A 115,343-nucleotide genomic window follows, 5' to 3' on the forward strand; every position below is an offset into this window, starting at 1 on the left:
TCCAAAAAGGACGGGCGGGACGCCCATCCCACAATAACAATTAAAATTGTAAGTTATTTAATTCGCGATCCTAAGCATCTACTTTGTATCTTTATTGATAAGTTAGATTTAGACCCGGATTTGATGTTAAACCATCCTAAGCTTCCTTCAGTCTTGTCTTATGGTACTTTGGCTGCTTAAAAACAGTCCGGAGTATTGATTCACCAATTGACAGAGGAATGTTGTATAATCTACATTCAAAACAACCAATTTCTGCACCCCTTAAGTCAAAATTGATATGACAGAGAAATCCCACATTTTTTTAGCTGGTGCTAGTCGAGGAGTCGGCTTAGAAATCGCGAAATGTCTGACAGCACAAAAGATGCAAGTAACAGCACTTTTGCGATCGCCCGCAACCAGCACCGAATTAGAAGCAATGGGCATCAAAGTCGTGACTGGCGATGCTTTGGATGCTGCAGCTATGGAAGCTGCGATGGCTGGCGGTGAGCCAATTCATGCCGTAATCAGCACAATCGGCGGCTTGCCCAAAGATGGGGAAAGAGCCGATTATTTGGGCAACAAAAACTTGATTGATGCGGCTGTCAAAGCAGGCGTGCAAAAATTTATTTTAGTTTCATCAATCGGCAGCGGTAATAGTGTCGGCGCTTTGCCGCCCCAAGCTTTAGAAACTTTGCGCCCGGTTTTAATTGAAAAGGAAAAAGCCGAAAATCATTTGATAGAAAGCGGGATGATTTATACAGTGATTCGTCCGGGCGGACTCAAATCGGAACCTGCCACAGGCAACGGTATTTTAACAGAAGATTGTCGAGTTGCTGGAACTATTCACCGGGCAGATGTCGCGCAGCTAGTTTGTCAGTGTTTAGTTTCTGATGCTGCTAACAATAAAGTTTTGTCGGCGGTAGATAAACAGATGGTTTACGGCAATCCAGAATTTGAGGTATTAACTTTCTAGGGGTTGGTTTAGCGCAAAAATAAGCTGTCGGGCATCTAAATTATATTTTTTGGGCGGGCTAGAAGCCCAACCCCTACTCCCCACAAGAAAATTGAACTTTTGTGGAACAGGCCGGAAAGCCTGTTCAAAAAAATCCTGCGCCCACCCGATAGGAAAATTGAACTTTTGTGGAACAGGCCGGAAAGCCTGTTCCTAAAAATGCTGCGCCCAACCCCTACTCCCCACCATAAAATTGAACTTTTGTGGAACAGGCCGGAAAGCCTGTTCCTAAAAATGCTGCGCCCGCCCGATAGGAAAATTGAACTTTTGTGGAACAGGCCGGAAAGCCTGTTCCTAAAAATGCTGCAAGATTTGGCACTCAAGAATCGAAAGGCTTAATCCACGATCGCCCGATCGCCCAATCCAGAACCAAACCCGCGATCGCAAATAATACCACACTCTCGACACCGCGAACCGCAAACGGCAATAACTCCTGTAGGGCGGGCATCTTCCCCGATTCAAAAAACAATCCAGCATCCAACTGTCCAAAAGCCCGCACCAACCCAAAAGCCAACACCGCACCAGATTTAAGCTGCGGGTTAACATCTCGGCGAATCGCATAGCGGTAAGTCACGCCGAACAAAAAACCGCCCAAAAGTGTTATCGTCCCTCTGGCGGCAAAATTTAGGTCAATTTCCCTTACCTGCAAACTCGCCAGAGAATCCAACCTATCCGCCAGAATTAAGCTATTACCAAGGGCGATCGCCCCAAAACCCAGCAAACAAGAAAAAGCAGCAACAGTCCCTGCCTTCAAAGATTCTACCCGTTCAGCCGCACTAAAATTTGACGAATCCTTCACAGCGCCCTCATTTCAAAAATGGCTCAAATTGACTTATCATAAGGGTTGAAGTCACTTTGTACAGTTTGTTCAATAAATAGCTATGGATATTTTGTCACTCGGTTGGGTTTCGGTGCTAGTTCTGTTCTCCTTCTCAATTTCAATGGTCATTTGGGGACGCAACGGTTTCTAGATTCCAGAATAGCTTGCGGGGCAAGCTTTTTAACGGCCCCGCATTTTTTTTAAATCCTATTTAACAAAATCAAAATAACAGGAGTTGCAAACATGACAGGTAAAAAAATATTAATGCTAGTCGGCGACTTTGTAGAAGACTACGAAGTAATGGTGCCCTTCCAAGCCCTGCAAATGGTAGGTCACACCGTCCACGCCATCTGCCCGGACAAAGCCGCAGGCCAAACAATTCGCACCGCAATTCACGACTTTGAAGGCGATCAAACCTACAGCGAAAAACCCGGTCACAACTTCACTTTAAACGCGACTTTTGACGAAATCAACCCGGCCGACTACGACGCTTTGATTATCCCCGGAGGACGGGCCCCAGAATACATCCGCCTCCACGAACAAGTGCTGCAAATTACCCGCTACTTTGCCAACAGCAAAAAGCCGATCGCATCTATATGTCACGGCTTACAGGTTCTAACCGCCGCCGGCGTACTCGAAGGCAAACGGTGCACCGCATACCCCGCTTGCAGCCCTGACGTACTCCGGGCCGGCGGCAAATATACAGAAGTTCCCGTTACCGAAGCCGTAGTCGATGGCAATTTAGTCACCGCCCCCGCGTGGCCCGCACATCCTAACTGGTTGGCTGAATTCCTGAAAGTTTTGGGAACGAAGATCGAACATTCAGATAGTCATTAGTCATTAGTCATTAGTTAGGATCGCGAATTAAATAACTTACAATTTTAATTGTTATTGTGGGATGGGCGTCCCGCCCGTCCACTCATGACGGGCGGGACGCCCATCCCACTTTCAAGAGTGGAAGTTATTTAATTCTCATTCCTTATTAGTCATTAGTCATCAGTTATTAGTTATTAGTCACATGAAAATTTTCACAGTCAAAGTAAAACCGAATTCCAAACAGCAAAGCATCGCACAACAACCCGACGGCAGCCTCACAATACATCTCAAGTCGCCGCCCGTTGATGGTAAAGCAAACCAAGAATTAATCATGCTGTTGGCGAAAAAGTTTAAAGTGCCGAAATCTGCGATCGGCATTAAATCAGGTCTTTCCTCCAGAAATAAACTTGTGGAAATTCCAATGGAACCTTTAACTTAGAAATAAAGGTAATAACAAATCTATCTAAAGAGAGATACAGACTCAACTTGAAAATCATATATTAGTAGTTGTAGAGTTAGAATAAAAAATTATGAACATTGAAAATAGAGTCGAAGCCACAGCGAAGAATATTGAAGGCAAAATCCAAGAAGCTGTTAGCGAAGTTACAGGCAATCAGAAAGATAAATTAGAAGGTCAAGCCAAGCAGGATGAAGCATCAGCAATTCACCTGAAAGAAGACCTCAAAGATAAAGCAAAAGAGATTGTAGACCGAGCTTAGTAACAGTATTCGCTACAAGTTTCCTGCCTACTAAATCCCGCAAACGATATGTTTGCGGGATTTTTTATAATGAGCCTAAATCATTTGTACCAATATGTAGGGGCGAGTTGATAAAGATTATTGGTGGCAAAATTCATCGGGTAACTGCCCCTACAGATTCTACTAACTCATAGTGTAAAAGCATTAATTTTGTGGCTGGAATTGTTTCCATTGCATAAGTTGTGCCATCTTGATGAGAAAATTCTACCTCAAAAGCACTGCCATCAAATTCCATCACAACTGTTCCTACTTGTCCTTTATATAATTTAATGATTTGTTTTGTTTCAAAATGGGTGGCTTCTAAATCTTCAGTTAAAGCAACAATATCTAGGTCTTTAATTGTTTTCATTGTTTTTACCTCACTTTTTGACTGGTATCGTCTTTGAGTTGGGGGGCGGGTTTATCGAGATTATTGATGGGTGGCAAAATTTATGGGTGAACCCGCCCCTACAGATTCTACTTTTCGGCTCAATTCCCCATGCTATAAAGGCCCAATTCCCCATTAATTAAATTTAACAGTTGGGCGACTATGCTTAATCGGGGTTATTCGTTGGGTGGGGGCGGGTTTATCGAGATTATTGATGGGTGGCAAAATTTATGGGTGAACCCGCTCCTACAGATTCTACTTTTCGGCCCAATCCCCCATGCCCACAAAAAAGCCAGGGATGGATATCCCCAGCTCGAAACATAGCACAATTAGTTTTGAGAGTTGGTAGGGCGATGTTTCAGAATCGACCCCACCGACTTGTACCCAAATTAAATCAGGGTAATGTCAGCAGCCGTAATGCCCGGTCTGCCATTCAGAATTGCCAGCGTAACTACTCCGTCAGGAGTACCAACACCGTTAGAGTCATATCCTAGTCGTCCAGTTGAATTTTCATAAAAGACGAACGGCTCTGTGTCGCCAGCCCCGGCTGGACCAAAACTGCTGTTGTAAGTCCCACTCTCAAGTGCCAAGAACGCCTTCGTAGAAAGTCGATTCGTACCGTCGAATGCCCTCAAGTTGGGGAAGCCGTTGGAGCCATTGATTTGGAAGATAAACTTGTCTTGGCCGACCGTAAAATCGCCGATTTGGTCTACGTTAGTACCCACGGCGCCCTCGCCGAAGTTGTTGTAGTAGAAGCTGTCATTACCCGATCCGCCAATCAGCGTATCAGCACCAGGCCCGCCACCGAGAGAGTCGTTACCCTCGCCGCCGATCAAATAGTCGTTACCAAACCCGCCCAGCAAGGTGTCGTTTCCGGCACCGGAATTTAAGGTATCGTCCCCGGCTCCTCCAGCGGCGTCGGTAGCATTGGATGAGTCGCCGAACAGGATGTCATCCCCGTTACCAGTAGTGATCACATCAGTGCCGTTGCCACCAGTAATGAAGTTGCTGCCTAAAGTATCGGTAATCAAGTTTGGCGCTGTAAGACCGGTAAAGCTGACGCCGCTAGCGTAGGAGATGAAGTCGTTACCCTCCAAGTTGCCAATCAGGCTATCGCGCTGGCTGCCAAAGATGATGGTGTCACTTCCCACGCCACCGTTCATGAAGTTGGTGACGCCAGCGCTGCTGTTACCAATTAACAGATCGTTGCCGAGCCCGCCGTCGAGAGTAATCAGCGTAACATTAGTACCCTCAAAAGTCGCAAAAGAAGCATTGAGCGTATCGTTGCCGTCTCCACCGGAGGCTTGAGTAAAGATGCCGCTCAAGCTGTCGTTGCCTTCGCCGCCGATCATTGTATCCGTCGCAAAAGCTGCAACGATCGTGTCATTGCCTACTCCGCCGTCGAGCAAGCTCTTACCGCCTGAACTCAACACTCCGGGTATCGTAGCCGTAGACGATGTAATGGAGTCATTGCCGGCACCTCCAAGAGCGGTATCCTGAGAGGCATAAACAGTTATGGTGTCGTTGTCGTCACCGCCGTCTAAGAAGTTTTTGCCGCTGTTAGCATCGCCGCCGTAACCCCCAGATAGAATATCGTTCCCCGCACCGCCAAGCAAGGTGGTTCTCTCAACGCCGACAGCGATGTTGACCGAGGAGCCAAAAAATGAGACGGTTTGGGTACTGTTGGTAATGAATAAGATGTCGTCGTCTAGATCGCCGGACAGGTAGCTGCTGCTGGCCACACCTATTAGGGTGTCCTTGTCTTTACCGCCAAAGAGACTGTCTCTTACATTGATACCTACAACTAAGTCGTCGCCCAAATCACCCCGCAAGTAGTTGCTGCCTTCATTGCCAGCGAAGCCTCCGGTTAGGGGAAGACCGAGGTTGTTGCCACCGCCTGCGATGAAGAAGCCGATCGCGTCATTGCCCTTGCCCCCGTAGAGGGAGTCTCTTCTCTGGGCCCCTCCCAGCATCGTATCTTCGCCCTCATTACCAAACATGAGGTTAGCTTCAACAGTACCTTGGAGGAAGTCGTCTCCCAAACCGCCGTACATGGTAGCGCGGGCTTCAGCGACTATGGTGTCATTGCCTGCGTCCCCAAACAGCAAAGCCGGAGTGCGCTGAGATCTGATTGAATCTTCGTCGTCGCCGCCGTATATGGTATCGTTCGGGCCAACTGAAATCAGAGTATCGTTATCGGCTTGGCCAAATATTAAGCTGCCGCCCAGGGTGGAAGTTCTAACGAAATCCGCCCCGCCTGCGGCGAAGATTGTATCCGGGCCCAGTCCCGGAAGGTTTAAATCTAGTTGATTAGAATCGTCATTTAACGTTGTCATAAAGCTTCACTCCTCTACTTGTTGGTCATCGCTGGTGCGACTACAGACACTGCCTAGAACACCGAATGTTTGGATTCCGCTGTAGTTTAACCTGTTTGCCAGCCGCAAGTCTAGCCTACTGGCCTTAACCCTGTCTAGACTTTCTCCCTCGCGGATTTTTTGCTTGTAAGCTTTTATATTCAATGTCTTCACCCTTTAATAATCCTGGTGCACTGTCTCAGGTGCTCACGCTCTACAAGACGCGGCTCATATTCTTAATGTTCCATTCTGGATTGGCGGTCGGGGATCGCGTCCGGGGGAGGAAATTAAAGATTAAAAAAGGCTGATCTGGGTGATCCCGAAGACAAGGAAAATTGGGAGATTTGTTACTTGGTAACAAGGCTTTGTGGCAATTTCCGGTTTTCCAGGCAGGGCCGTCATTTAATAATTCTGGCCGGGATTGAACTCCGTACCGCTCCGGGCTTTAAAAGTCTACGCCCCGCTTTAGTTCTACGCCCCGATCGCCGTAGTGTTTGTGACAGTATACCTCGGAGTGTACGCTTGCCAAGTCAAAGTAAGCGTGGGGTTTGTGGCAGCGCCCGGTGATAATAATTTCTGTATCCCGCGGCTTGCGTAGCAGGGCTTCGACGATCGGCTCTACCGGCAGCAGTTCTAAGTCTACTGTGGGATTGAGTTCGTCGAGAATAATCGTTTTGTACCAACCGCTGGCGATCGCACATTTGGCGATTTCCCAGCCGCGTTCTGCTTCTATGCAGTCTAGCTCTTGCTGTTGCCCCCGCCAAACTATAGCATCTCGGCCGCACCGCTGGTGATCTACTAGCTGCGGGTAGCTTTGCCGCAAAGCTGCGATCGCCGCATCTTCTGTATAACCGGTGCCACCTTTGAGCCATTGCACGATTAACACCCGGTGAGATTGGTCTTGACTGATACCCCTACCTATTGCCTGCAAAGCTTTGCCCAAAGCGCTCGTAGACTTGCCTTTGCCCGCTCCGGTGTATATTTCGATCCCCGAAATATGATGCTCTGCCGCTGCGGGGTGATAGTGGGGCTTCATTTCTGAGTGTAAGTCGGCAATCTCCAGCAAAGCTTCGGGGGCCGCTCGGCCTGTGGCGATGACTTCTAAATATTCTGGTTTGTTTTTGAGGGTTTGGACTACTTCGTCAACTGGCAGCAAACCCAAGTCCAATACGGGGTTTAGTTCGTCTAGTACCACGACGGAATAGAGCTCACTGGCGATCGCTCCTTTGGCGATATCCCAGCCTCGCTGAGCTTCGGCGCGATCGAAGCGGGTGATTGCTTCGGCCCCAAAATATTCGGCTCTGCCGGTTCGCACTTGGTCGATCAAGTGGGGAAATGCCCGTTGCAAGGCTTCTATTGCCCCATCTTCGTCGTAGGAGCGGCCGGGGCCTTTGAGAAAGCGCAGCAACAAGACTCGCGTGGGCGAGTCAGAATTGATACCCAGCCCGATCGAGCGCAACACTACTCCCAAAGCTGCCTGAGACTTGCCTTTACCAGCGCCGTCGTAGACGTGAATCTGACCCGCGGCGCGTTCCGAGCGGGATGAGGCTGTCCGAATACCAATGCCATTCCTTACCATAATCAGCAGTTGTTTGAGTCTGTATCGGGGTGGGTATTCGATCGCGCGCCTTGAATGTTTAATTTTTCCATTCTGTTGGCGGATCTCAACAGATTATACGATAACTTCTAACTCCCAATCTTTTAAGCAGCGATCTAACGCAATCAGGTGCTCAAACCTCCGGTTAAGATTATTCCGTTTGTGCTGTACAATTAAAATTTAACACGGACTGATATACCTAAAGGCTTATGATTGCGAGTGTTTTCCCATTTCGGACTGTTTTGGTGCAAATTTTAATTATGTTTTTGGCGATCGCGATCGAATCGTGGTTTTTGCAAAAACTACTTAAACTCGGCCCCAAAACCAGCATTGAATATACAGCCATCCTCAATCTATCTTGCACTTGCGTAGGCTGGTTAGTTTTCTTCGGCATTGAAAGCGTTCTTAGCAAAGAATTGCGGGAACAGCTTATCGGTTATATTTTATTAGGACGTGGGGATAATGTTTACGCTCCAATAACTATGATAGCACTCTCCGTATTAGCAGTAACTTTTCTAGCTAAATGGCAGGGCTTAGAATTCATAGAAAACATGGTTGTCGGCAATAAAAAAGCTTCCCAACCTCAGTTTTTAGGGCCGCCCACCCTCACCCGCCGTCCTCCCAAAAAAACTTTTCAAGTAACTACCCAGTTTGGGGGAATTTTAATCGCCCACACTGTTAGCAATCTCGTTATTTTAACCGTGTTGTTTTTGCAAAGCGTGTATTGAAATTTATGATGAAGCAATTTTTTGATGTCACTCAGCAACTCACTAAGCTGACGAACAACCTTTGGGAAACTAATAAAAAAATCCAAAAGGCGATGATTCCGCCTAAAGTTGTCCACTGGAAGACTCCTTTACTACTCAGCATATTTTTAGCTTTGCTGACAGTGGCAGCCGTAACTGACTGGCGGACGAGAACTCTGCTTTTTGATATGAGCTGGTTATTATTTACACTTTCAATGGGTTTGCTGACCAGCCAGCAACCTTTTGTGATTAAAGGAGTAAGTCTGAGTCCGTGGGTGACAAGCATCTTAATTGGCTTGTGGTTACTGATAAGATTACCGTCGGATAGGAAGGAAATAGCATGGATATCAGGCCCACTTATAGCAGTAGCAGTTCTTGCTACAATAGAGATTTGGAATAGCGAGTCAAAACGGGAAGGTATCAGGTCGTTGGTGCGCCCTCAGTTTTTGATGATTACTCTCGTTCACCTGCTGTTTTCCTGTTGGTTTGCTTTTCACTTTTTAATTCAAGGTTGGATAGAACAGTATCCGAGTGTTTTATCTCAGGATTTAAGGCAAAGCGATTATGTGGTGACATTTCAACAGCCAACTATTAATCGCTCCCGAGGAGTTGTCATCCTCAATGAAATGGAGCGATACCTGCGAAATGAAGCCCGCACAAAACCGTGGGCGCAGGTAGAGCAAATGTTAATAGATATTGACAATGAGCGATTTTTTCTGCGGAATCAAGCCTTACAAACAACTGGGGTAGTCGCAGAAGATGGGAGGTGGGATGTCAAAACTTCGATCGTCCAAGGAGAGTCTCGCTATCAGTTAGATATGCAGGCAACTTGGCTGGGAGTGGTTTTTAGACCGGAAATATATTCGTTTACCAAATCTTGCGAGGTGTTCCAGATAGCCAATAGGGCGACTGTAACGTGCGATGCCATCAAACGCTCTCAACCCGGACAGAAAAAAGATGGAACGCTGGGGGACACTCAAGTTTGATTCTGTCTGTGTTAACTAATTGCGATGGGTATAGCGGGAGAGTGGGAGAGTCTGAAAGTGGGAGAGTCTGAGAGTCTGAGATGGAAAAAATCCTCTTTCTTCCCTCTTCCTTCTTCCTTCTTCCCTCTTCCTTCTTCCTTCTTCCTTGCACTAAAGTATGGCGAAAGTTTCCAGCGGGTTAATAACTAGATGAATTTGAGAAGAATCTTGACAGTCGCGACCAATGTATTTTGGGAAGTAATTCGCGATCGCATCCTTTACTTAATTATTATTTTTGCTCTGTTGATGGGCGCCTCGGTACGGTTGATACCGGAATTGGCGGCGACAACCGAAAAGAAAATTATCTTAGATATCGGTTTGGCTGCTATGAGCATTCTCGGTTTAATTGCCACAGTGTTTGTGGCTACCGGATTGGTCAACAAAGAAATTGAAAAGCGCACTGTTTATCTGTTAGTTGCTAAGCCGATAAGTCGGGCTGAGTTAATTGTGGGCAAGCACTTAGGACTGTCGGCGGTGCTGGCGGTGCTTGTAGCGGCAATGACTGTTATCTATCTGGCTATTCTGAGTTTGAGTAGCATTCCTTTCCCTTTGGGAAGCATTTTAATCGCTTCGCTGTTTATCTGGTTTGAGCTTTGTCTCATGGCTGGTGTAGGGATTTTATTTGGGGTGTTCAGCAGTTCGCTGTTGGCAACTTTACTGACATTTGGCGTTTATTTGATGGGACATTCGACGCGGGATTTAGTGGCTTTGGGCAAGTTAACTAAAAATCCTGGCCTAGAACAATTGATGATGGGACTATATCTGGTTTTGCCGGATTTAGCCAGATTCAATTTGAGAAATGATGCTGTTTACGGACAAGTTCCTTACTTGGCAGGTTTGATTACAGATGCTGGCTACGGTTTGCTGTATGTGGTGCTGCTGTTGTCAATTGCGATCGCCATATTTTCCCGCCGGGAATTTTAAAGCGCGCATTCCGCACCTTCAGGGTAATTGTTTGTAGTGAGGACTAAATTCCTTACTACAAACTAATTTTATTATCGACTTAGCGCGCTAAGATATAGACAAGGTTATCGATCGCCCATCTGGACTAAAACTAAAATTTTTATTGGTAAAATGAGGTGACTTATGACTACTGTAATTCACAAACCGATATCGCAGCTCAAGATTACTTGGCCTCTGCTACCCGATGATTTCATCCTACCAGACGACCCTGTAGACGATATAGACCATCCCTTGCTAGCTAACGGTTTGCGCCAGTCTGTAGTGGATTCCCCGCAACTAATGCAAGACGCACTAATAGTTTCTAATTTTGCTTTGTGCGCTGCTGTGGACGATCGCACTATTTGCAAAGCACCAGACTGGATGTACGTGCAGCCGGTGCAACCTTGGCCTCACAACTATCCCCGCCGCAGTTACACGCCTCATACCGAAGGAACAGTCCCTTTTGTAGTGATGGAATTTCTATCAGCTACTTACGGCGACGAATACTCTGTCGAACACACAGAAGAAATCGGCAAGTGGTTTTTTTACGAACAAGTAATCAAAGTTCCTCGCTATGTCATTTTTCGGCCCCATACAGGCAGAATAGAAGTTTATGCGCTAGAATCCGAGCGTTATGAGAATCAAAATCCTGATGAAAACGGCCGTTATTTAATACCTGGATTAAATCTATTTTTGGGAGTGTGGCAGGGAACTCGCGAAGGTAGAACGGGATATTGGCTGCGCTGGTGGAATACGGCGGGCGAGTTGCTTTTGTGGCCGGAAGAACGGGCCGAAAATGAACGCCAGCGGGCCGATCGCCAACAGCAAGACAAAGAGTTAGCCGAGACGCTGCTGGAACAGGAAAGACAGCGAAATCAAGAACTTTTGGCTCGATTGGCAGCCCTCGGTATCGCTCCAGAATAGCAGTAATAAAAGTTGAAATCATGTTAATAGAAAAACTCGAAGAATTAAAAACTATTTTCGCACAAATGGAACGGGCTTTGATTGCCTACTCCGGCGGAATTGACAGCACTTTGGTGGCAAAAATCGCTTTTGATGTGTTGGGCGATCGCGCTTTGGCAGTGACGGCAGTTTCCCCCTCTCTACTGCCCGAAGATTTAGAAGATGCGCGCATTCAAGCAGCAGAAATTGGGATAGCCCACCAGGAAGTACAAACTCAGGAAATGGCAAATCCAAATTACACTTCTAACCCGGTTAACCGCTGCTATTTCTGCAAAAGCGAACTGCACGATACTTTGAAACCCCTAGCACTAGCAAAGGGTTATCCTTATGTGGTGGATGGGGTTAATGGTGACGATTTAAAGGATTACCGTCCCGGAATTCAGGCGGCAAAGGAACGCGGCGCGCGATCGCCTTTAGCCGAAGTAGGAATCACTAAATTTGAGGTGCGGCAATTGGCAAAAGAATTGGGTTTGCCTTGGTGGGACAAACCGGCTCAACCTTGTCTCAGTTCGCGCTTTCCTTACGGCGAAGAAATCACCGTTGGAAAGTTGCAAAGAGTGGGGCGCGCCGAACGGTATTTGCGGCAGTTGGGACTGAAAAATCTGCGAGTGCGATCGGACGGAGATACGGCACGCATTGAGTTACCTGCAGAGGAGATTCAGGAGTTTGTGCTAAATACCGATTTGCCTGAATTGGTGGCGGTGTTTCAGGAGTTTGGTTTTGTGTACGCGACTTTGGATTTGGAGGGGTTTCGCAGCGGCAAATTAAATCAGGTTTTGCAGCCGCAGTTGTTGGAAACGAAAGGTTGATTAATTTTCCCGAAGACAAAAATTTTCTCATGATTGATGTAGTTTGGGACATGGACAAAGGGGAACAATTTCAATCGAACCTTTATCTTTGATGTAGCAACTTATACGTTTCAAGGCTCGAATTGTTAGGATTACAGGACTTACGCAAAAGTAAGGTATTTCTGTTGCCCAGCGAACTCAGTGAAGCAATCTCAAGGTGGCGTTACTTAATCAGGGTATGAAAAAAAAATAACTTTAAAATCCAAAAGCTTTGTGGAGACAGGTTTCTATGACGGGCATATTTAACGTTTCATACCGTAAATCAGCAACGCCTTGGATGTTTGCCGTAGATTTGGGATGTGCCATGTAATAGCAAATCCGGTTTGAATACCCCCTTTATTTGTTAGTCCCCCTTTGCTCAAACTTCGTTTGACTCTATGCAGCAGTTTCAACCGCCGATTCAAAAAGAGGGTGGCTAACTTTCAACACCCGAGCCTTATCAAGGAGTAGTTGGCTGAATTTGCTGTGGCTGCATTTGCTGCTGCTGATTTTGGAGCTGAAGTTGCTGCTCCTGGATCTCGATTTGCCGATTCTCAAGATCTATTTGTCGCTGTCTGTCTTCGAGTTGCAAGCGTCTGTCTTCAAGTTGCAGTCTTCTGTCTTCTGCTTGCTGCAATCTATCTTCACGTTGTAGCTCTCTGTCTAGCAGTCTGTCTTGACGTTGCTCTTGTCTGTCTTCACGTTGTTCGCGAAGCTCTCTGAGCTGATTTCGTCGCTCGAAATCCCCTCCCAAAAATAAGTTTTGAAAAGCGTTGATAGTTGCTTGAAACCCAGTAAAAACGCCGCTAACAGCGTTGATCCCACTTGCAACTCCTGTTATTGGCTGCAAGAAACTGTTGATATTGTCTCCTACCCTAGCATAGCCCGATCGCGCTACCAGAATCACATCGTTGTTGCGGAGAGTGGGGTTATTATTAGGATTCAAGCCTTGAGCAAAATCCACCTCGATCGTGCGGCGAGAAACAGTACCGTTGGGGTTCAAACGCAATAGTTCTACCTTGTCTTTTTTAGCCCGCAATTGATTGAAACTGCCTGCAGTCAGCAAAGCTTGGTGCAGGGACGTACTAGGCCGCACCTGCACAGCCCCGGGCCTAATTACTTCTCCTACAATATTGATGCTAATCGCGTTCGGAGAAAAACTGCTATTTGCAACTTGAGAAACTTCAGCCAAGTCTACAGTAGCTGCTGTCGGGATAATTACGCTATCTCCTTCTTGCAGCAAAATATCTTGAGTTGCGTCGCCTTTTTGCAGCAAATCCCACAGATTTACCATGATAGTTTGTTCGTTGCCACCTCTGACTCGGCGGCGGATTTGTACGCGGCGAATGTCAGCTTCTGTAGTGATACCACCAGCAATTTTCAGTGCTCTAGTTATTGTTGGTAAGCCCACAACTGCTCCTTGCTGTTGGTCGATAGATACAAAACTCAACTCTGTTTGTTGGTTGCTCGATCGCACATCCGAAGCAAATACAGTATAAGGCCCCGGCCGGTTTACTTCCCCGACAATTACTACGCCAATTGGTTTAGTAATATCAGCGGAAAAATTAGCACTGGCTCTTTGACGAACTTCTTGAGTATTGAGGGCACTTGCTGTCGGTATAAAAATTGTATCTCCATCTCGAATGGTAACGTCTTGACGCAAATTTCCCGTATCTAAAAAATCCTGCAAATCAACAGTAGTAACTTGCTCCGGCCCGCCTCTGCGGGGACGACGAATTTGGACATTTCGCATATCTCCTGCTGATGTCACCCCTTGTGCAAGTTGCAGCATTTCCATCAAAGTCGGGAATTTTACTCCTCCTCCTTCTCTAGTGGGATTAATCTTGTATGAACCCGGGCGAGTAACTTCACCGGCAAGACCTATATTTAGGGGGCGAGCGACTACCAGAGTCACGGTAACAACGGGAACATTGATGAAGGGTTCGTATCGCTGGGTAATCACATTAGCGGCTTGTTGCAGCGTCAACCCTTGAATTGAGACGCTACGAATGATTGGCAAATTGAGCGTCCCGTCAACTAGCACTTGATATTCTCTGCTGAATTCAGGGACGCCGAATATCTCTAAAGCAATGCGATCGCCCGATCCTAAAGTATAAGCTGCTTCTTGTGTCAGCGAACCCGGAGGTGGCGGCGGTACTCTCGGTTGGTTTTGGTTCCTAGCGGGCGCAGGATTTCTGACGGCAGGCAACTGAGCTCTACTGGGCGGCGAACTCAATAGCACCAGGAGTGCTGACAAACTCAGACTTGTAGCGGTTTGAACGGTATATTTCATCTTTCTTCCCTGGTTGCGGCCTGCCATTGAACAAGAGCAATTTAGCTAGTGGATTTTAGTTTATTTTCCCTGCTGTCCAGTGTAGCCTCGCTTTGCGGCAAAATCCACAGGTGCAATCATAAAAATTGTGCGATCGCACTTAACTATTTTGCCCCTTGTTTGTAAAGAAAGTGTAAAGCCCGCCAACTGTTGTCAGGATTAATATCTCGTTTGAGCAAAATTCTTCATATAACAATCCTCGCATCATTTGTGTAATTCTTGTAGGGGCAAACCCCCCGTGGTTGCCCTCATGAGGCCGGGGTAGGCAAACAAAGGCACTAACCCTACATCTTTGTACGACTCCTGCAAGGATTGCTATACATAACTCGCGATACAAATCAACCCGCCACAGAAAGGAGATAGGAAAAAACCACCCTGATTTGAGGTAAAATATTAAATAATTCTCTCTGCGGGACAAAGACAAGTGTCACTAAAATTGGATAAAGTAATTCCCTGGGGACGCTGCTTGGATGAATACATAGGAATGTTTAGCTTGACATCAAGTGACCTCAAACTAGCAATTCTTGATTGTGCAGGCGGCCCGGCGAGTTTCAATGCCGAAATGACTCGCCAAGGTAAAAAGGTAATTTCTTGCGATCCAGTTTATCAGTTTACTGCGGTGGAAATTGGCGATCGCATCCAAGAAACATATCAAACTGTGATTGACGGTGTTAAAGCCAATTTAGACGGCTACCTGTGGAATAATTTTGAATCGCCGTACCAGCTAGGCGAAGTGCGAATGAAGGCGATGCAGGAATTTTTAGAAGATTTTCCATCAGGCTTGCAGCAAGGCCGCTACCTGAATGCTGAGCTGCCTGTTTTGCCTTTCGAGAACGGTGAATTCGATTTAGGTTTGTGCAGCCATTTCTTATTTGCTTATTCTCACCTACTTTCCGAAGAATTTCATCTGGAAGCAATTACAGAAATGTGTCGAGTTGCGAAGGAAGTCCGAGTCTTCCCTCTATTGCAGAGTTTTAGCGGGGAGGAATCCGATCACTTAAATCCGATTCTCACAGAATTGAAAAAGAGAAGTTTTAGTGTAGAAATTCAAGAGGCTCCTTATGAGTTTCAAAAAGGTGGGAATAAGATGCTGCGAGTTAGGGGGCGAATGTAATTCGCGGCTGCGGAGGGCATGGCAATTTGCGATCGCTTATTTCAAAAAAATTAGATAAGCTAAGCATAAGGTCATGCCTCATCTTGGGGTTCGCCAATCGCACGCTGGACTGCATGGCGAATGTGGATAATCCTCACCGTTGGTATGGGTTGATCGTCAAAAATAGTGAAGAGTATGCGATACGTGGTTTTACCACTTCCATACAGAAGCTGGCGAATCTCTTGGCTGAAAAACGCGTTTTCACGGGCTAAAACACAACGACGCGGCATTTCTTTCAGTGAGGAAATCGCTTTAATCAAACCCTGATACCATGCTTGAGCGCGTTCGGGAGTCGTGAATTGGGAAAAGTTCAGAAACGCTGCATCAGCTTCAGATTGAGCTGTACTGGAAAAGTCAATGCGATACATTATGCTTCCAAAGAAAGTCCGTATTTCTGGTTTTGTCTATCGACAAACTCTTCCAGAGTAGAAAACTGACCCCGATCGAAGTCATCAAGTCCGCGTTGAATCCCTTCTAATGCATCGAAGAAATCGCTTTCATCAAAGCTCAGTCCGAACGCGAGAACAGCTAGAGTAACGCTGGTTATATCTTGTCCTGTACTTTCCGCCCGTTGGCGCAGCAGTGCTTCGATTTTTGGGGGTAAGGTGAGTGTAAGAGTCATAAAAGTTATGATGAATGGTTAACTTTATTTTCTAACTTTATTTTGGCATAGTTAGCCAAAACGATCGCTTCTTCAACTATCGGCACATTCCTAAACCCGATCGTGCTCTTCGGCTCGTCTTGTTTGTCTGGTAATCTTGCAAGGCTGCGAGACTCTGGGCGATCGTTTGTTCTTCGCTGAGGGGTTGAAACTCCTTTGCTGTGTCAATTGATCCCCACTGATATCCTTCCGTTTTCTGGGCAATTTCTGCGATTGTTCAAAGTCGCTGAGATTACCGTTGGACTGATTCAGCCATGAAAGCACGATCGCCTTAACCGAATCGTGCTTTCATGGCTTGAATTTGGGCGTGGAGTTGCTTTATAGATTGAGTCATTGGACAATACAGACTGACTGATGTAATTTTAGCGCAGTGTCAAATAGTTGCACATACTATGAGGCACAGTTGCGATAAAATTAATTAAAGACTTTAAAGCGACCTCACGGATCGATCCGGGCGCTTATTTCGCGAGTTTATTTCTCAGATACCACGTTTTCTTTAGTAATTCTAATCAAAAACCGCAGAGCTTCATTCACTGCTTCAGAATCGGGAAACATCTCTGCAACATCCGGTTCTAAACGAATATTTACACCACCAAAGGTCTTTCGTCCCGATCCTACCCTTCTTACACGCAACTTCCTCAAATCATATTCCGACCGAAGCTCATCGTCCATCCCTGTTTCATCCTTCTTCATAAACTTCTCGCTCCACTCGTGTTACTTTTCTGGCGCTAATCAAACGAATAAAATCTGCTCTTTCTGTATACGACACTATCAATAAATTACCTTGCTGGGACTCTCCAACCATAATATAGCGATCTTCTTCATCAGAGTGATCCGGATCGTAGAAATCGACGTAGAGGGGATCGTCAAAAACCGTTCTGGCTTCCTCAAATGAGATCCCATGCTTGGACAAATTTACCGCAGCCTTGTTTTCATCCCACTCGAATTTCATAAAGAGCCCAAATCAGCATCTTTGATATAATATTACACCTAGAAGCAAAACTCAAACCAACTCATGCCACAAACAGTCTGGATCGCACGACACGGAAACCGCATCGACTTCGTTAACCCCGACTGGTTTCTCACCGCAGAACACCGCTACGATCCCCACCTTTCCGAAGACGGTCACATTCAAGCTAAACAACTCGCAAATCGCCTCAAAGGTGAAGGAATTTCTCATATTTTTGCTTCCCCTTTTCTGCGAACTGTCCAAACAGCAAATCACGCGGCTGAAGCTCTCGATTTGTCAATTAAACTAGAGTGGGGATTGTGCGAATGGCTGAATCCTGAATGGATGACAGAAATGCCGGAAACTGAGTCCCTCGAAGCTTTGTGCAGGCGTTTTCCCAGGATTGATGCTTCCTACAAAAGCGGTATTGCTAATTATCCCGAAACCGTGGAAGCTTGTTTCAAAAGGGCGGGGGAAACGGCTAAACGTCTCGCGGCTGAGTTTCCCGAAGATATGTTATTGGTAGGTCACGGTGCGTCGGTTTTAGGAACTGCGATGGGGCTGGCGGGCGGTGCGGAAACGGAAATAAACGCTTCTTTGTGCTGTTTGGTGAAAGTGGTGCGGGGTGAGGGAGAATGGTCGATCGCACTTAATGGCGATACTTCTCACCTGACTGACTCTGAAACCGCGATCCGGTTTAATTAAAGTTGAGATTCGTGCGAAAAATCGCATTTTATGCTATGTGTGTAAGGTGCGCGGCAGAAGAGCACCCTACGTTCATCTGATTAGTCCGAATCTGGGTGTTATTGTTTAATCTCGATCGCACATTTTAAATCGAAAATCTTAAATCGGTATGGCTGGACACAGTAAGTGGGCGAATATTAAACGCCAAAAAGCGAGAGTTGATGCCGTTAAAGGCAAGGTTTTTGCTAGGATATCTCGCGAAATTATTGTCGCGGCCCGCAGTGGAGTTCCCGATCCCGCTGGCAATTTTCAACTGCGGACGGCTATTGAAAAAGCCAAGGCGGCTGATATTCCTAATGAAAACATAGAAAGGGCGATCGCCAAAGGTGCTGGCTTGGCGGGGGGGAGTTCGGAATTAGAAGCTATTCGCTACGAAGGTTACGGCGTTGGCGGGGTTGCTATTCTGATTGAAGCGCTGACAGACAACCGCAACCGCACAGCGGCTGACTTGCGAGAAGCTTTTACTAAAAATGGCGGCAACTTGGGCGAAACTGGTTGTGTGGGCTGGATGTTTGACAACAAAGGAGTTTGTACGGTACGCGGCCCGATTGATGAGGAACAATTGTTTGAAGCGTCCCTAGAGGCGGCGGCGGAATCTTATGATTTGATATTAATTGATGAGGATACTGAAGGTGCAGAGGTATTTACAAGTGTGGCTAATTTGGAACAGTTGGCTGATGTTTTGAAACAAAAAAATTTTGCAGTTGTGCAGTCGGAAACTCGCTGGATTCCCAGCAATACAGTGGAAATAGACACTCCTGAAAAAGCTCGATCGCTCCTTAAGTTAATGGATGCACTGGAAGATTTGGACGACGTGCAAAGTGTGACGGCGAATTTTGAAATGAGCGATGAATTGATGTCTTCGGTCATGGTTTAATGGTTGAAAGATGAGGGATCTGGAGCGTCCTGCTGGCACTGCAAAAAAAGACGAAAACTCGCCAGCGGGACGATCGCGCTACACTATTACCAGGAAACGAATCCCTATCTGTACGCGAGTGGGGAGTGTCAATCCAACGCATTGCTGAAAAAGCTGCATTGAAAATCTCAACCCACAGTAAAGCCATGCTAGTTGACACTCCCGGGCCTGAAGGCGTGGGGATTCTTAATTCATCGACTGACCTTTAAGCGCTATGTCCTTGCGGCAATTCTTAAACCTTTCAACCGTACAAAATACCAATTGACGAGTTCAACTCACAGCAACCCCAGAGGGTCTATCTCCAAAAGCGTACGCTTGATATGAACAAGCGAGTTCGGGTATGCCCTACCCTACTTAACAAATGAACCAAATTATTTGTTTTCTGGTAAAGAGAATGCGTTGATTCTCTAGCTGTTTTAAGAGTATTCGCTGCTCTGAGTCCAACAATTTATGCCTAAAAGTGTGTCTTAACTGTTTCACGATGGCACAGGAGTTTAACCTTGACGATTGTAGTATACTACAAATACCAGCAGTTCCCTGATTTTTAGGCATGGATTTAAGAAATTAAAGCCGGCCACTGAAGAAGGGGTTTTAAACCAAATTTTTTGATAACAACGAAAGCAAAATGGACAGCACGCACTCAGAAGAAGTTCTGTCAGCAACCGAAGTATCCGAAACCAAGGATATATCCGAATCGAATGTGCAGGCTGAACCAGGGGGTAAATCCAATTGGTTCGGTTCCGTTTTCGGAGCCGTCTCTGCAACGGCGAGTGCCGTAGGGAATGCGGTAGGGAATGCCGGAAGTGCAATTGTTAATACCGCGAGTGCGGTGGGCAATGCAGCAGGCAGTGCTGGAGATGCGATTGTTGTTAATACCGCGAGTGCGGTAGGCAATGCCGGAAGTGCAATTGTTAATACCGCGAGTGCGGTGGGGAATGCAGCAGGCAGTGCAGGAGGTGCGATTGTTGTTAATACCGCGAGTGCGGTAGGCAATGCCGGAAGTGCGATTGTTAATACCGCGAGTGCGGTAGGTAATGCGGTAGGGAATGCCGGAAGTGCGATTGTTAATACGGCTAGTGCGGTAGGCAATGCAGCAAGCAGTGCTGGAGGTGAGATTGTTGTTAATACCGCGAGTGCGGTAGGGAATGCGGTAGGGAATGCCGGAAGTGCAGCACTCCAATTTCCCAATTTTTTTGGTTCAGCCCTCGGTTCGATTTCCCAGAGTCCTATCCTAAAAAAACTGACTGAAAATTTCAAAATCGACTGGTTAGTTAATGCGATCAATAAAGTTGATGTTGTGACTGCCGAGGCGCAAGTTCGAGAGTTGCAGCGCCAATATCCTCACGAGAAACCTCAAGAAATCGCACATCGCTTAATGGTGGAAAAAGCCTTGCTAGCTGCAGGAAGTGGCTTGGTTAGCAGTTTAGTTCCGGGCGCAGCTTTGGCATTGGCTGGCATGGATTTAGCGGCAATGACGGTGTTATCCGCCGAGTTGGTTTATCAAATAGCTGCCGCCTATGGAAAGGATTTGCAATCGAGCGATCGCCAAAAAGAAGTTGTCGCTATTTTCGGTTTATCCTTGGGTAGCAATTTAGCGATCGAAGCTGGAGTTACGCTTGTCAGCAATATTCCCTTGGCGGGTGCGGTAATTAATGCTAGCGCCAGTGCGACAATGATTTACGCGCTGGGATACGGTGCCTGTCGGTTTTATGAAGCCGATATCGATTCCTCGAAAATCGAAACCAAGCTCGAAGATTTACAAGAGGTATTGCAAGCGGAAAGTGAGCAATATTTAGAGACAGCGATCGCACAAGAAACGGTGATGGATTGGATTTTGGTGTATGTCGTCTATACCACCCAAAAATTCACCCGATGGGATGAGTTATTACCTCAATTACAAGCGGCAAATTTAAATCCCAAGTCTTTAGCTGAGATTGAAGCTGTGAAAAATAAGTCTAAATTGCCTCCCAAGTTGGATATTTTACTCGAACAACTCGAACTCGACTTTGCCGAACCACTTTTAAAGCGATGCACTGAGATGATCGAGGCTGACGGTGAAATTAATGAACAAGAGGGGAAAATTTTTCTGACAATTCAACGGGCTGTTTTGAGGAAAAGAAAGCAAGCTCAAAAGCAAGCCTAGCCAACTTCGATCGAGGATGGGGTATCGTAACCCACTGAAGCACAAACTGAAGTCTAAGCTAGATCGCAAACTACTCCGTGCGTTCACGCCCGGAAATGTCAAATCCAATGCTCATAAACTGGCTCAAGCGAATGGGGTAAAACTCTGGGACGATAACAGTTAATTGATTTAGTGATTCGAGCTAAAAAATAAAGGATCTATGAACCAAGAATCCCAGTCTCTGAAAGAGCGGGGAGTATCATTTGAAACAAAAAACTTTTGCTGTTGTGCAGTCGGAAACTCGCTGGATTCCCAGCAATACAGTGGAAATAGACACTCCTGAAAAAGCTCGATCGCTCCTGAAGTTAATGGACGCACTGGAAGATTTGGATGACGTGCAAAGCGTGACAGCTAATTTTGAAATGACCGATGAATTGATGTCTTTGAGTATGGTGTAACGATCTAAATCACCAGATTTTTGCCATCCGCAAGACAAATCCCGGTAACTCTGGATCGGCGCTGACTGTTTCAGGATTATCTAAGATTTCAGGTTCGCGATTGGGACGGTAGATGTAGACTTTTCTGTTTTTGCGATCGAGCAAAAAGCCGAGCGATACACCGTTGTCAATATATTCTTGCATCTTTTTTTGCAATCCCTTGAGAGTGTCACTAGCAGACCGCAATTCAATCACAAAGTCTGGACAAATCGGTGCGAATGAGGCTTTTTCTTCTTCAGTTAAGGCATTCCAGCGCTCTAGTTTAATCCATGAGACATCGGGAGAGCGAGTTGCTCCATTCGGCAAGGTAAAGCCTGCACTGGAGTCAAACGTTTCACCTGTGCCATCTTCTTCTGCCCAGTTCGCAAGTTGCTGAGCAATTTTAATGTTGCGGTTCCCTGTATCTGAAAAGGCGGGTGACATAATGATAACTTCCCCACTGGCTGTACGCTCAATTCTCAAATCGCGATTAACTAGACAGAATTCATAAAACTGTTCAACAGTCATCGATTGGATCGCAGGGAAATTGACCGTCAGTGGGACGCTTTCGGTTTGGATTAGGAGCGTCGTCATGGTTTTTCCTCATTTGGTGCAGGCGTGACAGAATGCCTTGAGCTTATCATATCTTAGCTTGGCCATCGAAAGTCTTAGTCGATCGGGGAATCGGAGGCTTGTATCCGTTTTTGGGCTGAGTTAATAATCTTTTTTCCCAGTCAGTAAATAAGTAACCATGTATCCCTTGCCCTTGATTTGAATGGCGCCGCGCTTCTGAAAAGTATATTTATCTTTTAATCTCTCGTAGGTTTCGGCGGTGACTTGAATGCAGCCGGTAATCCCGTGGGATTCCATGCGCGAAGCAATATTTACTGTGTCGCCCCAGAGGTCGTAAATAAACTTTTTTAAGCCGATAACGCCGGCAACGACAGGGCCACTGCTAATCCCGATCCGAATGCTGAAAGGTTCCGAATGTTCTAAACTGAGGAGCCTAATTTCGTGTAGCATATCGATCGCCATGTTCGCAACTGCCTCGGCATGATCCTCTCTGGCCGTAGGCAAACCGCCGACAACCATGTAAGCGTCACCAATAGTCTTAATTTTCTCCAAACCGTGGCGATCGGCCAAGTGGTCAAAAGCCGAAAAAATATCGTTGAGCACTTCCACCACCGCCGTCGCTGAAATTCTCGACGAAAGCTCTGTAAACCCCACAATGTCGGCAAACATCACAGTTACTTCCGCAAAACTTTCGGCGATATTGTGTTCATTGTCCTTCAAACGCAGGGCGATCGCTGCGGGCAAAACGTTCAGCAGCAGTTGCTCGGATTTAGCTTGTTCGAGTTCCAACTGTAGGTAAGCAGCCTGCAACTGTTCGGCTTGGCGAATTCTTTCTCCGGCTAGCTTTTCGATTTGGGCGGTGCGACTCAAAGATGTCAGCATATATGTCACCGGAATCAGAGTCCACAGCATCCCCATCGTCAGAGTTCCCCAAGAGCGCCAGTGCTTGCGAAGCCTGCGAATTTCCGGGGTTGCCGACACGTACATAGACCACTGGCGGCCGCTAATTTTTAGCCGCCTTCTGCAAGCTGTATAGTTCGGGCCTGGATTGTCAAGAATCGGGCAGTTTTGCATGAGGGAGGGTTCCGCAGCGGCTGATGCTGGAAGCACTTGTTGGCTTGCGGATTGGAACTGCACCGCAAATTGCTGAATTTGCCCCTCAGCAGGGAGATTTTTGAGAACCGGGTTGGCCGTTTGGGGTAACAGCGACGCTGCTTGTTGCTTGTCTGGAGCCTCGCTAACGAGATAAATATTGAGGTATTCGGTATTGCGTCCTTTTAAAGAGGTTTGGAAAATATCTTTGCCTCGAAATACGCCCAGAACAAATCCTTGTAGCAGTTGGCGACGGGATTCCAGGGTAGTCGGGTTACTGCTGTTTTCGTAAATCGGAACTATGGCCAAAAGACCTAGTTCCGGGGAATTGCCTTGAGTTAAGCCGATGTAGTTGGTGACAACCATTTCTCCTGTATCGCGCCCTCGATCGAGCGCGGCGCGGATTTCTGGGTGGGAGGCGAGGTCAAAGCCTAATGCTGTCTCGTTTCCGGCTGGTGGTTCGACGTAGAAAGCCGGGAAGTATTCGGAACGCTGGAGGGCCTTGCGGAGTTCTCCTCGCGGCCCGCGCTCTGTAATCTCGAAGCTGGGGTCGGTTTCGGTTCTAGCTTTGGTTTCGTAGTTGCGTCGCTCGTCCTGGGGGACGCGGGGGGCCCAAGCCAGGAGTTGCAGGCTGGGGTGGACGGATAGGGGACGGGCGACAAACCGGGCAAAAGAGGAACGCTCGACGGTGTTGAAGGCTTTCATGTAGTCGCTGAGGGCGAGAACAGTATCTAAGTCGGAGTTGAGCTGGCGTTCGATGCCGATCGAAATATCGTCAATGCGGCGGTGCATTTCGTAGTCGCGGCGCTTGTCTTCCCAGTCCCAAACCAAGGCGAATGTGAGAAGCGACAGTCCCACACCCAAACCCAGCGTCAACCCGGCTGGAATGTAGCGAGACCAGGATAAAGGTAGTTTTTTGAGCATAATTGCCTAGCGAATAAGGGCAGCAGATTAGCACACCGCTGAGTGCGATTTGTTCCGGTCTCTGAGTGCGGTTAATTCAAAACCCTGATAACTCAAGCACCGACGGCAATTGGGAGTTAAAAGTTAGATATTTAAACTTTTAGATTAATCGACGATCGCTCAGCAGGGGATTTCAATCCAGAATTCCGCTCCCTGTCCGGGCGCTGAGATGCACCGCAGGCTTCCCTTATGTTTTTCTACCACAATCTGATGGCTGATGGATAATCCTAGGCCGGTTCCAGCCCCTACGGGCTTGGTGGTGAAGAACGGGTCAAATAGCCGCTTGCGAACCTCTTCGCTCATTCCCGGCCCACTGTCGGCGATGCAAATTACAATGCGATCGCAATTACTGAGCTGGTTTTTACTGTGGCTTTTCAACCCAGCTTTTTTCATGAGGGTGCGAATCACGATCGTCCGAGGTTGCGGTTGGTTTTCTAGAGCGTCGATCGCGTTGCTGATAATATTGAGAAATACCTGGTTTAACTGACCCGCACAACAGTAAATCTTGGATATCTTTCCGTATTCTTTAATAATTTCAATCCCGCTTTTTATACTTGCCTGATGCAATCTGTGCTGCAAAATTAATAGTGTACTGTCAATCCCTTCATGAACGTCTACCAACTTCATTTCAGATTCATCCAGTCGCGAAAAATTCCGCAGCGACAACACAATTTTACTGATTCTTTCTACTCCTACTCTCATGGAATTTAGCATTTTTGGCAAATCTTCCTTCAGAAAATCTAACTCTAAGTCCTTAATTTTTTCAGCAATCTGAGGCCCAGGGGACGGGTAGCATTCCTGGTAGAGAGTTAACAGTTCAATTAAATCGTGAAAATAGTTGTAAGTATGAGAAATATTGCCGTTAATAAAAGTTGCCGGATTGTTAATTTCGTGGGCAATCCCAGCCACCATCTGACCAAGACTCGACATTTTTTCTGATTGAACTAATTGGATTTGAGCGTTTTGTAGTTGTTCGTAGGCTTCTTGCAATTGGGCGGCTTGTTTTCTTAATTGAGATTCGGAAGCTTGGAGTGCGGCGGCGGAAATTTTGCGATTGGTTATATTTTCAATCATCCCTAAGTTGTAAATAGGTTGTCCTTCACCGTCTCGAATCAAAGTAGCTGTCACGTTTACCCAAACAATTTTACCTGTAGCGGTAATCTGGCGGAGTTCGATTTGATAGTGAGTAATTTCTCCCCGATCGAGAGAATCAGCAACTTGGACATTTTTGGGATAATCGTCGGGATGCCCAAGTTCAATAAATGTTTTGGCTAGCAATTCTGCTGCGGTATATCCCAGCATTTCACAGTAAGTTTTATTGACTCTCACTAACTTGTTATCATCTAAATTAGCTAAGTAGATAGCGATGGGTGCATCTTCAAAAATTGTGCGAAATAGTTCCTCGCTAGCCCGGACTTTAGCTGTTAGCGAAAGCCGATCGGTGATGTCTTCAAAGGTAGACAAAATGCCGACAACATTGCCGGAATTGTCGTGTAAAGGTATTTTATTTGTATCCAGACAGCACTGGGTGCCGTCGGCTTGCATTTTAGATTCTATGATGTGATATTCTGGGGTGTTGGTTGCCATAATCCGGCGGTCGCAGGCTCGAAAAAATTCTGTTTCTTCCGGCTTCCAGGGCATATCGAAGTCGGTGAGACCGGCGATTTCACTGGGGTGATTGAAACCTGCGACTTTGGCAAAGTTTTTGTTGCCTCCCAAGTAAACTAAATCTCGATCTTTCCAGGCGATTAACTGAGGGATGTTGTTGATTACCGACCACAACATTTTTTTGGATGTTTGCAAGGCTTCCGTGCGTTCTAGAACGCGCTTTTCAAGTTCTTGATTGACTTGCAGTAGGGCGATTTTTGACTGGCCCAGGGCGATTTCTGCTAGCTTGCGATCGCTGATGTCGATTGTCACTCCCTCCCACAGTATATCACCCCCAGGCTGCATTTCGGGGCGGGCAATGCCACGAATCCATTTCACTTTTCCCGATCCGGTTATGATCCGTCCTTCATATATCCAAGGTTTGAGAGTTTTGCCGGAAAGGGCGATTGATTCTAACAGATTTTTTAGGTCTTCTGGATGCACCCTTGCCCAAATTAAATCGGAGTTTTGTTGAACTTTTTCAGGATCTAATTCGTAGAGTTCCCAACAGCCGGAACTGAGATAAATGAATTCATTTGAACCGTCGGGATGCAGCAAGTATTGATAAATCATTCCCGGCACATTGGCGGCCATTTTTTGAAATCTGGCTTCGCTTTGCCGCAGTGCTGATTCTGCAAGTTTGCGATCGCTAATGTCAATCAACACGCCGTCCCAAATAATGTCACCTTTTTCGCCCGGTTCTGGCCGGGAAGCCCCGCTAACCCACTTAATCCGATCGCCCGGAAAAACAAATCTGCCTTCCCACCGCAAAGGCTCTAAAGTTTTAGCTGAGATCGCAACAGATTCATGGAAGCTTGGCGCATCGTCTTGATGAATCATTTCGAGCGCGGGAATAGCTGAGTTTTGCAGTACAAGAGGTTCTAATTCCCAGAGCTCGCGGCAGCCGGAACTGACGTAGGGGAATGACATAGTGCCGTCTGCTGCTAACTGAAATTGATAAATCATTCCCGGAACATTGGCGGCTAGTTTTTGAAACCTCGCTTCGCTTTGCCGTAGTGCTGTTTCTGCTTCTACGCGATCGGTAATATCGTAAAATGCCGATAAAATTGCGGCTTCGCCATTAAAATTAATCGCTCGCATCGACATTTTTACCCAAAAAAAACTGCCATTTCCTTTCTTGAGGCAGATTTCTTCGCGGTCGCTAAAGCCATTTTCTTGGACTAATTCTAGCAATTGAATGTGGTCGTTGATATCAGCATAAATTTCAATTGTTTTGCCAAAAATTAGTTCTTCGTTACTCAAACCTAAACTTTCACCAAGAGCAGGATTTGCATACAAAATAATGCTGTCTTCTAGGCGCGTAATTAACAGGGGAACGGGAGTTGTACTGGCGATCACGCGCAATCTTTCTTCGCTTTCTTCCCTGGCAGTTTCGGCTGCTACTCTTTTGCTAATATCGTTCTGAACTCCGATAAAATGAGTTACTTTTCCCTCATTGTCTAAGATGGGGGAAACCATTAATTCGTTCCAAAAAGGAGTTTTGTCTTTGCGATAATTTTTGAGCACTACCTGAATTTCCGTTCCCGCTTCCAAGCTGCGGCGGAGTTTATTTAATTCTGCCTGATCGGTATCGGGGCCCTGCAAAAACCGGCAGTTGCGTCCAATAACTTCTTCGGCACTGTAACCGGTCAATTTCTCAAAAGCAGGATTGCAGTAGATAATAGGTATGTCAGGCTTGCGAGCATCCGCGATGAGAATGCTGTTGCTCGACGCTGCGATCGCCCGTTCTAGGAGAGACAGGTTGAAAGAGTCTGTTGTCATCTGTAGCAATATTCACGCTCCTGCGGAGCGGACAGAAGAATAAAAAATTCTACACACCTTAAGCTATTCTTATTCTATAATCTTATTTTTAATTTAGCTTTGTGAACAAAGTCAGCAGCCCAAAAAAGTCGGCGAGGGAGACGACTAATACCATCTCCGGTCAATCGATCGTGATTCTTGTAGGGGCGGGTTCACCAACAATATTTGCCAATAATTGACAATCTCAAAAACCCGCCCTGCCGGGATATTATGGTCAATGATGGGACATGATATAATACCATTTTAGATGTTAGATTTGGGAATGGCAATGACTGATTCCATCATGGTTTGGATGATGGGTCTACAATTGCCTTCTTTTGGGAAAATAGTATCACCGAAGGCATTAGGCACTTATCCATAAAACAGAAGGTGAAAATACTGAGATTTTTAACTTTTTTTCTTCTCCTCCTTCCATCCGGCTCATCAACCCTTTTAAATTGACAAGCTAAGGCAAGAACCCTGAGCAGTTTTGCTTACTTCAATCCTGGCTTGAAAAGCTTCTTTCAGGTGGGGCATATGGGTAACGGTGAGGATGCAGGCGAAGTCGGAGGCGATCGCATTAATTGCAGCAATCAGCCGATCGCACCCTTCAGCATCCTGAGTCCCAAATCCCTCATCAATAATCAACATTTGCAAAGCCGTACCCGCCCGCTGAGACAGCAGTCTCGCCAGCGCCAGCCGAATCGCAAAATTAATCCGAAAAGCTTCACCGCCAGAGTAAGTTTCGTAGGCGCGAGTCCCGCGAGCATCAGCAATTAAAATGTCTAAAGTGTCAATCAATTTAGTTGCTTTTTTAGAAGCAGCCGCCCGCTGAGTAATAAATTGAACGTGCAATTGATTGGCGCTCAATCTCGACAATATCTGATTTGTTTCAGCTTCAAGTTGAGGCAAAACATTTTCAATCATTAAAGCTTGAATGCCGTTTTTACCAAATGCTTGACCCAACTCTTGATAAACTCGCTGCTGGCGTTTTGCAACTTGCATTTGCTCTTTTTGAGCTACTAGCTGAACTTGCAGAGTTTCCAGATTTTGCTGCTGCTGCTGGAGGCGTCCGAGACTGCCCAAATGTTGGTCTAGCTGCTGGCGGCGGCGACTGATTTGCTGTTCGATCGCACTTATGCGCGCTGTGGGATCGGGATGTTCTTGCAACTGCTGGTTCATCGCGGAAGTTTGAGCGCTGACAGCTTGCAAATCTCGATCGCGCACAGCGATGGAATTTGCTATTTCATTAACCCGCTGCTGCACTTGCGGATACTGCACAGTTGCCGATCGCAATTTTTCGGCGCGGGCGATCCAAAACTGCGATCGGCGCATTTCGCTCCGCACGTGTTCGTGCTGTTCCAAATTATAGCCAATTTCCGCAATGTATCTATCTAAAGATAGAATTTGCTGCTGTATTTCCGAGCTGTTTTTTTGCTGTTCTAACTGTTGCTGTACGGTGGCTAATTGAGTTTGCAAATCCGGGCGACGGGCATTAATTTTATTCAGTTTCTGCTGAGCGTCTTTGATTTGAGCTTGCTTAATTTCCGCCCACCGCAAGCGCTTTTCATCGCTGCGGGCGAGGGAATGGCTGCGATCGCTGTAATTGAGCTGTTGCAGTTGCTGTTCGATTTGCTGGAGTTCGCCCAAATCCTCCGCTGCATACTCGCCTGTGCGTAGCAACCGCTCTATTTCTGCCGCGTCTTGACGCATACTCTGCAGTCGAGTTTCATCTTGACTCAGGCTATCTAATTGTGCTTGCAAATGACTGCGACGTTCCCGCAATTCTTGGTAGGGCGCTAATTCCTCTTCTAGTTCGCGGTATTCATGTCTGAGGACTTGAATTTCGCGCTCGGAGACGGCTAACTGTTCGCGCACAACCCACAGTTGGTTCCAGATTTCCTGCTGTTGGGTGTGGTGTTTTGTGACTACCAAATTCCAGTAGTGTTCGTCTAAAGGTCGATCGCACAAAGGACAATTGCCAAAATTTGCATCCCGCACCATTAAATGCGAATTCGATGGCTCGTTTTCTGCAAAATTCGAGGCTTTACCTTCGCCTGCGGTTTTTTCTCCTTCATGTTTCCGCAGCAGTTGCAGTTTTTGGTCGATCTCGGCAAGTCTGGTTTGATAGTCGCGGCTTTTGGCTTGCAGGTTTCCGAGAAAGTCGTGCCTTTCTTGACCTTTTTCGCGGACTCGCTGCTGATAAACTCGCTTGTTTTCCAACTGCAAAATTTGATTGGCGATGGCCGAGATTTCCTGCTGTAATTGGGGTTGTCGCTGCTGCTGCTGAACTTGCACCTGTCGGTTGATTTCGTCTAAGCGGGCGGTTAAACCGGCGCGGGCGCGATCGAGCTTTTGTTGCTTTTGCTGCTGCTGTTGTAGCAGCGGCGAAACTTGCAGTTGCAGTTGCTCTAGTTCGTTGAGGCGCGATCGAACTGCTTGCAACTGTGCGAGTCCTTTGTCAACCTCCGGCTGCTGTTTGAGAATCTCCAGAACATCTTTTTCATCTTGTTCTAAAACCTCTAATTGAGCTTGCAATTGCTGAATTTTGCTTTGCAAAAAGCTCAGTTCTTGCCGCTGCTGTTCTTGCAATTGCTGGCGCTGATTTTGGGCTTGTTGGTTTGCCTTAAATTTTCCCGCCAGACTTTCTTCTGTGGCTTGCAAGCTGTGGAAATACGCGATGCCTGCTGTTATTTCCTTTTCTTGCCCTAGGAGGGCTTGTAGCTCATTTTGCTGCTGTTTGGCTGCGCTAAGTTCTTGCTGCAAGCGGCGGCATTCTTGAGTGATATTGTAGTGCTGTTGCTGGTGGCCGGCGAGGAGTTTTTGCCAAGTTTGGCGGTTGTGGTGCTGGAGTTGCAGTTGCTGTAACTCGGTTGTGTCGGCTTGCTGCTGCTGCTGAAGTAAATCGGTTGCTTGCTGCAATTGAGTTTGTTCGGAGGCGATGGTCTCTTTTTGTTGCAGTTGCTCTTGTACGGTTTGCAAACTCTGTTTGAGTACATCGACTTGAGCTTTAAATTGTTTGGACGTATCTTTGGCTTGGTCGGATAAAGTGTCGTAGGAGTCGAGTTTGAGTAGGTTGGCTAAAACTTGCTTGCGTTCGATCGGCTTTTTGAGCATAAATTCATCAGCTCGCCCCTGCCGCAAATACGCCGAGTTGATGAAAGTATCGTAGTCTAGTTTGATGTGTTCGAGGATTTTTTGCTGAGTTGTTCTCAGACCTTTGTCTGTGAGCGTGCGAAAATTCACCCCCCCCGACCCCCCCTTACTAAGGGGGGGAGAAGAATTTACTTCTTCGGGTTCCTCTTTACCAAGGGAAGAATTCACTTCTTGTGGCCCCCCCTTACCAAGGGAAGAATTCACTTCTTGTGGCCCCCCCTTACCAAGGGGGGGGAAGGGGGGGTTTGTTGCTACTTGAAATTCCAAACTTCCCGATTGTCCGCGTCGGCGGTTGCGAATCACCCGGTAGATTTGGCCGCCTGTGGAGAAAGTGAAATCAACGCGCACATCAGTTTCGCCGATATGGATGATATCGTCTTCCGTATCGCTGCGGCAACAGCCCCAAATTGCCCAGGATATGGCTTCTAAGAGGGAGGATTTTCCAGCACCGTTAGGCCCGCAAATGCAAGCGGTGTGCAGGCCGCGAAAGTCTAAAGCAGCTTCGCGATAGCTGAGAAAATTTTTGAGTGTAAGTTGTATAGGAATCATTTAGGCCATCGCGCCATACAATCTATCTATAAATAACACTATTTGTACGCTGTTGCCTAGTTATTCAATCTAGATCCAGAACAATTGTCAGTGCTTCTGTAATTTCTTCCATAATTGTCTCGGACAGGGTTCCGAGTTGTCGGACAAATCTTTGTTGGGAAACGGAACGGACTTGAAAAGTATCGGTGGCGGAGAGTTTCGCCAAGCCATTTTCTGATGTCGGTTCGAGCTGCACCATCCAATCAAGCGGGAAAAAAGATCGTTCCATGCTGTAATTGGAACAATTACTTTGAGCCGCAAATTTCCCACTTCATCATCGCTGACAACCACAACAGGTCTAGTTTTCCCAATTTCATCTCCCACCGTTGGATCTAGTCTGACAAGCCAAATTTCGCTTTTACGCATTAGTTTCTACCCCTGCGCTCAGGTATTCTTCCTCTGAATCGAAATAGGGTTCGCTGTCGGGCGACCACAAATCGTGCAGTGGCCCTCCTGGTTCATACAAAGGAACCGCTGCTTCTGCTGCGGCTCTGAGTCTCCGCTTTCTCTCAACTTTGCGCTGGGCTTTTTCTTCTATTTCTTCGCGCATCATCCGCGAAGCTGTTTCAATGATTTCTAGGCGTTCTTCTGCTGTCAGATTTTTGAGTGCTGCTAAGATTTCTGTTTTAGTCACGGTTTTTTCGGGTGATTGGTGAGAAAGTGCGATCGATCTTATATGTTGCACCATTTTCAAGAACAGGCAAGATGCCTGTTCCACTCATGAGTGAATTTGATTGTGGGATGGGCATCCTGCCCGTCCATAAAAACCTTATTGAAAATGACGCAACATCTCAGATCGATCGCACCATCATTATATCTTTCACAAAAATCAATATCGGCGCTCTGTGCTGATGAGGCAACCTACATTACCGGTCTGTGCTTATGGCGCACCCTACATCGATCGCATAGGCAGATTTTCCATCATCAAAAAGGGTTGACTGTATTCCTACAGCCAACCCCGCACATATTTATTTTTCCTGCGTTTGCTCAAACAGCAACACTACCGGGCAATATTCGGGAACGTATAGCCGACACCGACCAACAATCCCACTTCAGCTCCGTCTACAAAACCAATATTCAGTCCGGCTGTGGCTGTAAAATTTCTCGTCAGCGGCACATCTACACCCCCCGAAATCAGGAAGCCCAAAGTACCGTCATCCCCGGTAGAAATTATCACGCCAGCACCTGCATAAGGAGCAGCAGTAATCACAAAATCCTCGGTGACTTCGACGGTATTTTGAGATACAAAATCGAAGGTAACGGGAATTAGAAAAGCTAAGTCGTCCTGGAACAAAACAGTCGGTCTCACCGACAAATTGTTCGTCAAACCGATTTTGCTAATAATGGCAAATGAACCGTCGCCTAAAGCTGAATCTCCGCCAAAACCTAGATTGCCGCCAATGCCGATGTAGCTGGGCCCAGAACGGGTTGCTCGGCCTGGTCGGATTTGAGTTCCTTGAGCTACTTTTTCAGTTGCTTCGGAGACAGTTGCAGGTTTTTGGGCAACTTTCGGTTGGTTTGTCAGAGCTGAGGCGGAAGTGCTGACAGGATTGCTCAACAATTCTTGTGCTGTTTGGACTTCTTTTTCTTCCTTTGTTGCTGTTACTTCAAGATTATTGCTCTGGGCAACAATTGAGGTAGGTCGATCGCTCTTTTTGACAGTCTCGACTGTTGACTGCACTTTGACACCATTATCAGCAATTTTAGCGGTTTCTTCCGACTTTTGGGTCTCAGCAGCAATGGATGTATTTTGCGCTGTTTCTGTCTCAGCAATTTCAGATGTTGCTGCTTCCGATTTTTCGGGTGCAGCAATAGATACTTGCAAGTTGGCGGCCGGTTCAGAGGCTGCTGGCTCTGCCGCTTCTGTTAGTTCGCTCCAACTGATTGAATCAATTTTTTTATTACTAGCCGTTGTTTCTGCGTCGGGTTTAACTGCTGAAGTTGCCGCTGGCTCAGAAGTTTGGTCAATATTTTGAGCTGCGATTGTTGCAGTTGTAGCGACATCGGGCAAGTTGCCAGTTTCAGCTTTCGCTGACATGGTACTACAACAAACAGCTAAAGCTGCAAGATTTATTAACGCAAAAGTAGACTTGGAAAATAGACTATTCATAGCAACTCCTCAATGAAGGGTGTGTTAAAAGTGTAAGTGTTTGAGGGAGAACGTCGAGAGCTTTGGGAAAAAAAGACACAAATATGAGTTGTGTTGTTCCTAGATTGCCATTTTACCGTTGAATAGTCAACTCTCAAGCTGATTAGATTCAAGAACGGACGGTGGGTTTAGAGGCTAATTTTAATTTACAGATCGATCGGCAAAAAATCAATCCTAGGGATGATTTCATCCTTAATCCTGTTTAATTGAGGGGTCGATCGTTCGCCTCGCTTGCATCCTACAATACTTTACTTGGGGGCGCTGCACTCGCAGCCACGCGGGAAAAATCCGGTTTTTGAGGGCGCACCAGCTCTAAACCAAGAGACAACAAGCTTTTAAAACAGTTTGGGCAACCCCGCCGTCCCAAGCAAGTGCAGTTAATACAACGCGATCGGCTGCTGCAGGGTTCCTGACAAGTAATGTAGAATAATACCACCGATTCGAGAAAGATTTGTGGCTCGATCGTGTCAAAATTACTGAATATTATGAAAATTGTGTAAAATTTAGTGTTCTATTTGTAAAGTTTAGCCATCGCTTTCGCTCAGGGTCTGACCATCTCACAACAGCACGCAACTAAACAAGTAAAAAAATACAAATTATCTCATCTCAACCTGACTTTATGAGCAAAGTTCTAGTGATATTAGGCGAATTGAGCGATCGCGACATCGATTGGATGCTCGCCAACGGCACCCGCACCCAAGTCCTCCCCGGCACAACCCTGATCACCGAAGGTAAGCCCTTAGACGCCCTGTACATAGTTCTGGAGGGAACTTTGAGCGTTGCTGTATCATCTTTGGGCGACAAAGAAATTGGAAAAATTATTTCCGGGGAAGTGTTAGGCGAAATGTCTTTTGTAGACGGGAGGCTTCCTTCTGCTAGCGTCACGGCAATTGAAGAGTGCCTCATCCTGTCAATTCCCCGGCGACTGTTAACTGAAAAACTCGAGCAAGACGTGCTTTTTTCCCTGCGGTTTTATCGGGCGATTACCAAATTTCTGTCGTCGAGACTGCGGGGTACAGTCAAACGCTTCGGCGATGATAGTGATGGTTTAATATATGAAGATCCCGACGGCGAGGACGCCCTCCGGGGAAATGTCGAAAATCCCGATTTGGCGGCATCGAGATTTCAATGGCTGTTGGAGCGTTTGAAGGGGAGTTGAAGGAAGAAGGAAGTTCTGTAACGGATGTAACGGATGTAACGGATGTAACGGATTTCAGGAAGAAGGAAGAGGGAAGAAGGAAGAGGGAAGAAGAGAAAAGAACACCTCTTTTCAATTTCCAATTTCCAATTTCCAATTTCCAATTACAATTAGAAAACATATTTTTCAGCGACGCGCCAATAGCGAGAAAAACGCTTCAAATCAATGTAACCATCGTAGCGGACAAAGGGTTCCGGTGGCAAAACTTCTACTGGGTGCGATCGCTTAATTTTCCGGCAAATATCCTGAAAGCGAGGACTGGGACTTTCGGTAGTTACCACTTGATTCGCACCGGATTCGATCGCAAAAGCGATAACTTCCGCAGCCACATCGCCCCGCCGAATAACTACCGGCAACTCCAGCAAACATTCGTAAATAAACACCATTCGTTTGAGACTCAACTGCCATTCATCAATCAGCGCATCATCCCAAACCCAGATTGCCGGTGCCTCTGGGTGCGCTTGAAAAGCGGGGCCTTCAGGACTCAAACAGTCACCGTGCAGCCAAATAATCGGATTGTTCATAAATTAGTAATTGTTAACTTTTGACTGTTGACTGTTAACTGTTGATAACTACTGACTACTGACTAATGACTAGACCTCTTGCAAAAATAATTAGGACGGGCTCTGGGGCCCATCCCACAAGAAAAAATAACTCTTGTGGGATGGGCCCCAGAGCCCGTCCCATCAATTGAGGAAAAGGATTTTTGCAAGAGGTCTACTAATGACATTTTAATTTCTGCGAGCTTTTTTAGGCCGATCCCAACTTTTAGAACCGCCGCTACGATCGACCTTTTCTCCCAAAGGAAATAACTTCCCTTCCAAATATTCGTAAGTTCCCTCAAAATCGCATTGCCCATACAGAGGACAATCGCGACAATAAACCGCCTTAGTGTAACGCTCCAAATTTTCCCGATTAAAAAAATAAGGTTTGTGACTAAAAGTGCTGGCTACCCACTGCCAAGAAAGATTATTGCTCGCCGGATCTCCATCTAGCAAATGTTGCAAAAACCAGCGAGCTCCGGCTTGCCAGCGCACGCGGCGCCAGTGTACGAGATAAGCGGCAGTCCACATCCGCTGGTGATTGTGCAAATAACCAGTTTCTCGCAACTCGCGGCTGAAACTGTCGATGCAAACCAAACCAGTCGATCCCTCGACGACATCCTCCGGCAGAGTTTCGCTGTAAGATGAGGCAGTGTAACCAGTTTTGTAGGGTTCCCGGTCTTCCCAAATCCCGTTGCCCAATTCGGCGTAGAGTCGCTGCCAATAATCCCGCCAACCCAACTCGTTGACAAGTTTCACAGCTTCTTCTGGATGCCGCACCTTCTCCAGCACGGCATCCCGGACTTCGGCAAGACTCAAAATGCCGTAGCGCAAATAGGGCGACAAGCGCGTTACCGCACCGTTGAGGAAATTGCGGGTTGAGGCGTATTTGCCGGGGTCAATTTGTTGCAGGGCTGTCTCGGCTGCTTTCCGCCCGCCTAGGATCGGGGGTACACTGCTGTCCCCGGCGGCGGCTTCGGGGAACTGTTGGCGCACGTAGGCAATTAATTCGTCGCGGCTGGCAAATTCCCGCTCCATGTCCTGACTCATTGTTTTCTCAAGCACCTGCTATTGTTTCTTAATCTTAAAGCTATGCGATCGGGCGCGCGGGTCGATCGGCCTAAATAGCCCTTCACTCCTGGTAACTCACATCTTGCACCCTTGTCAGCAACAGGCTTTCCGGCCTGTTCCACAAAAGATAAATTTTCTTGTGGAACAGGCCGGAAAGCCTGTTCATAAAGGCTAATTGAGAATGGTGCAATATCTCAGTGGTAACGTACATTTTGCCCCCGCCGCAATTGATTGTGGGTTCGCTGCCAAAATTAGCATCAAACTCAGTACACTCAGGGATAGATATCATAGCAAAATCTCATGGAAACTTTTCCGGCGCACGCTAAAGCGATCGCCAGCTTAGCTAACGGACAGCAGCAAGGTACAAAACAACTGGAAAACAGCGAAGTTCAAGAGTTCGATCGAGCCATGATGCGCCGCTGCATAGAATTGGCTCGCCGTGCTCTGGGCAAAACCGCACCCAACCCCCTTGTCGGTTCTGTAATTGTCCGAGACGGCAAGATTGTCGGCGAAGGGTTTCATCCCGGTGCCGGTCAACCTCACGCCGAAGTTTTTGCGCTCCAGGAAGCGGGGGAACTTGCCGAAGGAGCGACTGTCTACGTGAACCTGGAACCCTGCAACCACTACGGCCGGACTCCTCCCTGTTCCGAAGCTTTAGTTAAGGCCAAGGTGGCAAAAGTAGTGGCTGGCATGGTCGATCCGAATCCTTTGGTAGCTGGCACTGGGCTAGCCCGGTTGCGAGAGGCTGGCATTGAAGTGGTGGCGGGAGTGGAAGGGGAAGCTTGCCAAAAACTCAACGAGGCTTTTGTGCACCGGATTTTGCACCGCCGGCCTTTGGGAATTTTGAAATATGCGATGACTTTGGACGGTAAAATTGCTACCAGTAGCGGCCACAGCGCTTGGGTGACAGGCGAGGAGGCTCGCAGCGAGGTTCACCGGGTGCGCGTCGGCTGCGATGCTGTGATTGTTGGGGGAAATACGGTGCGTCTGGACAATCCCCTACTGACGAGTCACCAGCCTGATAGGAATAATCCCCTGCGGGTGGTGATGAGCCGCACTCTGGATTTGCCGAAGTCGGCTTGGTTGTGGGAAACCTCTGTGGCGGCTACTTTGGTGCTGACTGAGCCTGGGGTTAACCCGGAATTTCAGGAATTTTTGATCGCCAAAGGGGTGGAGGTTGTGGAGCTCTCGCCTCTGACACCGACTAATGTTATGGCTTATTTGTACGATCGATCTTTTCTTTCTGTACTCTGGGAGTGCGGTGGCACTTTGGCCGCGAGGGCAATTGCTGAGGGTGCAGTTCAAAAAATTATGGCTTTTATTGCTCCTAAAATTGTCGGTGGCCAAGGAGCTCCAACTCCGGTGGGAGATTTGGGCTTTTCGGCAATGACTGAGGCTTTAACTTTAGAGCGGGTTTCTTGGCGCACAGTGGGTACAGATTGTGTGGTTGAAGGCTATTTAAAAATTAAAGATTGAAAGTTAAAAGCGAGTCTTTTGAGTTTTTGATTTTTAACTTTTAACTCCTTTTATGGTTGAAATTCTGATTTGGAGTTTGATGGTTGGCAGTCTCGGCTTGGAGGCTGCGGTTGTGGGTATTTTGGTGAGCCACGAGCAATGGGATGCGGGGCAAAAATGCGATGAGGAGGAGGAAGTTTTGACTCGGTACGAATCTCAAGATGGTAATTTTAATGCGCCTGAAAATGCGCGATCCAAGGGCAATCCCAAATCCGATCCCAATTCTGTTGATTTGACGGTTTGGGAGTACAAGATTGTGCGGGCTAGCAACGATTTGTTCCGCAATCCTGCGATTTTTCACAAGCTATGCGGTGAAGAGGCGGAAGTTGGCTGGATTTTGCTCGAAAAGCTAGACGACAGGCGGGTGCGGTTCAAACGTTCGATCGCGCTGCGGGACGCCCCGATGCCTAATTTACCAACGTTTGACCCTTACCGCACTCATTACGGCCCAATCTCGACTGCGATGAATTGGGCTGTGGCGATCGTGTTTCTGAGTGCGATCGTGCTTCCTGCTGTTTTGGGCTATGCTTTGGTGTCTACTACTCTAACGAGAAGTCGCTCTAATTGGCCTCCGGCACCTGTTCAATCTTTGCCTTCTCCCAGCGGGCAAAAAAGTACGAATTAAGACTTGGGTAGTTGGTGATATCATGTTAGTAATTAGTCCTGTTATTTTTAGCACTAAATTACAAAATCAGGAACTTTTACCAACAGGTTAGCAATATGACAGTAGAATTGAAAAATCGGGCGCGATCGCTTCTCCAGATAGCCCTCAACAACACACAAGCTGACTTTCGAGACGGACAGTGGGAAGCGATCGCCTCTTTAATCGAAGAGCGATCGAAACTGCTGGTGGTACAGCGCACTGGTTGGGGTAAAAGCTTAGTCTATTTTTTAGCAACTCGGCTGCTGCGAGATAGAGGAGCCGGCCCCACACTCCTGATTTCACCTCTACTCGCTCTTATGCGAAACCAAATTGCGGCAGCCGAGCGAATTGGTATTAAAGCAGCAACAATTAACTCCTCCAATACAGAGGAATGGCAACTCGTAAAAACTCAGTTGCTAGCAGGAGAAATAGATGTTCTCCTAATTTCCCCCGAAAGACTCGCCAATCAAGACTTTACAAACACCATTCTGCTACCAATATCTCCGAGAATTGGGTTATTTGTCGTCGATGAAGCCCACTGCATTTCCGACTGGGGACATGATTTTAGACCAGATTATCGCCGAATTGTCCGAATTTTACAAGCTCTTCCTCAAAACATACCTGTTTTAGCAACAACCGCTACAGCTAACAACCGAGTTGTTAACGATATCGTCGAGCAATTAAGTTCAAATCTCCGCGTCATCAGAGGAAACTTAATTAGAGAAAGCTTGCAACTCCAAAATATCGCTCTGGGCAGTTCAGCAGCAAGAATGGCATGGTTAGCAGAACAGTTGCCCAACTTACCGGGAAGCGGCATTATTTACACCCTAACTGTCAGAGATTCCGAACGGGTTACGGACTGGTTAACCATTCAAGGAATTAATGCTAAAGCCTACCACGCCCAGCTAGAGAATGTAGAGAAAGAAGCCTTAGAAGACCAACTCCTCAACAACGAAATTAAAGCGTTAGTTGCAACTGTAGCTTTAGGAATGGGTTTTGACAAACCAGATTTAGGATTTGTCATTCATTACCAGCGTCCCGGTTCCGCCGTTCATTATTATCAACAAGTAGGGCGAGCGGGTAGAGCCGTAGAACAAGCATATGGTATCCTTTTAAGTGGCGATGAAGATGATGACATTACCAACTATTTTATTAGGACAGCTTTTCCTCCTCAAGCTCATACGAAATTAATTTTACACGCACTAAACCAAGCCAATAATGGCTTATCTGTTCTCCAATTAGAGCAAGAACTAAATCTTTCTAGAGGGCTGATTGAAAAAGTTTTAAAACTACTATCCCTAGAATCACCCGCCCCGGTGATCAAACAAAGTTCCAAGTGGTGCGCTACCCCCGTCAACTATCAGCCAGACACCGATAAAATTGAACTTTTGACAGAAATTCGCCGCCAAGAACAAGATAAAATGCGAGAATACATGGGCGAAAGCACACAATGCCTCATGGCTTTTCTTGCAGGAGAATTAGATGACCCCAATCCAACTAACTGTGGCAAATGTGCTGTGTGTTTGGGTAAACCTTTACTGCCAGAAACACCTTCTCTGGAAATGGTAAATCAAGCAACTCAGTACCTGCGGCGGTGCGATCGAATTATCGAACCCCGAAAACAATGGCCTTCTCAAGCATTTCCAATTTACCGTTTATCGGGAAATATTAAACCTAATTTAATAGCCGAAGCCGGAAGAGCTCTGTCTTTATGGGGTGACGCAGGTTGGGGAGAATTAGTTAAACTAGGTAAGTATCGGGATAATAATTTTAATGATGCACTGGTTGAGGGCGCTTTTGAAATGATTCAGCGCTGGCAACCTCAACCATTTCCCACTTGGGTGACTTGCGTACCTTCTTTAAATCGTCCCGAGTTAGTACCAAATTTTGCTCAAAAGCTGGCCAATAGATTAAATTTGCCCTTTCAGCCAGTCATTCGGAAAATTAACCCAACACGACCTCAAAAAGAGATGAATAATAGTTATCAGCAAGCTCATAATTTGGATGGTGCATTTGCGATTGACACTTGGGAAGGAATAAAAGGAACAGTTTTCTTAGTTGACGATATGGTAGATTCCCGATGGACTTTTACAGTCATTGCGGCACTTTTACGTCAACGTGGTAGCGGGCCAGTTTTTCCGCTAGCATTATCCCTCAACTCTCTCGCCGATTAGATATATGAATCATGTACTACCACCAGATACTCAAGCAATTTTACTCTTGTGCGCCAGCTTCGGGCAAAATCGGCAAACAGAACAGCAGCCTCTAACGCTTAGCGAATATAATTATTTGGCTGGTTGGCTGCTAGAAAATCAGAAGCGCCCAGCGGATTTGCTAAGTTCACATTGTTTAAATTTGTTACAATCAATTCCGGCAAGTAAGCTTGACTTTAACAGAGTTTCGGCATTATTAGAACGAGGGGTAATGCTGAGTTTAGCTGTTGAAAAATGGACGAATCAAGGGCTGTGGATATTGGGAAGAAGCGACTCTCAATACCCCAAGCGCCTCAAGCAAATCTTGAAACATTTAGCACCAGCAATTCTCTATGGAATTGGCAACATAAAATTGCTAGGCCAGGGAGGATTAGCTATTGTCGGTTCTCGCGATGTTGATGAAGAAGGACTCGATCGCACTCAGAGAGTTGCACAGATTTGCGCCGAAGAAGAAATACAGGTAATTTCAGGCGGCGCGCGCGGGGTTGATACGGCGGCAATGTTAAGCGCGCTGGAGGCGGGAGGAACGGCTGTTGGCGTACTGGCTGACAGTTTGGCCGCTTCTGCTGTTGCTGGAAAATATCGCGCTGGCATTAAAGAAGGCAGACTAACTTTAGTATCTGCTTGCGATCCCAATGCTCGTTTTAATGTTGGGAATGCGATGGGGCGAAACAAATATATTTATGCCTTAGCCGATCGCGCCCTTGTCATCAGTTGTTCCGTCGGTACTGGCGGTACTTGGGCGGGTGCGGTGGAAGCGCTAGAAAAGATCAAAGATGTCCCGGTTTTTGTGCTGGATGATGCCGTACCAGAAGGCAATCGCCAACTGCTGAAACGGGGAGCACAACCTTTGCCATTTCCATTATTTATACCTGGGAGTTCAATAAGGGGAAAGTTAAGGGAAATTTTGGAAGCTAAAGCATCAGAATTGGGAGCGATCGAAACTGCCATAGAAACCAAGGAAAACCCACAACAACAAGGTTCGTTGTTAGAAATTAAAGCCGCAGTTACAGATGTGGAAGTGACACACTCATTAACATCGGATATTGCAGTAAATAGATCACTGTTAAACTCAGTATCGGAGATTGTATCCGCAAAAACAGAAGTGGAAGCACCAGCCTCGGAAGAAATAGATGTTGCATCTAATGGAACTTCGCAAGATGCGATTCCCTACGGGATAGCTTCGCCGCGCGTACACGAGAAAACACCAACAGTCCAATTTCCTCCAAAAGATATTTACGAAGCAGTTTTACCCTTAATTCTCAGTAATTTAGAGCAACCGTTAGATGATAAATCTCTTGCGGAAATTCTGGATGTTCAAATAGGGCAAATGCGGCTATGGTTAAAAAGAGCAGTGGCAGAAGGTAAGGCGATAAAAACTAAGAATCCCGTGGCTTATGTAGCCCATCAAAAAGCAGCTTTATTATCTTTGCTGGAGGAAGGTGCATAACCCACGGTGTTTCTGAATTCCGTGGGTAAATTCTGCAATTATTCCATCGAAAATTTAAAATTTAAAATCGATTGATTTCTTAAATTTGGGGCGGTATTACTGAGGGAGCGGCTAGCAATCTCAAGTCATAATTTGTATCGCCTTGAAATTGAGAAACGCGGACGAAATAAGTCCCCGCAGGCAAAGCCCCATTACTGACAATTGTTTCTGAAGACGTGCCTAAATTGTTAGACGAAGCAATAATATCGTCTAATCCAACGGCGCCGTTGCCGTTCAGATCCTGAATTAATTCAACATCAACATCTGCACTCAAACCGTCAACAGTTACACTGAAAAGGCTGGGAGTATTGAGGATGAAACTGTAAATGTCGGCTGGTTCAGCATCTCCCACAAAATCGCTCGCCGTTTGAATTTCTGTGAGAATACCCAGGTTTTGTGCTGCGTTCAAATTGTCGGCGGGATCGGGGAGAGTGCTCAACAATCCTTCTTGTTGACCGAATTGAATGTAATGGTCGATCGCACTTTTAACTGCGCCGCTATTGACTGCTGCTGCTACCAGCGGATATTTTTCTAGATAAAAGCTGGGATCGAAGAAAATGCTGGCTTTGCGGTTTTCTAATTGACCGGCTTTGAAGTAGTGTTCAAATGGGGTAAATTGATTGGTTTGGACTGCAGTCAGCACGTCGGGGTTGCTTGTTAGATAAAAATTAACATCGAAGAATGGGTTGGGGTTGCGTAGTTCAAATTGACCGAATCTGATAAAGTGATCGGCCCCTGAAAAGCCATTGAGTTTGGCTGATACCGCTACATCTGTATTGGTGTCTAAATAATAGCTGGCGTCGAACAGGGCATTCGGGTCGCGATTTTCAAATTTGCCAATTTTTCGGTAGTGATCGAAGGGACTCGATACCGTGCCTCTGGCAACTGCTACGGCGACATCTGGGTTGTTTTCGAGATAAAATTTGCTGTCGAACAGTGTTCTGAGGGTTAGCATTATTAAAAAAATCTCTCTGGACTTTAGTCTGGAAATTGCACGATCGAGAATCCAGTTTACATCAAAGTTTTGTTTTGTGAGGATGTCTTAATTATGGCTAAATCTGCACTGATGGCAATGCTGCGCCGCGCTGCAAGCATTGCCCAGAAATCAAGGGAAACGGGCATTCCGGCTGATGAACTGCTGGGGATGCTGACAGATCGCATTCCTAATTCTGCCATATCTCGGCGCCGCTTGCTGCACGGGGGTTTAGCTGCTGCGGGGGCTGCCGCTGCTGCGACTTTTACCAGGGAGGGAGAGGGAGCTTTTGCTCAACAGGGTGGACGATCGCCGATTTTGGTTGTGGGTGCGGGAATTGCGGGTTTGACGGCGGCCTATCGCTTGCGCCAAGCGGGCGTGCGTGCCGATATAATCGAGGCAACCAACCGCGTGGGGGGGCGGATACGCACTATTCCCAAGGTGGCTGGAACGCTGATTCCGGCGGATTTGGGGGGAGAATTTATTGACACCGGCCACACTAATTTAATCTCGCTGGCGACGGAATTGGGTTTGCGGGCGATCGACTTAGCCCAAGTGCAGAGTGGATTGGTGAAGGATACTTTTTTCTTTCAAGGACGGCGCTTTTCTCTTGAGCAATTAATCGCCGATTTTGCGCCACTAGCGAGTAAAATTACTGCTGATTTGCAGGCGGTTGGCGATGAAATTAGCTATCTTGATTTTACAGAAGCAGCGGAAAGATTGGACAATCTTTCGATCGCTGAATATGTAGACCAAGCCGAGATTAGCACGATTGTCCGGCAGTTACTCCGCATTGCTTACACGACGGAATACGGTCGAGATCCCGAGGAGCAGTCGGCGTTAAATCTGCTGTTTTTAATCAGTTCTGAAGCGGGCAGTTTTGAATTGTACGGCGACAGCGATGAGCGCTATCAAATTGACGGCGGCAACAGTCAAATTATCAACCGTTTGGCGGGTCAATTGTCTGGTTCGATCGAGGCGGGGACGGTTTTGGAAGCGATTACTCTTTTGCCGGATGGCCGCTATCGGGTAAATTTGCGATCGGGACTAAGCGCGTTCGATCGCACTTACGAGCGAGTTTTGTTAACTTTACCGTTCAGCACTCTGCGAGACGTTAAAATTAACGTACCTTTGCCCCAACCAAAGCGCAGGGCGATCGAGCAATTGGGTTACGGTACTAATTCTAAGTTAATTACTGGCTACCGCAGCCGCATTTGGCGGGAACTTTATCGATCGACTGCTTCTGTTTATAGCGATTTAGGATTCCAGAATACCTGGGAAGCTACGCCTTTCGCTCCTACTCCTAACGGTTTAGTTACTAATTTTACAGGAGGAAAGCAGGGTTTGTCGATCGGTGCCGGAACTCCAGAAGACCAAGCACAAAGATTTTTGAACCAATTTGAAAGAGTTTTTCCCGGAGTGAGAAATTTGCGATCGGGCAAAGCTGTGCGAGCATATTGGCCGGGAGAACGCTTTTCTAAAGGTTCTTATTCCTGCTATTTAGTCGGACAGTGGACGCAAATGTACGGCGTTGAAGGCGAACGAGTTGGCAATTTATATTTTGCCGGAGAACACACTTCGCTGGAAAATCAAGGTTACATGGAAGGCGGTTGCGAAACTGGACAAAGGGCGGCTGTTGAAATCTTGCAAGATTTAGGTTTAATAGCTGCTGCTGATGCTGTGAATACTCGAACTGCGAGCAGTTTGAACAATCGCCGTCCCAGCCGGAAAATTCCCGGAGCGCGGAATCTTAGGAATAGAAAGCCGAGTATTAGATAATCTCGTAAGGTGTACATCTAATTCTTGTGGGCCGTTGCTCCTAGCCCGTGCATCTAATTCTTGTGGGGAGTAGGGGTTGGGCTTCTAGCCCGCCCAAAAAATTAAATTAGTCATGAGATCCACCATACATAGAGATATGCAAACGTAAAAAATATATGAATTATCATGTACAAGTTATTGCCAAAAAACATGATTATTTTACCTTTAACAGTAGCTTTATCGAGTTTTCTAATCTCGCCGATATCTGCTCTTCATTTGCTGGGAGACGCTACAAATACAATGGCTCAAAAATCACCAGTTGACGAGCCGTTTTGCTACATGAAAACCCCCGACGGCAAAACAGTAGACTTGGGCAAATTGTGCGAGAAACAGCCAGCTTCGGGAACTGTCCAAACTTGCATTCCCGGTTCCAATATCGCTGCAAAAATTTCAATTGCGGCGGCTAATTATGACGGTAACTTTTTCAGCGGTCAAGTGCTTAATCGAGGCTGCAAAACAATCAAGAATGTCAAAGTTAATTATGAAGTTTTGGACGAGTCAGGCAATTTAATTGACAACGGATTTATCTTCGCTCAACCAGTTACTCTTGCACCCGGACAGTCAGCCGCCTTTCGGGGCGAAGTTGTGGCGGGGGCTCAGGTACTAGCGACTCATGCAGACGGGCAAGAATGATTGTTGATAAATGGCGACCCACTTCCAGAAACCCGATCGAGGTTATAGTAAGGTGCGTCGCTTTGAGATTGTCGCTGTTTTTGAAGATTGTAGATAGCGACGCACCCTACAGCAACTATTCCATGAGTTTTGAGAATTAGTATTATTTACCGATCGCTGTTATCATATTCTGGCTCAGATATCTCTATGACTTACGCAGAGATCCCCCTAAATCCCCCTTCAAAAGGGGAACTTGCAATAATAATCTTGTCCCCCCCTTATTAAGGGGGGTTAGGGGGGATCGAAGTTTGAATATTCTTGCAGAGATTCCCAAAAACAGAATTTGCGAGGGCAAAATATCTTGAAAACTCGATCGACATACTGGCAAATCTTACCCTACCTCCGTCCCCAAAAACACACCATCGGTAAAGCATTAGCTTGTACGGTAGTATTTACCATATTTTGGCCAATTATAGCGTGGCTAGTTGGCGAAACTGCCAAATTTATAGGTAAAGGAGATTTACAAGGGTTCGCTCAAATTGCTGCACTCAGCGCCATTATATTTCTAATTCGCGGTACAGCCCAGTACGGTCAAGATACGCTGATGGCAAAAGCCGCTTTGACTATTGCTTTAGAAATTCGCAAAAAAGTCTACTCCCACTTGCAAAAACTTAATATCGGCTACTTTGAAACTGCCAAAACCGGAGACTTATCCTACCGCCTCACAGAAGATATTGACCGCATTGGCGAAGTCGTAAATAAATTTTTTCATCAGTTTATCCCTTGTGTTTTGCAGCTAATTGCTGTCCTGGGATATATGATTTATCTCAACTGGCAATTAACTTTAGGTGCATTAATTATTGCACCGCTGATGGCTATTTTAATTGGTTGGTTTGGCGAGAAACTGCTAAGTTACTCGCGCCAAAGTCAAAATCGCATCTCTGATTTATCCGCTTTGCTGACAGAAGTATTCAGCGGCATTCGTTTAATCAAAGCATTTGTGGCTGAAGACTACGAAATTGCCCGCTTTGCAGAAGAAGCAGAACAAAACCGCCGCGCTAAGTATTTGTCAGAAAGAATAAAAGCACTTCAGTTCGTTGTAGTTGGCTTTCTGGAAGCTATGAGCGTGATTTTGCTCTTTTTCCTGGGAGGTTGGCAAATTTCTCAAGGAAATCTCACAGGTACTGAATTTATCAGTTATATCGCAGGGGTGGCACTTTTAATTGACCCGATCGCCATTACCACTGCTAATTACGGCGATTTCAAGCAGGGAGAGGCTTCTAGCGATCGCATTTTTGAATTATTAGCAATTCAACCAACAGTAGTCGAAAAGCCTGGGGCAACTGAACTTCCCCATGTTACCGGAAAAGTCGAATATCGCAACATTAATTTTGCCTATAACTCAGAGACACCCATCCTGCAAAACATGAGTTTGTTGGTGCTTCCCGGAGAAATGATTGCTCTCGTGGGCGCATCGGGTGCGGGTAAAACTACTTTAGTAAATTTGCTACCGAGATTTTACGATCCGCAAGCGGGACAGATTTTAATTGATGGTATTGATATTCAAGATGTCACCTTAAATACTCTGCGGAGGCAAATCGGAATTGTACCGCAAGAAACGATTTTATTTTCGGGTACAATTGCTCAAAATATCGCTTTCGGTCAATCTTATTATGAACTGAAAGATGTGCAAAAAGCTGCGGAGATTGCTAACGCTCATCAATTCATTAGTGAGTTTCCTGACGGTTATCAAACTTGGGTAGGAGAAAGGGGTGTAAATTTATCTGGGGGCCAAAAACAAAGAATTGCGATCGCCCGTGCAGTGTTGCTTAATCCGAGAATATTGATTTTGGATGAAGCGACATCGGCACTGGATTCGGAATCCGAAGGTTTAGTGCAAGAAGCGCTGGAAAGATTGATGCGCGATCGCACGGTGTTTATTATCGCTCACCGCTTGGCTACTGTGCGGAGAGCCGATCGTATTTTAGTTTTGGAAAAAGGCAGAATTGTGGAATCTGGGACGCACGAGGAGTTGCTGGAAAAGGGCGATCGCTACGCAGGCTACTACGCTCAACAGTTTAGTCAGTAGGTACGTTAGAAACCGGGTTTTTGGCTGTTTCTGCTGGCCTCAACGAAGTATTCTCGTAAAAAACCCGGTTTCTGACCACCCGTGGGTAAGCCCTATCAGAAATCGTATTTGGTCATCTGCCTTCCCCGAACTCAACCTGACCGTTGAACAGGTTTTCAGATATATCCAAAGGGAAGAATAGCATTCTTTTGGGAATGCGAGCGCCTATGATTATGATGCCAAAACATCAGTCAGGATGACAACAGATAGATGGGGAACATTACGAAATCCATTGTCATTGGTGAGAAACAGCGTACAACCTTCACTGATGGCTGTCGCAGCATGAATAGCATCAGGGGTTTTGAGATGGGTATTAGCCCTTAAATTAGCTGCTGTTCTCAGTACAGATTGAGTGATGGGAACTAGCTGTATATCTGAGGATAATAAAAGTTGTTCGTAGTCACTTACTAAGATAGTGTTAGCATTTTTAAGAGGGAAAACTAAGGTTTCCAGTAACGTCAATTCACTGGTCATAAGTTCAATTTCACCTGTTTGAAACTTCAGCCACAAGGGTTGAAGAAGCGAATAGTAATTCTGGTTAGCTTCAACGGTGTAAATAATGATTTGTGTATCCAAGTAAATTGTAGCAAAGGATGGTAGGTTTAGTTGTCCCATGAGTTTCTTTCTTCTTCTAGTTCCCGGTCAATTTCTTCCACAGTTCTGGAAACATGACGGCTGCGGATTTCTGTAAGCAATTCCAACACTTTACGCCGCCCGCCTTCAGGCTTTTCTGGTATAATTACAAAAACTTCAACCTCTTCGCCCACAGATCCAGGCGGCACTTGAATTTCCAGTTTATTTCCTGCAAGAACTTTGGTGGTAATCCGTATTGCTGACTGCATACTTCCTCCTTTGCGATGATTAATTTTCAACAGCCCCTAAAGCTTTGATCGTCGTTTTCTCACATTTCGTTAAACCTCTAACTCCTGTGATATTCATCTCCTCATAAAGTCCATCTGTGAGAGTCTTAATGCACTCCCCTGTATTGACATCCCAGAGTTTAATCGTGTTGTCACTACTACCACTGGCAAGCCATTCACCGCTGGGACTGAATGCGACTGAAAGAACGGCGTTTTCATGTCCGCTTAAAGTCCGCAAACACTCTCCAGTATTGCTATCCCAAAGCTTGATAGTGTTGTCATAACTGCCACTTGCAAACTGTTGATTTTCGGGACTGAATGCGACTGAATAAACCGAATTATCATGTCCGATAAAAGTCCGCAAACACTCTCCGGTATCGCTATCCCAAAGTTTGATAGTATAGTCATCACTACCACTGGCAATCAATTCACCATCAAAACTAAAAGTGACTGAATTCACCCAATTATTGTGTCCGGTAAAAGTCTGCAAACACTCTCCAGTATGACTGTTCCAAAGCTTGATAGTATTGTCACTACTGCCACTGACTAGCCATTCACCACCGGGACTGAAAGCAACTGAACGCACTCTAGATTCACGATCGGTGAGAGTCAGAAAACACTCTCCGGTATGGTTATCCCAGAGTTTAATAGTAGTGTCATAACTACCACTAACTAGCCATTTACCGTCAGGACTAAAGGCCACTGAATAAATCCAACTTTTATGTTCTGTGAAAGTCTTAATACACTCTCCTGTATGGATATTCCAAAGTTTAACTGTGTTGTCCCAACCGCCACTGACAAGCCATTGACCATCGGGACTGAATGCGACTGAACTCACTCTATTTTTATGTCCTTTGAAAGTCTTTATACACTTTCCGCTATGCCTATCCCAAAGCTTGATAGTATTGTCACTACTACCACTGGCAAACCAGTCACCGTCGGGACTGAAGGCGACTGAAAACACCGCATTTTCATATCCGGTCAAAGTCCGTAAACACTCTCCGGTATGCCTATCCCAAAGCTTGATAGTATTGTCAAAACTGCCACTGAAAAGCCATTCACCGTCGGGGCTAAAGGTAACTGAACTCACCCCATTTTCATGTCCGGTGAAAGTCCGCAAACACTCTCCGGTATGCCTGCCCCACAGCTTGATAGTATTGTCAAAACTGCCACTAGAAAGCCATTCACCGTCGGGGCTAAAGGTAACTGAACTCACCCCATTTTCATGTCCGGTGAAAGTCAGCAAACACTCTCCGGTATGGCTGCCCCACAGCTTGATAGTATTGTCATAACCGCCACTGGTAAGCCATTGACCGTCTGGACTAAAAGCCACTGAAAGAAGCGAATTTTCATGTCCGGTGAAAGTCCGCAAACATTCTCCTGTATGCTTATCCCAAAGCTTGATAGTATTATCAAAACTCCCACTGGCAAGCCATTCACCGTCGGGACTAAAGGTAACTGAGCTGATAGAATTTTTATGTCCGGTGAAAGTGTACAAACACTCTCCTGTATGGCTATTCCAAAGCTTGATAGTCTTGTCATAACTGCCGCTGGCAAGCCATTCACCATCGGGACTAAAAGCAACTGAACGCACGGAATTTTCATGTCCGGTGAAAGTCCGCAAACATTCTCCAGTATGACTATCCCAAAGCTTGATACTATTGTCCACACTGTCACTGGCAAGCCATTCACCATCCGAACTGAAAGCAACTGAATGCACTGAATTTTTGCGTCCCCGACAAGTTAAAAGTTCTTTGGCACTGACTGCATCCCACAAACGAACAACACCATCACTACCACCTGTAGCAAATTGTTTGCCATCTGGACTAAATGAGACCGAATTAACTGTACGAAAGGCTTTAGCAAAAACAGACTCTGCTAAATTCGCATCAGCAAAATTGACACGTCGCAGGCTAGCCTTTGTAAAATCAGCACCTTTAATGATGGTATGAGAAAGGTCTTTTCCTTCCAAAACAGCATTATCCTTTTTGACCAACAGCGTCGCCGCATTCCCTCCCACATAACCCACCTCGCTTTCTGTTTTACCTCGCGTTGCTTCCAGAATTTCTAGAAGAGGCAAAACCCCGGTTTCAGAAACCATCGGCAACAACAAATCCATGACTGCTTTCGTCAGTGGCGCTTGTCCGAAACTCTGAAGAAGTTGATCTAAATCTTCAGCAACAAATCCCTTTAAAGGCGCGATAAGTTCGTTGTTATTTCTCTTCTGAGCCTGAAGCCGACAATAATTAGACCAGGTGTACGATCGAGGCGCTGCATCAGGATTGACGCAAGACTGTTCAGGCGCAACTAATTCCGTAAAATCTGCGGCCAAAACTCCCAATTCCGCTGCAAATTTATAAGCGACAAAAAACTCTAATAACGAACGGTGCGCTGGAGTATAATCGCCATCAGCATTGCGAATCAGCATCGTTTGACCCATCATGTCGTAGTGCCAGTGGTCTAAGTCTTTTTCCTCTTGTACGACAGAACCAAACAAGCTGCGAATGCGATCGGGAAAACCGCGATAATTCAGGCTCATTTGGTCGGTAGACAGCATTTCCCAAGACAGTTCGCACAAAAAGTAAAGCTTATCTGCTACAGAAGTAAAAGTACGTTCTGCTTTGATATCTCTCTCTATCTTCCGCCGCACCGCATACAGATAAATCCGCGACATATCGACTGGTTTTCCAGCTTCAATGTCGGGCAATGCTTCCAAAATTAACTCGGTCATCACCGGGCGACGCGCTAAATCCAATAACTGCGGGTTTCCCATGACTTTTTCGACGGTCGCCGCTTCTGTTTGAAATGACAGCGCTTGCCCAATTTGCTCGTCGTTAAATTTCTCTAATTCTAAGACTTCAAATTGGGGAGTTTCGCCTGTTAAAATGGTTGTTGATGCTTGCAGTTCTGCATTGAACAATGCTCGTCCTTCCTTGCCTTCAGGAAAGTGTTCGGTACGGCAAGTGAGGATGACTTTTGCGCCGGGAACGACGGCTTTTGCTAGTTCCCAGAAGTTGTTGATGGTTTCTTGCCGATCGCACTTAGCGGCCATTTCATCAAAACCATCGAAAATCAGCAGAAACTTGCCCATGCGATTCAGTTGTTCAAAAGCCGAATAACCCGCCAAAGGTATCTCGTGCTTGCGAAAGAAAAACTCGGAAAATAGCGACTCGACACTAACTGCTTTGGCGTAATCTCGCAAAGGAATTACTAACGGCAAACGCGGGCGTTCTAAGCCGCGCTTTTGAGCATCTCGGTAGCGTTGCAGTGCCATCCAAGCATAGTGCATCGCAAACCAAGTTTTCCCAGTCCCAAATTCTCCTAAAACTGAAATATGTTCTTTAACTGGGTCATTTAACCACAGGTCAATATAACCTTCGATCCAGCCATCTCGCCCGTCATAATGACTCACGCCTATCTTGCGGTGAGTATCGGGGTCAATTTCTTCTTTGGTACAGGCTAGCGGCACATATTTAGTATCAATTTCTCTGCTAGTAATTTCTGTTTCTAGCCAATCCAGATAAGCGGTAAAATCGGCATCTTGGTCGAGTAATTCATCGAAGGTATAGCAAGCTAAATTACGATTTTCATCTTTCTCTACCTCATCCCGCGCGGCGCGACTGATGCGGCGGGCCGTAACTAACCATCCTTCATCGGTGCGCTGTTTTTCTACCGACTCGCGCAAGGCTGAGATGTCTCTGAGTCCCGCTTCTCCGGCTATTCCGCGCACTAAAATGCGATCGTACCGATTGCGTCTGACGGGGACATTGATAATCCATTCAAAATAGTTATCTTCCGAGATTTGATAGGTTTCAAACTTATAACTTAATGTTTCAAACCAACCTCGAACTTGTTGTGATAAAATAAAAGCTTGAGACTTTTGAATATTAGTTGATGCTGCAGCGGGAAGTGCGGGATAATCTTGATCTTCCAGTCGTGCAAATTCGGTGCGAATTCCTTCGATAGTGGGGAGGCGTTCGATGCGATCCATTACCATAGATAGGCGTTTTTGCAAAGAGGCGATCGCATTTCCCACCATCACATCTCCCAGCGTCCGCGTTCGCTTGGCTACTTCCATAAACACGGCGGCAAATGCCATGAATTCCCGTCTGGGGTCAAGGCCTAAATCTCGAATTTCTTTGCCTAAAGCACTTTCATTCAGATAGTCATCGCCTGCTTTAATTAAAATGGCTGGGCTATCGGACTCGAAGGCTTTGCGAAATGCTGATTCAATCTCTTTTTGGCGAAACAGTTCTAAAATCTGCTTGGGTTTGCCAGCGCCGTATTCTACTAAAGTATAAACATAAACTCCGCTAAAATCTGCGGGCGGAGCATCGGGGTCGAGGTTAAATTTTTTTAATAATTTGATAACTGTTTCGTTGCGCTGAAACTTGTCTTTGATGGTGCCGAAGGGAATTGTCGTCAGGAGGCTGATAACTAAGTCGAGACTAATTAACATGATTTAGGCTTTCCTGTTTTTCCGTGGAAGTAAGGCTCAAATCTCGAATCGGTAGGCTGTGTCCCTGAAATGCGCTGCGGATCGCAAACTGCTCTATTTTTATGTTAACCCATCAGCCAACTGTCGCGCCCTGACAGTCCGAGATTCGCACAATCCGAGATTTGCCATCTTCCGACAGTAATCTAATAGTCCGAGATTTGCGATATTCCGATAGTAATCTAACCATCCGAGATTTGCCATATTCCGATAGTAATGTAACAGTCCGAGATTTGCCATATTCCGACAGTAATCTAACAGTCCGAGATTTGCCATAATCCGACAGTCCGACAGGGGTTGAAACCCCTGTCTCATAGCAAAAGTCCTCTAAAGAGGACTAGGGAATCATATTTTATTTAGTAATTTGATTCGACCCAGGTATTATCTTGATATGCACTAACATTATTTGCGAATTTTTTACCCACAAATTGGATAATTTTCAATAAATTATTCAGTCCTCTTAAGAGGACTTTCGCTATGAGGCGGGGGTTTCAACCCCTGCCGGACTGTCGGATTATGCGAATATTTTAACCCCTGCCGGACTGTGGGATGATGCGAATATTTCAACCCCTGGCACACTGTGGGATGATGCGAATATTTCAACCCCTGGCACACTGTGGGATGATGCGAATATTTCAACCCCTGCCACAGCGTGGAAATCTCGTAAAATATATTACCATATTTCCCTCAAATTGACAACTATAATATCGAGAAAAAACCGACACATATTGTAGTAATAATAGCTCTCAGTTTAGTTGTTATATCGTAATTCTAAAAGTTAAAATATAGATAACTAACAAATAAAAATTGCTATCTATGAAAATACAATCTTCTGTCTTAGTCCACCTGGGATTTGGCAAATATGTACGCTCCGATCGAGTAACAGCAGTAATACCAATTGAAGAAGAACGGGGGCCCGGTCGGCGCACTTTCGTGCACGTAGACGGCGAAGCAGACCCGATCGTTGCTTCGCGCGCGGAAGATACAATTGTTCGCGATTTGGTGCAGGAACCGCGCGAAATAACTCAAGCTCGGCAGCAACAAGAAATCCTGCAAGATTTGCTTGCCGATTTGAGCAATGTTAACGTCACCGTGCGACGCATCAGCCGCGATGAAGGCGGACTCGATCTCGAACGTTTGGAGCGCCGCATTCGCCAAATTTTAGACGCCTAAAAACAAAAGACCGCCCGGGCGGTCTTTCTTTTTGTTTGTTTCGCTAAAATTTTTAAGTTGAGGGCTTCAATGTAACTTCGATGTCCGCTAAACCAGTGAGTTTTTCCACCACTGGTGCTTCTTCAACTCGCGGTACAAAAATAGTTAAACCTCCCGGAACGCACTCAATAGAAACCGGAGTCAGGCCGATAATTTCCCCGTCTAAAACCACTTTTTGAGGCGGATCGGTAGTAATTTTTATTTTTTTTGCCCGCAAATAACCGATGTCATCGCGATCGGTAGGATTGCCGCTCAAAGCGGTTTGCAATAGGTGATAAGAAGCTGCGATCGCCCCAGCTTTATTCTCAGGCGCAACCAGCGTCACGTCCAGCAAGCCGTCATCAAAAACAATCCCCGCCGGGCCTTGAGCTAAAATGGAAGTAGGCGGCGCTGCATTTGCTACTGTTACGGCCACAGCAGTAAGGTGGATAATTTTATCGTCGGTTTCTATTTCCGCTTCAAATCTTTCTAAATTGTTTAACTGTTTAATTCCTGACAGAATGTAAGCCAGCATTCCCCAGCGGTTCTTCATTTCGCGATCGGCTAGTTCGACGGTTTCTGCCTCAAAACCCACTCCAGCTAACAAAACCATCGGCATTTCACCGTTGCAAATCCCGGCATCCACCACCCGCGTCAACCCTCCCAAAATAGTGGCGCAGGCGGTTTCAATTGTATTTGGAATATCTAAAGCATTAGCAAAAGCATTAGCCGTTCCCCGCGAAATAATTCCTAAAGGAATATTTGTGCTCACAATCGCCCCAGCAACTGCTGATAATGTGCCGTCGCCCCCAGAAGCAATAATTTCTTCAACTCCCCTAGCAACTGCTTCGCGGGCGATTTGATCTGCGTCTAATTCTGGGGTTGTCAGACGAATGTCTAAGTCAATAAAAGGCTCTAAAAGTTCCTGAATTTTAGCTAAGTCTTGGTCTGGGTTGCTGTTGCCGGCGACGGGATTGAAAATTAGGCAAGCTGAACGTTTCATAGTTGGTAATAGGTAATAGGTAATACGTAACGTTTATATCGAAGTTTCGCTCCCCCTAAATCCCCCTTAATAAGGGGAGTAGGAGTTGACTTTGAGTGTTCTTGTCCACCCCCTACTCCCCCTTATTAAGGGGGGTTAGGGGGGATAAAGACTCAACTATAATGCTGATTGATATCATGTCGGATCGAGCAATTAACAGGGCGGGTTTTTGAGATTGTCAATTATTGGCAGATATTTTTCGTGAACCCGCCCCTACCGTATTAGGGGTAATCGACCCGACATAATATGAGACATGGTTTTAAGATTAAGTTAACACAAAGGCCATGCCCGCTAAACTTCGACAACAACCCTCACCAATGTTTCAAAGGTTTAATTAAGACTTGACAAAAGTCCACTCTAAGACTTCGCGGGGAGCTTTGTGCAACGCTTCCTTTATTTCTTTGTTGCTGTCGAACTTAACTTTATCCAAAAGGCACGCTTCGACGTTCACCGTAAACTTATCTTCTTCAAAAGGCCAAGGAGTTACAGTCACGAGTTCGTTGCTGTTCTGTACAATATCGTAGCGCTTGCCGTCCGGGCCGACACTAATTTCTAAAGCTCGTTCTCCGGCGGGTAACTCGCGGCTGCAAAGAATTAATGATAGCCGATCGCACCACTGGAAAAAAGCATAAGCTGCCTTAGCATCTTCCTCAGAAATATTCAACTCTTTTTGCCATTTTTTTTGATTTTCCAGTTGTTCGTCCAAAAACTCGTCTAGTTCCTTCGACTCTCCCCGCTTTCCTTCATTGAGATAGCTCATGTGCATAGAAATCAGCATGGCTACCCACCTACCGCGATATAGGGCATTCTGCGTCATGACTTTAATTTTCGGCAGAGAAGTTTCCGTCTGCAAGGTAAAATCAAAGGGCGCGCCCGCTTCAGTTAAAATATTTTCTTCCCACTCTTTCTCCAAATCATCGTGATGCGAAATCGCGGCTATGGTTTCGTACAACCGAAGCGGAGATTTCGAGCGCTTCCACTGTCCGCCAAGTTGGGCGGCGAGTAAAGCATGGGCGCGGTGGTAAATTATTTCCCAGCCGGTGGCGGTTAAGTTAGCAATCATTGAATTTTTCTCCTCAATTAAGTTAATACGAGTATTTTGTGCCAGCATTCGGAGCTCGATCGCCCCCGGCGCCTTAAAAAGGCGGGAACCGGAATCGGTCAAAGTCCACCTTTTTAAGGGCGATGGAGACTTACAGAAAAACGAAAGTTAAATCACAAAAGGTTCGATCGAGATATCCTGCCATTTCCCCTCAAATCGTTCGACAATCAAAGGTCGGATGCGGAACTTCGGGGGACACCCATCGAGAACATCAATCCGCAAACACGAATAAGGACGGCGTTTGTGGGAACCTTGGCCGCTGCGGCCGACAAATAGCAAAGATTCCGCTACCCGTCGGCTGGCTGTTTCGGAACCAGACTCACGCGCCAATCGATAAGCTTCAGGACTCAATGCTTCCTGCAACATCGGCCCTTCCGGGCGCTGGCGGCGGAGACTGTGGCCGCTTCCCCCGCAGATAATCCAATTAATCCCAGAGTCGCCGTGTCCAGTATCCCCAGTCCGCAGGTATTCCAAACAGTGAGCGTGGCCAGTCAGCACCAAATCTACTAGCGGACGCCCCCGCGCTATTTCCCCAACTGCATCGGCTACCCCGTCAAGCACCTCGCGCAATCGCAACCGAACCGCCAAAGTTTGAGCTTGATTCCACTTTGTCGCCTCTGTCACGTAGGGGGGATGGTGCAGGTAAATTACCCGCCCCCGCACCTCGGAATCAGCCCAAGACGCAATCAGCCTTTTTTTCAGCCATTCGAGCTGTTCAACGTCTGTGGCGGCTGTTTTGTGCGACGACAGTTGTTTGTCAATATCCATCAACATTTCGTCAACTTGCTCTAACTTGGCGCCCAAGTCGTCTAGCTGTTCGTCTTCCTCGGGAATTTGGGGGTTGAGCCGATCGCACATTTCGAGCATTGCCAATTTTTCTTGTTCCAACTTCTGCCGATCGAGTTCCAAATCCTGGCGGCGAATGTCGCCCTGTTTGGTTTTCGGGATCGGTAACGGTTCGTTGAAGGTGTTGGAGTCGAGGGCGAAGAAGTCGATGCCGCCGCTGCAGAAGGTGTAGTAGCGGTTGGGTAAGCGGGTAAAGCGTCCGGGTTGGTAGCGGATGCAGCGGCCTGTGCTGGTGCTGGCGGTGTAGTGGGCGTCTAGGTGGCGATCGAGTTCTCCCGGCATTTTGTGAGCTTGCAGGTAGTCGAGAAACGCTTTGGCGTAGGCATTTCCGCGATCGGAACCGTGCCAGCCGACATCGAGATCCAACTTGGAACCCAACAGCCGCCGCAGCGGCAAAGCTGTCGCTGAAAGAATCCCGTAGACTATGGGCAAGTCGTAATAGTCGTGGTTTCCCGGTACGGGCAAAAACGGAAAGTTAAACACCATGCGATCGTAGGCAATCCGAGAGGGATGCTCGCCGCCGACTATAAATTCTCGGTAGGGGCGAATAAAGTTTTGCAAGTAATATTCGCTGGAACCGACGAGATAAACGACATCGCCCGTGTGGAGGACGAAACGGCAAGTTTCGCGCTCGGATACCATCTGTTCGGCAATCTGCCGCTGGGGATTGTAGCCGCGGTGATTTCCCGTGCCGCTGTCGCCTACGACTAAAAACGAAAACTCTGGAGAGTCGGTGGTTGGAGATTCCAAAACCATCCGAGTTTGGTCGATTCCCCGATCGACGATCGACTGTTCTTGCCACCGCACCCGCTCGTTCATTTTGCGGATTTTGACTTTTATTTGCGGGTCGGAAACGAATTTCAATTCACCTCTTCTCCAAAATTGCTGAGTTCCTAGTTAATAGTGTAGCGATCGGGCGAGTTTTTACCTCTCTCTAAAAGCTGAAAATCGAAGCCGGGTGGTCAGAAACCGGGTTTTTGACGAAAATACTTCGTTAAAACCGACAGCCACGCCCAAAAACCCGGTTTCTTTAGTTTCTTTTGTTTGACGCGCAGGCAGTCAGAAACCGGGTTTTTGACGAAAATACTTCGTTAAAACTGACAGCCACGCCCAAAAACCCGGTTTCTTTGGTTTTGATGCGATCGCCCCGTCTCTCAACTAAAATAAGATTTTGTACGAGGCGGTGCTGTTTGTTGTTGCCGAGGACGAGGGCATCAATCAAGGACGTGGGATGATAACACTAACAATGCTAGCCAACTACAGCGAACTCTAAATACCAGAGAGTAATTATCGCAATTTGCGGTTTGATTAGATTGAGAGTTGGAGCTTTAGTTTTACCTAGTTAATAGCTGACACAATTCGCAAAAAAACGAATAAATTAATCGATATTTATTCACCAGTTTTTAACTAAAATTGCTTCTAATCCTTATGCTGTTGTCACATCGAGGTTAAGTCAATTGGCTGTGCAAATTATGCACAATTGTGTCTCAGTAATCCATTCAGCTTGCACCCAGATGTCTGGTGTTTTTGCGAAAGATTTTTAACCTTCGGGACTGGAGGGATTAAACCCCCTAATCCTTTCCTCCCCGCAACTATTGCCGAGGAGTGTTAAGGTTTTATTTGATAATCTTAATCAACACTCAAGGCATCGAACCACTGTAAAATCCGATTCCATGCCCACCACCGATCGCTATCACCAAATTGATGCTGACAACGTTTACTACTGATATGCCCAACATGACCGCCGTAGGCTGTCACCACTAATTCTAAGGCAGAATTGTTCGCGCCAATGGCTTGCAACTCAGGGACAAGCACCGGGTCAAACATCGGATCGTCGGCTGCATAAAGGATGTAAGTGGGTTTTTTGAGGTGAGGCAAAATGTGTAGAGCGCTGCTAGCCTCATAGTATTCTTCCACAGAGGAGAAACCTAACGGGCCAATTACCAGTTCGTGGTCAAAGCCCCAAATGCTGTTGGCGCGTTCAATGGCGGCAGGATCGATCGCCCCTGGATGCGATGCGGCGATGTTTTTTGCTAGTTTTTTTAACTGTCGCGCGATCGCTTTTTCTAAAAATTTCCCCCACTCATCTTTAACTAGATAAGACAGAGAACGGTTCGAGTCCAAGCTGGGGCAAATCACCGCCGCGCCTGCTAGTTCTGACTCTTCGAGCCCTAAGTCCGGCCCCCAATCTGCGATCGTCTGAGCTGATTTTACAGCCCACAAGGCTAATTGTCCGCCCAGAGAATAACCCGTGAACCAAAAAGGGGCGGGACATCCCATTTCTTTAGCAGCCGCAGCAATCCGAACGAAATCTTCGCCTTCGTATAAGCCATCAGAAGTCAGGGTGGGAGAGAGTTGGGCAGTTTTGCCGTGAGCTCGCCAGTCAAATAACACCACTGCACAGCCTTGGGCATAAGCTTTACGGCCTAGTAGCTTGAGATACCATTGATTATCCAGATCGCCAGTAATGCCGTAAGTGCCGACAATGGTATATCGGGGATTTTCGGGGATGGCAACCCAGCCGAAAATCGGGACTCCACAGGCACCAGTAAAGATGTGTTCTCGGTAAGGGGGCTCTGGGTCAGCGATCGTCTTTTCCCAGCGGCGACTAGCCCTTAATGCGGTGTACAACGTCATCAATAGGCCGTTGTTCAGCAGCCAAGGTGGAGTATAGGCAATGGTCATAAGCGAATGTCGGAAATGTCTGTCTTGTTGGTGGGATGTTTTTACTTGACAGGTTGGCTATTCTAGCGAATAACCCTGAAAATCGCAATACTTTTTGAGTAAATGCACTCAAGGGCGAAGTCAAGCCAAAATATTAATGGCTATTTATTTGGAACCATTTATTGGCGAATAGAGAAGAATGCCAGCTAACGAGGTTTAGCATATTGTAGCCGATCGCCCAAACTACAAAAACCAGGTTTCTGAGTCTTGCATCCCCTCGCAGATGTACAATAGGACGATCGCACTCTCCGACTCCAAGCGCGATCGATCCCTACACCCTGCCCGAAATGGGCAACATCAGATAGAACGCAGTAAAAAAATATAAAATGGAAGCAATACAACTGTCTTTATTCTCAAATGAGTCAGAACAAATTCCTGCCAAAAAGCAGAAGAAAGCAAAATTAGGGCGTTACGAACGCATCCAACGCGAACTAGAAGCAAATGACTGCGATCCGTACAAGATATTCATTGATATTGAATCTCAGTCACTGCCAAAATCAGACTATACATTTGTCGATCTTTTTTGCGGTGCTGGCGGCATGACCCAAGGTTTATTGCAAGCAGGTTTTCGACCAGTAGCAAGTGTTGAAATTAATCCCATCGCCTCGGCAACTCACACAAAAAACTTTCCCGATTGCCATCACTTGTGCGACGATATAAAAAACTTAAATCCCCAAAAGTTGCTCGCTGAAATTGGTTCGCCAGAAGTTCATGTGGTTGTAGGCGGGCCGCCGTGTCAAGGCTTCTCAGTTGCAGGAAAACGCGACCCCAACGACCCTCGAAATCGCTTATTTAGAGAGTTTGTGCGCGTTGTCTCTGAAATACGTCCTTGGTATGTTGTCATGGAAAACGTACCCGGAATATTGACTATACAAAAAGGAGCTGTTAAGCAAGCCATTTGCGAGGCTTTTGAGGAAATTGGCTATCCCCACGTTTCCGTTGCTATTCTGGAATCCGCAACCTATGGAGTCCCGCAAATCCGCCCGCGAGCCATTTTTATTGCCAATAGATTTGGGATGCCAAATCCCTATCCGAAGCCGCAATTTTTGCCCGAACAATACAAAGCGATTGAGTCAGCAATTGATGATTTACCAGAGTATACTCCCATCCCCGAAATTAACCACGAATGGACTCGTCATTCTGTTGAGTACATGGAAAGACTTGCTAAAGTTCCACCAGGCGGTTCTTTGTATGAAAGCTACGCCGATGCTTTCAAGCGACAGTATCCGGGAAAACCGAGTATGACTGTTAAAGAAAATCACGGCGGCACTCATATTCATCCTTATCTCAACCGCGTTATTTCAGCTCGCGAAATGGCTAGATTGCAAAGTTTCCCGGATTCATTTATTTTTGAAGGTTCGATGAAAAAGGCAATGTGGCAAATTGGAAATGCCGTGCCGCCCCGTTTAGCAGAGTGTATCGGCTTTGCACTTATTCCATACTTGACTGATATTGCTTTGAACAAATTTAAGCAGCCTGAAATAATCGTTCTAGCTTCTTAGTTGCTGGCAATGCTTTACCTTCAGCCTGACAACTCTCGATTAGTAACTCCAGTACCTCTCGTGCATTGTAGATAGCTTCTTCATAAGAATCTCCGTGAGTTACCGGCTGCATTACATCCTCAAATTCAGGCAAAAACACGACAAAGCACCGATCTTCTTCTGACCATTGGATAACAACTGTATATTTCATGGTTCTGTTTCCTCTGCTTCGATTTGCCTTAGCGCCTCAAGTGTTTCGTTGACTGACTTCTCTAAATATAGTTTAGCATCATTTCCGTCTTTGCCAGCTATGATAATTACCTTGGCTAATTTGGGATGCTTCCACTTACTATGACTGCCTTTTGATGGCTGACAAACGAATCCTGCTTTTAGTAATAGGCTTTTCAATTCTCTAATCTTCTTAGGCATAAGTGAATGGTAGCAGACATTGTACAAGAATTTTACGCTATCTGTAATCGTTTCCCCAAAGTCTGAGGTTCTGGTAGAGGTTTGCCATCTTCTTGATAGAGTTCAATCAAGGTTTCTAACAATTCTTGTCCGTGTTTTGCCGCTTCTTCGTAAGTGTGTCCGTGAGTGCAAGGCTGCATGACATCGGTAAACTCAGGCAAACTGACCACAAAAAGTTGATCTTCTTCTGACCACTGGATGATGAGACTATAATGGCTATTCATGGTTATAGGCTAATAGAGAAGAATGCCAGCTAATGAGGTTTAGGATATTGTAGCCGATCGCCCAAACGACAAAAACCGAGTTGATTTAAGAAACCGGGTTTTTACCAAATCTGCGGGCTGAAACAAAGTATTTTCGTAAAAAACCCGGTTTCTGGGCCCCATGCTAAATCCTATGGCCCTTGCACCCCCTCGCAGATGTACAATAGGACGATCGCATTCCCCAACTCCCACCGTGATAGAGCGCTACACCTTGCCCGAAATGGGCAACATCTGGACTGAAACCGCCAAACTGAAAAGCTGGCTGCAAGTAGAAATCGCTGTCTGCGAAGCTCAAGCCGAACTCGGCTACATCCCCGCCGCCGCAGTCGAAGAAATCAAAGCTAAGGCTAACTTTGACCCGAAACGAGTCCTCGAAATTGAAGCCGAAGTCCGCCACGACATGATCGCCTTCTTGACAAATGTCAACGAATATGTAGGCGATGCCGGCCGCTACATTCACCTCGGCTTAACCAGTTCCGACGTGCTCGATACTGCTTTGGCGCTGCAATTAGTCGCCAGCGTCAATATCTTGTTAGAACGTGTCGAAGAATTGAGTCAAGCTATTCGCTATCAGGCTCAACAGCATCGCAATACCGTCATGGTTGGTCGATCGCACGGAATTCACGCCGAACCCATCACCTTTGGCTTTAAACTAGCAGGATGGCTGGCAGAAGTCTTTCGCAACCGCGACCGATTAGTGAATTTGCAATCGTCGATTGCAGTCGGCAAAATCTCCGGTGCAGTCGGAACCTATGCTAATATTGACCCGCGAATTGAAGCGATCGCCTGTCAAAACCTCGGACTCGAACCCGATACCGCATCCACTCAAGTCATTTCGCGCGATCGACACGCCGAATACGTCCAAACCTTAGCACTCTTAGCAGCATCGATCGAACGTTTTGCAGTAGAAATCCGCAACCTGCAACGCACCGACGTTCTCGAAGTCGAAGAATTCTTTTCCAAAGGGCAAAAAGGCTCATCCGCCATGCCCCACAAACGCAACCCGATTCGATCGGAAAGACTCACAGGAATGGCGAGAATTGTCCGCGCCAACGCCGTCGCAGCCTTAGAAAACGTTGCGCTTTGGCACGAAAGAGACATCTCTCACAGTTCCGTAGAACGGATGATTTTGCCCGACAGTTCCACTGTCACCCACTTCATGTTAGTAGAAACCACAGACTTAGTAAAACACCTGCTAGTCTATCCCGAAAATATGAAGCAAAACATGAACCTGTACGGCGGAGTCATCTTCAGCCAGCGCGTGATGTTAGCCTTAGTAGAAAAAGGCACAAGTCGCGAAGACGCCTACAAAATTGTGCAATCTTGTGCTCACGAAGCTTGGAACAAACCGGGCGGCAATTTCTACAATTTAATTGCTAAGGACGATCGGGTAACAGCTAAGATGACGAGCAAAGAAATTGATGATTGTTTCGATCCGCAGTATCAATTGAGGCACTTAGATTTAGTGTATCAGCGCTTGGGAATTTAAAAATTTTTTGAATTTCCTACTAAAGATACAAGATCGATCGTAATCCTTCATCTATTTCTTCCTGTAACTCCTGTGGGATTGTGCCAATGCACTCAATTAAAAACGTTTTGTCCACAGTAAAAAGCTGAGAAACATTAGCCACAGAATCCTTGGGTAAACCTGTGGCTTTACTCGGTAACGAGACATTACCTGGTGCTTCTGCTAACCGCAGATTAGAAGTAATGATGACAACGATTACAGTGCTAATACGACTCTGAGTAAAAGTATCATCCTGAACAATTAAGACGGGACGACGATATCCAGGTTCTGAAGCAACTGGAGAGGGTAAGTTTGCCCACCAAATTTCTCCGCGATACATTACCAATCCTCATGGGGTAAGGACATAAATTGCATCTTTGCTAAGACTGGATCTAGTTCAGAGGACTCTTCAGAATAGACTTGATTTAGTTTGCTCAAAATTCTCTCGCGGTTGTGTCGCCGCAGATACGCCTGCAATGCTTTTGTATAAAGCTCACTGCGTGATAACCCTAACTGACTAGCCAAAGCCTCGGCTTCTTCAAAAACTAAATCTGGAAGTGAAATTGCAGTTTTCATAGCTCCCCTTGCTGTCACGATGACATCATAATATTGGTTATAGCATAGAACAACGACCTCAATCTACTTTTTAACACTCGCAATCAGAACAGCTATGAAATTTAATCGTTTTGGAAAATACTTAATCGCATTTATGCTAGTGTTGCTATGTGCGATCGGTCTGCACCATACAACATTTGTCCGCGCCCAGGAGCCGCCACAAGTGCAAATTACCCAACCAGAACCAAACCCAGTAGTACCTGAAAGTATTTTCATGAGTCAACTTCCCAGTGGGGCGCGACTGGTTGACATCCGCACAGTAAATCCCAACATTCGCCTCGATATCCGGTACGCCACTACTAACAATTTCTTGAAACGAAAACTTTACCCTATATCGAAATGCGCCTTGAGAAGTTCTGTTGCTCAAAAGTTAGGGCTAGTTCAAACAGATTTGGAAAAAATCGGATTGGGTTTGAAAGTTTACGATTGCTACAGGCCTTTCTCTGTGACTAAGGAAATGTGGCAAGCGTGGCCAGATCCGCGCTATGTTGCTAATCCTGCTAGGGGTTCGCGGCACAATCGCGGTGCTGCTATTGATTTGACTTTAGTCGATCGCACTGGCAAAGAATTAGAAATGCCTACTCCTTATGATGATTTTACCGAAAAAGCTCACGGAGATTATCAAGGCGGCAGCGCAGAATCTCGGAAAAATCGTCAAGTGCTTAAGGATGCGATGAAAAAACACGGATTTATGGGTATCACAACCGAATGGTGGCACTTTGATTCGGAAGATTGGCAGAAATTTGCGATTCTTGATATATCCCTTGGGGCGATTCCTTAATTATACTATTTATTAAAAGTCGCAGATTCGGGTAGGACACGGCACTGCTCATTGGTGACAACTTAAGACTGAAACCCTTGATAAATATCTGTTTTACCTGAGTCTAGATCCCCCTAAATCCCCCTTAAGAAGGCTAGGGGTTGACTTTGAGAAGACTCTTGTCCCAGCCCCTACTCCCCTTCGTAGGGGCGGTGCCCCCGTGCCCGCCCTTGGCTAGGGGGGATCTGAGCTTAATACTCAAACACCAGTCTGTGATTGGGTTTGACGTTAAGTTGTCACTAATGGGTACTCCCGTGTCCTTACAGATATCAGGGAAATTATCGCACTTGTACCGAAAATTCGTATTCGTATCCCCGGAAATTCGAGTCTAATTGTAATGTGTAATTGCCTGTTACTGGCACTTTTCCAGTCCACTCTGTTTCATTGCCTTGATAAGGCTCTCCTGCTAATAGTTGGCCACGAGGAGTTATAATTTGCGGAAAAACATCTTTCCGATTCCTAACAGTCATTGTTTGACCTTTTCGGGCGCGAATCCGGTAAGAGTGGCTGCCGCCGCCGATAATTCGACCTTTAACAATTGCCTCATCTCCTCCCGGCCGAAAATTAATCTGCTGGTTGACGTTAGAACAACTGCTTTCGGTGCGGTTTTTGGCAATCCAACCGGGCGGATCGGTAATTCGCAGCCAACCGTTTTGTTCTTCGGCAACTGAAACAAAGGTATTATTTTTAAGTTTTCCTACTATTTGGCTGCCCCTTACTTGCGGGATCGATCGCACATTTAGCGGTGGATTCGGATCGCTGACTACAGCCATACTGATTTTGCAACCCGAATCTGGGGGTGTGACAACTACTGGCTCAACTTTTCGTGGAGGGACTCCTGCAACTAGCGGGGATTGAACAGCCGGGGTTTTTGCAGGTTGGGCTTGGGATTTCGGAGATTCCGCAGCTTGGGTTTTTGGTTGCAGAGATTTGGGATTGTTCGTCGGCGCTGCAATCTGGTTTCTGGTGGATGCCGGGGATTCTGCAAGGGGAAGATCGGATTGTTTCATCGCACCCGACTGTATAGTTGCAACAGCCACTCCCACCGCTGTTGCCACTCCTGCTAAGCTTACTGTGATGATTTGACGCTTCGTAAATGACATAAAAAACCCTCTCTGTATCTATACTAATAATTTTTGTTTGGGAGTTGAGGCGATCGCCAGTTAATTTATAGTGGAAACACCTAGTGCGGGCCACAGGGTCATTCGATTTTAGATTTTAGATTTTGGATTTTGGATTGACTTGCGCCAGATAAATTCGGGGGCTTGAGGATTTTAGATTTTCGATTTGGGATTGATTCCACGGATAAATCACGTGGCGGGTACCACCTTTGAAATTCTTGGTCAGGATTTTTAGATAAAATTTCAGATCCATAATTGTCGCAATAATTTGAGTCAATATATACTGGACGCCTATACTGATGGTAATCTTGCTCTGGGTTATTTGCGCGCAAATTTGCGAAAGTAAGCGTTCAGCGCGAGGTACATAAAATGTCAAAATTGATTCCTCTGAGATTACAACCGCCTCGCGATCGATTATTGGAGGAGGTGAAGCAGGAAGTCCAAGCAGGCCTCGCGCAGTCTTTGCACGCTGCTGTGCTGGCTAACCTCAGTCAAGACTCGTCGCCTGTTGGTGTTAACCGCTGTTGGGATGTGGAAGTGAAAGCGGGGAACCGTCCGAGTTTTCGGCTTCCTCCCAAAGCCAGCATTGCCAAAGTGTTCGATCGCACCGGTGGCAAATTGGTAATTTTGGGAGCGACGGGTGCAGGCAAAACTACGACGCTGCTAGAATTAGCTCGCGTGTTAATTTCCCGCGCCCAAAAAGATGCTAGTTTTCCAGTACCAGTGCTGTTTGAACTCGGATCGTGGAAAGCAGAATCCGGGGCGATCGCCGATTGGTTAATTGCTCAACTTCAGTTCAAATACGGCATCTCTCCTGCAGTGGGCAAAAAATGGCTCGCCGAACAACAATTGCTGCCTCTCCTCGACGGCTTGGACGAAGTGGAAACTTACCGCCAAAATAGCTGCATTCAAGCAATCAATCAGTTTGTGGAAAGCGAATTTAAACCCAAACATTTAGTAGCTTGCAGCAGTTTTGATGCTTACAAAAACTGCGAAAGTCGATTTCGCCTGCAAGCAGCGGTTTTATTGAAACCTTTAACAGAAACTAAAATCCAAAATTATCTGCTAGAAGCCAGAAGCCGCGAACTTTGGTACAGCATTGAGCATGAGCCGGAGTTGTTAAAATTGGCAAAAGTTCCGTTGCTTTTGAGCATGATGGCTTTGGCTTACGACGATATTTTAATTGAAGCTTGGAAGCGCATAACTTCGGCCGAAGAACAGCGCAAATATCTCTTAACTGCCTATATTCGCCACCAAATCACCGGGCAAGTCAAGCAGTATCCCAGAGGTAAGGAACTGCGGCCCGAACAAATTCGCTACTGGCTGGGATGGTTGGCGAGAAGGATGGAACAGGAAGGAATTCAAGAATTTTACCTCGATCGCATACCGTCTAGCTGGCTGCAAACAGCCGATGAACGGCGCAAGTATCAGCTTGGAGTTAAGCTGCTTGGCGGGCTGATTTGGGTGATTTTGGGATTAATTGCCAGCCTAGTCTCCGGGTCAATTTGGGGCATAATTGCGGGTGCTGTTGCTGCGGTAATTAGTGCTTTTTTACCGGGAATTCCGGGGATTGAAAGGTTTATATTGCGCCTGGTGCTGTGGTCGAACGGGTACATTCCTTGGGATTACAAGCGTTTTCTCGATGCTGCGGGCGATCGCTTGTTGCTGCAAAAAACGGGCGATCGGCGTTATCGATTTATTCACGATTTATTGCAAAAACATTTTTCGGAAATCTAAATGCCGGAACTTGACAAAAACAAATATAATGGATGTAACTGTGAAGGAGATTCCAATATTCGACAAGCAAAAGGAAACTCAATGACTGTAAAATTCATCCTGAGCGAATACGTTGACAAAGCAATGGCTGAGGCTATGTATGACAAACTTGAAGATCATAGCTTTGTTGGGAAAATTCCGGTTTGCAAGGGAGTCATCGCCTTTGGTTCAACTTTAAAAGAGTGTGAAAATGAGTCGCGCTCAACTTTGGAAGACTGGATTTTGCTAGGGTTGAAATTGCGACATCGAATGCCCGTCATTGACAAGATTGATTTAAATATGGAATAGCTTGTGAACTAACACACGCTCATCCCAAAAAAGTTTATGGTATTTTGGCCATTTGAAATAGCAGTTCCGCCGTAAATTCTAATCCATCAAAAAGTGGATCTGTTAATAGGGTATCTCCCATATAAGTCTGCGGTGCTGCATCGGGGTAAAAAACTGTAATGCTTCTCGCCTTGCTATCTACTACCCAAACCCGCAATACCTTAGCATCTAAATAATCTCTCGCTTTAGCAGCTAACTGACCGAAAGTTGGTTCTGGTGAAATAATTTCTATGACTAATTCGGGGACTACAGGACAGGCTTCATCTTGATTCCAGTCAGGAGATAAGCGTTGATAAGAAACATATAAAAGATCGGGTAGTGGCACCCAGTCTCGCCCCTTGCGGGTTAATCTTACCGCCCATTCTACACCAATTTCTCCCCGTTCCTCACCCCACTGTTCGAGGATTTTTATTAGGCTTCGGGTGAGGCGAGAATGAAATTTTTTAGGTGACATCTTCGGCACTGCTTGCTCGTCAATAAGTTCGTAGGTAATATCACCTTCTCCTTCGGGAAGAGCGAAAAACTCTTCTAGAGTTAGTTGAGTTTTTGTCTGGATCATGGTGTTTTTCTGCTGTTAAACGGCATAGAATGCGACAAAAGCTTAGTATTCGTAGGGTGCGTCGCCATTTTTAATCTCTAAATTATATCGACTTTTCGAGTGGCGACGCACCTTACATATAGGTTTGTTTCCACGAGTCTTGCAAGCACAGGTGCGTCGCTACTAGATTGTCGCTTTTTATTGAGGATTGTTGATCCCGACACACCCTAAAGCTAAGGTTGCATTACTTAAATATTCATTGACATAATACAAATGTTATGATAAAAATTGGCAAAATCTCAGGTTTTAACTGCCGAATTTGCGATCGCATCCTCATCCACACCCCCAAAAGGTTAATATTCTAGTCTGACCCTCCTGCAATCATTGCTTAACCTCCTATGGCAGAAACCTTACTTTTCAACGCCCTCCGCGAGGCGTTAGACGAAGAAATGGCCCGCGACTCCGCCGTATTCGTACTCGGCGAAGACGTAGGTCAATACGGCGGTTCCTATAAAGTCACCAAAGACCTCTACAACAAATACGGCGAACTTAGAGTGCTCGACACCCCGATCGCCGAAAATAGCTTTACAGGCATGGCAGTAGGCGCAGCAATGACGGGACTGCGGCCGGTCATCGAAGGCATGAACATGGGCTTTTTGCTGCTGGCCTTCAACCAAATTTCCAACAACGCCGGAATGCTGCGCTACACATCCGGCGGCAACTTCAAAATGCCAATGGTAATTCGTGGGCCCGGCGGTGTGGGCCGGCAACTCGGCGCGGAACACTCCCAGCGCCTAGAAGCATATTTCCAAGCAGTACCGGGTTTGAAAATAGTCGCCTGTTCGACTCCCTACAACGCCAAAGGACTGTTAAAATCAGCCATCCGCGACGATAACCCCGTTCTGTTTTTCGAGCACGTTCTTCTTTACAACCTCAAAGAAAATTTGCCAGAAACAGAATATTTAGTGCCGCTGGACAAAGCAGAAATTGTGCGATCGGGCAAAGATGTCACAATCGTGACATATTCCAGGATGCGGCACCACGTCATGCAAGCCGTGCCCGCCCTGGTAAAAGAAGGTTACGATCCAGAAGTAATCGACCTAATTTCTCTCAAACCTCTGGACATGGAGACCATCGGCGCATCCATTCGCAAAACTCACAAAGTAATTATTGTAGAGGAGTGCATGAAAACAGGAGGCATCGGTGCCGAACTAATTGCCTCAATCAGCGATCGATTTTTTGACGAACTCGACGCACCGGTTTTGCGCCTGTCTTCACAAGATATTCCCACACCTTACAACGGCAATTTGGAAAGACTGACAATTGTCCAGCCCAATCAAATTGTCGAAGCCGTCCAAAAAATGGTAGCTTTGCGAGTATAAATAGTCATCAGTCATTAGCCATTAGTCATTAGTTATCACTCTTTTGTTGTTCGCTAAAACTAACGATATCCAGCAGGAAATTGATGCTAAAAAACGGATGCACAGATTGATTATTTCTTGCACCTAACTACTGACTAATGACCAATGACCAATGACTAATGACTAATAATTAAATATGCAAAAACAACGTTCCCTATTAGCCCTAATTTTTGTTCTAATCATCGCCGCCATTACTGTAATAGTAACAATTCCGACGCGGCTGGGATTAGACTTGCAAGGAGGGTCGCAACTCACAATTCAGGTAAAAACTACCCCCACAATTCCCAAAATTGACCAGGGAATGTTAGAAGCAGTGCGGCGGATTGTCGAAAACCGCGTTAACGGTTTGGGTGTTTCCGAAGCATTAGTCCAAACAGTAGGAGAAGACCAAATTCTCGTGCAGTTGCCCGGAGTAAATGACCCGCAGCAAGCAGAACGAGTTTTGGGCGGTACGGCCAAGCTAGAATTTCTGGAACAACTGCCCGGAACAGAAGCACAATTGGGCATTGAAAGGCAGTTGCAGCAGGAATTGCTGGTCAAACAAGCAGAACTGAAAATTAGCCCGAATGAGGCAGCTATTAAAGAAAATCAGGCTGCTTTGACAAGAAGCAATGAGGCGATCGCCAAACTCTTCAAAAGCAGCGGCCTCGGTGGCGAAAACCTCAAAGACGCTCAACCTCAACCCTTGGCCTCTGGGAACAACTGGAACGTTGCTCTCGTTTTCGATACCCAAGGAGGCGAACTATTTGCCCAACTCACTAAAAATTTAGCCGGCACCGGACGCAGTATCGGTATTTTCCTAGACGAAAGAATGATCAGTTCTCCAGTCGTCGGCGTTGAATTTGCCCAAACAGGAATTACTGGTGGAAGTGCCGTAATTCAAGGAAACTTTACAACGCAAGAAGCCAACGATTTGGCAGTGCAATTGCGGGGCGGTGCTTTGCCGGTGCCGGTCGAAATTGTAGAAAACCGCACTGTCGGCGCTAGCTTGGGTAGAGACAGCATTCAAAGCAGTATTAACGCAGGTATAGGCGGCTTAATTTTAGTCTTGATTTTCATGGTTGCCTACTATCGACTCCCCGGCGTAATTGCCAATATTTCTCTGTTAATTTATGCTCTGTTAACTTGGGCAGCTTTCGTGCTTTTGGGAGTGACATTAACGCTGCCGGGAATTGCTGGTTTTGTGCTCAGCATCGGGATGGCTGTGGATGCTAACGTGCTGATTTTTGAGCGCACCCGCGAAGAGTTGCGGGCGGGAAAATCGCTTTATCGATCGGTCGAATCGGGTTTTTACCGCGCTTTTTCCAGCATTTTAGACGGTAACGTCACAACAGTTATTGCTTGTGTTGCTTTGTTCTCCTTGGGCGCAGGTTTAGTTAAAGGGTTTGCTGTAACTCTGGGATTGGGCGTATTAGTGAGTATGTTTACTGCGCTCACGTGCAGCCGCACTCTGCTGTTCGTAGTATTGAGCTTTCCAGCCCTGCGGAAACCTCAGTTGTTCTGTCCCGATTTGTCGAAAACTGCTAATAGTTAACTGTTGACTGTTGACTGTTGACTTCTTCCTTCCTTCTTACATCCGTTACATTCGTTAAGCTGAGGCGCATCTACATTTGACAATCAAATTCGAGCAAATTCTTGTGGGGTGGGCGTCCCGCCCGCCCAAAAATACAATTTAGATGCGTAACAGCTTACACAATCCGTTGCCGAACTTCCCTCTTCCTTCAAATTATGAAATTCAGTGTAATCAAATATCGATCGCTCTGGTGGAGTATTTCCGCCGCTATAATCCTTGCAGGTATAGTGTCGATGGCGATTTCTTGGACTCGTCCCGACATCCGCGCACCACTGCGCCCCAGTTTGGACTTTATCGGCGGCACTCGGCTGCAATTTGAACTCGACTGCACGAAACCGGAAAATTGTAAACCCATCGATCTTGCTGCTGTCCGCCAAGTCCTGGACACCCAAGGTTTAGCGGGCAGCAGCATTCAAGTTATCGGCCAAGAACAGCAGGGTTTGTCGCTGCGAACAAAAACTTTGGATGTCGAACAGCGGACTAATTTGCAAACAGCTTTGAGCGAAAAGATAGGCGCTTTTGCTCCTCAATCTACTCAAATTGATACGGTTGGGCCTACCCTCGGCAAACAGTTGTTTACTTCTGGTTTGCTGGCTTTGTTGGTTTCTTTTGCTGGAATTACTGCTTATCTGACATTCCGATTTCAGTTGGATTATGCCTTTTTTGCTTTTGTGGCTGTGCTTCACGACGTGTTGGTCACGCTTGGTGTTTTCTCGTTTTTGGGTTTAGTTCAAGGACTGGAAGTTGATAGTTTATTTGTGGTCGCGCTCTTGACACTTATCGGTTTTTCTGTTAACGATACTGTGGTAATTTACGATCGCGTGCGAGAAGTAATCAAGCTAAATCCGGGACAGTCGATCGATCAAATTGTCGATGATGCTGTCATGCAGACGCTGGGAAGGTCAATTAACACAACGTTTACCACGCTGCTGACATTGTTTTCAATCTTTTTGTTTGGCGGCGAAACCCTCAAATACTTTGCTTTAGCTTTGATTGTCGGTTTTATTGCTGGTTCGTATTCGAGTATTTTCGTTGCCAGTACGCTGCTAGCTTGGTGGCGCAGTCGCACCGGCCACTCCATCCCCGTCCCCGCAGAAGGAATCAACCAGTCCGAGGAAGTTTAATTGACTGTTAACGGTTAACTGTTAACGGTTAACTGTTGACTGACTAATAATAAATCATCAATAACCAATAACTAATGACAAATGACAAATGAAAAATGACAAATGACAAATAATATCATGTCCAATCGAGCGATTAAAAGGGCGGGTTTTGGAGATTGTCAATTATTGGCTGATATTTTGCGTGAACCCGCCCCTACCGTATTAGGGGTAATCGACCGGACATAATATAACAAATAATAAATAACAAATGACTACTGACCAAACTTTTGAAATTGAAGTCCAAAGGCTTCACAAACTAACAGTTTACGGCCGCTGGTTAACAGTGATATTGCTGTGGATTAGCGTCGGTTCTTTGAGCATTTGGGGTTTGCGCCGCGAAATCGGTTTGTGGTTAGAACACTTCACTTGGGCGGCGGTGCGCTATGGTTTATCTTTTCATCGCTGGCCCACTCTCGGTTTAGGTTTGTGCTTGGGGATGACTTTGGGAGTGCTAACTTGGCAAAGTCGCAATATGGTGCGAGGGTTGCCCCTGCGGGAAAAACAGGGTTTGGAACAACAAGTTCGCCGCATTCGCCAACAGGGGCCGAGTCATCCTTTGTGGAAGTGGGTTTGCAAAGGTTCGCGGTAGCCGACGGGCTTTATTCTTTAGTCCTAGACGCACTCCAACCTAAGAAACCGGGTTTTTTACCGAATCTGCGCGCTGCAAGCAAATATGAGGGTGAAAAACCCGGTTTCTGACCACCTTTGAGTAGATGCTAATTATTTTAAATCCGTTAAATCCCGTACATTGCTCGTTGCCGAACTTCCTTCTGCTATATCATGCAAAGCGAGGCAAAATCTGTGCGAGGGAAGACTGTTGAAGTGGAATTTCGATCGCAAATTCTGCTCCTTTTCCCGGTTCCGAAAAGCACTTCAATGTGCCACCGTGTTGGTTGACAACAATTTCATAGCTAATCGACAGTCCCAAACCCGTTCCTTGGCCGACTGGCTTAGTAGTAAAGAAAGGGTCAAACAACCGCTTCCGAATATCTTCTGTCATCCCCGGGCCGTTGTCAGAAATTTTAATTATTACCTTTTTTTTCTCAATTAACTCGGTGCGAATCAGAATCGTAGGAATCAGGCGGGTAGACTTAGAAACTGATGATTGAGTCTTTGTACTAGACTGATCTTTTTCGCCTAATTGCGACTTATCTGCGTTTTTTTTATCGACGTTTTCGTATTTATTAGACTCAACCAGAGCGTAAACTGCATTAAGTAAAATATTCATAAATACCTGATTGAGTTGTCCGGGATAGCACTGCACCAGTGGCAAGTCGCTGTATTCTTTGTGAATTTCTATCGCCTCCTGCCCCGGTTTTCCTTTAAGCTGGCTTTGCAAAAGCATAATCGTATTGTTGATACCGTCGTGAATGTTGACTTGCTTCATTTCAGCTTCGTCTAACCTGCAAAAATTCCGCAGCGACAAAACGATGTCGCGCACTCTTTCTGCACCTTGCTGCATAGAATTTAAGACTTTCGGCAAGTCTTCTAGCAAATAATCGAGTTCGATTTTTTCTGCTTCCGCTTCAATTGCTGCGATGGGTTCGGGACAGTGCTGTCGGTAGATGTCGAGCATCCGCATTAAACATTGCGTGTACTCTTTAGCATGGTGCAAATTGCTATAAATAAAGCCGATGGGATTGTTGATTTCGTGAGCTACTCCTGCTACTAACTGCCCCAAAGAAGACATTTTTTCTGTTTGAATTAGTTGAGTTTGAGTGCGCTGAAGTTCCAGCAGGGCAAGTTCGAGCTGTTGGGCTTGATGTCTCAATTGTGCTTGCGACTCGCGCATCGCCACGGTTGATAACTCGTGAATTTGCAACTGAGAAAGCAGCAGTTGGTGTACGTCTAAAAGTTTGTAAGTTTCCGGTTCTACTTGCACTACAATTGGTTCGTGGATTAGTTCGGGCGATCGCTCCAAAGACTGCCGCACTGCTGTCATAATTGAGGTGTCGCGATCGAGAACCAACATATCAGTTTTAGTAAAGCGGTAGAGTATGAACAAAGGCTGTTGAGAAAATAACTCCAAGCTGTAGGGGCGGCTCATGTGTTCAAAATAACGCCGCCGCGAAATCATCCCTATAAACTTTCCTTGCTGAGTGATGATGATGCCGGGAACTAAAGGGTTTGCTTGAAAAATTTTAGCAACTTCGTCCCCCGGACACTCAGATTCTAGGAGAAAGTCGTACAGGGTTAATTCCTGTAGAGTCGATCGCAAACCAAGCGACGATTTTAGGGGACTCAACCCGTCAGTTTCATACACTGCTCCCTCCTTTGGTAATTGGCAGTTGTGGTTTGCTGCTGGAGTATTGCCTACTATTTAGAAGGCTTTTTCAACTCTTTTTATAGCTTAGTCATCAACTTTCCTCTGCTCCCTCGAATCCAGTTAATTCAGCAGGATTTTTTTCCTTAAATCGTGCTGGTGTCACCAGAAATGATATTGCAGGTTAGATTGATTTAACAGCAGACACCCCTTTGAAACCTGACTATGTATTGAATTTTATATATCCAAGATTTTACTAATCCGAATATAACAGTCATAACTATTTTTAATGTTTGATGACATTAAATTGGTTCAGATGGATAGACATCTGCGACCTGTGGCAGTACATTTCGTATTGCCCCTTGCGTAAAATTATATTACAATAAGACAAGAATAGCGACAAATCAGCAGCCGATCGCCCGATTTGAAAATTCAGGCAAAACAGGTTTCCGGCAATTGCCAATGAATCTCACTTGTCGGTTTTTTTGTACCAATGCCGATCGCACTCAACCCGAAGATTGTATTGTAGGTAGTCTCAGAGCCAAGGACAGCCGATGGCGAGCAATTTGTCAAGTTCGGCAGCTTATACTTTAGCCGCATCGAGACTCCAAAGCTTCACCAACGAAATTTTTCCCGGCAGATGCTAAAGTTGTGCGATCGCAGCTAAAACTCACATTCGACACATCCGCTTGATGTGCCTTAAAATTTTCCAGAAAAGTACCGTCGGGCCACGAACTTGAGATTCAAACTCTGTCGCTGGCAAATCCGACACGGAGAATCAAGAGGAAGCAGAAGCAAATAATTCTATTTTACCCGACTTTTTCCCAACTTCACCATCAATTTGAGGAAGTTGGTTTGGTTGCTATAATATTTCGATGATTATTACTTCTCCTCACCCTTGATTTTAGGCAATTCTCATTAGAAACTCTAAGATGTTGATTTGAGGAACATCCGGGGGTGGGGTTTGGTTGGGCGATCGCACTGAGCTAAATTGAAATAACATTTGAGGAAAGTAAGCGACGGTTTCCATGTGCGGTTTCCCGAACGAGAGGTGGTAATTGTATACACGGCGGGACGATCGTACTTTCAGTACAATGTCAGTATTTCAACCTGTACACCTGTTGAGTCTGAGTCTCTGAGAGTGTGGAAGTCGCTCTCATCCTTTCGTTGTCTGGATTGGACGCTTTTCAAGGATTAGGCGGTGCGAGGGCCAGAAGCAGACAGTTAACCAAACGGCACAAGGAGATAGGGACAGATGGGATAAGCCCAGAAGCGAGAGAGTCAGAGAATTTTCATCATCATACCTTGATAAAATCACGACAGCAGCAGCAATATCACCCAAAAGAATGATTGATTCAAAAAAAGTTGCGTGTTATATTTCAATATCATTCTATACAAAAATACTTTTACCTAAAAGGAGAACAAAAAATGGACACACCTACAGATCGCGCACAAGAACCAGTCGGGACAAGAGAACTCGAATCAATACCTGTATCTGAAAAAGTTTCTGCCCAAAAAGTTTCTGAGGTTAATTTTGAAACGACTCCTCTAGAAACCCCTGCTTATACTCAGGAAAAAGTTAGCGTCGAGGAGGTAAAAATTAACGGCGACGATTTGGTTGCTAAAGTTAAAGAATTGATTCACGAAGGAAATATCCGCCGCATCATTATCAAAAATGAAGAGGGACGGATATTAGTAGAAGTTCCTTTGACGGTGGGAGTAGTCGGTGGAGTCATCGGTGCAGCCTTGTTTCCAGTCATTGCAGCAGTAGGAGCGATAGGTGCATTAGTAGCTCACATGACCATCATCATTGAAAGAACAGAATAAAAAAATTCGTAAGGATTCAGGTCAAAAAAACTTCGGTGACAAAAGTTGGTAAAATAAACCAATGAAAAAGCCCGCAGCAACCAGAAAGCAGAAAAAAACCGAAATATAGCAGTTGAGCCAAGCTTAACTTGTAGAAATGGTACTGGGGCTGCAAAAAATCATTGAATAATTGCAAGAAAAACTAGGGATTGCTACGGGCAAAAATCCAACCACCAGTCAGACTTGCTTCACTACGTTCGCAATGACAGGAAATCCTAGTACGTGCATCCAGGATTAACTGGTTCCCAGGCTCCAGCCTGGGAACTGAGGAATGAGAAATAACTTCCACAAACTTGTGGAAGTTATTTAATTCTCATTCCTTAGTCCAAACCGAGAGTTAAGCAACGTTTGCACGCGCCCGATTCAGAGACATGGATTAGGGCGTACTGCAATAGAAGCAGAGGCAGAAATTAATCGCTTAAAACAGCTTTTTCCTCTGTTGTTGGATACCGAAGCAATTTATCAAGAATGGGAGCGACTGGCGATCGCAAATAAGGTTGTAGGTGTTAACGTTCATGATGCGCGGCTAGTTGCTGCTATGCTAGTTCATGGTTTAACCCATATCCTAACTTTTAACATTGCTGATTTCGCTCGTTATTCACAAATTACGGCTGTTAATCCTCCAACTGTAAAACCTTGATTAATTGGGAATTTAACAGAAATTATACTCCGAGCAAAGAACAGGCAAGATGCCTGTTCCACAAAAAGCTAATTTGATTGTGGGGAGTAGAAGTTAAGCCGGAGAGCCCGCCCTTAGATTTTACCGGGTGTTAGCAAAATTAGCTGTTTTGATAAGATCGATCGCACTTCATCCAATCCCATCTCCACATTCCCCAAAATCTCCCCAACAGTCTTCTCTCCTTTACCTTGCCCAAGCGAGGTTCCCTCTTTCTCCCCCCCTTGGCAAGGGGGGGCTGGGGGGGGTACACAACCTTGCAAAAACTCAAATTCAGCACTTGACAAATTGAGCAATTGGTAGTTGCAATCAAACACTTGTTGACTAGGCCAACCGTGCATACAACCACTCAACTCTGGAATTGCCGCCAAAAGTGCCCGATCGTCCGACCAATCAATTTTATTAACAGGCTTTTTGCCCAAGAAAAACTCGTAATGAGTGATTTCCGTATCCAACAATTCAATTAATCGATAAAGCTCCCGTTCCGTCAAACCCTGAGCTCTTTCTATCAATTCCGGCGCTTTGCCCAAAAGTCTTTCTAACTGCCAATATCCCGGATTTGAGAAACCGATAAATTCCAATCCCGAAGCATCAATTAACTCGAACAAAGTCTCGATATTGTAGTCAATTTCCTGCGGGTGAACGTACATATCAGCAAAACATTCGTCTCGCTGATTTTCTCCTGCCCAACGCTGTTTTTCGTACTTGACAAGACGGTTGTTTTCTGGTAAAGAAGCAAAGATTTGACGACCGACTTTCACACCATCGGGATAGTCACCTTTTTGGGGGCCTTGGAGAAGCGCGATCGCCCTTTGCATCAATTGAATTTCCCAGCGTCCGAGCTCAGCATACACAAAAATGTGCATCAAACCGCCCTGGGCCAACTTCGCCGCCAGGGCTTGAATGCCCCGGATCGGATCGGGTAAGTGGTGCAGCACGCCCACGCAGTTAATCAAATCAAACTCGCCCTCTAACTCGGCGGCATCGTACAAGCTGAGGTGGCGAAAATCAGCTTCGCGCGCTCCTGATCGCCGACAGCGTTCTTGTGCTACTTTCAAAGCACCTTCACTCAGGTCGATCGCCGTCACCGAAGCTTCTGGATTGAGGTGAATCAGATAATCCGTGCTCGAACCAGTGCCGCAGCCAGCATCTAAAATCCGAACATCTAGTTTTGGCGGCTTTTGGCCGGTGCAAAAATTGTAAGCATCAGGCCAACTCCAGCGCCAGTTGTACCCTGGGGGCGGTTCATCTGACAAAGGATCGGGCGGGAAAGGGAAAGTATCGTAAAGCCGCCGCACGGCAGCACTGATATCAGGCGTAGTATCCATAGGTGAGGTAATAGGGCGTGGGTTTTGAGATTGGTTGTCAGTAGCTACGGGGTAACAGCGCTAGGCCATGCACTTCTAATGCTTCGTTAATCGCAACAAAAGTGGCGTTTCGCCAAGTTGGGAAGCCTGAAACAGAGGGATCGGGCGATCGACTAACCCCTGGTAGCAAGCCCTGACAGCTTCTGCGTAATAAAACTTATCATTTTTTCTCATATAAGCTCTCTTAAATCTATACAATAAATCTCGACAGGCTTTTTAACAAACGAGGACTGTCAATAGCCCACCGCTGAACTGTCGGGTAAAGCGGAGGCGTCTTTCCGTAGAAAGTCAAAAGCCCCGAAACAGGCAGAAGAAAATTTTTGATTTTCTTTTCCTTTAATTCAAGGCACTGGCTGCAATCGCCCAAAGGCAACTCTCCTGCCGAGTCTTTTTTTCCACGGGTATACCGACGGATCGCAGCGGAGGGAGTACCCCGTGCCTGCCTTCGGATCGGACATTTACCCGCAGGCAGAAAGATGAAACCAAAACATTTTAATCTAAGAAAGTAAGCGCGCCCGAACCTCGTGACAGGTAAAGGCAAAAAGTAAACAAAGCAAAAATACCTACTTTGACCTGCATGAGAAGGCAAGGTTAGTCTGGTTAAATGCTGCAACGATTTAGATAGGGAGCGAAAGAGTCTAATGACTGTAAAAGCAAGTGGTGGAAGCTCGGTTGCGCGTCCGCAACTATATCAAACTGTACCGGTCGCAACAATTTCGCAAGCAGAACAGCAAGACCGCTTTCTACAGCGGGGCGAACTCAGCGAACTGGCAAGTTATTTCAGTTCCGGGGCTCTTCGGATCGATATCTCTGCGACGCTGACCCAAAACTCGGAACTGATAGTATCCCGCGCAGCCAACCGGATTTTTACCGGCGGTTCCCCGCTGGCATTTTTGGAAAGACCACAAGAACCTGCGATGGCTGTAGCAGGCGCGGCTCGCGGCGGATCGGGCAATGTCTCTGAAGGCATGAAACTGGGAACTGTTACCTACGTTGAAGGTCGCGCAGGCGGCGGCAACGGCGGTGGCGGTGGCGGTGGTTTCTTGGGGCTAGGAAATCTATTTTCTGGCAACGGTGGCGGCTACAGCGGCCCAATCCCAGCAGGATTTCAGCCGATCAATGTCTCGCGCTACGGCCCGGGCAACATGACCAAATCTCTGCGGGATTTGAGCTGGTTTTTGCGTTACATCACCTACGCAATTGTCGCTGGCGACCCGAACATTATTTCGGTGAACGTGCGTGGATTGCGGGAAATCATCGAAAATGCTTGCTCTTCGGCGGCCACAATTGTGGCAATGCAGGAAATGAAGGCTGCATCTTTGGGATATTTCAAAAACAATGCAGAGGCCGCTGCGATCGTCGGACAGTATTTCGACGTAGCAATTACCGAATTCAAAGCTCCCACACCTTCAGACAAGGTGCGGCAGCGCGAAAGCAACGACCAGCAAGGGCTGCAACTGCCTCAGATTTACTTCAACGCAGCCGAGCGACGATCGAAATTCGTCATGAAAACCGGTCTGTCTTCGGCCGAAAAGCTAGAAGTAATCAAAGCAGCTTACCGCCAAGTATTCGAGCGCGACATTAGCCGCGCATACAGCCAAAGCATTTCTGACTTGGAATCCAAGGTCAAAAATGGCGAAATCTCGATGAAAGAGTTTATTCGCCGCCTTGGCAAATCTCCTCTGTACCGTCAGCAATTCTACGAGCCGTTTGTCAACAGCCGCGCTGTAGAACTTGCCGCCCGCCACTTCTTGGGCCGCGGTTTGAGCTCGCGGGAGGAATTTAGCAAGTATTTTGCGATCGTCAGCAAAGGGGGTCTGGCAGCCCTTGTAGACGCGATGGTTTATTCCCAGGAATATTCCGACTACTTCGGCGAAGAAACAGTGCCTTACCTGCGCGGTTTGGGCCAAGAAGCTCAGGAGTGTCGCAACTGGGGCCCGCAAATTGATTTGTTCAATTTCAGCGCTCCGTTCCGCAAGGTTCCTCAGTTCATCACCTTGTTTGCTGGCTACACCCAGCCTCTGCCAGACCAGCACGTTTACGGTGTTGGCAATGACCCCTTAGAAATTCAGTTCGGCGCGATTTTCCCGAAAGAAACTCGCAACCCCAAGAGCCGTCCAGCTCCCTTCGGCAAAGACACTCGCCGTATCCTGATCCGTCAAGGTGCGGGGATTGACAATCAGTTGAGCAATCCGGCGGCTCGCGGTGCTGCTCCTGGTTCTCTGGGCCCCAAGGTCTTTAAATTAGACCAGTTACCGAGCAACTATGTTGCTTCCAAGAAAACTGCCCGCGGTGTCTCCAGCAGCTACAGCAATGCTTCCAGTGTCAAATTTACCGAAAGTTCCACCCAAGCTGTGATTCGGGCAGCTTACCTGCAAGTGTTTGGTCGCGATGTGTTCGACGGGCAGCGCCAAAAGGTAGCGGAAATTAAGCTGGAAAACGGCGAGATTCCGATGCGCGAATTTATTCGGATGTTGGCGAAGTCGGACGTGTTCCGCAATATGTACTGGAGCAAGCTCTACGTTTGTAAGGCGATCGAGTACATTCACCGCCGACTCCTGGGACGCCCTACCTACGGCCGTCAGGAAATGAACGCTTACTTTGACATTTGCGCTAAGAAGGGTTTCTACGCGCTGGTCGATAGCATCATGGACAGCATGGAGTACAACGAAGCTTTTGGGGAAGATACAGTGCCCTATGAGCGCTATGTAACTCCCGGTGGTTTGTCTATGCGGACGATGCGATCGGGTTCCGTCGCTGAGCAAAATGTCCAAGCTAAGACTCCTGAAACTCCTCGGTTTATCGAACTCGGCACTGCGCTCGATCGGGGCGATTTCGAGTTACAAAATAGCCTCGCTCAAGGTGTCAGCAAGCGGCGCGAACAAACTAAGGTGTTCAAGCTGACGACTACTTCGGACAAAGTAGCTTTGAAAACTTTAATTCAAGCTGCTTACCGTCAAGTTTTTGAACGCGACTTGAATCCCTACGTTGTGAAGAATGAATTCACGGCGCTGGAAAGCAAACTGGGCAACAATGAAATCAATCTCAAGGAGTTCATTGAGGCTTTGGGCTGCTCGTCGCTGTACGTCAAACAGTTCTACGCACCTTATCCCAATACTAAGGTAATTGAGTTGGGAACCAAGCACTTCTTGGGCCGTGCTCCCCGCAATCAAGCGGAGATTCGGACGTACAACCAAATCTTGGCAAGTAAAGGGATTAAGGGCTTTATCAACGCGATGTTGAACAGCGTTGAATATGCTGAGGCTTTTGGTGAGGATACTGTTCCTTACCGTCGCTTCCCGACTCTGCCGGCTGCGAATTTCCCGAATACCGAAAGGCTCTACAATCAACTCACTAAGCAGAATGATGAGTTGGTGGTTCCAAGCTTTGAGCCGGTAGCTGCTACTGACAGAAGCTAGATAGATTTGAGGTTTTAGATGTTAAATTAGCAATAATTTAATATCTAAAATTAGTTGAAGGGCTGGCATAATTGCCAGCCCTTTTTTATGACAGGTTTGTTGTTGCGCTGTCTTGAGTAATTTTGAATTTTTAACCACTGATGAATGCTGATGAAGAGGATATTATACCAGTTGTCATTAGGATGAGGGACAGGCTCAGAATTCCCAAAAGAATAAGCTCCTCGTTTGGGGTGTACTGCATCCAATTGCCCACCGGTATAAGTTGAGATGATCTCTTAACCAATGCGTATCAACCTGCAGCCCGTAGAAATCTCTAGAAGCACTTGTACTATGAGGGTTCAGCTTGGTTTTGGCGTGACCGCATTTAGCCAATTTGATTATTTGCTTTGATAATGTAGACGCAACTTATTGATATAGAGGTTCCTTACTACGAATGTTTTTCACCGTTCATCGGCTCGCCTAAATTCATTTTAGATGGCATAAAGACATCTTGTAAATGTAAGTGATTGTTAGCAAATGTCAGCAAAAGTCTAACTGTTAATCAACCCTTTCTTCCCTTCAAAATCTAGTTACTTCCTGGCTCTGTTGCCTGCAAACTGACTTCACACAGGCAATCCAAGCCGCTGATCGTACTTCTGAAGCGCCTGTAATGGCACAGGCGATCGCCCCACTCAAACTTCCTTGCTCAGTCGTCAAACTCAGGGCAGTAATATTTAGGAGCCAGAGCGTTAAGTGCATCAACTTCAGCATTGCCTTTAGGTTCCAGCAAGTCGATCGACATTCCCCCACTGAGCGCATTACATATCCCGCGCGCACGTTCGATAGCCGCTTGGGGATTTCGCTGAAGGCGAGACACCGCATCAGATGAGGATGACTTGAGCCGTTTGCTCAACGATTGTTGGTAATTATTAATAAAAGCCTGGTCATTTGGCTGTAAAGCGATCGGGCGGTCTCTGCGACTACTTCCACAAAGCTTACCTAAGTCGATTGTTCGACCATCACTCGTCTGTATATAGCAAACATAATCAACGGGTATTTGAGCGACTGAATCCCTAGATTGAGATAAATCAACGCCAAAGGCGATCGACATCATTACCAAAGAATAAAACACTCGTTTCGACTGTCTGACATATTGCACGACTCTTCAAACTCCCATTCTTTTCTATCTAATCTTATAGAGAACTCACACCGGATATTTCCACAATCCGGCGTGATTCGCTATATTCTGCATAGTGCGAACATAAGAGCGTTTTACAGGCAAATAAAATGCTCGCACTATAAGGCAATAATGTTATGCTCCTCGTTGAGACTTCCAAGGGCCCCAAATGGCAAACGTGGTGCCTGGGGTCATGATATTAACGAACATAGTGTTACCATCCGGCGAGAAGCAGGCTCCGGCAAATTCTTGATCGTTGATCGCATTTTTTGCCAGACGATACAGTTGCCCCTTGGGAGTTACGCCCACCAAGAACTGCTCATCATCGCCATCTTCGCAAACGATCAGATCACCATGAGGTGCTACAACAATGTTGTCAGGCCCATCGAGTTCGTCAGCCGATTTAGCCTCAACAAAAAGTTCGATCGTATCTCGATCGGGAAGATACCGCCAAACCTGACCAAATCCGTTGGGTCTGCCATTAGCATCAACAGAGCCACCGTTTGTACAACAGAAATAAACTTCACGATTGCCGTACCAGATGCCTTCCCCACGAGCAAACTGGGCAGCACCTTTACCGAAACCTTCGACCCGTACCGTATCCGTAGCAGGGTCAGGATTGTCAATTGTCACCCATTCCACCGGCATCGGTTGGCCCTTGGGAAAGCCTGCAAAAGTCTTTGCTTGAGGCATATTCTTAATCTTCAGCGCTTGCAGAGTGCCCCCGGCGCTTAAATTATTCGGTTGAGATGGGATAAAGCGATAGAAAAGGCTATCTCTTTGGTCTTCAGTCTCGTAGACAATTCCGGTTTTGGGGTCGATCGCCACCGCTTCATGGTTAAACCGTCCCATCGCAACTAAAGGTACGGGATTCACCGGCGCCGTTGCCTGAGCCGGAACTTCAAAGTTGTAGCCGTGAGATTTGGAGACATTTCTCGCATCGTTTGGTCTATTAGTCGCCACAGTCGAGACATTTTCCTCGCAAGTAATCCAAGAACCCCAGGGAGTCGGGCCGCCGGCACAATTTCGATAGGTGCCACTAAGTGAAGCGTACTGCTTGATGAGCTGACGATTGGGTCCAACCTGTAGTGTGGTTGTCCCCCCTTTACAAAGAGGATCGTAAGGATTTGGCCCCACAACTTGTGTTGAAGAATTCGGACTCAGTTCATGATTGCAAACTAGAATCACCGTGTTTTGGGGACCTGGGAAAGCCGCCATGCCATCGGGAGCACCAGGCACGGGGGAACCGTCGCTCATCATTTCGCCCGTTCGTGAAAGAACCCGATACTGAAACCCACGAGGTAAATCTAACAATCCATTCGGATCGGCTACGAGGGGCCCATACCCTCCCCCAAATACTGATTGACCATTCGCCTTTCTGGCATAAAGCGCTTCTAGAGGAGACATCATCAAAGTGCCAGCAGCACTCGCTCCTGCCAAGGTAAAAAACTTTCGTCGTGATAGTTGCATCAGTCTTTTCTGGTGAATTAAACAAAGCATACTAAACCTGCATCAAAACCAAGATAAAATTGGTTTAAATTCTCATTAAGGTTGTTTCATAGTTGTTCAATGTCAATCCCAGTGGCTCGTAATTGCGCCGCTAACCTGGCTGTTCGCTGCTCTATCTTTTCAGCCAGTCTCAGTAGGTAATTGTAGGTGAATAGTACCTTGATCGGCTTTCTCCCAAGACGTTTTTATACAGGAGTGTAGGTCTATTAATTTGTTAATAATTAGGAGAAGCCACTACATTTAATCGGCATTGTGTTATCACAGTTATTGTTTTTTACTTTATATCTTTCTTTTTTAATAGCTAGTATTGGGGCATCATGTACTCCAATACTAGCTGTGTCACCTTCTACGCAACGGAGCTGACTTCAAGTATTTCTACAAAAAATGGCCTATTAAAATAGCGGTTGGCAATTGGATGCAGTACACCCTAAACGAGGAGCTTATTATTTTCTGTTTTTTTACCCAAGCAAGCTGCACACAAGTAGTCGGCAAGAACGCTAATTTTAGGAAAGTTCCTATTTTTCAAGTTGGCGTTGTGGCCAGAGGCTCGTCACAAGCCAAAATCTCGCTTCGGCAGCAGGTGTCGGTCACAAAATGGTAGAATTGATAAAAAATAAGTAGATCCCAAAAAAAGATCGCACCGAGAAACCCGGTTTCTTACACAACACCTTGGTGTCTAAGTCAAAATGCTCTAAGAAAGTAGCTTGGGTTGAGGCACTCGTACCCAACGCCATCAATTTTAGATTTGAGATTTTTGCTCCCATCTAAAATAGCCAATCTAAAATCTTTTGTTGGTTTCGTTCCACTAGGGTTCAACCTACAAGGTATGATTAAAAAAAAACCTGGTTTAGGGATACCTAATTTCTACCTGTTTTTTCTTCGGTTAACCGTATTTCACTACTCACTTTCTTGGAGAACATTACTGTCATTTTTTCGTCTGAGATCAATGAAGTCGTGATCGCTACCAGAGGATAAATCAATGAGTTAGGGGAGTATTTAGTGAGTTTTATTTATTCCTCGTAGCCCAAAATAAAGTATAATTTTGGAGTGCTGATTTAGGCAGGCATCAAGATATTGATTGCCCCGTAATACAGCGAAATAAACTGAGAACTTGTGCTGATTATTACCATAGCGAAACGAATAAGGTATTAGGGCATAATGTTGTGAAAGATGGAACAGGGTATGGAACTAAATTTACAGAAATTTTATAGCGCCTGCAATCCCAGCTACACCCTGGCAGTAGCAAATCAACAAGACCGACAATACTATATCGATTTCTCTTCAGTGCGGGGCGGCACAATCGTCGAACAATTGGAGCGCACCATCAGCCGTCTGTCCCCGGATGCACCTACCTGTCAATTATTCACCGGTCACATCGGCTCTGGTAAATCAACTGAATTGCTGCGGCTACAAGCTCAATTGCAGCAACAAGGATTTCATGTTGTTTATTTTGAGTCGAGTAAAGACTTAGACATGGCAGATGTAGATATCACTGACATTTTGTTGAGCGTTGCTCGTCAGGTGAGCGAAAGCATTGAGAAAATGAAAATCAAGCTGCAACCGACGGGTTTTAAAGCTTTGCTCAAAGGGGTTGCTGATGTTTTTCAAACTCAAATAGACTTGAGCGCTGAAGCTAATATCCCTGGTTTTGGGGAAATAAATGCCAGCACGGAGGGAGAATTTTCTCTGTCTTTGGGAATTGGGAAAATTACTGCTAAGGCGAAAGATGCTCCGAATCTGCGATCGGAGTTGAGGCAATATTTGGAGCCCCGAACTAACGTAATTTTAGATGCGCTTAATAAGGAGTTGCTGGAGCCGGCTAATCAAGAACTCAAACGCCAAGGGAAACAAGGACTTGTAGTAATTATCGACAATCTCGATCGCATACACCTGTGCGCGAAACCGACGGGGCGACTGCAGCCGGAATATCTGTTTGTCGATCGCGGCGAACAGTTGGCAAGACTAAATTGCCACGTCGTGTATACAATTCCTTTGGTGCTGATTTTCTCTAACGATTTGGGCCAGTTGACCAATCGATTTGGGGTAGATCCGAAGGTTTTGCCGATGGTGCCGGTGCAGTTTAGCGACGGTTCTGAGTGCTCTGAGGGTGTGGAATTGCTGCGGCAAATGGTTCTGGCGCGGGCTTTTCCCACCGTGCATCCTTCACAGCGCTATGCTTTGGTGGGCAAAGTTTTCGACTCTGCGGAAACTCTCGATCGCCTGTGTCGAGTTAGCGGTGGTCATGTCCGCAATTTGCTGCAACTACTGTATGGCTGTCTGCAGAAACAAGACCCTCCTCTGTCGCGGGAAACTTTGGAAAATGTGATCGTCCAGCGCCGCCACCAGCTTACTTTGGCGATCGAACCTGATGAGTGGCAATTGCTGCGCCAAGTATCCGTTACCAAAACTGTGAACGGGGAAACTAAATACCAAATATTGCTGCGGAGTCTCTGGGTTTTTGAATACCGTTACGGCGAAGATTATTGGTTTGATGTCAATCCGATTTTGGCTGACGCCAAAGAGTTTCGGGAAACAGTTGAGAGTTGACAGTTGACAGTTGACAGTTGATGGTTGAGAGTTGATGGTTGATGGTTGAGAGTTATCTCCGCCTAATCATAAACAGTCAACAGTCAACTAACAAAAATGATTAAAGGCACGACTAAACTGTTAGGAGTAATTGGTCATCCCGTCGAACATTCTTTGTCGCCGGCGATGCACAATGCTGCTATTTCCCACTTGGGAGTCGATTTTGTTTACTTGCCGTTTCCGGTAAAACCAGGGGATTTAAAAGCTGCTCTTGCAGGATTTGCGGCGATCGGCGTTCGGGGATTTAGCATCACGATTCCCCACAAACAAGCAATCTTACCGCTGTTGTCAGAAGTTTCCCCGATCGCCCGATCGATCGGCGCAGTCAATACCGTATACCTGACTGACAAAGGTTGGTGCGGTACAAATACAGACGTTGAAGGCTTTCTCGCGCCCCTGCAAACCCCCCCAACCCCCCCTTGCCAAGGGGGGGCTAAAGACGCGATTTCTCCCTTAGAAACGGGAAATAGGGCTGTCGAATCCTGTCCCCCCCCTTACCAAGGGGGGGCTAGGGGGGGTTCCGATGGGAGTCAGAAAGTAGAAGCGATTTCTCCCTTAGAAACGGGAAATAGGGCTGTCGAATCCTGTCCCCCCCCTTACCAAGGGGGGGCTAGGGGGGCTTCCGATTGGAGTCAGAAAGTAGCGGTAATTTTGGGGAATGGCGGGGCGGCGAGAGCTGTTGTGGCTGGATGCGCTCAATTGGGATGTGCAGAGATTCACGTTGTCGGCCGCAACGAACAAAATTTAGCGGAATTTCAGCAGAGTTGGGTCAATTCTCCGATGCCCGTGCAGAATTTGCAGGTGCATACTTGGGATAATTTGTCAAGCTTAATCTCGCAGGCAGATTTGCTGGTGAACACGACGCCTGTGGGGATGTATCCGCAGGGGGAAAAGTCGCCGGTTGCGGCTGGTGAGATCGATCGAATTTCCGCAGGTGCGATCGTCTATGATTTAATTTACACCCCTAATCCTACCCAGTTTCTCAAAGATGCACAGCTTCGGGGAGCGCGAGCTATTGACGGACTTGAAATGCTAGTTCAACAAGGAGCAGCCGCCTTAAAAATTTGGCTAGATAAAGAATCCGTCCCAGTGGATGTGATGCGCCAAGCTTTGCGACAGCATTTAGGTCTAGACTAATGCCATTGCTTCAAAAAGTGCTGTAGTTTTCCGAATTCATATAAGTAGAAATTTGAGGCTGAATTCGCGCTAAGCTGAGAATTAAAATATACTTACCCCGCCATTTATGAAATTTCGAGCTATCAGCCTTTTTTTTGCTACTTGCCTAATCGGAATTTTTAGTTTGGTATTCACTCCACCTGCTTGGGCTCTGACCCCGATTAAACTTTCCGACCTTTCTTATCGCGAATGTCCAGCCGAAATGGGAGAAGGAACAGTCACCAGTGGCAGTTCTATGGAAGCTACCTGCTTTTTGATTACTGGGAAAGCTGAAAATAGCACCGGCAAACCAGTTGTCAATGCCGATATTTTCGGCCGCATTTATGATGCTGACGACAATCCGGTGATGCAAAACCGGACTCGCTTGGGTTCTATAGAAGAAGTTCCTCCCGGAGTTAGCGATTTTCAGCTCAGAATTTCGGTTGCCGCCAATCAACGAACACCTTTGAAGCTCAAGCAATTTAAAGCTACAGGTTTTACTGGCGTGGTTCGCCGCTAACGAAACTATTTGAGATTTTAGATTGGCTGCCCGTGAAATTGCGATGCAGTTTTCGATTTTCGATTGTTGAGTGGCCGGCAATTTCTCATTTCTAATTTACGATTAACTCCCCAGCTTTTCAACCGGGGAGTTAATCTAAAAATGTCAAATCTAAAATTTAGTTGCCGGCAGCTAGGTCGGCCAAACAATTTACGCTCGATGCTTAAAAACTTAAGCTTTTCAAACTACAAGGATGTTTGCAAGCTGGTCAAAAGACCAATCAAAAATTCCGAGCCGAACTGAAGTACAAAAAACGCAATCAGCGGGGAAAAGTCAATCCCTCCCAAGGGGGGGATAATCGAGCGGAATAGATTGAGGTAAGGGTCTGTTAACTGACTCAAAATTGAAAACGGGGGGTCGTACCAATTGATGTTAGGGAACCAACTTAACAGCACCCGAATAATCATCAGGGCTACATAGATTTGCAGAAATGTGGACAGCGTGGTTGCCAAAAGGCCTATGGAATAACTCATATATTCTCGTTGAAGTTTGAGTAAAGTTTACAGACACTTTAACTTAAAGTTTAGCATAGGTGGGGGAGAGGGGGAGCATGAGGCTGTTTACGGGCGGGCTAGAAGAGTAACGGCCCACAATAAAATTCACTCTTGGCTTCACAGGCCCGAAAGGCCTGTTAAGCGAGAATGGTGCAAGATGTCAGTAGCCCCCATCGATCGGCCAGACTAATCTAAAATTTTAAAGGGATTCAGGAGTCTTGGGCGATCGAACCCTCGCTGCCCGACGCCGGCGCGTTGCCGTTTACGTCGCCGAGTTGCAGCCGCACGTCATCTATTGCCTGATTGAGCTGGGCAATTTTATCTTCTAAACTCAGCCTTGCTACTTCCATCCCTTCGGCTTCGAGTTGGCTGGCTTTCCTCTGGCGGATCTTTCTTGTCTTTGCTTCTGAAGGTTCACTCAGCAAAGCTTCAGCAGCGCGCCGCGACAGCACCGCGCCCAAAACGGCACCCACCAAGCCGCCAACTGCGGCTCCGGCAATAAATCCCCCCGTAAAACCCTCTCGATTGCTCATGGCTCAACTCAACAGCGCGATATTTCTTTGATTTGTTTATTTTGACACTCTCCCGGTGAGAAACCGGCAGACCATCGTTCGATTTTAGAATTTAGACTTTTGATTAAAGAATTGAGATGGCGATATCGAAAATGAGCCGAAGGGACAAAAGCCCAAAGGCGCATCAAGTTCGTTAGTTGTCAGGTAAGGCGAGAATTCCGACTTCCGAGTTAAAGCGGATCATTTCCAAAGATCGATCGCCATACAAATCTTCAATGTGTTCCAAGCAGCACTCGATCGCGAAATCGTTCAATTCCGTCGGCTCAACGCCGTACATTTCCTCAAACACCTCTGAGTCTACCCGACAAAAGCGCGGTCGATCGGCATAAATTCCGCATTCTCGCGTCGTTCTGTCAAAATTGATACACCAACCGTCATCTCCGACTAAGCTCAAATAGAGCGCTAATTCGTCTTCAGATAAATACTCGTCTAAGTCAGGGCGCTCTGTTGGGTCGAGGTAACAACAAGCACCGCACTGCTTTACACAACGCCAAGTAGCCATAGTTTGATTTTAGATTTTAGATTTTAGATTTTAGATTCGGAGCATTATGTAGAAAATGCCAAACTTTAGGAGATTTGCGCTCTTCAAGTATATCAATTGCCAGCGCCGGAGGCCCATATCCCGAAGGGGCGGTTGGATTTGAGATTTGAGATTTGAGATTGGGGGGAGTTTCCGGGAAGGGGCATCAAGTCCCTGGTTTGCTGTCACTGAGAGGTCGATCGTAGTTTACATTTTGTTGAATTTTGTAAAGTTCCTTAAAAAATATGGTCGATCGCCCGGTAAAATCAGAAGCGGATTTTCTAATGCAACAATCTAGACTTAATCACTACAGTCAGGAGGACAAATGGACTTTATAACCGATCTTTTCAGTGGTATGGGTGGTGTAGACTACCAACTCATTGTTCAGGTAGCTTTACTCGCAGCCGTCGTGCTTTCTGGCCCGATCGTGATTTTTCTCTTGGCAGCTAAAGGCGGCGACCTGTAATTATAGCACGCTAGGCGGCGATCGATAGTTGGGAGTTTTGAGTTTCACATTATGCAAAATTCACAACGCTCGATCGCCAAATTTCCCAGCAGCACGAGCTTTCTTATCAAATACCAAGGGCGTGTTTAGCAGTTTGAATCAAATTCTCAAAAAAAGGTAGAGATACATCGACTTCTCTAGCATCTTTGCGGGAGTTACCTAACAAACCGATGTTTTGTCCGGGTGCAACAGCCAAAACTTGTCCTTGAGAGTTGCGAATTCTCAATTCCTCGATCGAGCCGGCGGGAGACAGACTGCAAGAATAAGTGCGATCGCAATAATCAAACTCAACTTTTCCGAACCTCGGCGGCCTGGAACTAGCAGCATTTGCCGGTAGCCGAACGCCCAACAATTCTAACTCAACCGATGTCTTGCCATTAAAACTATTTTCCCGCAATCGGTAAGCAATATCAACCCGCCGAGGCAAAGGAAAATATTCCCCCCAACGCCAAGCAATCGCCTTCACACTAGCCGATACATTTCCATCTTGACTTGCAGTTAGTTTAACGTGACCTCCTTTACCAACAATTTTCTGTTCAGTTATGCAAACATTAGGCGTCCAAAATACAGGAGCCTTATTTTCAATCCCGCAAGGTTCCAGAGCATCAATTTGTCGGTAAAGGTCAAGATTAATCTCAGCCAAATCTGCTCGCACGTCAACTGAAACCAGCGGTTTTAAGTGTTCCGGCTGCAAACATTGATTGGCAAAAATTGACAGTTGATTGCGGAATTCTTCGAGATTATCAGCCGGCATAGAAAAACCGCCAGCCGCTTTGTGTCCGCCAAATTTAGTTAATAAATCCGCGCAAAAATTCAGCCCGTCAAATACATTAAACTCAGGAATTCCCCTCGCCGAACCTCTGATAATTTTATGGGCAACCGCCCCTACAGCCTCGTTTTCGCCAGCCTCATCCTCAAAAGTACCGATAAACACAGGCACGCCGTAGCGTTCCACTAACCGAGAAGCCACAATCCCGATCACACCGTGGTGCCAACCGGGTTGCACGACAACTAAAACTCGTTCTTGCTGCAAGTCAATCGCCATTTCCTCGCACCAAGCAATTGCTTCCTGCTCAATTTCCTGGCACAACTCCTGCCTGCGCTGATTGATTTGTTCGCACTGCATCGCGTTTTTGAGAGCCAATTCGCGATCGTCCGTAGTCAGCAACTCTATCACAATTTGAGGGTCAGCCAGCCGCCCCACAGCATTAATCCGGGGGCCAAGCCTAAAACCAATATCTTCAGGCTTTAACGAATTTTGAGTAGGGGCGGTGCCCCCGTGCCCGCCCTTGAGTTTTGAGTTGAGAATAGATGAACTTTCCGCACTTCCAGGCTGCACTCCCGCCACCTGAATCAAAGCCTGAATACCCGCCAATTGCGAGTGAGGCAACAGCCGCAAACCCCGCTTTACCCAGCGCCGATTAACTCCAGTCAAAGGTGCTAAATCCGCAATAGTTCCCAAGGTAAATAACTCCAGCAGCGGATTCACCAACCCCCCAACTTTCTGCATATCCTGAGCCAAAGTAATAGCCAAAACATAAGCCACGCCTACCCCAGCCAAACCGCGATAAGGTGAAGATTCCGCGATTAATTTCGGGTTGAGAATAGCATCAGCCGGCGGCAGTTTTGGCGGCAAATCATGGTGGTCTGTAATAATAACTTTGACACCGAGTTCTCGTGCTCTGGCAACCGGGCCGTAGGCTGCAATTCCGTTGTCAACCGTGAGAATGAGAGCGACACCTTCCGAGTGAAATTCTTCTACAATGCGATCGTTAATCCCATAGCCTTCTCGCATCCGGCTCGGAATAGCATAATCCACATTCGCGCCCAGCAGCCTCAGAGCTCGTAGCAACAAAGCCGTGCTCGTCATCCCGTCAGCATCGTAGTCGCCGCAAATCGCAATTTTTTGCCCTCCCGAAATCGCCTCCCGCAACAATTTGACACTCGCAGCCAAATCGGGAAACTCATCCATTGGCGCGGGCAAAACCAGAGATTCCGGTTCGATAAACCCTTGCACTTCTTTCAGAGAATCGATGCCCCGGTTAATCAGCACCTGTGCCAGCAAAGGCGACAAACCAATTTCGGCGGCAAACTGTTCGGCTTGCTGCGCTTGAGGCGAATAAATTTGCCACCGTTGGTTTGGCAATCGGTGAAAATGCGGGGGCACAGATGTCGGTAGCTCTTGCACGGAAGCTGAGGTTTAAAGATACATGATTAATCTTACCGAATTAAGTGCCTCAGTCAATCAATTTTAGATTTTAGGTTTTAGGTTTTAGATTTTAGATTGATGCTGATGAGTTTTTTGGGTAAAATCCAAAGGTTGTTTGTAGGAAAGCTTTTTTCGGAAGCTCTCACCGCACCCAAATAGGGATCAAAGCCCTGCCCACAGTCATGGAGACCAAAAAATTTTAGACCAAAGTTTAAACGCCCCAGATTTATCTGTGGAGTCAATCTAAAATCTCGAATCTCAAATCGACTGGTGGGAGCCGAAGAAATAAGTGTAGCAGGCAGTTGTGCCGCCCGTGCTAGGGCGAGGCTAATTTAATTTAATGAGGAGACTTGCATGAGTGACGATCGACCACCTTGGTTTAAAATGGCATTACAGGTTCGGGGGTCTGTCATTCTCTCAATTTTGCCCCGCGTTTTGCTGTGCGGCGGCTTTGGAGTTTTTATTTCCCTACTGCACTTTTTTAAGTGGCCAGTTTCCTTACCAATTTTGTCGAGTATTGTACCCAGTATAGTCCTGGGTCTACTATTAGTTTTTCGTACAAATACAGCCTACGAAAGATTTTGGGACGGTCGAAAAATGTGGGGAACTTTAGTCAACAACGTCCGCAATTTGGCGCGCCAAATCTGGGTAGCAATTGAGGAAAAAGACCCGCAGGATATCGAACTCAAAAAGTCAGTCCTGCGCCTGTTACCCGCCTTTGCAGTGGCCCTAAAACTGCACTTGCGGCAAGAATCAGTCAATCCAGAGTTGGAGCCGTTAATGTCCCCAGCGCACTACCAAAAGCTCAAATCAATGAACAATCCGCCTCTAGAAATTGCCTTTTGGATTGAGGATTACTTGCACGAGCAGTACGAGCGCAATTGCCTCGATGTTTATCAGTTAACTGGTATGAATGAGTTGCTCAACTCTATGATTGATGTATTAGGTGGCTGCGAGCGGATTTTGAAGACGCCTATCCCTTTGGCTTACGCGATTCACCTGAAACAACTATTGTTGCTTTACTGTTTAGCCCTCCCCTTTCAAATGGTGAAAGATTTGGGTTGGGGAACCGGCTTAGTTGTGGCTTTAATTAGTTTTACTTTGTTCGGCATCGAAGAAATCGGCATTGAAATAGAAAATCCCTTCGGGCACGATGACAATGATTTGCCTTTGGACAATATTTGTGCTGCCATGCAGCGCAATATCGACGATTTAATTTCTTTATCTCCTAGCGTTCACGAACACGTGAAAGATAAGTAGAGTCATTCGATTTTAGATTTTAGATTTTAGATTTTAGATTGGTACATAAAATCTAAAATCTAAAAGCTTCGGATTAATTTTTTTTAACAATCAACCGCATTAACCCCGCTAATACTAACAATACAGGTGTCAGCCAATCTCCCCACCGCACGTAAAAAGTCCGAGTTTGCCGCCGATAAATAGTAGCATCTCGGACTTCATAGGTATTAATCCCAGACTTCCAAACCGTCTCGCCGCGAGGATTTACAAAAGCAGAGTAACCCGTATTAGTTGCGATAACTGCCCATCTATCCGTCTCAATGGCCCGCATCACATCTAGAGCATGATGTTGATCCAACATGGGCGGTTTGTAGTGGGCATTGTTGGAAGCTGTGAGCATAAATTCGCCTCCATTCGCCGCCTGATATCGGAAAATTTCCGCAAAGGCCGAATCGTAACAAATTCCGACAATGGCGCGGCCAAACGGCGTATCAAACAATTGTTGAGAATTGCCGGGTACTAAATGAGCATCTAAGGGCGAAAGTCGATTAATAATCCCGCCTAAGATTTCGTAAAAAGGGATATATTCGCCTAAAGGCACTAGCTTTAGTTTATCGTAGCGACCGACAATTTCTCCAGTGCGATCGATCGCCAATAAGCTGTTAGTGATACTATTGTCTTGCTGGCCGAAGCCTCCCACCCAAGCCACAACGCCGCGTTCGAGAATAGCTTGGTAAAAAGAAAGAGTAGAACGTTGATACTCGTTTGTCCAGATAAAAGGCAAAGCTGTCTCTGGAATTAACACAGCATCGACTTTCCTGTCTGCTAACTGTTTGTACCCAGTGGTGTAACCTTCCAAAGCGCGCCCCCAACCCGCTGAGTCAAACTTAATCTCGTTAGGAATATTGCCTTGAATAATGCCAATTTTTAATGAGGTTCCCGCCTCTTGATACAAAGGGCGATTGTACAAACTCCAGCCTGCAATATGCAAAATTAAACACAAACTCGCAGGCAAAATATAAGCAATCCAATTCTTCCTTGTTCCTTGTTCCTTGTTCCTTCTTCCTTCAATAAAAGCTTCTGCGATTAAGCCATTTACTGCTACAATAGCGGCTGTTACTGCGCTGGGCCCGGAGAGTTGACCGAGGTGCAATATTGCTAAATTGTGGGGGCTTTGCGTGTAAGATAGTGATGTCCACCACAGCGAACCTGTACTCCAAATACTTTCTAAGGCACACCACAAAGCTGTGCCAATTAAAACGCGAGTTAATGCTGAAAATTTAGAGCTACCCCCCCCAGCCCCCCCTTGTAAAGGGGGGGAGTTAAGAAGAATAAGATCGGAGCTACCCCCCCCAGCCCCCCCTTGTAAAGGGGGGGAGTTAAGAATAAGATCGGAGCTACCCCCCCCAGCCCCCCCTTGTAAAGGGGGGGAGTTAAGAATAAGATTTTGATTTTTTCGGGGTAAAGTTAGGGAGTTGAGAATTACAAATAGCCACGCCCAAACGGCGACTAAGGCTGCTCCCCAGAGGGTGATGAATGCCCAGCAAAAAAGTGCGATCGCCAGACTCGGCCACCAAGGAACTCCCAACCAAGTCATCGGGTGAATTCCCATAATCCAAGATAAAGCTAATCCGTGATAGCCAATTCCCCACAGTGAAGGAAGAAGGAAGAAGGAAGAAGGAAGAAGGAAGAATTTTTGTTTTTGTTCTTCTATTTTTGGCTTTTGATAACTGACAACCAAAATCCACAGGGGAGCTAATGCTACCCAAGCTAATAGCCAAGCATTTACTGGTGCGGTTGTCAATGCCATCAAAATGCCGCTGAAAAGTGCGATCGCCCAGGCTAATGTTTTGGATTTATGAACCACGAGTTTTTCAAATTTGTGCCTGTTAAATATCGCCACTTTGATGATTGCCAAAAATAATAATTCTTAATCAATATATCAGATCGATCGGGAAGTTCGGCAAGGCGCAGTTTATGGGATTTAACGGATTTAACGAATTTAACAGAAAAAAAGCTCTCAAATTCTACTTGCCAAAACAAAAAGCGCCCCTATTTCTAGGAGCGCTTTTTGTGAATCAAAAGCTAAATTTAGCCGTTGATGGAAGGAGCAACCATTGCTACTGGGGTGACTTCACCGGCGGCCAAGTCGAGGGGGAAGTTGTGAGCGTTGCGCTCGTGCATTACTTCCATACCCAGGTTAGCGCGGTTGATGACATCAGCCCAAGTATTGATCACGCGACCTTGCGAGTCGATAATCGATTGGTTGAAGTTGAAACCGTTGAGGTTAAACGCCATCGTGGAAATACCCAAAGCGGTAAACCAGATGCCGACAACTGGCCATGCACCTAACAAGAAGTGCAGAGAACGGCTGTTGTTAAAGCTGGCGTATTGGAAGATTAACCGACCGAAGTAGCCGTGGGCTGCAACGATGTTGTAGGTTTCTTCTTCTTGACCGAATTTGTAACCGTAGTTCAAAGATTCAGTTTCGGTTGTTTCGCGAACCAAGCTAGAGGTAACAAGAGAACCGTGCATGGCGGAGAACAGAGCACCGCCGAAGACACCAGCAACTCCCAGCATATGGAAGGGGTGCATCAGGATGTTGTGCTCGGCTTGGAACACGATCATGAAGTTGAATGTACCGGAGATACCCAAGGGCATACCGTCAGAAAAGCTGCCTTGTCCGATCGGGTAAATCAAGAATACTGCGGTTGCTGCTGCAACAGGTGCAGAGTAAGCGACGCATATCCAAGGACGCATACCTAAACGGTAGGACAATTCCCATTCACGACCCATGTAGCAGAAAATGCCAATCAGGAAGTGAAATACTACCAATTGGTAGGGGCCGCCGTTGTACAACCATTCGTCTAAGGAAGCTGCTTCCCAGATGGGATAGAAGTGCAAGCCTATAGCATTCGATGAAGGAACAACAGCACCAGTAATGATGTTGTTGCCGTACATCAAGGAACCTGCTACTGGTTCGCGGATGCCGTCGATGTCCACAGGAGGAGCAGCGATGAAGGCGATGATGTAGCAGATGGTGGCACTCAGCAAGGTAGGAATCATCAAGACGCCGAACCAACCCACATAAATGCGGTTTTCAGTGCTTGTGACCCATTCACAAAAGCGTTCCCAAACGTTGCCGCTTTCGCGACGCTGTACGGTTGTTGTCATTTGGTTTATGATGGCTTAATTGAATTTTCAAGGTTCATTGTGGGGATGTCCCACGCTTATATTAGTAACACCATTCACTAAAGTTTGCCAAGGGATTTTTGCTGACAATTTAAATATTTTACAAACATTTACAAAAATTGGATTCTTGGTAAATATTTGTAGTTTTTTACAAAGCAATATTACCCACATAACAGGTTAAATATAGCGACCTGAAGAACTGAATCTCTTGTCTGTAGCTTGGTTCAGCAGTTCGATCTAATTATTTTTGTTCAGGTCGATTTTCTTTCTCTTTAAATATCTGTTAATTAGGTCGTGAAGAGATGATTTTTAATATTTATTTACATATCATCGGTGGATTCTGCGAGGGTAAATTTGTATCGGGAGAATACTGAAAATCTGGTTTTTAGTGCGATCGGGCTGCATTAGACAAGATTGCAACAGTTCTTTTAATTAAATTTTAGGACGGGCTAGAAGCCCATCCCACAAGAAAAAAAATTTGTGGGATGGGCTTCTAGCCCGTCCTAATTATTTTTGCAATTCAAGTCTATTCTCAATAATCTCCAATCAACCGGGTTTATTGACGAAAAAAGAAACCCGGTTTCTGAGGCGCTTGGCAATAGACATCAACCGGGTTTCTGAGGACAAGTCCGCAAGTTCTGCGTCAAAATTAGGCTTTAGCCTGGGGGCCACTTCATCTGGCGACCGCCGAGAATGTGAAGGTGCAGGTGGTCTACAGTTTGGCCGCCGTCGCTGCCGCTATTAATGACGACGCGATAGCCGTTGCTAAGTCCGAGTTGTTCTGCTACCCGTTTGACAGTCAGCAGCAAGTGTCCCATGAGAGCATGATCTTCTGACTCGGCATCGGCTAATTTGGCAATAGGCTGTTTGGGAATGACGAGGATGTGGACGGGTGCTTGCGGATGGATATCTCGGAACGCGAGGGCCAAGTCGTCTTCATAAACGATGTCTGCGGGAATCTCTTTGCGGATGATTTTGCTGAAAAGCGTTTCTTGAGTTGTCATGGGTGTTAACGAGGGAAGTTCGGCAACGGATTCTGTAACGGATGTAACGGATGTAACGGATGTTGGGAAGAGGTTCGAGGGAAGACCCAGCAGGAGAGAAGGAAGAGGAGAAAAAGAAGAGGCAAGGAAAAGTTTTTCTTGCCTCTCCCGATATTCATTAGTCATTGTTAATCATAATAGATCATGAATCAAGGACAGGCAAATTAAGGATAAAGAAAAATGCTTGCTAGGGTTTGGAGTGCATCGATCGTTGGAATTGACGCGGTAAAGGTGGGTGTTGAGGCTGATGTGTCAGGGGGGCTACCGAAAATTGTGGTTGTGGGGTTGCCCGATTCTGCGGTGCAAGAAGCTAAAGAAAGGGTTAAGGCTACGCTGAAAAATTCGGGATATGCTTTTCCGATGCGGAGTATTGTGATTAATTTGACTCCGGCGGATTTGCGGAAGGAGGGGCCGAGTTTTGATTTGCCGATCGCCATTGGGATTTTGGCAGCATCCGAACAAGTCAGCGCTGAACTTTTGGGAGATTATTTGTTTTTAGGGGAACTTTCTTTAGATGGGAGTTTGCGGCCTGTGGCTGGGGTTTTGCCGATCGCCGCTGCTGCTAAAAAAATGGGTATTTCAGGATTGGTTGTACCGGCTGGTAACGCGCAGGAAGCGGCTTTGGTGCACGGAATATCTGTTTATGGTTTTGAAAATATTTTTGCAGTTACTGATTTTTTGAACAATCCTGAAGTTTATTCGCCTGTAGAAGTAAACGGTCGAGAAGAGTTAGCAAAAACGCGGTTTTCGGGTCTAGATTTAAAGGATGTAAAGGGGCAAATTCACGCGCGGCGGGCTTTGGAAATTGCGGCTGCGGGGGGACACAATTTAATTTTTGTGGGGCCGCCAGGGAGCGGTAAGACGATGTTGGCGAGGCGTTTGCCGGGTATTTTGCCGCCGCTGACTTTTGATGAAGCTTTGGATGTGACTCAAATTCATTCGGTGGCTGGGTTATTGAAGGATAAGGGAAGCTTGGTGGGCGATCGACCTTTTCGCAGTCCTCACCATTCGGCATCTGGCCCTTCTCTTGTCGGTGGCGGCAGTTTTCCGCGTCCGGGTGAAATTTCTTTAGCACATCGCGGCATACTTTTTCTGGATGAATTAACTGAGTTTAAAAGAGATGTTTTGGAGTTTTTGCGGCAACCGCTGGAAGATGGTTATGTGACCATTTCTAGAACTAGACAATCGGTGATGTTTCCGGCTCAATTCACTTTAGTTGCGAGTACGAATCCTTGCGCTTGCGGTTATTACGGCGACTCGATTCAACAGTGTACTTGTTCGCCGCAAAAGAGGGAGCAATATTGGGCAAAACTTTCCGGGCCTTTGATGGATCGGATTGATTTGCAAGTGGCCGTTAATCGTTTGAAACCGGAAGAAATTACGCGACAGCCGACGGGGGAAGAGTCGGAACCGGTGCGGGTGAGGGTGCAGCGGGCGCGAGAGCTCGCAACTCGCCGTTTTCAGTCGGAATCTAGTTTGCGCTGCAATGCGGAAATGCAAAGCAGTCACATTAACACATGGTGTCAGTTGGATGATGCTTCTCGGAATTTATTGGAGATGGCGATTCGGAAGTTGGGGCTGTCGGCGAGGGCTAGCGATCGCATTTTGAAGGTTGCTAGAACTATTGCTGATTTGTCGGGGGATGAAAGCTTGAAAACGAATCATGTGGCGGAGGCGGTGCAGTATCGGACGATCGATCGAATGCAGTAAGTCAATCGATTTTAGATTTTAGATTTTAGATTTTAGAGGCGACCCCACGGATAAATGCTCTTTCTTGAGGATTTTCGATTTTCGATTTGGGATTGATTCCACGGATAAATCACGTGGCGGGTACCACCTTTGAAATTCGCTTGTCAGCAGCGGCTCAAAAGACACAATCCCCCGATCCCCGACTTCTTAAAAAAGTTGGGTATTTAACAGTTGATTCGGCGATTTAAATTGCTTCTAAACATACGAAGTCGCAGCAGAGGGGGACGAAGGGATTAAGGGGGTATTGAAGCTCGATTGATGTTGTCCCATTATTTAATTGAGCCACTGAAACGCCCCGATGTTCCCATGTTTATTGTCTGATTTTGTGCTGCATGGTGCCAGTATCACTTGTGACCGAAAGCATCCAGGATACCCGCCACGTGATTCATCCGTGGAGAAATCAAAAACGTGTATCCGATAAGCAAGCCCCCGAATTTATCTCGCGCAAGTCAATGCTTCAATCTAAAATCTAAAATCTAAAATCTAAAATCGATTGACAGTTGCGTAAGTTCTGTTAGTGTTAGATTGGGGGAGGTCACAGCAAACCAAGGCAGCAGTTAAAGTGGCGAGCGAGGAAGCTTTAGACCAACTGCCCGAAAGCTAATCAACTGAAGTGTATCAGCGCAAATATCAAGAGGTTTATCAGCACGTCTAGGACTCTTATTCTGAGGCCACACGCAGTATTTAGACCACCGCAGCTTGAAGCTGGTGTCAATGCCACCCACCCACAGCTTTTGTCAAAAACCCCTCATAATTTCATCAAAAATTCATCAAGTTTATACCCCCTTTTTGTCATTTTTACTGTAATTTATGATACCGATCGCCCAAGTTGCCCGAATCTCCACAACGGCCGAATTTTTAATATTTAATTTCTCGCTCTCCCTCTCCCTCCTTCTCCCTCGCTCTTCCTCCTTCTTTCTCTTTCCCTCGCCCCCTCTCTCTGTTTCACCCTAAAATTTGAAATTTTTGAGTGACGAATTATGGCACGATCGCAGCGCGTTTTGATACCATGCAATCAAGCGCAAGACAATCAGGGAATGCACTGGAGGTGTGTAAATGGAGCTTTTGGCAGAACAAAAACGGTGCTTGGATTGCTTGGTAAGCTCGATCGAGCAATTGGGAGGTCGAGTAGACATTCCAAAGCTGGAGCAGATAGCTGAGCTAATTATTCAAACGATGAGAGGGCCTTGGCGCTACTTTCACACGTCGGAACACATTTTTGAGGTCGGGGGGTCAGTCGATCCGATCGAGGTGCTGGCTGCACTGTTTCACGACCTCGTGTACGTGCAAGTCGATCAGGGCGTTAGTTTCAATATTAGCAGCGCCCTTTGTCCTTTTGTCAAAGAGGTGCGATCGCAGTTAGTTATTAGAGATGAAACCGAACTGCCCGACGATGCCATGTATCACCTAGTGGCCTCAGTATTTGGGTTTATTCCCGGCAAGACTCTCTCTCCGTTTGCCGGTCAAAACGAATTTTTGAGTGCCGTTATTGCTGCCAAATCTTTGGAGCCTTTTTTGCCAGCTAGTACGATCGCTGAGATCACAGCTTGCATCGAAGCTACTATCCCTTTTCGTCCCGTTTCGCCCAGTGGTTTGAGCGCGATCGAACTTTTGTACCAGCGTTTAGCAAGTGCAAATCGCGATTTTAACTTGGGATGGAGCGATGCCCAAACCTTAGAAATTGTCAAGCGTGCAGTCAGGTTAGCAAATAGAGATGTCGAGAATTTTGCATCTCCAAATTCCTCTAATTTCTTAGACAATACCTGGAATTTGATGCCAGAAACCAACCACGAATTGACCAATGTTAATTCCTATACTGTTGCCGGATATCGCAGGTCTCTGCAAAAAATGGAAGGATTTTTGAACTTCCTCAAACCCGAGCTGGTTTTCCAGCAGTTTATGCAAGAGCCGGACGATGCAACCTACGCTAACCTGATTGCCCGAACTCGCAAAAATATCGAAGTTGCTAAACTTTATCTGGGTATCAAGCTAATTACCATCGCCATTTTAGAAGCTCTTTCCTACCGCTTGGGGCGCGATATTCCGCTTTCTACTATGATGGGAGAATTGCGCGCACCCGGATTTAAGACCTCAGTTTTGGAGGATTACTTGCCCAACAAACAGATTGCCTACCCATTAGAAACTCAGTTGGAAAAAGAGGTTTTAAATTTGTTAGCAATAGGACGAAATCAAGAATCTCCCTATGATATTAAAAACTCTCCCGTAGCTACGTTTATTATCAAATCTATCGGTTTTGCTGAAACTGAAAACTTTTTGAAGAAAGCTCAAGAGTTTTTTGCCGGTCATATTTCCTCGGAAGAGTTTCTCTCTTACTGTTCTCCCGATGTCATCGAGACCATCTCCTCCGGGGTGATGAAACTATTTGACAGCAGAAAGACGGCTTTAGGGAAAGTTAAATTAGTTCACCAAACAGTTTCTTAGGATAGCTTGGCAAAATCTTAAAACGTTTTCCATCGCAGAAACCTGGTTTCTTGAGTTCAGCCACAATGTGCGGTTAGTCTGAGATGTTGCATTATTCTCGCTTAACAGGCTTTCGAGCCTGTTCCACAACAAGTGCATTTTCTTGTGGGGAGTAGGGGTTGGGCAGGATATCCCGCCTATAGCAGGCTTATTGATAATGGTGCAAGATTTCACTTTAAACCCTAAAAAAAGTCCTCTTTAACTAATATGTTGCACCATTCTCAATAAGCCTTTTATGAACAGGCTTTTCGGCCTGTTCCACAAGAAAATTTATATTTTGTGGAACAGGCATCTTGCCTGTTCTTGAGAATGGTGCCAGATATCAGCTTTAAAGGACTTTAGCTATGAGTCTGGGGTTTGAACCCCTGGCGGACTAATTCGACATCAAACTTTTATTGTGGTGAACCAGTCGCACCCTCTGCGCCGGAGTTGCTATCAGGTACAGCCGTATCTGTCGGATTAGAATCGCTCCGGCTTTCGGTATTAGTTTCGCCGCTGGTACCTGCTCCAGAAGCACCATCATTTTGAGTGGGAGATGGAGTAGCTGAACTCTCAGGTGCTGGAGTTGTTGGAGTGGAATCTGGCTCATTCTGCGGAGTCGGAACCGTAGTATTGGTATTATTTGACGGCGAAGATGGAGACGGCGCTGCTTCCTGAGCGGGTGCATCTTGCTGCTGTGAATTTGGAATTGTAATATTGATATTGGGAGCCGGACTTGCTTGAGGAGCCGGACTTGCCTGTTGAGCTGGACTTGGTTGAGGATCAGGCGTAGCGTTTTGAGCTGGACTTGGTTGAACCGGAACAACCCTTTCAATGATCGTTTTTTCTCTCTCTATAGTCCGAGTCGGAGCAGGTGTTGCTGAAGGTTGATTCGCTTTCGGTACAACAATCACAGGAGCAGAAGCAGGAGTAGGAGCCTCCTCACTCCGATTGAAGTAATATACACTGCCCAGAACTAAGCCTGCCAAAGAAGCAAGAAGAATTCCTAACAGTAACCCGCGACCAGCATTCTCATTATCGCGGACTTCTTGGACTCCAACTTGGCGGTGATTTTCCGCCATTTGACCCTGTACATAACCTTGGTGATGAGCTGCTTCTTTAGAAGCCTTCCCCGTTGTACTCGGAACACTTGTAGTGGTTCGCGTTGTACTGACGTGACCGTTAGTTGCATCAGTGTGAACTTCTTGATGAATTTCACGGCTAGAGCTATTTTCTTCGTTAGGTTTCATAATTATCTTCGCCACAACTATTCAAAAAGTATTTGTCTGTAGGAGATGCTCTGGTTGGAAAACTTGAGCTAAGCTGTTGAGCATTTAAATCACTTATTTCGATTTACTGTCAAGATTCAGGGGTGTTTGGCTCATGAGTTTAAATGCTTAACAGCTTTTAGCTTAGGGAGTTTAGAGAACTTTTGGTTTTTCCTTCATTTGTATCCAATGTAACTCGTTAAGGTATTAACCAGGCTCTACCCTCAGAGTGATTTCCAAGTCCCCAAAGGCATAGAATTAGCCGTACTTCAACAAAGAATATCGGCTAAATGAGTTATTTATAATGCTTACTGTGCAAGCATATAGCCATCCTAAATGAGTAGTTATTTTTTACGACTCCTGCAAGGATTGCTATAGTAGTTGTAGGTTGAGTTGAGGAACGAAACCCAAGTTGTTACTTTCAGAGAGAGTTAGGTTTTGCTTCGCTCAACCCAACCTACGAATAAGTATATAAATGACCGATCGCACTAAAGATAATTAGCCACCGATTTGAGACATGGTGCGGCTGTAATTTCCTTGAGTAGTTCCCGAATCCCGCTGCTTGAAATTAATCTCCGGTTTCATCTCTAATATGTGCCGCACTCGATCGCGCAATTCAACCGTAGACACCCCATTCCGCAAAGCAGTTTTCAAGTCAATTTGCCCGGTTTCGTTCAGCAGACAAGGCCGCAGCCACCCGTCAGCAGACAAACGCATCCGGTTGCAGCGATCGCAAAAACACTCGGACATTTGGCTGATAAATCCTAAAGTGCCCTTCGCCCCCGGAATTTGAAACACATCCGCCGGCCCATTTCCGCGAACACCCGACTCCGCTAACCCGTATTTGTCGCTAATTTGTTGCCGCAATTCGGCTGAGGCTACCCAACCCTTATCGCCAAATAAATCCCCATTGCCGATCGGCATAAACTCAATAAATCGAACGTGCCAATTCCGGTTAATTGTTAACGCCGCTAAATCCAATATTTCGCCGTCATTCACACCGGGAATTACCACAACATTCAGTTTCAGCGGGTCAAATCCAGCTTGATAAGCCGCTTGAATTCCCTCCCAAACCTGCGTCCATCGCGATCGTCCCCGACTACCAATTATTTTATCAAAAGTCTCTGGTTCCAAGGAATCCAAACTAATATTAATCCGGCGCAAACCAGCATTGTAGAGATTTTCCGCCATTCCCGCCAGCAAAAAGCCATTAGTTGTCATTGACAAATCTCGCGTTTCCGGCATCGAGGCGATCGACCTTACCAAATCCACCACCCCAGGCCGCAGCAGCGGTTCCCCACCTGTCAAGCGAAACTTGGTAAATCCCACGGGTATAAAAACTTCGCGCAGCAGAGTTAGCAATTCCGAGTGAGTTAACAACTGCTGCTGCAATACATAGTCCAACTCGCTACCTTCTGGCATACAGTAGAGACAGCGGAAGTTGCAGCGGTCTATCAAGCTAATCCGAAGGTAGTCTACGGTATCCATGTCAATAGTTTGTAATATTATTTAATTATAAATGCTGACTCGATTTTCTGCAATTATTGATAAAGAGCAATAAACCTGCATCAAATTCTTTTCACCTTCCCCATCCTCTCTTACTCTGCGCCCTCTGTGGCCTCTGCGGTTAATAAAAAAAATCTCATTCACAAATTTGTATATCTATGTTCTTTGAATTTGAAGCTGACTTTGTAGAAGCCCTGCGCTGCATTCCGATGCAAGTACGTCTCAAATTAGATACTTGCGGCATTAAATTGAAGTTGCAGGATTGGAATCACTTTACTCAAGCAGAACGTCAAACTCTTGTAGATAAACCTTGCTCGACAAGTGCAGAAATTCAAGATTACCGAGAACAGCTAAACCAAGTATTAATTCAACAGACAGGCAAACCGGGAACTGATTTGGCTGTTGATGAAAATCCCCCCTGGATGGATGCTGCAACTGTACCGGAGTCTGTTTCTGCAAAAGCGCAAGAGTTCGGCGTGACAATTTCTTTGGCACAGTGGGCGAGTTTGCAGCCTCTACAGCGATTTGCTTTGATTAAGCTTAGTCGATCGAGCCACGAGAATAAAAATTTCATTCCGGCGCTTCAAGAGTTTAAGGTTATTGAATGAGATCAAGTTTTAATTGACTTTGAGGGCGCAGAGGCAGACAAGGGAGAGTTACCTCATCGATTCGGGCGATCGTCCTCTGTCCATATCTCACTTAGTGAGACTTACTTAGTGAGACAAGTGAGAACAAAGTATAAAAAAGTGGGCCTGGCGGTGGGAAAGGTAGCGTGAGGTCGATCGGACATTTAACGGCTTGAGGTTTCCGAAGCGCCCGACACCAAATTCCGACAAGTATGATTAATTTAATTTTAAGTATTGTTACCGCAGCGTGGTATTATTTTTCTGAGTTTGCAAAGCACTCGCCTGCTACCTGCATTAGTTTCTGAGCTTCGTGAACACGCAAAACACACCCACCGAACCCACACCAGCAACCGAGGATATTCCTCAAGCTGGCACTGTCTCGACAGTCTCGACAGTCTCGTCCGAGACAAGCAATCCCATGCAAGACTTTTATCGCCTCCAACAAGAGTTGTTGGCGTACACCCTTGCTTTTACGGCGATTATTTTTATCTCCGTTTGGATTTTTTACTCCCTCAACATTGCCCTGAATTATTTGCTTGGGGCGAGCACAGGTGTGGTTTACTTAAAGATGTTGGCTAGAGACGTTGAACGAATCGGCAGCCAAAATCAACGCATCAGCAAGACAAGGCTCGGTTTGTTTTTCGCGGTGATGATAGTAGGAACACAGTGGAATCAGCTACAGATTTTACCGATATTTTTGGGATTTCTGACTTACAAAGCTGCGCTGATGGTTTACGTGATCCGAAGTGCATTAGCACTAGACTACAGGTAAGTCAGGCAATTCGAGCAAAACTCAACTCATCGATTTGTATGGGGAAGCCCGTTGAATGGCAATGCTTGACGTTCTAAACACCTTTAATCGTTTCCCCCTCGCCAAATTGGAAGTTGGCCAGCAGTTGTACTGGCAACTCGGCAATCTGAAAGTGCACGGGCAGGTTTTTCTAACCTCGTGGTTTGTAATTGCCGTTTTAGTCGTAGTTTCGATTTTAGGAACCAGCAAAATCCAGCGAATTCCCAGCGGAATGCAAAATTTTATGGAGTATGCGCTGGAATTTATTCGGGACTTGGCTAAAAACCAAATTGGGGAAAAAGAATATCGCCCTTGGGTACCGTTTATTGGTACATTATTTCTGTTCATCTTTGTGTCAAACTGGTCTGGCGCTCTAATTCCTTGGAAGCTGATTAAGCTGCCATCAGGTGAATTGGGAGCTCCTACCGCTGACATCAACACCACGGTAGCATTTGCACTGCTGACTTCTCTAGCATATTTTTATGCAGGTCTCAGCAAAAGCGGCTTGGGGTATTTCGCCCACTATGTTGAACCGGTGCCTTTCATGTTGCCGTTCAAAATCATAGAAGATTTCACTAAGCCTCTGTCCCTGAGTTTCCGTTTGTTTGGCAACATTCTTGCGGACGAATTGGTGGTCGGAGTGCTAGTGTTGCTAGTGCCTTTATTTGTTCCTCTGCCAGTGATGGTTCTGGGACTATTTACCAGTGCAATTCAAGCTTTGATTTTTGCAACCTTAGCCGCAGCCTACATAGGTGAAGCTCTAGAAGGCGGTCACGGCGAAGAACACCACGATTAACTAACGATAAACGGCGAAGAATGAAGGAGGAAAAAGAAAATTTCTGATCTCAAACTTCCTCCCGTCACATCGGACAATTCTCTAGACTTTCTACTCTCAATTTTGTACTTTAGATAAGGAAAATCATCATGGACTCAACAGTTGCTGCCGCTTCCGTAATTGCCGCCGCTTTGGCAGTAGGTTTAGCCGCAATCGGCCCTGGCATCGGTCAAGGTAATGCAGCAGGTCAGGCTGTAGAAGGGATTGCCCGTCAGCCGGAAGCAGAAGGTAAAATTCGCGGCACCTTGCTGTTGAGTTTGGCGTTCATGGAAGCGCTCACAATTTACGGTTTGGTCGTAGCCCTAGTGCTGCTGTTTGCCAACCCCTTCGCATAATAATTTGAAATTTTAGATTTGAGGTTTTGGCGATTCTAATCCAAAATCTCAAATCTAAAATCGATTAAGCGAATTAGATGGAAGCCGTCAAAAAATCATGATGCACTGGACAGTATTACTAGCAGTTGAAGAAGCGGCTAAGGAAGGGGGACTGTTTGATATAGATGCTACGCTGCCTCTGATGGCGGTGCAGTTTTTAATTCTAGTCGCAGTCTTGAATGTAATTTTTTACAAGCCGCTCAGCAAGTCAATTGACGATCGCGCCGATTACATTCGCAACACTCAAGTCTCCGCCAAAGAACGCTTGGCAAAAGCTCAGCAACTAGCGCAGCAGTACGAGCAAAAACTGGGAGAAACTCGCAAACAGTCTCAATCAGTAATTGCTGCTGCTCAAGCTGATGCCCAAAAAATTGGGGCAGCAAAAGTAGCTGAGGCTCAACAAGAAGCTCAAGTCGCGCGAGAAAAGGCTGGGCAAGAAATAGAGCAGCAAAAGCAAGAAGCAATGCGCTCACTAGAACAACAAGTAGACGCGCTCAGCGGCCAAATTCTCGAAAAGCTATTAGGGCAGTCGCTGGCCAAATAGCGAGACAGAAGAGTTTTAGATTTTTGATGGAATCTCAAATCTAAAATCGCTTCACCCAATCTGCACGCGCAATTATGGAAGAGTATCATGGGGACTGTTTTATTGCTAGCCACAGAAGCTAGCGGCGAAGGTGGTTTCGGTTTAAATTTCGATATTTTAGAAACCAACCTGATTAACCTGGTCATTATTATTGCAGTGCTGTTTTATTTCGGGCGCGGATTTGTAGGTAAAATCCTGACAGAGAGGCGTTCGGCCATCCAAGAGGCGATTCAAGAAGCAGAAAAACGCCAAAAAGATGCAGCAGCAGCTCTAGCAGAGCAACAGCAAAAATTGACTCAAGCGCAAGCAGAAGCGGAACGAATTCGTGCCGCTGCTGAAGAAACTGCCCAGAAAGCAAAAGAAGCAATTCTAGCTCAGGCAGCGCAAGACGTTGAACGAATGAGAGCAACAGCAGGTCAAGAGTTGGAAGCGGAGCGGGAAAGAGCGATCGCCCAACTGCGATCGGCGGTTGTATCTCTGGCATTAGCAAAGGTGGAAAGCCAGCTAAAAACTAGCTTAGACGACAGCGCTCAACACCAATTAATCGATCGCAGCATTGCGTTACTGGGAGGCTAAAACGTGAGTACAGTCAGCACAGAAGTCTTACAGCCTTACGCATCTGCCTTGATGTCACTGGCTCAGTCGAACAATCTTTCAGAGAAGTTCGGCGAAGATATTCGTTCCTTACTGAGCCTGCTAGAAGGTTCGGAAGATTTGCGTCAATTTTTAGCCAATCCGCTGATAAAACCGGATGCTAAAAAAGCCGTGATTCAGCAAATAGCGGGTGAAGAAATGAGCCCCTTGATGCACAGCTTTCTGAAGCTATTAGTAGACAAAGGAAGAATTCTTTTTTTAGAAGGGATTGGCAAACAATACTTGGCAAGGCTCCGAGAACTAAACCAAACAGTATTGGCTGAAGTTACATCGGCAGTCCCGCTTTCAGACGCTCAACAGCAGACTGTGCGCGAGAAAGTGCAGGCGATGACCAGCGCTAGAAGCGTAGAAATTGAAACCAAAATAGACGCAGATTTAATCGGCGGTGTGGTAATCAAAGTAGGCTCTCAAGTAATTGATGCCAGCCTGCGGGGACAATTGCGCCGTCTGGGAATTCGCTTGAATTCCTGATAGTTAATAGCTGATGACTATTAGCTAATTTAATTAGCAGTTAACGGTTGGTAGTTTTGAACAACTGATAACTGACAACTGACAACTGACAACAAACAACTGACAACAAACAACTGACATGGCAGCAATCAGACCTGACGAAATTAGCAGCATTATTCGCCAGCAAATTGAACAGTACGACCAAGATGTAAAAGTCTCTAACGTCGGTACTGTTCTGCAAGTAGGCGACGGCATTGCTCGGATTTATGGCTTGGATAAAGCCATGTCTGGGGAATTGCTAGAATTTGCCGACGGCACCGTGGGCATTGCACTGAACCTCGAACAAGATAACGTGGGTGCAGTGTTGATGGGCCAAGGCCTCGGCATTCAAGAAGGTTCGGCAGTTACTGCTACTGGCAGAATTGCTGAAGTCCCCGTGGGTGAAGCAATGTTGGGACGGGTAGTTGATGCTTTGGCCCGTCCGATTGACGGCAAAGGAGAAATTAAAACTACTGAATCTCGCTTGATTGAATCTCCGGCACCGGGGATTGTTTCTCGCCGTTCTGTTTACGAACCGATGCAAACAGGAATTACCGCTATTGATGCGATGATTCCTGTGGGAAGAGGACAGCGGGAACTGATTATCGGTGACAGACAAACCGGTAAAACTGCGATCGCGATCGACACAATCATCAACCAAAAATCGGAAAACGTGATCTGCGTTTACGTGGCGATCGGTCAAAAAGCTTCTACAGTAGCTAACATCGTCAACGTCCTGCAAGAAAAGGGCGCGATGGACTACACGATCGTAGTAGCAGCCAACGCTAGTGACCCCGCAACCCTGCAATACTTGGCTCCCTACACAGGTGCTAGCTTAGCCGAGTATTTCATGTACAAAGGCAAGCACACTTTGGTCATTTACGATGACCTTTCCAAACAAGCACAAGCTTACCGCCAAATGTCTCTGTTGCTGCGCCGTCCTCCCGGTCGCGAAGCTTATCCCGGAGACGTGTTTTACCTGCACTCTCGCTTGCTAGAACGCGCTGCTAAATTGAGCGACGATTTGGGCGAAGGCAGCATGACTGCTTTGCCAATTATCGAAACCCAAGCAGGTGACGTTTCTGCTTACATTCCGACGAACGTAATTTCGATTACCGACGGTCAAATCTTCCTTTCTTCTGACTTGTTTAACGCTGGTTTGCGTCCTGCAGTAAACCCCGGTATTTCGGTATCGCGGGTAGGTTCGGCGGCTCAAACTAAGGCGATGAAAAAAGTAGCCGGTAAGGTGAAATTGGAATTGGCACAGTTTGAAGAACTGGCAGCATTTTCTCAGTTTGCTTCTGACTTGGATAAAGCTACTCAGAATCAATTGTCGCGCGGTCAGCGCTTGCGGGAACTGTTGAAACAGCCCCAAAGTTCGCCTCTGCCGATGAACGAACAAGTGGCTGTAATCTATGCCGGTATTAACGGCTATATGGATGACATTCCTGTGGAAAAAGTCAGCAAGTTTACTGTTGGTTTGCGCGACTATTTGCGGACTAGCAAGCCGAAGTACGGCGAAATTGTTCAAGGCGGAAAAGCTTTGACTGATGAAGCTGAGAAGCTGCTGAAAGAAGGCATCACTGAATACAAGCAAAGTTTCTTGGTTTCTGCGTAATTAGTCATTAGTCATCAGTCATTAGTCATTGGTCATTAGTTAAGTCACAGATCCCCCCTAGCCCCCCTTATTAAGGGGGGGACAAGAGCGTTCAAAATTCCCCTTTGTAAGGGGGGAGATTAGAAGCACTCAAAGTCCCCCTTTTTAAGGGGGATTTAGGGGGATCGAGACTTCGAGACAAACATCGAGACACAGGGTTTCAGTCTTAAGTTAACACCAATGGTTAATGCCGTATCCCTACCGTAGCTAAGCTTAAAAATTGATGGCTGGGAACTAAGAACTCAGAATAAAAGCTAAGAAAAAAGGAGAAAATTATGGCAAATCTGAAAACTATTCGCGATCGCATTAAGTCGGTCAAGAACACTAAAAAGATTACAGAAGCAATGCGCTTGGTGGCCGCTGCAAAGGTGCGCCGCGCTCAAGAACAGGTGACTGCTACTCGACCTTTTGCCGATCGACTGGCAGAGGTATTATACGGTTTGGCGGAACGCTTGCAGTTTGAAAATTTGGATTTGCCGCTGCTGAAAAAACGCGAAGTGCGATCTGTGGGACTGTTGGTAGTTTCGGGCGATCGGGGTTTGTGCGGCGGCTACAACAGCAACATCATCCGATACGCCGAAAATCGCGCTAAGGAAATCAAAGCTGAAGGCTTAGACTACAAATACGTGTTGGTAGGACGCAAAGCTACTCAGTATTTCCAGCGCCGCGAACAGCCGATTGATGCTACTTACGCTAACTTAGAACAAATTCCCACAGCACCGGAAGCGGCACAAATTGCTGACGAATTGCTTTCGTTGTTCCTGTCAGGAACTGTGGACAGAGTTGAGCTAATTTACACCAAGTTTGTGTCGCTAATTAGTTCGCGTCCGGTAATTCAAACTTTGCTGCCCCTCGACCCCCAAGGTTTGGAAACTCCCGATGATGAAATCTTCCGTTTGACATCGCAAGGCGGACAGTTTCAAGTATCGCGCGAGAAGGTTGCTTCACCTACGAAAAGCTTGCCCAGAGACATGATTTTCGAGCAAGATCCGGCGCAAATTCTGGAGGCTCTTTTGCCCTTGTATTTGAACAACCAATTGCTGCGGGCTTTGCAAGAGTCTGCTGCTAGCGAGTTGGCGGCGCGGATGACGGCGATGAATAATGCTAGTGAGAATGCTAGCGATTTGATCGGTAGTTTGACGCTGACTTATAACAAGGCGCGGCAAGCGGCAATTACTCAGGAAATCCTGGAAGTTTGCGGCGGTGCTGAGGCTTTGAATGGTTAGGTTAGGGTTGACAATTTGTTGATTTTATGGTATGCGTCTGGGGGAACTCAGGCGCTTTTTTTTAACAGTTAGATCCTTGATAATATCAGGTTCGGTTAAATAGATATAATTCCTGTAGGGGCGGGTTCACCAATAATAATTGGCTAAAACCGACAATCTCATAAACCCGCCCGGCCGGTTCTTATCAGCAATTAACCAAACTTGATATAATTCGGCGGTTGAAACCGCTTCTTGTCAAACGAAGTCCGCCTGCGCGGACTAAGAAATAAGGAGGATTATTAAAGCCAGGTTTGTTAGTAGACTATCTTCCCGCGTTCCTCTAACCACCGCTGAAATGACTTCTGACTTTCTCCAGATGGTTTACCGAGAATAATATTTTTGATGCTAATATCTTCGTCAATATCTGGCCAGTGGATTCCCTCATTTCCACCAATAAATCGCCAATTATTCCGTTCGTTTAGTGTGCTATGCAATAGCCGAGGATACCAAGCTAAAGGAACAGAAATAGTACGACCATCAGATAGATCGACTGTTAGCGTGTCGTCTGTAACAACTACGTTTTGTGCTTGGGGGATTTCTAGCAACTCAACCATTAAAGAAGTCATTCCAACCTGCTAATAATTGCTGTTGATGTTCTTCAACAAGTTTCTGAATGCCATTGATTTCTGTACGATTGAAGCCTTTATTATTTTGAAGGCGAACTGGACTAAGCCAAAACTTAGCTTCTTATCGATCGCGCTCAACGTGAACGTGCGGTGGTTCATCCCGATCGCCCGCATAGCAGAAGAAACGGTATGGGCCGACTCGGAGTAACGTAGGCATTCAGACTTATTAATCACAAACTGACTTCTCTATTTTAACCGATGCACGAGCTTTCATCTCTGATATAGTCGAAGTATTGAACGGGATTGTGCGATCGTCTTTAAAAAAATGGCAAAAAAAATCTGGATTGTCTACAAAACCGAAAGCATGAGTGATCCGGGCTGGGAAGAACGTCAGCTTATGCCGAGGGGCAGTGTAACTAATATACTTTGGGAAAATTGGACTTGGGAAGAAAACCCAGAAATTCCTCAAGTAGGGGAGAAAACCCGCGATTATGAAAATCTATCTGACCCAGGTAATGGAGTCACCCACGGGAAAGATGGAGATTGGGTAGTTACTCGCGTTCAGCAGTTTTTTGCTTCCGATACTGAGGAGCGAATTGTGGTGTGTTACTGTTCTTACCAACCTGTTACATCTGATTGGGAAGCACTACAACGGGGTGAGTCTGTCAATCAGATGCTAGCAACTGTCGAGTAATATTATTGACTGGATAATTAGTCTGTAAAAGCGATCGACTATTCCTGCACAATTTCCACCAAGTCTTCAATCATCACATCAAAGGTTCGGGCCAATTTGTGTATGGAAATGAAGTCAATGGTGGACACTCCCGGACAGCGGGCGTAGTGTCTGACGGTGCTGTAAATTACTCCCGATCGTTCTGAAACTTCTTTCAGCGTCCAGCCTTTCTCGCTAGCTAGTTCTCTGACTTTTAACCTGACTAAACCCATACTTGACAAATGATGGTGTACCATCATCGGATAGTTTTATCCCAAAAAGCGATCGCCTACTCTTTGACGACCTCAACCAAATCTTCCACCATCACGTCAAAAGTACGTGCCAACTTCAGCAGACAAGTAAAATCAACCATTGCCATTCCCGGAGAACGTGAATAGGTGGTGAGTGTGCTGTAAA

General features: G+C 46.3%; 106 protein-coding genes and 4 pseudogenes (1 of these 110 running past the window's edge). 56 read left to right on the top strand and 54 right to left on the bottom strand.

Annotated elements, in window-relative coordinates; translation table 11 throughout:
- Together QT987_RS01070 and QT987_RS01075 are read left to right on the top strand one after the other, a co-directional pair.
- A pseudogene (locus QT987_RS01070) lies at nt 1-180 on the top strand (hypothetical protein); the annotation flags it as partial.
- 97 nt (nt 181-277) lie between these two features.
- Nucleotides 278-952: an SDR family oxidoreductase gene (locus QT987_RS01075; protein ID WP_333236530.1), complete on the top strand. Its 675-nt coding sequence runs from the start codon at nt 278-280 to the stop codon at nt 950-952.
- A 358-nt stretch (nt 953-1,310) separates the two neighbouring features.
- Here QT987_RS01075 and QT987_RS01080 read toward each other — a convergent pair whose 3' ends face one another.
- Nucleotides 1,311-1,790, bottom strand: coding sequence for a hypothetical protein (locus QT987_RS01080; protein WP_333236532.1), 480 nt, complete (start codon nt 1,788-1,790; stop codon nt 1,311-1,313).
- Nucleotides 1,791-1,872: 82 nt separating this feature from the next.
- On the opposite strand from QT987_RS01080, the gene petN reads away from it, so the two are divergent.
- From petN to QT987_RS01100, 4 genes are all read left to right on the top strand, one after another.
- Nucleotides 1,873-1,962: a cytochrome b6-f complex subunit PetN gene (gene petN, locus QT987_RS01085; protein ID WP_071883976.1), complete on the top strand. Its 90-nt coding sequence runs from the start codon at nt 1,873-1,875 to the stop codon at nt 1,960-1,962.
- Nucleotides 1,963-2,054: 92 nt separating this feature from the next.
- Nucleotides 2,055-2,648 carry a DJ-1/PfpI family protein gene (locus tag QT987_RS01090; RefSeq protein WP_333236534.1) on the top strand — a complete coding sequence of 198 codons (594 nt, stop codon included), beginning with the start codon at nt 2,055-2,057 and terminating at the stop codon, nt 2,646-2,648.
- Between the two features lie 181 nt (nt 2,649-2,829).
- Nucleotides 2,830-3,066 carry a DUF167 domain-containing protein gene (locus QT987_RS01095; RefSeq protein ID WP_333236536.1) on the top strand — a complete coding sequence of 79 codons (237 nt, stop codon included), beginning with the start codon at nt 2,830-2,832 and terminating at the stop codon, nt 3,064-3,066.
- A 91-nt stretch (nt 3,067-3,157) separates the two neighbouring features.
- Nucleotides 3,158-3,346 (top strand): CsbD family protein, encoded by a 189-nt coding sequence (locus QT987_RS01100; protein ID WP_333054441.1) that lies wholly within the window; start codon nt 3,158-3,160, stop codon nt 3,344-3,346.
- Between the two features lie 133 nt (nt 3,347-3,479).
- Here the strand turns inward: QT987_RS01100 and QT987_RS01105 are convergent, their stop codons facing one another.
- The 3 genes from QT987_RS01105 to QT987_RS01115 all read right to left on the bottom strand — a co-directional run bounded on the left by QT987_RS01105 (nt 3,480) and on the right by QT987_RS01115 (nt 7,685).
- The gene (locus QT987_RS01105) at nt 3,480-3,734 is read right to left on the bottom strand and encodes a DUF4926 domain-containing protein (RefSeq protein ID WP_333151407.1); all 255 of its coding nucleotides are present in this window, start codon (nt 3,732-3,734) and stop codon (nt 3,480-3,482) included.
- A 407-nt stretch (nt 3,735-4,141) separates the two neighbouring features.
- Nucleotides 4,142-6,088, bottom strand: a complete 1,947-nt coding sequence (locus QT987_RS01110; protein WP_333236538.1) for a calcium-binding protein — start codon at nt 6,086-6,088, stop codon at nt 4,142-4,144.
- A 463-nt stretch (nt 6,089-6,551) separates the two neighbouring features.
- Nucleotides 6,552-7,685, bottom strand: coding sequence for a cob(I)yrinic acid a,c-diamide adenosyltransferase (locus tag QT987_RS01115; RefSeq protein WP_333039380.1), 1,134 nt, complete (start codon nt 7,683-7,685; stop codon nt 6,552-6,554).
- A gap of 227 nt (nt 7,686-7,912) precedes the next feature.
- On the opposite strand from QT987_RS01115, the gene fraC reads away from it, so the two are divergent.
- The 5 genes from fraC to larE all read left to right on the top strand — a co-directional run bounded on the left by fraC (nt 7,913) and on the right by larE (nt 12,188).
- A complete protein-coding gene (fraC, locus tag QT987_RS01120) occupies nt 7,913-8,431 on the top strand; it encodes a filament integrity protein FraC (protein ID WP_333236540.1) in 519 nt (172 codons plus the stop codon).
- 5 nt (nt 8,432-8,436) lie between these two features.
- Entirely contained in the window at nt 8,437-9,435 is a 999-nt protein-coding gene (locus QT987_RS01125) for a DUF5357 family protein (protein ID WP_333236542.1), read from the top strand.
- Between the two features lie 189 nt (nt 9,436-9,624).
- Nucleotides 9,625-10,398 (top strand): ABC transporter permease, encoded by a 774-nt coding sequence (locus tag QT987_RS01130; protein WP_333236544.1) that lies wholly within the window; start codon nt 9,625-9,627, stop codon nt 10,396-10,398.
- A gap of 162 nt (nt 10,399-10,560) precedes the next feature.
- Nucleotides 10,561-11,340: a Uma2 family endonuclease gene (locus QT987_RS01135; RefSeq protein ID WP_333236546.1), complete on the top strand. Its 780-nt coding sequence runs from the start codon at nt 10,561-10,563 to the stop codon at nt 11,338-11,340.
- A 20-nt stretch (nt 11,341-11,360) separates the two neighbouring features.
- Nucleotides 11,361-12,188, top strand: coding sequence for an ATP-dependent sacrificial sulfur transferase LarE (gene larE / locus QT987_RS01140; protein WP_333236548.1), 828 nt, complete (start codon nt 11,361-11,363; stop codon nt 12,186-12,188).
- Nucleotides 12,189-12,666: 478 nt separating this feature from the next.
- Here the strand turns inward: larE and QT987_RS01145 are convergent, their stop codons facing one another.
- On the bottom strand, nt 12,667-14,499 hold the full coding sequence (locus QT987_RS01145; protein WP_333236550.1) for a polysaccharide biosynthesis/export family protein: 1,833 nt from the start codon (nt 14,497-14,499) through the stop codon (nt 12,667-12,669).
- A gap of 463 nt (nt 14,500-14,962) precedes the next feature.
- On the opposite strand from QT987_RS01145, the gene QT987_RS01150 reads away from it, so the two are divergent.
- Nucleotides 14,963-15,652 carry an SAM-dependent methyltransferase gene (locus QT987_RS01150; RefSeq protein WP_333236552.1) on the top strand — a complete coding sequence of 230 codons (690 nt, stop codon included), beginning with the start codon at nt 14,963-14,965 and terminating at the stop codon, nt 15,650-15,652.
- 71 nt (nt 15,653-15,723) lie between these two features.
- On the opposite strand, the gene QT987_RS01155 is transcribed toward QT987_RS01150, so the two are convergent.
- From QT987_RS01155 to QT987_RS01170, 4 genes are all read right to left on the bottom strand, one after another.
- Nucleotides 15,724-16,059: a type II toxin-antitoxin system RelE/ParE family toxin gene (locus QT987_RS01155; RefSeq protein ID WP_333153864.1), complete on the bottom strand. Its 336-nt coding sequence runs from the start codon at nt 16,057-16,059 to the stop codon at nt 15,724-15,726.
- Complete coding sequence (locus QT987_RS01160) at nt 16,059-16,313, bottom strand: hypothetical protein (RefSeq protein WP_333236555.1); 255 nt, start codon at nt 16,311-16,313, stop codon at nt 16,059-16,061. Before QT987_RS01160 ends, QT987_RS01155 begins: the two co-directional genes overlap by 1 nt.
- Before the next feature lie 510 nt (nt 16,314-16,823).
- Nucleotides 16,824-17,045 (bottom strand): hypothetical protein, encoded by a 222-nt coding sequence (locus QT987_RS01165; RefSeq protein ID WP_333054454.1) that lies wholly within the window; start codon nt 17,043-17,045, stop codon nt 16,824-16,826.
- A complete protein-coding gene (locus QT987_RS01170) occupies nt 17,032-17,304 on the bottom strand; it encodes a BrnT family toxin (RefSeq protein ID WP_333236556.1) in 273 nt (90 codons plus the stop codon). Before QT987_RS01170 ends, QT987_RS01165 begins: the two co-directional genes overlap by 14 nt.
- Before the next feature lie 63 nt (nt 17,305-17,367).
- On the opposite strand from QT987_RS01170, the gene QT987_RS01175 reads away from it, so the two are divergent.
- From QT987_RS01175 to QT987_RS01190, 4 genes and pseudogenes are all read left to right on the top strand, one after another.
- Nucleotides 17,368-18,006, top strand: coding sequence for a histidine phosphatase family protein (locus QT987_RS01175; protein ID WP_333236558.1), 639 nt, complete (start codon nt 17,368-17,370; stop codon nt 18,004-18,006).
- A gap of 148 nt (nt 18,007-18,154) precedes the next feature.
- The gene (locus tag QT987_RS01180) at nt 18,155-18,922 is read left to right on the top strand and encodes a YebC/PmpR family DNA-binding transcriptional regulator (protein WP_333236560.1); all 768 of its coding nucleotides are present in this window, start codon (nt 18,155-18,157) and stop codon (nt 18,920-18,922) included.
- Nucleotides 18,923-19,586: 664 nt separating this feature from the next.
- Nucleotides 19,587-21,104, top strand: coding sequence for a hypothetical protein (locus QT987_RS01185; protein WP_333236562.1), 1,518 nt, complete (start codon nt 19,587-19,589; stop codon nt 21,102-21,104).
- 242 nt (nt 21,105-21,346) lie between these two features.
- Nucleotides 21,347-21,541 (top strand): annotated as a pseudogene (locus QT987_RS01190) (YebC/PmpR family DNA-binding transcriptional regulator); the annotation flags it as partial.
- 9 nt (nt 21,542-21,550) lie between these two features.
- Here the strand turns inward: QT987_RS01190 and QT987_RS01195 are convergent.
- The 7 genes and pseudogenes from QT987_RS01195 to QT987_RS01225 all read right to left on the bottom strand — a co-directional run bounded on the left by QT987_RS01195 (nt 21,551) and on the right by QT987_RS01225 (nt 32,012).
- A complete protein-coding gene (locus QT987_RS01195) occupies nt 21,551-22,153 on the bottom strand; it encodes a Uma2 family endonuclease (RefSeq protein WP_333236564.1) in 603 nt (200 codons plus the stop codon).
- Between the two features lie 120 nt (nt 22,154-22,273).
- A complete protein-coding gene (locus tag QT987_RS01200; RefSeq protein ID WP_333236566.1) occupies nt 22,274-24,148 on the bottom strand; it encodes an adenylate/guanylate cyclase domain-containing protein in 1,875 nt (624 codons plus the stop codon).
- Nucleotides 24,149-24,307: 159 nt separating this feature from the next.
- Nucleotides 24,308-27,616 carry a PAS domain S-box protein gene (locus tag QT987_RS01205; protein WP_333236568.1) on the bottom strand — a complete coding sequence of 1,103 codons (3,309 nt, stop codon included), beginning with the start codon at nt 27,614-27,616 and terminating at the stop codon, nt 24,308-24,310.
- A 471-nt stretch (nt 27,617-28,087) separates the two neighbouring features.
- Nucleotides 28,088-31,339 carry an SMC family ATPase gene (locus tag QT987_RS01210; RefSeq protein ID WP_333236570.1) on the bottom strand — a complete coding sequence of 1,084 codons (3,252 nt, stop codon included), beginning with the start codon at nt 31,337-31,339 and terminating at the stop codon, nt 28,088-28,090.
- 64 nt (nt 31,340-31,403) lie between these two features.
- On the bottom strand, nt 31,404-31,607 hold the full coding sequence (locus tag QT987_RS01215) for a type II toxin-antitoxin system PemK/MazF family toxin (protein ID WP_333236572.1): 204 nt from the start codon (nt 31,605-31,607) through the stop codon (nt 31,404-31,406).
- 53 nt (nt 31,608-31,660) lie between these two features.
- Nucleotides 31,661-31,744, bottom strand: a pseudogene (locus tag QT987_RS01220) (type II toxin-antitoxin system PemK/MazF family toxin); the annotation flags it as partial.
- Nucleotides 31,737-32,012 (bottom strand): hypothetical protein, encoded by a 276-nt coding sequence (locus QT987_RS01225; protein WP_333236574.1) that lies wholly within the window; start codon nt 32,010-32,012, stop codon nt 31,737-31,739. The gene QT987_RS01225 and the pseudogene QT987_RS01220, both read right to left, overlap by 8 nt.
- A gap of 71 nt (nt 32,013-32,083) precedes the next feature.
- On the opposite strand from QT987_RS01225, the gene QT987_RS01230 reads away from it, so the two are divergent.
- Complete coding sequence (locus tag QT987_RS01230) at nt 32,084-32,230, top strand: hypothetical protein (RefSeq protein WP_333236576.1); 147 nt, start codon at nt 32,084-32,086, stop codon at nt 32,228-32,230.
- A gap of 148 nt (nt 32,231-32,378) precedes the next feature.
- Here QT987_RS01230 and QT987_RS01235 read toward each other — a convergent pair whose 3' ends face one another.
- Complete coding sequence (locus QT987_RS01235; RefSeq protein WP_333236578.1) at nt 32,379-33,488, bottom strand: hypothetical protein; 1,110 nt, start codon at nt 33,486-33,488, stop codon at nt 32,379-32,381.
- Between the two features lie 658 nt (nt 33,489-34,146).
- Here QT987_RS01235 and QT987_RS01240 point away from each other — a divergent pair.
- The gene (locus QT987_RS01240; protein ID WP_333236580.1) at nt 34,147-34,686 is read left to right on the top strand and encodes a cyclic nucleotide-binding domain-containing protein; all 540 of its coding nucleotides are present in this window, start codon (nt 34,147-34,149) and stop codon (nt 34,684-34,686) included.
- 149 nt (nt 34,687-34,835) lie between these two features.
- Here QT987_RS01240 and QT987_RS01245 read toward each other — a convergent pair whose 3' ends face one another.
- The 3 genes from QT987_RS01245 to QT987_RS01255 all read right to left on the bottom strand — a co-directional run bounded on the left by QT987_RS01245 (nt 34,836) and on the right by QT987_RS01255 (nt 36,627).
- Nucleotides 34,836-35,249 (bottom strand): hypothetical protein, encoded by a 414-nt coding sequence (locus QT987_RS01245; RefSeq protein ID WP_333236582.1) that lies wholly within the window; start codon nt 35,247-35,249, stop codon nt 34,836-34,838.
- A gap of 207 nt (nt 35,250-35,456) precedes the next feature.
- Nucleotides 35,457-36,317: an FAD-binding domain-containing protein gene (locus QT987_RS01250; protein ID WP_333236584.1), complete on the bottom strand. Its 861-nt coding sequence runs from the start codon at nt 36,315-36,317 to the stop codon at nt 35,457-35,459.
- An 82-nt stretch (nt 36,318-36,399) separates the two neighbouring features.
- A complete protein-coding gene (locus QT987_RS01255; RefSeq protein WP_333236587.1) occupies nt 36,400-36,627 on the bottom strand; it encodes a hypothetical protein in 228 nt (75 codons plus the stop codon).
- 11 nt (nt 36,628-36,638) lie between these two features.
- On the opposite strand from QT987_RS01255, the gene ribD reads away from it, so the two are divergent.
- The 4 genes from ribD (at nt 36,639) to QT987_RS01275 (ending at nt 42,159) form a co-directional block, all read left to right on the top strand.
- Nucleotides 36,639-37,814 (top strand): bifunctional diaminohydroxyphosphoribosylaminopyrimidine deaminase/5-amino-6-(5-phosphoribosylamino)uracil reductase RibD, encoded by a 1,176-nt coding sequence (gene ribD / locus QT987_RS01260; protein WP_333236589.1) that lies wholly within the window; start codon nt 36,639-36,641, stop codon nt 37,812-37,814.
- Between the two features lie 52 nt (nt 37,815-37,866).
- Entirely contained in the window at nt 37,867-38,478 is a 612-nt protein-coding gene (locus QT987_RS01265; RefSeq protein ID WP_333236591.1) for a hypothetical protein, read from the top strand.
- Between the two features lie 95 nt (nt 38,479-38,573).
- Nucleotides 38,574-40,670 carry a RecQ family ATP-dependent DNA helicase gene (locus QT987_RS01270; RefSeq protein WP_333236593.1) on the top strand — a complete coding sequence of 699 codons (2,097 nt, stop codon included), beginning with the start codon at nt 38,574-38,576 and terminating at the stop codon, nt 40,668-40,670.
- Nucleotides 40,671-40,674: 4 nt separating this feature from the next.
- Nucleotides 40,675-42,159, top strand: a complete 1,485-nt coding sequence (locus tag QT987_RS01275; protein ID WP_333236595.1) for a DNA-processing protein DprA — start codon at nt 40,675-40,677, stop codon at nt 42,157-42,159.
- Between the two features lie 79 nt (nt 42,160-42,238).
- On the opposite strand, the gene QT987_RS01280 is transcribed toward QT987_RS01275, so the two are convergent.
- The gene (locus QT987_RS01280; protein ID WP_333236597.1) at nt 42,239-43,153 is read right to left on the bottom strand and encodes a PPC domain-containing protein; all 915 of its coding nucleotides are present in this window, start codon (nt 43,151-43,153) and stop codon (nt 42,239-42,241) included.
- Between the two features lie 93 nt (nt 43,154-43,246).
- Here QT987_RS01280 and QT987_RS01285 point away from each other — a divergent pair, with 93 nt between their 5' ends.
- The 3 genes from QT987_RS01285 (at nt 43,247) to QT987_RS01295 (ending at nt 47,690) form a co-directional block, all read left to right on the top strand.
- Nucleotides 43,247-44,950 carry an NAD(P)/FAD-dependent oxidoreductase gene (locus QT987_RS01285; protein WP_333236599.1) on the top strand — a complete coding sequence of 568 codons (1,704 nt, stop codon included), beginning with the start codon at nt 43,247-43,249 and terminating at the stop codon, nt 44,948-44,950.
- Nucleotides 44,951-45,139: 189 nt separating this feature from the next.
- On the top strand, nt 45,140-45,622 hold the full coding sequence (locus QT987_RS01290) for an FxLYD domain-containing protein (protein ID WP_333236601.1): 483 nt from the start codon (nt 45,140-45,142) through the stop codon (nt 45,620-45,622).
- Nucleotides 45,623-45,962: 340 nt separating this feature from the next.
- Nucleotides 45,963-47,690, top strand: coding sequence for an ABC transporter ATP-binding protein (locus QT987_RS01295; RefSeq protein WP_333236603.1), 1,728 nt, complete (start codon nt 45,963-45,965; stop codon nt 47,688-47,690).
- A 210-nt stretch (nt 47,691-47,900) separates the two neighbouring features.
- Here QT987_RS01295 and QT987_RS01300 read toward each other — a convergent pair whose 3' ends face one another.
- The 4 genes from QT987_RS01300 to QT987_RS01315 all read right to left on the bottom strand — a co-directional run bounded on the left by QT987_RS01300 (nt 47,901) and on the right by QT987_RS01315 (nt 53,399).
- Complete coding sequence (locus QT987_RS01300) at nt 47,901-48,344, bottom strand: PIN domain-containing protein (protein WP_333236606.1); 444 nt, start codon at nt 48,342-48,344, stop codon at nt 47,901-47,903.
- On the bottom strand, nt 48,332-48,571 hold the full coding sequence (locus tag QT987_RS01305) for a hypothetical protein (protein ID WP_333236608.1): 240 nt from the start codon (nt 48,569-48,571) through the stop codon (nt 48,332-48,334). The genes QT987_RS01300 and QT987_RS01305 overlap by 13 nt, the downstream gene beginning before the upstream one ends.
- Nucleotides 48,572-48,590: 19 nt before the next feature.
- Nucleotides 48,591-53,048 (bottom strand): WD40 domain-containing protein, encoded by a 4,458-nt coding sequence (locus QT987_RS01310; protein ID WP_333236611.1) that lies wholly within the window; start codon nt 53,046-53,048, stop codon nt 48,591-48,593.
- 99 nt (nt 53,049-53,147) lie between these two features.
- Entirely contained in the window at nt 53,148-53,399 is a 252-nt protein-coding gene (locus tag QT987_RS01315; RefSeq protein ID WP_333236612.1) for a hypothetical protein, read from the bottom strand.
- Between the two features lie 501 nt (nt 53,400-53,900).
- Between QT987_RS01315 and QT987_RS01320 the strand changes: the two genes are divergently transcribed.
- Nucleotides 53,901-54,257, top strand: a complete 357-nt coding sequence (locus QT987_RS01320) for a hypothetical protein (RefSeq protein WP_006631047.1) — start codon at nt 53,901-53,903, stop codon at nt 54,255-54,257.
- Nucleotides 54,258-54,309: 52 nt separating this feature from the next.
- Here the strand turns inward: QT987_RS01320 and QT987_RS01325 are convergent, their stop codons facing one another.
- The 4 genes from QT987_RS01325 to QT987_RS01340 form a co-directional block, all read right to left on the bottom strand.
- Nucleotides 54,310-55,278, bottom strand: coding sequence for a YegS/Rv2252/BmrU family lipid kinase (locus QT987_RS01325; protein WP_333236614.1), 969 nt, complete (start codon nt 55,276-55,278; stop codon nt 54,310-54,312).
- 373 nt (nt 55,279-55,651) lie between these two features.
- On the bottom strand, nt 55,652-56,380 hold the full coding sequence (locus QT987_RS01330) for a DUF3891 family protein (protein ID WP_333236616.1): 729 nt from the start codon (nt 56,378-56,380) through the stop codon (nt 55,652-55,654).
- 147 nt (nt 56,381-56,527) lie between these two features.
- Nucleotides 56,528-58,129, bottom strand: a complete 1,602-nt coding sequence (locus QT987_RS01335) for a metallophosphoesterase (protein ID WP_333236618.1) — start codon at nt 58,127-58,129, stop codon at nt 56,528-56,530.
- A 765-nt stretch (nt 58,130-58,894) separates the two neighbouring features.
- Nucleotides 58,895-59,950: an alpha/beta fold hydrolase gene (locus tag QT987_RS01340; protein WP_333236620.1), complete on the bottom strand. Its 1,056-nt coding sequence runs from the start codon at nt 59,948-59,950 to the stop codon at nt 58,895-58,897.
- A gap of 365 nt (nt 59,951-60,315) precedes the next feature.
- On the opposite strand from QT987_RS01340, the gene QT987_RS01345 reads away from it, so the two are divergent.
- Entirely contained in the window at nt 60,316-61,491 is a 1,176-nt protein-coding gene (locus tag QT987_RS01345) for a DNA cytosine methyltransferase (protein ID WP_333236621.1), read from the top strand.
- On the opposite strand, the gene QT987_RS01350 is transcribed toward QT987_RS01345, so the two are convergent.
- The 3 genes from QT987_RS01350 to QT987_RS01360 are packed head-to-tail and all read right to left on the bottom strand — an operon-like array spanning nt 61,457 to nt 62,162.
- Nucleotides 61,457-61,681, bottom strand: a complete 225-nt coding sequence (locus QT987_RS01350; protein WP_333236623.1) for a type II toxin-antitoxin system HicB family antitoxin — start codon at nt 61,679-61,681, stop codon at nt 61,457-61,459. The two genes, QT987_RS01345 and QT987_RS01350, sit on opposite strands and share 35 nt — an antisense overlap.
- Nucleotides 61,678-61,899, bottom strand: coding sequence for a type II toxin-antitoxin system HicA family toxin (locus tag QT987_RS01355; RefSeq protein ID WP_333236625.1), 222 nt, complete (start codon nt 61,897-61,899; stop codon nt 61,678-61,680). Before QT987_RS01355 ends, QT987_RS01350 begins: the two co-directional genes overlap by 4 nt.
- Before the next feature lie 32 nt (nt 61,900-61,931).
- Entirely contained in the window at nt 61,932-62,162 is a 231-nt protein-coding gene (locus QT987_RS01360) for a type II toxin-antitoxin system HicB family antitoxin (protein WP_333236627.1), read from the bottom strand.
- 232 nt (nt 62,163-62,394) lie between these two features.
- Here QT987_RS01360 and purB point away from each other — a divergent pair, with 232 nt between their 5' ends.
- Nucleotides 62,395-63,690 carry an adenylosuccinate lyase gene (gene purB, locus QT987_RS01365; RefSeq protein WP_333236843.1) on the top strand — a complete coding sequence of 432 codons (1,296 nt, stop codon included), beginning with the start codon at nt 62,395-62,397 and terminating at the stop codon, nt 63,688-63,690.
- 19 nt (nt 63,691-63,709) lie between these two features.
- On the opposite strand, the gene QT987_RS01370 is transcribed toward purB, so the two are convergent.
- Together QT987_RS01370 and QT987_RS01375 are read right to left on the bottom strand one after the other, a co-directional pair.
- Entirely contained in the window at nt 63,710-64,048 is a 339-nt protein-coding gene (locus tag QT987_RS01370; protein ID WP_333236629.1) for a type II toxin-antitoxin system PemK/MazF family toxin, read from the bottom strand.
- Nucleotides 64,048-64,284 carry a hypothetical protein gene (locus QT987_RS01375; protein WP_333236631.1) on the bottom strand — a complete coding sequence of 79 codons (237 nt, stop codon included), beginning with the start codon at nt 64,282-64,284 and terminating at the stop codon, nt 64,048-64,050. The genes QT987_RS01370 and QT987_RS01375 overlap by 1 nt, the downstream gene beginning before the upstream one ends.
- Before the next feature lie 94 nt (nt 64,285-64,378).
- On the opposite strand from QT987_RS01375, the gene QT987_RS01380 reads away from it, so the two are divergent.
- On the top strand, nt 64,379-65,104 hold the full coding sequence (locus tag QT987_RS01380; protein ID WP_333236632.1) for a M15 family metallopeptidase: 726 nt from the start codon (nt 64,379-64,381) through the stop codon (nt 65,102-65,104).
- Nucleotides 65,105-65,421: 317 nt separating this feature from the next.
- On the opposite strand, the gene QT987_RS01385 is transcribed toward QT987_RS01380, so the two are convergent.
- Nucleotides 65,422-66,246, bottom strand: a complete 825-nt coding sequence (locus tag QT987_RS01385) for an SH3 domain-containing protein (RefSeq protein ID WP_333236634.1) — start codon at nt 66,244-66,246, stop codon at nt 65,422-65,424.
- Nucleotides 66,247-66,633: 387 nt separating this feature from the next.
- Here QT987_RS01385 and QT987_RS01390 point away from each other — a divergent pair, with 387 nt between their 5' ends.
- Nucleotides 66,634-68,001 (top strand): NACHT domain-containing protein, encoded by a 1,368-nt coding sequence (locus QT987_RS01390; RefSeq protein ID WP_333236637.1) that lies wholly within the window; start codon nt 66,634-66,636, stop codon nt 67,999-68,001.
- Nucleotides 68,002-68,328 (top strand): hypothetical protein, encoded by a 327-nt coding sequence (locus tag QT987_RS01395; RefSeq protein WP_333236639.1) that lies wholly within the window; start codon nt 68,002-68,004, stop codon nt 68,326-68,328.
- 34 nt (nt 68,329-68,362) lie between these two features.
- Here the strand turns inward: QT987_RS01395 and QT987_RS01400 are convergent, their stop codons facing one another.
- Nucleotides 68,363-68,926 carry a Uma2 family endonuclease gene (locus QT987_RS01400; protein ID WP_333236641.1) on the bottom strand — a complete coding sequence of 188 codons (564 nt, stop codon included), beginning with the start codon at nt 68,924-68,926 and terminating at the stop codon, nt 68,363-68,365.
- Between the two features lie 377 nt (nt 68,927-69,303).
- Between QT987_RS01400 and QT987_RS01405 the strand changes: the two genes are divergently transcribed.
- The 4 genes from QT987_RS01405 to QT987_RS01420 all read left to right on the top strand — a co-directional run bounded on the left by QT987_RS01405 (nt 69,304) and on the right by QT987_RS01420 (nt 73,651).
- A complete protein-coding gene (locus QT987_RS01405) occupies nt 69,304-70,287 on the top strand; it encodes an alpha-ketoacid dehydrogenase subunit beta (protein WP_333109434.1) in 984 nt (327 codons plus the stop codon).
- 175 nt (nt 70,288-70,462) lie between these two features.
- Nucleotides 70,463-71,860 (top strand): protein translocase subunit SecD, encoded by a 1,398-nt coding sequence (gene secD / locus QT987_RS01410; protein WP_333236643.1) that lies wholly within the window; start codon nt 70,463-70,465, stop codon nt 71,858-71,860.
- Between the two features lie 194 nt (nt 71,861-72,054).
- On the top strand, nt 72,055-73,023 hold the full coding sequence (secF, locus tag QT987_RS01415) for a protein translocase subunit SecF (protein WP_333236645.1): 969 nt from the start codon (nt 72,055-72,057) through the stop codon (nt 73,021-73,023).
- 247 nt (nt 73,024-73,270) lie between these two features.
- The gene (locus QT987_RS01420) at nt 73,271-73,651 is read left to right on the top strand and encodes a hypothetical protein (RefSeq protein WP_333054499.1); all 381 of its coding nucleotides are present in this window, start codon (nt 73,271-73,273) and stop codon (nt 73,649-73,651) included.
- 189 nt (nt 73,652-73,840) lie between these two features.
- On the opposite strand, the gene QT987_RS01425 is transcribed toward QT987_RS01420, so the two are convergent.
- Both QT987_RS01425 and QT987_RS01430 read right to left on the bottom strand, forming a co-directional pair.
- Nucleotides 73,841-75,325 carry an ATP-binding protein gene (locus tag QT987_RS01425; RefSeq protein ID WP_333236647.1) on the bottom strand — a complete coding sequence of 495 codons (1,485 nt, stop codon included), beginning with the start codon at nt 75,323-75,325 and terminating at the stop codon, nt 73,841-73,843.
- Nucleotides 75,326-76,229: 904 nt separating this feature from the next.
- Nucleotides 76,230-76,355: a hypothetical protein gene (locus QT987_RS01430; RefSeq protein ID WP_333236649.1), complete on the bottom strand. Its 126-nt coding sequence runs from the start codon at nt 76,353-76,355 to the stop codon at nt 76,230-76,232.
- 398 nt (nt 76,356-76,753) lie between these two features.
- Between QT987_RS01430 and QT987_RS01435 the strand changes: the two genes are divergently transcribed.
- Together QT987_RS01435 and QT987_RS01440 are read left to right on the top strand one after the other, a co-directional pair.
- A complete protein-coding gene (locus QT987_RS01435) occupies nt 76,754-77,152 on the top strand; it encodes a DUF4342 domain-containing protein (RefSeq protein ID WP_333054502.1) in 399 nt (132 codons plus the stop codon).
- Between the two features lie 478 nt (nt 77,153-77,630).
- Complete coding sequence (locus tag QT987_RS01440) at nt 77,631-77,831, top strand: hypothetical protein (protein ID WP_333236651.1); 201 nt, start codon at nt 77,631-77,633, stop codon at nt 77,829-77,831.
- Between the two features lie 113 nt (nt 77,832-77,944).
- Here the strand turns inward: QT987_RS01440 and QT987_RS01445 are convergent, their stop codons facing one another.
- A complete protein-coding gene (locus QT987_RS01445; RefSeq protein WP_333236653.1) occupies nt 77,945-79,195 on the bottom strand; it encodes a class I SAM-dependent methyltransferase in 1,251 nt (416 codons plus the stop codon).
- Between the two features lie 680 nt (nt 79,196-79,875).
- On the opposite strand from QT987_RS01445, the gene QT987_RS01450 reads away from it, so the two are divergent.
- Nucleotides 79,876-82,653 carry a phycobilisome rod-core linker polypeptide gene (locus QT987_RS01450; RefSeq protein WP_333236655.1) on the top strand — a complete coding sequence of 926 codons (2,778 nt, stop codon included), beginning with the start codon at nt 79,876-79,878 and terminating at the stop codon, nt 82,651-82,653.
- A gap of 685 nt (nt 82,654-83,338) precedes the next feature.
- On the opposite strand, the gene QT987_RS01455 is transcribed toward QT987_RS01450, so the two are convergent.
- Together QT987_RS01455 and QT987_RS01460 are read right to left on the bottom strand one after the other, a co-directional pair.
- Nucleotides 83,339-83,791 (bottom strand): hypothetical protein, encoded by a 453-nt coding sequence (locus QT987_RS01455; protein WP_333236657.1) that lies wholly within the window; start codon nt 83,789-83,791, stop codon nt 83,339-83,341.
- A gap of 153 nt (nt 83,792-83,944) precedes the next feature.
- Nucleotides 83,945-85,279: an alkaline phosphatase PhoX gene (locus QT987_RS01460; RefSeq protein WP_333236659.1), complete on the bottom strand. Its 1,335-nt coding sequence runs from the start codon at nt 85,277-85,279 to the stop codon at nt 83,945-83,947.
- Nucleotides 85,280-86,500: 1,221 nt separating this feature from the next.
- Here QT987_RS01460 and QT987_RS01465 point away from each other — a divergent pair.
- The 3 genes from QT987_RS01465 to QT987_RS01475 all read left to right on the top strand — a co-directional run bounded on the left by QT987_RS01465 (nt 86,501) and on the right by QT987_RS01475 (nt 89,579).
- Nucleotides 86,501-87,865 (top strand): P-loop NTPase fold protein, encoded by a 1,365-nt coding sequence (locus tag QT987_RS01465; protein WP_333236661.1) that lies wholly within the window; start codon nt 86,501-86,503, stop codon nt 87,863-87,865.
- Between the two features lie 96 nt (nt 87,866-87,961).
- Nucleotides 87,962-89,041 (top strand): shikimate dehydrogenase, encoded by a 1,080-nt coding sequence (locus QT987_RS01470; protein WP_333236663.1) that lies wholly within the window; start codon nt 87,962-87,964, stop codon nt 89,039-89,041.
- A gap of 106 nt (nt 89,042-89,147) precedes the next feature.
- Nucleotides 89,148-89,579, top strand: a complete 432-nt coding sequence (locus tag QT987_RS01475) for a hypothetical protein (RefSeq protein ID WP_333236665.1) — start codon at nt 89,148-89,150, stop codon at nt 89,577-89,579.
- A gap of 224 nt (nt 89,580-89,803) precedes the next feature.
- Here QT987_RS01475 and QT987_RS01480 read toward each other — a convergent pair whose 3' ends face one another.
- The 3 genes from QT987_RS01480 to QT987_RS01490 all read right to left on the bottom strand — a co-directional run bounded on the left by QT987_RS01480 (nt 89,804) and on the right by QT987_RS01490 (nt 91,186).
- The gene (locus QT987_RS01480; RefSeq protein WP_333236668.1) at nt 89,804-90,091 is read right to left on the bottom strand and encodes a YggT family protein; all 288 of its coding nucleotides are present in this window, start codon (nt 90,089-90,091) and stop codon (nt 89,804-89,806) included.
- Nucleotides 90,092-90,321: 230 nt separating this feature from the next.
- Entirely contained in the window at nt 90,322-90,645 is a 324-nt protein-coding gene (locus tag QT987_RS01485) for a hypothetical protein (RefSeq protein ID WP_333054510.1), read from the bottom strand.
- Nucleotides 90,646-90,817: 172 nt separating this feature from the next.
- The gene (locus tag QT987_RS01490) at nt 90,818-91,186 is read right to left on the bottom strand and encodes a YkgJ family cysteine cluster protein (protein WP_333236670.1); all 369 of its coding nucleotides are present in this window, start codon (nt 91,184-91,186) and stop codon (nt 90,818-90,820) included.
- A 343-nt stretch (nt 91,187-91,529) separates the two neighbouring features.
- Between QT987_RS01490 and psb30 the strand changes: the two genes are divergently transcribed.
- Nucleotides 91,530-91,670, top strand: coding sequence for a photosystem II reaction center protein Ycf12/Psb30 (gene psb30 / locus QT987_RS01495; RefSeq protein WP_333054512.1), 141 nt, complete (start codon nt 91,530-91,532; stop codon nt 91,668-91,670).
- A 106-nt stretch (nt 91,671-91,776) separates the two neighbouring features.
- Here the strand turns inward: psb30 and QT987_RS01500 are convergent, their stop codons facing one another.
- On the bottom strand, nt 91,777-93,897 hold the full coding sequence (locus QT987_RS01500) for a DHH family phosphoesterase (RefSeq protein ID WP_333236673.1): 2,121 nt from the start codon (nt 93,895-93,897) through the stop codon (nt 91,777-91,779).
- A gap of 375 nt (nt 93,898-94,272) precedes the next feature.
- Here QT987_RS01500 and QT987_RS01505 point away from each other — a divergent pair, with 375 nt between their 5' ends.
- On the top strand, nt 94,273-95,178 hold the full coding sequence (locus tag QT987_RS01505) for a bestrophin family ion channel (protein ID WP_333236675.1): 906 nt from the start codon (nt 94,273-94,275) through the stop codon (nt 95,176-95,178).
- Nucleotides 95,179-95,251: 73 nt separating this feature from the next.
- Here the strand turns inward: QT987_RS01505 and lnt are convergent, their stop codons facing one another.
- The 3 genes from lnt to QT987_RS01520 form a co-directional block, all read right to left on the bottom strand.
- The gene (gene lnt / locus QT987_RS01510) at nt 95,252-97,060 is read right to left on the bottom strand and encodes an apolipoprotein N-acyltransferase (RefSeq protein ID WP_445300347.1); all 1,809 of its coding nucleotides are present in this window, start codon (nt 97,058-97,060) and stop codon (nt 95,252-95,254) included.
- 188 nt (nt 97,061-97,248) lie between these two features.
- Nucleotides 97,249-98,331 (bottom strand): photosystem II q(b) protein, encoded by a 1,083-nt coding sequence (gene psbA, locus QT987_RS01515; protein WP_333236677.1) that lies wholly within the window; start codon nt 98,329-98,331, stop codon nt 97,249-97,251.
- A 674-nt stretch (nt 98,332-99,005) separates the two neighbouring features.
- Nucleotides 99,006-99,353 carry a histidine triad nucleotide-binding protein gene (locus tag QT987_RS01520; RefSeq protein WP_172188364.1) on the bottom strand — a complete coding sequence of 116 codons (348 nt, stop codon included), beginning with the start codon at nt 99,351-99,353 and terminating at the stop codon, nt 99,006-99,008.
- Between the two features lie 219 nt (nt 99,354-99,572).
- On the opposite strand from QT987_RS01520, the gene QT987_RS01525 reads away from it, so the two are divergent.
- On the top strand, nt 99,573-101,102 hold the full coding sequence (locus tag QT987_RS01525; protein ID WP_333236679.1) for a YifB family Mg chelatase-like AAA ATPase: 1,530 nt from the start codon (nt 99,573-99,575) through the stop codon (nt 101,100-101,102).
- Between the two features lie 1,095 nt (nt 101,103-102,197).
- Nucleotides 102,198-103,583 carry a hypothetical protein gene (locus QT987_RS01530; RefSeq protein WP_333236681.1) on the top strand — a complete coding sequence of 462 codons (1,386 nt, stop codon included), beginning with the start codon at nt 102,198-102,200 and terminating at the stop codon, nt 103,581-103,583.
- A 431-nt stretch (nt 103,584-104,014) separates the two neighbouring features.
- Here QT987_RS01530 and QT987_RS01535 read toward each other — a convergent pair whose 3' ends face one another.
- Nucleotides 104,015-104,851 (bottom strand): hypothetical protein, encoded by an 837-nt coding sequence (locus tag QT987_RS01535; protein WP_333236683.1) that lies wholly within the window; start codon nt 104,849-104,851, stop codon nt 104,015-104,017.
- A 516-nt stretch (nt 104,852-105,367) separates the two neighbouring features.
- Nucleotides 105,368-106,357: a GTP 3',8-cyclase MoaA gene (moaA, locus tag QT987_RS01540; protein WP_333236686.1), complete on the bottom strand. Its 990-nt coding sequence runs from the start codon at nt 106,355-106,357 to the stop codon at nt 105,368-105,370.
- A gap of 176 nt (nt 106,358-106,533) precedes the next feature.
- Between moaA and QT987_RS01545 the strand changes: the two genes are divergently transcribed.
- From QT987_RS01545 to QT987_RS01585, 9 genes are all read left to right on the top strand, one after another.
- Nucleotides 106,534-106,983 (top strand): nitrate reductase associated protein, encoded by a 450-nt coding sequence (locus tag QT987_RS01545; protein WP_333236688.1) that lies wholly within the window; start codon nt 106,534-106,536, stop codon nt 106,981-106,983.
- Nucleotides 106,984-107,311: 328 nt separating this feature from the next.
- Nucleotides 107,312-107,773, top strand: coding sequence for an ATP synthase subunit I (locus tag QT987_RS01550; protein WP_333236690.1), 462 nt, complete (start codon nt 107,312-107,314; stop codon nt 107,771-107,773).
- Between the two features lie 55 nt (nt 107,774-107,828).
- Entirely contained in the window at nt 107,829-108,587 is a 759-nt protein-coding gene (atpB, locus tag QT987_RS01555; RefSeq protein WP_242717111.1) for a F0F1 ATP synthase subunit A, read from the top strand.
- Nucleotides 108,588-108,715: 128 nt separating this feature from the next.
- Nucleotides 108,716-108,961 carry an ATP synthase F0 subunit C gene (atpE, locus tag QT987_RS01560; protein WP_242717122.1) on the top strand — a complete coding sequence of 82 codons (246 nt, stop codon included), beginning with the start codon at nt 108,716-108,718 and terminating at the stop codon, nt 108,959-108,961.
- A gap of 97 nt (nt 108,962-109,058) precedes the next feature.
- Nucleotides 109,059-109,544: a F0F1 ATP synthase subunit B' gene (locus QT987_RS01565; RefSeq protein WP_333054530.1), complete on the top strand. Its 486-nt coding sequence runs from the start codon at nt 109,059-109,061 to the stop codon at nt 109,542-109,544.
- An 87-nt stretch (nt 109,545-109,631) separates the two neighbouring features.
- Complete coding sequence (locus QT987_RS01570) at nt 109,632-110,159, top strand: F0F1 ATP synthase subunit B (RefSeq protein ID WP_333154051.1); 528 nt, start codon at nt 109,632-109,634, stop codon at nt 110,157-110,159.
- 3 nt (nt 110,160-110,162) lie between these two features.
- Complete coding sequence (atpH, locus tag QT987_RS01575) at nt 110,163-110,708, top strand: ATP synthase F1 subunit delta (protein ID WP_333168389.1); 546 nt, start codon at nt 110,163-110,165, stop codon at nt 110,706-110,708.
- A gap of 118 nt (nt 110,709-110,826) precedes the next feature.
- Nucleotides 110,827-112,344 (top strand): F0F1 ATP synthase subunit alpha, encoded by a 1,518-nt coding sequence (gene atpA / locus QT987_RS01580; RefSeq protein WP_333037344.1) that lies wholly within the window; start codon nt 110,827-110,829, stop codon nt 112,342-112,344.
- 314 nt (nt 112,345-112,658) lie between these two features.
- Nucleotides 112,659-113,609: a F0F1 ATP synthase subunit gamma gene (locus tag QT987_RS01585; RefSeq protein WP_006631110.1), complete on the top strand. Its 951-nt coding sequence runs from the start codon at nt 112,659-112,661 to the stop codon at nt 113,607-113,609.
- A gap of 293 nt (nt 113,610-113,902) precedes the next feature.
- Here QT987_RS01585 and QT987_RS01590 read toward each other — a convergent pair whose 3' ends face one another.
- Nucleotides 113,903-114,214: a DUF2442 domain-containing protein gene (locus tag QT987_RS01590; protein ID WP_333236692.1), complete on the bottom strand. Its 312-nt coding sequence runs from the start codon at nt 114,212-114,214 to the stop codon at nt 113,903-113,905.
- Nucleotides 114,195-114,278: pseudogene (locus QT987_RS01595) on the bottom strand (hypothetical protein); the annotation flags it as partial. The gene QT987_RS01590 and the pseudogene QT987_RS01595, both read right to left, overlap by 20 nt.
- Here QT987_RS01595 and QT987_RS01600 point away from each other — a divergent pair.
- Together QT987_RS01600 and QT987_RS01605 are read left to right on the top strand one after the other, a co-directional pair.
- Complete coding sequence (locus tag QT987_RS01600) at nt 114,240-114,422, top strand: hypothetical protein (RefSeq protein ID WP_333236694.1); 183 nt, start codon at nt 114,240-114,242, stop codon at nt 114,420-114,422. The pseudogene QT987_RS01595 and the gene QT987_RS01600 sit on opposite strands and share 39 nt — an antisense overlap.
- Before the next feature lie 117 nt (nt 114,423-114,539).
- Nucleotides 114,540-114,908 (top strand): hypothetical protein, encoded by a 369-nt coding sequence (locus QT987_RS01605; protein ID WP_333236696.1) that lies wholly within the window; start codon nt 114,540-114,542, stop codon nt 114,906-114,908.
- 38 nt (nt 114,909-114,946) lie between these two features.
- Here the strand turns inward: QT987_RS01605 and QT987_RS01610 are convergent, their stop codons facing one another.
- Nucleotides 114,947-115,159, bottom strand: a complete 213-nt coding sequence (locus tag QT987_RS01610) for a helix-turn-helix domain-containing protein (RefSeq protein WP_190735550.1) — start codon at nt 115,157-115,159, stop codon at nt 114,947-114,949.
- A gap of 56 nt (nt 115,160-115,215) precedes the next feature.
- Nucleotides 115,216-115,343, bottom strand: partial view of a helix-turn-helix domain-containing protein gene (locus QT987_RS01615; protein WP_006631112.1) — the 3' portion only. Its footprint extends 85 nt past the window's final position; 128 of the gene's 213 nt are visible here — the last part of the coding sequence; its start codon lies beyond the right edge, outside the window — the gene reads right to left on this strand; its stop codon occupies nt 115,216-115,218.

Origin of the sequence: Microcoleus sp. SVA1B4, assembly GCF_036700545.1 — a bacterium.
GTDB lineage: Bacteria > Cyanobacteriota > Cyanobacteriia > Cyanobacteriales > Microcoleaceae > Microcoleus.

Bases quoted from the DNA above. Each gene is read 5' to 3' on its own strand.
- QT987_RS01075 (WP_333236530.1), top strand. From the start codon at position 278: ATGACAGAGAAATCCCACATTTTTTTAGCTGGTGCTAGTCGAGGAGTC.
- petN (WP_071883976.1), top strand. From the start codon at position 1,873: ATGGATATTTTGTCACTCGGTTGGGTTTCGGTGCTAGTTCTGTTCTCC.
- QT987_RS01090 (WP_333236534.1), top strand. From the start codon at position 2,055: ATGACAGGTAAAAAAATATTAATGCTAGTCGGCGACTTTGTAGAAGAC.
- QT987_RS01095 (WP_333236536.1), top strand. From the start codon at position 2,830: ATGAAAATTTTCACAGTCAAAGTAAAACCGAATTCCAAACAGCAAAGC.
- QT987_RS01100 (WP_333054441.1), top strand. From the start codon at position 3,158: ATGAACATTGAAAATAGAGTCGAAGCCACAGCGAAGAATATTGAAGGC.
- QT987_RS01105 (WP_333151407.1), bottom strand. From the start codon at position 3,734: ATGAAAACAATTAAAGACCTAGATATTGTTGCTTTAACTGAAGATTTA.
- QT987_RS01110 (WP_333236538.1), bottom strand. From the start codon at position 6,088: ATGACAACGTTAAATGACGATTCTAATCAACTAGATTTAAACCTTCCG.
- QT987_RS01115 (WP_333039380.1), bottom strand. From the start codon at position 7,685: ATGGTAAGGAATGGCATTGGTATTCGGACAGCCTCATCCCGCTCGGAA.
- fraC (WP_333236540.1), top strand. From the start codon at position 7,913: ATGATTGCGAGTGTTTTCCCATTTCGGACTGTTTTGGTGCAAATTTTA.
- QT987_RS01125 (WP_333236542.1), top strand. From the start codon at position 8,437: ATGATGAAGCAATTTTTTGATGTCACTCAGCAACTCACTAAGCTGACG.
- QT987_RS01130 (WP_333236544.1), top strand. From the start codon at position 9,625: ATGAATTTGAGAAGAATCTTGACAGTCGCGACCAATGTATTTTGGGAA.
- QT987_RS01135 (WP_333236546.1), top strand. From the start codon at position 10,561: ATGACTACTGTAATTCACAAACCGATATCGCAGCTCAAGATTACTTGG.
- larE (WP_333236548.1), top strand. From the start codon at position 11,361: ATGTTAATAGAAAAACTCGAAGAATTAAAAACTATTTTCGCACAAATG.
- QT987_RS01145 (WP_333236550.1), bottom strand. From the start codon at position 14,499: ATGAAATATACCGTTCAAACCGCTACAAGTCTGAGTTTGTCAGCACTC.
- QT987_RS01155 (WP_333153864.1), bottom strand. From the start codon at position 16,059: ATGTATCGCATTGACTTTTCCAGTACAGCTCAATCTGAAGCTGATGCA.
- QT987_RS01160 (WP_333236555.1), bottom strand. From the start codon at position 16,313: ATGACTCTTACACTCACCTTACCCCCAAAAATCGAAGCACTGCTGCGC.
- QT987_RS01165 (WP_333054454.1), bottom strand. From the start codon at position 17,045: ATGAAGAAGGATGAAACAGGGATGGACGATGAGCTTCGGTCGGAATAT.
- QT987_RS01170 (WP_333236556.1), bottom strand. From the start codon at position 17,304: ATGAAATTCGAGTGGGATGAAAACAAGGCTGCGGTAAATTTGTCCAAG.
- QT987_RS01175 (WP_333236558.1), top strand. From the start codon at position 17,368: ATGCCACAAACAGTCTGGATCGCACGACACGGAAACCGCATCGACTTC.
- QT987_RS01180 (WP_333236560.1), top strand. From the start codon at position 18,155: ATGGCTGGACACAGTAAGTGGGCGAATATTAAACGCCAAAAAGCGAGA.
- QT987_RS01185 (WP_333236562.1), top strand. From the start codon at position 19,587: ATGGACAGCACGCACTCAGAAGAAGTTCTGTCAGCAACCGAAGTATCC.
- QT987_RS01195 (WP_333236564.1), bottom strand. From the start codon at position 22,153: ATGACGACGCTCCTAATCCAAACCGAAAGCGTCCCACTGACGGTCAAT.
- QT987_RS01200 (WP_333236566.1), bottom strand. From the start codon at position 24,148: ATGCTCAAAAAACTACCTTTATCCTGGTCTCGCTACATTCCAGCCGGG.
- QT987_RS01205 (WP_333236568.1), bottom strand. From the start codon at position 27,616: ATGACAACAGACTCTTTCAACCTGTCTCTCCTAGAACGGGCGATCGCA.
- QT987_RS01210 (WP_333236570.1), bottom strand. From the start codon at position 31,339: ATGATTCCTATACAACTTACACTCAAAAATTTTCTCAGCTATCGCGAA.
- QT987_RS01215 (WP_333236572.1), bottom strand. From the start codon at position 31,607: ATGGAACGATCTTTTTTCCCGCTTGATTGGATGGTGCAGCTCGAACCG.
- QT987_RS01230 (WP_333236576.1), top strand. From the start codon at position 32,084: ATGCCTGTTCCACTCATGAGTGAATTTGATTGTGGGATGGGCATCCTG.
- QT987_RS01235 (WP_333236578.1), bottom strand. From the start codon at position 33,488: ATGAATAGTCTATTTTCCAAGTCTACTTTTGCGTTAATAAATCTTGCA.
- QT987_RS01240 (WP_333236580.1), top strand. From the start codon at position 34,147: ATGAGCAAAGTTCTAGTGATATTAGGCGAATTGAGCGATCGCGACATC.
- QT987_RS01245 (WP_333236582.1), bottom strand. From the start codon at position 35,249: ATGAACAATCCGATTATTTGGCTGCACGGTGACTGTTTGAGTCCTGAA.
- QT987_RS01250 (WP_333236584.1), bottom strand. From the start codon at position 36,317: ATGAGTCAGGACATGGAGCGGGAATTTGCCAGCCGCGACGAATTAATT.
- QT987_RS01255 (WP_333236587.1), bottom strand. From the start codon at position 36,627: ATGATATCTATCCCTGAGTGTACTGAGTTTGATGCTAATTTTGGCAGC.
- ribD (WP_333236589.1), top strand. From the start codon at position 36,639: ATGGAAACTTTTCCGGCGCACGCTAAAGCGATCGCCAGCTTAGCTAAC.
- QT987_RS01265 (WP_333236591.1), top strand. From the start codon at position 37,867: ATGGTTGAAATTCTGATTTGGAGTTTGATGGTTGGCAGTCTCGGCTTG.
- QT987_RS01270 (WP_333236593.1), top strand. From the start codon at position 38,574: ATGACAGTAGAATTGAAAAATCGGGCGCGATCGCTTCTCCAGATAGCC.
- QT987_RS01275 (WP_333236595.1), top strand. From the start codon at position 40,675: ATGAATCATGTACTACCACCAGATACTCAAGCAATTTTACTCTTGTGC.
- QT987_RS01280 (WP_333236597.1), bottom strand. From the start codon at position 43,153: ATGCTAACCCTCAGAACACTGTTCGACAGCAAATTTTATCTCGAAAAC.
- QT987_RS01285 (WP_333236599.1), top strand. From the start codon at position 43,247: ATGGCTAAATCTGCACTGATGGCAATGCTGCGCCGCGCTGCAAGCATT.
- QT987_RS01290 (WP_333236601.1), top strand. From the start codon at position 45,140: ATGATTATTTTACCTTTAACAGTAGCTTTATCGAGTTTTCTAATCTCG.
- QT987_RS01300 (WP_333236606.1), bottom strand. From the start codon at position 48,344: ATGGGACAACTAAACCTACCATCCTTTGCTACAATTTACTTGGATACA.
- QT987_RS01305 (WP_333236608.1), bottom strand. From the start codon at position 48,571: ATGCAGTCAGCAATACGGATTACCACCAAAGTTCTTGCAGGAAATAAA.
- QT987_RS01310 (WP_333236611.1), bottom strand. From the start codon at position 53,048: ATGTTAATTAGTCTCGACTTAGTTATCAGCCTCCTGACGACAATTCCC.
- QT987_RS01315 (WP_333236612.1), bottom strand. From the start codon at position 53,399: ATGAGACAGGGGTTTCAACCCCTGTCGGACTGTCGGATTATGGCAAAT.
- QT987_RS01320 (WP_006631047.1), top strand. From the start codon at position 53,901: ATGAAAATACAATCTTCTGTCTTAGTCCACCTGGGATTTGGCAAATAT.
- QT987_RS01325 (WP_333236614.1), bottom strand. From the start codon at position 55,278: ATGAAACGTTCAGCTTGCCTAATTTTCAATCCCGTCGCCGGCAACAGC.
- QT987_RS01330 (WP_333236616.1), bottom strand. From the start codon at position 56,380: ATGATTGCTAACTTAACCGCCACCGGCTGGGAAATAATTTACCACCGC.
- QT987_RS01340 (WP_333236620.1), bottom strand. From the start codon at position 59,950: ATGACCATTGCCTATACTCCACCTTGGCTGCTGAACAACGGCCTATTG.
- QT987_RS01345 (WP_333236621.1), top strand. From the start codon at position 60,316: ATGGAAGCAATACAACTGTCTTTATTCTCAAATGAGTCAGAACAAATT.
- QT987_RS01350 (WP_333236623.1), bottom strand. From the start codon at position 61,681: ATGAAATATACAGTTGTTATCCAATGGTCAGAAGAAGATCGGTGCTTT.
- QT987_RS01355 (WP_333236625.1), bottom strand. From the start codon at position 61,899: ATGCCTAAGAAGATTAGAGAATTGAAAAGCCTATTACTAAAAGCAGGA.
- QT987_RS01360 (WP_333236627.1), bottom strand. From the start codon at position 62,162: ATGAATAGCCATTATAGTCTCATCATCCAGTGGTCAGAAGAAGATCAA.
- QT987_RS01370 (WP_333236629.1), bottom strand. From the start codon at position 64,048: ATGTATCGCGGAGAAATTTGGTGGGCAAACTTACCCTCTCCAGTTGCT.
- QT987_RS01375 (WP_333236631.1), bottom strand. From the start codon at position 64,284: ATGAAAACTGCAATTTCACTTCCAGATTTAGTTTTTGAAGAAGCCGAG.
- QT987_RS01380 (WP_333236632.1), top strand. From the start codon at position 64,379: ATGAAATTTAATCGTTTTGGAAAATACTTAATCGCATTTATGCTAGTG.
- QT987_RS01385 (WP_333236634.1), bottom strand. From the start codon at position 66,246: ATGTCATTTACGAAGCGTCAAATCATCACAGTAAGCTTAGCAGGAGTG.
- QT987_RS01390 (WP_333236637.1), top strand. From the start codon at position 66,634: ATGTCAAAATTGATTCCTCTGAGATTACAACCGCCTCGCGATCGATTA.
- QT987_RS01395 (WP_333236639.1), top strand. From the start codon at position 68,002: ATGCCGGAACTTGACAAAAACAAATATAATGGATGTAACTGTGAAGGA.
- QT987_RS01400 (WP_333236641.1), bottom strand. From the start codon at position 68,926: ATGATCCAGACAAAAACTCAACTAACTCTAGAAGAGTTTTTCGCTCTT.
- QT987_RS01405 (WP_333109434.1), top strand. From the start codon at position 69,304: ATGGCAGAAACCTTACTTTTCAACGCCCTCCGCGAGGCGTTAGACGAA.
- secD (WP_333236643.1), top strand. From the start codon at position 70,463: ATGCAAAAACAACGTTCCCTATTAGCCCTAATTTTTGTTCTAATCATC.
- secF (WP_333236645.1), top strand. From the start codon at position 72,055: ATGAAATTCAGTGTAATCAAATATCGATCGCTCTGGTGGAGTATTTCC.
- QT987_RS01420 (WP_333054499.1), top strand. From the start codon at position 73,271: ATGACTACTGACCAAACTTTTGAAATTGAAGTCCAAAGGCTTCACAAA.
- QT987_RS01430 (WP_333236649.1), bottom strand. From the start codon at position 76,355: ATGGAAACCGTCGCTTACTTTCCTCAAATGTTATTTCAATTTAGCTCA.
- QT987_RS01435 (WP_333054502.1), top strand. From the start codon at position 76,754: ATGGACACACCTACAGATCGCGCACAAGAACCAGTCGGGACAAGAGAA.
- QT987_RS01445 (WP_333236653.1), bottom strand. From the start codon at position 79,195: ATGGATACTACGCCTGATATCAGTGCTGCCGTGCGGCGGCTTTACGAT.
- QT987_RS01450 (WP_333236655.1), top strand. From the start codon at position 79,876: ATGACTGTAAAAGCAAGTGGTGGAAGCTCGGTTGCGCGTCCGCAACTA.
- QT987_RS01460 (WP_333236659.1), bottom strand. From the start codon at position 85,279: ATGCAACTATCACGACGAAAGTTTTTTACCTTGGCAGGAGCGAGTGCT.
- QT987_RS01465 (WP_333236661.1), top strand. From the start codon at position 86,501: ATGGAACTAAATTTACAGAAATTTTATAGCGCCTGCAATCCCAGCTAC.
- QT987_RS01470 (WP_333236663.1), top strand. From the start codon at position 87,962: ATGATTAAAGGCACGACTAAACTGTTAGGAGTAATTGGTCATCCCGTC.
- QT987_RS01475 (WP_333236665.1), top strand. From the start codon at position 89,148: ATGAAATTTCGAGCTATCAGCCTTTTTTTTGCTACTTGCCTAATCGGA.
- QT987_RS01480 (WP_333236668.1), bottom strand. From the start codon at position 90,091: ATGAGTTATTCCATAGGCCTTTTGGCAACCACGCTGTCCACATTTCTG.
- QT987_RS01485 (WP_333054510.1), bottom strand. From the start codon at position 90,645: ATGAGCAATCGAGAGGGTTTTACGGGGGGATTTATTGCCGGAGCCGCA.
- QT987_RS01490 (WP_333236670.1), bottom strand. From the start codon at position 91,186: ATGGCTACTTGGCGTTGTGTAAAGCAGTGCGGTGCTTGTTGTTACCTC.
- psb30 (WP_333054512.1), top strand. From the start codon at position 91,530: ATGGACTTTATAACCGATCTTTTCAGTGGTATGGGTGGTGTAGACTAC.
- QT987_RS01505 (WP_333236675.1), top strand. From the start codon at position 94,273: ATGAGTGACGATCGACCACCTTGGTTTAAAATGGCATTACAGGTTCGG.
- psbA (WP_333236677.1), bottom strand. From the start codon at position 98,331: ATGACAACAACCGTACAGCGTCGCGAAAGCGGCAACGTTTGGGAACGC.
- QT987_RS01520 (WP_172188364.1), bottom strand. From the start codon at position 99,353: ATGACAACTCAAGAAACGCTTTTCAGCAAAATCATCCGCAAAGAGATT.
- QT987_RS01525 (WP_333236679.1), top strand. From the start codon at position 99,573: ATGCTTGCTAGGGTTTGGAGTGCATCGATCGTTGGAATTGACGCGGTA.
- QT987_RS01530 (WP_333236681.1), top strand. From the start codon at position 102,198: ATGGAGCTTTTGGCAGAACAAAAACGGTGCTTGGATTGCTTGGTAAGC.
- QT987_RS01535 (WP_333236683.1), bottom strand. From the start codon at position 104,851: ATGAAACCTAACGAAGAAAATAGCTCTAGCCGTGAAATTCATCAAGAA.
- moaA (WP_333236686.1), bottom strand. From the start codon at position 106,357: ATGGATACCGTAGACTACCTTCGGATTAGCTTGATAGACCGCTGCAAC.
- QT987_RS01545 (WP_333236688.1), top strand. From the start codon at position 106,534: ATGTTCTTTGAATTTGAAGCTGACTTTGTAGAAGCCCTGCGCTGCATT.
- atpB (WP_242717111.1), top strand. From the start codon at position 107,829: ATGGCAATGCTTGACGTTCTAAACACCTTTAATCGTTTCCCCCTCGCC.
- atpE (WP_242717122.1), top strand. From the start codon at position 108,716: ATGGACTCAACAGTTGCTGCCGCTTCCGTAATTGCCGCCGCTTTGGCA.
- QT987_RS01565 (WP_333054530.1), top strand. From the start codon at position 109,059: ATGATGCACTGGACAGTATTACTAGCAGTTGAAGAAGCGGCTAAGGAA.
- QT987_RS01570 (WP_333154051.1), top strand. From the start codon at position 109,632: ATGGGGACTGTTTTATTGCTAGCCACAGAAGCTAGCGGCGAAGGTGGT.
- atpA (WP_333037344.1), top strand. From the start codon at position 110,827: ATGGCAGCAATCAGACCTGACGAAATTAGCAGCATTATTCGCCAGCAA.
- QT987_RS01585 (WP_006631110.1), top strand. From the start codon at position 112,659: ATGGCAAATCTGAAAACTATTCGCGATCGCATTAAGTCGGTCAAGAAC.
- QT987_RS01590 (WP_333236692.1), bottom strand. From the start codon at position 114,214: ATGACTTCTTTAATGGTTGAGTTGCTAGAAATCCCCCAAGCACAAAAC.
- QT987_RS01600 (WP_333236694.1), top strand. From the start codon at position 114,240: ATGTTCTTCAACAAGTTTCTGAATGCCATTGATTTCTGTACGATTGAA.
- QT987_RS01605 (WP_333236696.1), top strand. From the start codon at position 114,540: ATGGCAAAAAAAATCTGGATTGTCTACAAAACCGAAAGCATGAGTGAT.
- QT987_RS01610 (WP_190735550.1), bottom strand. From the start codon at position 115,159: ATGGGTTTAGTCAGGTTAAAAGTCAGAGAACTAGCTAGCGAGAAAGGC.